The 112,828-nt window shown below is 61.5% G+C and carries 105 protein-coding genes and 2 pseudogenes (2 of these 107 cut by a window edge); 55 read left to right on the top strand and 52 right to left on the bottom strand.

Annotated elements, in window-relative coordinates; genetic code table 11:
• On the top strand, positions 1–518 hold the end of the coding sequence (locus BLV09_RS23210; protein WP_100385826.1) for an IS5 family transposase. 586 nt of this gene lie to the left of the window's left edge; 518 of the gene's 1,104 nt are visible here — the last part of the coding sequence; its start codon lies off the left edge, out of view; it ends in the stop codon at positions 516–518.
• Positions 515–829 carry a hypothetical protein gene (locus BLV09_RS23205; protein WP_100381136.1) on the top strand — a complete coding sequence of 105 codons (315 nt, stop codon included), beginning with the start codon at positions 515–517 and terminating at the stop codon, positions 827–829. Before BLV09_RS23210 ends, BLV09_RS23205 begins: the two co-directional genes overlap by 4 nt.
• A 107-nt stretch (positions 830–936) precedes the next feature.
• On the opposite strand, the gene BLV09_RS23200 is transcribed toward BLV09_RS23205, so the two are convergent.
• From BLV09_RS23200 to BLV09_RS23175, 6 genes and pseudogenes are all read right to left on the bottom strand, one after another.
• Positions 937–2,853 carry a sensor domain-containing diguanylate cyclase gene (locus BLV09_RS23200; protein WP_146689040.1) on the bottom strand — a complete coding sequence of 639 codons (1,917 nt, stop codon included), beginning with the start codon at positions 2,851–2,853 and terminating at the stop codon, positions 937–939.
• 283 nt (positions 2,854–3,136) lie between these two features.
• Entirely contained in the window at positions 3,137–4,687 is a 1,551-nt protein-coding gene (locus BLV09_RS23195; RefSeq protein ID WP_146689039.1) for an AMP-binding protein, read from the bottom strand.
• Between the two features lie 16 nt (positions 4,688–4,703).
• A complete protein-coding gene (locus BLV09_RS23190) occupies positions 4,704–5,858 on the bottom strand; it encodes an iron-containing alcohol dehydrogenase (protein WP_167558858.1) in 1,155 nt (384 codons plus the stop codon).
• Between the two features lie 145 nt (positions 5,859–6,003).
• Positions 6,004–6,823 (bottom strand): annotated as a pseudogene (locus tag BLV09_RS23185) (sugar phosphate isomerase/epimerase family protein); the annotation flags it as partial.
• Between the two features lie 3 nt (positions 6,824–6,826).
• On the bottom strand, positions 6,827–8,164 hold the full coding sequence (locus tag BLV09_RS23180) for an MFS transporter (RefSeq protein ID WP_146689038.1): 1,338 nt from the start codon (positions 8,162–8,164) through the stop codon (positions 6,827–6,829).
• A gap of 86 nt (positions 8,165–8,250) precedes the next feature.
• The gene (locus tag BLV09_RS23175; RefSeq protein WP_146689037.1) at positions 8,251–9,120 is read right to left on the bottom strand and encodes a phytanoyl-CoA dioxygenase family protein; all 870 of its coding nucleotides are present in this window, start codon (positions 9,118–9,120) and stop codon (positions 8,251–8,253) included.
• Between the two features lie 104 nt (positions 9,121–9,224).
• Between BLV09_RS23175 and BLV09_RS23170 the strand changes: the two genes are divergently transcribed.
• Positions 9,225–10,223: a LacI family DNA-binding transcriptional regulator gene (locus BLV09_RS23170; RefSeq protein ID WP_100384624.1), complete on the top strand. Its 999-nt coding sequence runs from the start codon at positions 9,225–9,227 to the stop codon at positions 10,221–10,223.
• 101 nt (positions 10,224–10,324) lie between these two features.
• Here the strand turns inward: BLV09_RS23170 and BLV09_RS23165 are convergent, their stop codons facing one another.
• On the bottom strand, positions 10,325–12,706 hold the full coding sequence (locus BLV09_RS23165) for a TonB-dependent receptor (RefSeq protein WP_197684976.1): 2,382 nt from the start codon (positions 12,704–12,706) through the stop codon (positions 10,325–10,327).
• Positions 12,707–13,400: 694 nt separating this feature from the next.
• Between BLV09_RS23165 and BLV09_RS23160 the strand changes: the two genes are divergently transcribed.
• From BLV09_RS23160 to BLV09_RS23150, 3 genes are all read left to right on the top strand, one after another.
• On the top strand, positions 13,401–14,567 hold the full coding sequence (locus BLV09_RS23160) for an efflux RND transporter periplasmic adaptor subunit (protein ID WP_244549196.1): 1,167 nt from the start codon (positions 13,401–13,403) through the stop codon (positions 14,565–14,567).
• Positions 14,564–17,722, top strand: coding sequence for an efflux RND transporter permease subunit (locus BLV09_RS23155; protein WP_146689035.1), 3,159 nt, complete (start codon positions 14,564–14,566; stop codon positions 17,720–17,722). Before BLV09_RS23160 ends, BLV09_RS23155 begins: the two co-directional genes overlap by 4 nt.
• Before the next feature lie 119 nt (positions 17,723–17,841).
• Entirely contained in the window at positions 17,842–19,035 is a 1,194-nt protein-coding gene (locus BLV09_RS23150; protein ID WP_146689034.1) for an ABC transporter substrate-binding protein, read from the top strand.
• A gap of 72 nt (positions 19,036–19,107) precedes the next feature.
• On the opposite strand, the gene BLV09_RS23145 is transcribed toward BLV09_RS23150, so the two are convergent.
• On the bottom strand, positions 19,108–20,778 hold the full coding sequence (locus tag BLV09_RS23145) for a sulfatase-like hydrolase/transferase (protein ID WP_146689033.1): 1,671 nt from the start codon (positions 20,776–20,778) through the stop codon (positions 19,108–19,110).
• A gap of 9 nt (positions 20,779–20,787) precedes the next feature.
• Between BLV09_RS23145 and BLV09_RS23140 the strand changes: the two genes are divergently transcribed.
• Positions 20,788–20,967, top strand: a complete 180-nt coding sequence (locus BLV09_RS23140; protein ID WP_146689032.1) for a hypothetical protein — start codon at positions 20,788–20,790, stop codon at positions 20,965–20,967.
• 53 nt (positions 20,968–21,020) lie between these two features.
• Here the strand turns inward: BLV09_RS23140 and BLV09_RS23135 are convergent, their stop codons facing one another.
• From BLV09_RS23135 to BLV09_RS23115, 5 genes are all read right to left on the bottom strand, one after another.
• Complete coding sequence (locus BLV09_RS23135) at positions 21,021–21,413, bottom strand: MAPEG family protein (RefSeq protein ID WP_146689031.1); 393 nt, start codon at positions 21,411–21,413, stop codon at positions 21,021–21,023.
• A 33-nt stretch (positions 21,414–21,446) separates the two neighbouring features.
• A complete protein-coding gene (locus BLV09_RS23130; protein WP_146689030.1) occupies positions 21,447–22,535 on the bottom strand; it encodes a lipocalin-like domain-containing protein in 1,089 nt (362 codons plus the stop codon).
• Complete coding sequence (locus tag BLV09_RS23125) at positions 22,525–24,987, bottom strand: ABC transporter permease (RefSeq protein ID WP_146689029.1); 2,463 nt, start codon at positions 24,985–24,987, stop codon at positions 22,525–22,527. The genes BLV09_RS23130 and BLV09_RS23125 overlap by 11 nt, the downstream gene beginning before the upstream one ends.
• A complete protein-coding gene (locus BLV09_RS23120) occupies positions 24,984–25,583 on the bottom strand; it encodes an ABC transporter ATP-binding protein (protein ID WP_244548796.1) in 600 nt (199 codons plus the stop codon). Before BLV09_RS23120 ends, BLV09_RS23125 begins: the two co-directional genes overlap by 4 nt.
• Positions 25,584–25,677: 94 nt before the next feature.
• Positions 25,678–26,451, bottom strand: coding sequence for a class I SAM-dependent methyltransferase (locus BLV09_RS23115; protein ID WP_244548795.1), 774 nt, complete (start codon positions 26,449–26,451; stop codon positions 25,678–25,680).
• A gap of 300 nt (positions 26,452–26,751) precedes the next feature.
• Here BLV09_RS23115 and BLV09_RS23110 point away from each other — a divergent pair, with 300 nt between their 5' ends.
• Positions 26,752–28,029 carry an MFS transporter gene (locus BLV09_RS23110; RefSeq protein WP_146689028.1) on the top strand — a complete coding sequence of 426 codons (1,278 nt, stop codon included), beginning with the start codon at positions 26,752–26,754 and terminating at the stop codon, positions 28,027–28,029.
• 57 nt (positions 28,030–28,086) lie between these two features.
• Here BLV09_RS23110 and BLV09_RS23105 read toward each other — a convergent pair whose 3' ends face one another.
• From BLV09_RS23105 to BLV09_RS37430, 3 genes are all read right to left on the bottom strand, one after another.
• Positions 28,087–29,808: an N-acyl-D-amino-acid deacylase family protein gene (locus BLV09_RS23105; RefSeq protein ID WP_146689027.1), complete on the bottom strand. Its 1,722-nt coding sequence runs from the start codon at positions 29,806–29,808 to the stop codon at positions 28,087–28,089.
• Between the two features lie 77 nt (positions 29,809–29,885).
• A complete protein-coding gene (locus BLV09_RS23100) occupies positions 29,886–31,124 on the bottom strand; it encodes an MFS transporter (protein WP_146689026.1) in 1,239 nt (412 codons plus the stop codon).
• A gap of 226 nt (positions 31,125–31,350) precedes the next feature.
• A complete protein-coding gene (locus BLV09_RS37430) occupies positions 31,351–31,506 on the bottom strand; it encodes a hypothetical protein (protein ID WP_167558857.1) in 156 nt (51 codons plus the stop codon).
• A gap of 165 nt (positions 31,507–31,671) precedes the next feature.
• On the opposite strand from BLV09_RS37430, the gene BLV09_RS23095 reads away from it, so the two are divergent.
• Positions 31,672–31,911 (top strand): hypothetical protein, encoded by a 240-nt coding sequence (locus BLV09_RS23095; RefSeq protein WP_100384612.1) that lies wholly within the window; start codon positions 31,672–31,674, stop codon positions 31,909–31,911.
• A 7-nt stretch (positions 31,912–31,918) separates the two neighbouring features.
• Here BLV09_RS23095 and BLV09_RS23090 read toward each other — a convergent pair whose 3' ends face one another.
• A complete protein-coding gene (locus tag BLV09_RS23090) occupies positions 31,919–32,203 on the bottom strand; it encodes a hypothetical protein (RefSeq protein WP_244548794.1) in 285 nt (94 codons plus the stop codon).
• Positions 32,203–32,430, bottom strand: a complete 228-nt coding sequence (locus BLV09_RS23085; RefSeq protein WP_146689025.1) for a hypothetical protein — start codon at positions 32,428–32,430, stop codon at positions 32,203–32,205. Before BLV09_RS23085 ends, BLV09_RS23090 begins: the two co-directional genes overlap by 1 nt.
• Positions 32,431–32,619: 189 nt before the next feature.
• On the opposite strand from BLV09_RS23085, the gene BLV09_RS23080 reads away from it, so the two are divergent.
• Genes BLV09_RS23080 through BLV09_RS23070 form a run of 3 tightly spaced genes read left to right on the top strand, consistent with a single transcriptional unit; the run spans position 32,620 to position 35,310 of the window.
• On the top strand, positions 32,620–33,663 hold the full coding sequence (locus BLV09_RS23080; protein ID WP_146689024.1) for a FecCD family ABC transporter permease: 1,044 nt from the start codon (positions 32,620–32,622) through the stop codon (positions 33,661–33,663).
• Positions 33,660–34,442, top strand: a complete 783-nt coding sequence (locus tag BLV09_RS23075) for an ABC transporter ATP-binding protein (RefSeq protein WP_146689023.1) — start codon at positions 33,660–33,662, stop codon at positions 34,440–34,442. The genes BLV09_RS23080 and BLV09_RS23075 overlap by 4 nt, the downstream gene beginning before the upstream one ends.
• Before the next feature lie 7 nt (positions 34,443–34,449).
• Positions 34,450–35,310, top strand: coding sequence for an ABC transporter substrate-binding protein (locus BLV09_RS23070; protein WP_433994354.1), 861 nt, complete (start codon positions 34,450–34,452; stop codon positions 35,308–35,310).
• 177 nt (positions 35,311–35,487) lie between these two features.
• On the opposite strand, the gene BLV09_RS23065 is transcribed toward BLV09_RS23070, so the two are convergent.
• From BLV09_RS23065 to soxX, 10 genes are all read right to left on the bottom strand, one after another.
• A complete protein-coding gene (locus BLV09_RS23065) occupies positions 35,488–36,528 on the bottom strand; it encodes an MBL fold metallo-hydrolase (RefSeq protein ID WP_146689022.1) in 1,041 nt (346 codons plus the stop codon).
• A 62-nt stretch (positions 36,529–36,590) separates the two neighbouring features.
• The gene (locus tag BLV09_RS23060; protein ID WP_146689021.1) at positions 36,591–37,091 is read right to left on the bottom strand and encodes a GlcG/HbpS family heme-binding protein; all 501 of its coding nucleotides are present in this window, start codon (positions 37,089–37,091) and stop codon (positions 36,591–36,593) included.
• An 8-nt stretch (positions 37,092–37,099) separates the two neighbouring features.
• Entirely contained in the window at positions 37,100–37,516 is a 417-nt protein-coding gene (locus BLV09_RS23055) for a DsrE family protein (protein ID WP_433994440.1), read from the bottom strand.
• A 53-nt stretch (positions 37,517–37,569) separates the two neighbouring features.
• Positions 37,570–37,998, bottom strand: a complete 429-nt coding sequence (locus BLV09_RS23050) for a hypothetical protein (protein WP_146691256.1) — start codon at positions 37,996–37,998, stop codon at positions 37,570–37,572.
• A gap of 59 nt (positions 37,999–38,057) precedes the next feature.
• Entirely contained in the window at positions 38,058–39,800 is a 1,743-nt protein-coding gene (soxB, locus tag BLV09_RS23045; protein WP_146689019.1) for a thiosulfohydrolase SoxB, read from the bottom strand.
• A gap of 29 nt (positions 39,801–39,829) precedes the next feature.
• Positions 39,830–40,156 (bottom strand): hypothetical protein, encoded by a 327-nt coding sequence (locus tag BLV09_RS23040; protein WP_433994439.1) that lies wholly within the window; start codon positions 40,154–40,156, stop codon positions 39,830–39,832.
• Between the two features lie 2 nt (positions 40,157–40,158).
• A complete protein-coding gene (soxA, locus tag BLV09_RS23035; protein WP_146689018.1) occupies positions 40,159–41,022 on the bottom strand; it encodes a sulfur oxidation c-type cytochrome SoxA in 864 nt (287 codons plus the stop codon).
• 14 nt (positions 41,023–41,036) lie between these two features.
• A complete protein-coding gene (gene soxZ / locus BLV09_RS23030) occupies positions 41,037–41,348 on the bottom strand; it encodes a thiosulfate oxidation carrier complex protein SoxZ (RefSeq protein ID WP_100384604.1) in 312 nt (103 codons plus the stop codon).
• An 84-nt stretch (positions 41,349–41,432) separates the two neighbouring features.
• Positions 41,433–41,927: a thiosulfate oxidation carrier protein SoxY gene (gene soxY / locus BLV09_RS23025; RefSeq protein WP_146689017.1), complete on the bottom strand. Its 495-nt coding sequence runs from the start codon at positions 41,925–41,927 to the stop codon at positions 41,433–41,435.
• Between the two features lie 28 nt (positions 41,928–41,955).
• Positions 41,956–42,297 (bottom strand): sulfur oxidation c-type cytochrome SoxX, encoded by a 342-nt coding sequence (soxX, locus tag BLV09_RS23020; protein WP_146691254.1) that lies wholly within the window; start codon positions 42,295–42,297, stop codon positions 41,956–41,958.
• Between the two features lie 179 nt (positions 42,298–42,476).
• Here soxX and BLV09_RS23015 point away from each other — a divergent pair, with 179 nt between their 5' ends.
• The 4 genes from BLV09_RS23015 to BLV09_RS23000 all read left to right on the top strand — a co-directional run bounded on the left by BLV09_RS23015 (position 42,477) and on the right by BLV09_RS23000 (position 46,448).
• Entirely contained in the window at positions 42,477–43,160 is a 684-nt protein-coding gene (locus BLV09_RS23015) for a DUF938 domain-containing protein (protein ID WP_146689016.1), read from the top strand.
• Between the two features lie 113 nt (positions 43,161–43,273).
• Positions 43,274–44,518: an MFS transporter gene (locus BLV09_RS23010; RefSeq protein ID WP_146689015.1), complete on the top strand. Its 1,245-nt coding sequence runs from the start codon at positions 43,274–43,276 to the stop codon at positions 44,516–44,518.
• A gap of 56 nt (positions 44,519–44,574) precedes the next feature.
• On the top strand, positions 44,575–44,934 hold the full coding sequence (locus tag BLV09_RS23005) for a nuclear transport factor 2 family protein (RefSeq protein ID WP_146689014.1): 360 nt from the start codon (positions 44,575–44,577) through the stop codon (positions 44,932–44,934).
• Positions 44,935–45,158: 224 nt separating this feature from the next.
• The gene (locus BLV09_RS23000) at positions 45,159–46,448 is read left to right on the top strand and encodes an MFS transporter (protein WP_146689013.1); all 1,290 of its coding nucleotides are present in this window, start codon (positions 45,159–45,161) and stop codon (positions 46,446–46,448) included.
• A 58-nt stretch (positions 46,449–46,506) separates the two neighbouring features.
• Here the strand turns inward: BLV09_RS23000 and BLV09_RS22995 are convergent, their stop codons facing one another.
• Positions 46,507–47,004 carry a VOC family protein gene (locus BLV09_RS22995; protein WP_146689012.1) on the bottom strand — a complete coding sequence of 166 codons (498 nt, stop codon included), beginning with the start codon at positions 47,002–47,004 and terminating at the stop codon, positions 46,507–46,509.
• Positions 47,005–47,058: 54 nt separating this feature from the next.
• Complete coding sequence (locus BLV09_RS22990) at positions 47,059–47,604, bottom strand: carboxymuconolactone decarboxylase family protein (protein ID WP_100384598.1); 546 nt, start codon at positions 47,602–47,604, stop codon at positions 47,059–47,061.
• A gap of 262 nt (positions 47,605–47,866) precedes the next feature.
• Between BLV09_RS22990 and BLV09_RS22985 the strand changes: the two genes are divergently transcribed.
• Both BLV09_RS22985 and BLV09_RS22980 read left to right on the top strand, forming a co-directional pair.
• Positions 47,867–49,051, top strand: coding sequence for an acyl-CoA dehydrogenase family protein (locus BLV09_RS22985; protein WP_146689011.1), 1,185 nt, complete (start codon positions 47,867–47,869; stop codon positions 49,049–49,051).
• Positions 49,052–49,209: 158 nt separating this feature from the next.
• The gene (locus tag BLV09_RS22980; RefSeq protein WP_146689010.1) at positions 49,210–50,349 is read left to right on the top strand and encodes an acyl-CoA dehydrogenase family protein; all 1,140 of its coding nucleotides are present in this window, start codon (positions 49,210–49,212) and stop codon (positions 50,347–50,349) included.
• Between the two features lie 126 nt (positions 50,350–50,475).
• On the opposite strand, the gene BLV09_RS22975 is transcribed toward BLV09_RS22980, so the two are convergent.
• From BLV09_RS22975 to BLV09_RS22930, 10 genes are all read right to left on the bottom strand, one after another.
• Entirely contained in the window at positions 50,476–51,513 is a 1,038-nt protein-coding gene (locus tag BLV09_RS22975) for an amino acid ABC transporter substrate-binding protein (protein WP_100384595.1), read from the bottom strand.
• Between the two features lie 59 nt (positions 51,514–51,572).
• Positions 51,573–52,166 carry a L,D-transpeptidase gene (locus BLV09_RS22970; RefSeq protein ID WP_100384594.1) on the bottom strand — a complete coding sequence of 198 codons (594 nt, stop codon included), beginning with the start codon at positions 52,164–52,166 and terminating at the stop codon, positions 51,573–51,575.
• 280 nt (positions 52,167–52,446) lie between these two features.
• Entirely contained in the window at positions 52,447–52,575 is a 129-nt protein-coding gene (locus BLV09_RS22965) for a DUF2474 domain-containing protein (RefSeq protein WP_100384593.1), read from the bottom strand.
• Positions 52,575–53,585: a cytochrome d ubiquinol oxidase subunit II gene (gene cydB / locus BLV09_RS22960; RefSeq protein ID WP_146689009.1), complete on the bottom strand. Its 1,011-nt coding sequence runs from the start codon at positions 53,583–53,585 to the stop codon at positions 52,575–52,577. The genes BLV09_RS22965 and cydB overlap by 1 nt, the downstream gene beginning before the upstream one ends.
• Positions 53,582–54,991 carry a cytochrome ubiquinol oxidase subunit I gene (locus BLV09_RS22955; protein WP_146689008.1) on the bottom strand — a complete coding sequence of 470 codons (1,410 nt, stop codon included), beginning with the start codon at positions 54,989–54,991 and terminating at the stop codon, positions 53,582–53,584. Before BLV09_RS22955 ends, cydB begins: the two co-directional genes overlap by 4 nt.
• 334 nt (positions 54,992–55,325) lie before the next feature.
• Positions 55,326–55,937: a sigma-70 family RNA polymerase sigma factor gene (locus tag BLV09_RS22950; RefSeq protein WP_100387280.1), complete on the bottom strand. Its 612-nt coding sequence runs from the start codon at positions 55,935–55,937 to the stop codon at positions 55,326–55,328.
• A gap of 260 nt (positions 55,938–56,197) precedes the next feature.
• Positions 56,198–56,938, bottom strand: a complete 741-nt coding sequence (locus BLV09_RS22945; RefSeq protein ID WP_146689007.1) for a response regulator — start codon at positions 56,936–56,938, stop codon at positions 56,198–56,200.
• A gap of 1 nt (position 56,939) precedes the next feature.
• Positions 56,940–58,685 carry an ATP-binding response regulator gene (locus tag BLV09_RS22940; RefSeq protein WP_146689006.1) on the bottom strand — a complete coding sequence of 582 codons (1,746 nt, stop codon included), beginning with the start codon at positions 58,683–58,685 and terminating at the stop codon, positions 56,940–56,942.
• Positions 58,655–60,649: an ATP-binding protein gene (locus tag BLV09_RS22935; protein ID WP_146691253.1), complete on the bottom strand. Its 1,995-nt coding sequence runs from the start codon at positions 60,647–60,649 to the stop codon at positions 58,655–58,657. Before BLV09_RS22935 ends, BLV09_RS22940 begins: the two co-directional genes overlap by 31 nt.
• 97 nt (positions 60,650–60,746) lie before the next feature.
• A complete protein-coding gene (locus tag BLV09_RS22930; protein ID WP_146689005.1) occupies positions 60,747–61,742 on the bottom strand; it encodes a TRAP transporter substrate-binding protein in 996 nt (331 codons plus the stop codon).
• A gap of 238 nt (positions 61,743–61,980) precedes the next feature.
• Between BLV09_RS22930 and ugpB the strand changes: the two genes are divergently transcribed.
• From ugpB to BLV09_RS22885, 9 genes are all read left to right on the top strand, one after another.
• Positions 61,981–63,288, top strand: coding sequence for a sn-glycerol-3-phosphate ABC transporter substrate-binding protein UgpB (gene ugpB / locus BLV09_RS22925; RefSeq protein WP_433994438.1), 1,308 nt, complete (start codon positions 61,981–61,983; stop codon positions 63,286–63,288).
• Between the two features lie 252 nt (positions 63,289–63,540).
• On the top strand, positions 63,541–65,160 hold the full coding sequence (locus BLV09_RS22920) for an ABC transporter substrate-binding protein (RefSeq protein ID WP_146689004.1): 1,620 nt from the start codon (positions 63,541–63,543) through the stop codon (positions 65,158–65,160).
• A gap of 201 nt (positions 65,161–65,361) precedes the next feature.
• On the top strand, positions 65,362–66,375 hold the full coding sequence (locus tag BLV09_RS22915; protein WP_100384586.1) for an ABC transporter permease: 1,014 nt from the start codon (positions 65,362–65,364) through the stop codon (positions 66,373–66,375).
• 10 nt (positions 66,376–66,385) lie between these two features.
• Positions 66,386–67,285: an ABC transporter permease gene (locus BLV09_RS22910; protein WP_146689003.1), complete on the top strand. Its 900-nt coding sequence runs from the start codon at positions 66,386–66,388 to the stop codon at positions 67,283–67,285.
• A 10-nt stretch (positions 67,286–67,295) separates the two neighbouring features.
• Entirely contained in the window at positions 67,296–69,068 is a 1,773-nt protein-coding gene (locus tag BLV09_RS22905) for a dipeptide ABC transporter ATP-binding protein (protein ID WP_146689002.1), read from the top strand.
• 20 nt (positions 69,069–69,088) lie between these two features.
• A complete protein-coding gene (locus tag BLV09_RS22900) occupies positions 69,089–69,271 on the top strand; it encodes a DUF4089 domain-containing protein (RefSeq protein ID WP_100384583.1) in 183 nt (60 codons plus the stop codon).
• Positions 69,272–69,284: 13 nt separating this feature from the next.
• Entirely contained in the window at positions 69,285–70,676 is a 1,392-nt protein-coding gene (locus BLV09_RS22895; RefSeq protein ID WP_167559092.1) for an AtzE family amidohydrolase, read from the top strand.
• 1 nt (position 70,677) lies between these two features.
• On the top strand, positions 70,678–71,076 hold the full coding sequence (hpxZ, locus tag BLV09_RS22890) for an oxalurate catabolism protein HpxZ (protein WP_146689001.1): 399 nt from the start codon (positions 70,678–70,680) through the stop codon (positions 71,074–71,076).
• Positions 71,073–71,801, top strand: coding sequence for a GntR family transcriptional regulator (locus tag BLV09_RS22885; protein WP_146689000.1), 729 nt, complete (start codon positions 71,073–71,075; stop codon positions 71,799–71,801). The genes hpxZ and BLV09_RS22885 overlap by 4 nt, the downstream gene beginning before the upstream one ends.
• A 79-nt stretch (positions 71,802–71,880) precedes the next feature.
• Here the strand turns inward: BLV09_RS22885 and atzF are convergent, their stop codons facing one another.
• The 4 genes from atzF to BLV09_RS38645 all read right to left on the bottom strand — a co-directional run bounded on the left by atzF (position 71,881) and on the right by BLV09_RS38645 (position 79,136).
• Complete coding sequence (gene atzF / locus BLV09_RS22880; RefSeq protein ID WP_146688999.1) at positions 71,881–73,677, bottom strand: allophanate hydrolase; 1,797 nt, start codon at positions 73,675–73,677, stop codon at positions 71,881–71,883.
• 54 nt (positions 73,678–73,731) lie between these two features.
• A complete protein-coding gene (locus tag BLV09_RS22875; RefSeq protein ID WP_146688998.1) occupies positions 73,732–75,387 on the bottom strand; it encodes a regulator in 1,656 nt (551 codons plus the stop codon).
• The gene (locus tag BLV09_RS22870) at positions 75,384–76,109 is read right to left on the bottom strand and encodes a cysteine hydrolase family protein (RefSeq protein ID WP_146688997.1); all 726 of its coding nucleotides are present in this window, start codon (positions 76,107–76,109) and stop codon (positions 75,384–75,386) included. The genes BLV09_RS22875 and BLV09_RS22870 overlap by 4 nt, the downstream gene beginning before the upstream one ends.
• Before the next feature lie 228 nt (positions 76,110–76,337).
• Complete coding sequence (locus BLV09_RS38645; RefSeq protein ID WP_433994353.1) at positions 76,338–79,136, bottom strand: DHA2 family efflux MFS transporter permease subunit; 2,799 nt, start codon at positions 79,134–79,136, stop codon at positions 76,338–76,340.
• 181 nt (positions 79,137–79,317) lie between these two features.
• Between BLV09_RS38645 and BLV09_RS22855 the strand changes: the two genes are divergently transcribed.
• The 7 genes from BLV09_RS22855 (at position 79,318) to BLV09_RS22825 (ending at position 85,437) form a co-directional block, all read left to right on the top strand.
• Positions 79,318–79,626, top strand: coding sequence for a hypothetical protein (locus BLV09_RS22855; RefSeq protein WP_167558856.1), 309 nt, complete (start codon positions 79,318–79,320; stop codon positions 79,624–79,626).
• Positions 79,627–79,651: 25 nt separating this feature from the next.
• Complete coding sequence (locus tag BLV09_RS22850) at positions 79,652–80,539, top strand: sigma-70 family RNA polymerase sigma factor (protein WP_146688995.1); 888 nt, start codon at positions 79,652–79,654, stop codon at positions 80,537–80,539.
• A gap of 317 nt (positions 80,540–80,856) precedes the next feature.
• A complete protein-coding gene (locus BLV09_RS22845; protein ID WP_146688994.1) occupies positions 80,857–82,029 on the top strand; it encodes an ABC transporter substrate-binding protein in 1,173 nt (390 codons plus the stop codon).
• A gap of 74 nt (positions 82,030–82,103) precedes the next feature.
• Positions 82,104–83,021 carry a branched-chain amino acid ABC transporter permease gene (locus BLV09_RS22840; protein ID WP_100384572.1) on the top strand — a complete coding sequence of 306 codons (918 nt, stop codon included), beginning with the start codon at positions 82,104–82,106 and terminating at the stop codon, positions 83,019–83,021.
• On the top strand, positions 83,018–83,965 hold the full coding sequence (locus BLV09_RS22835) for a branched-chain amino acid ABC transporter permease (protein WP_146688993.1): 948 nt from the start codon (positions 83,018–83,020) through the stop codon (positions 83,963–83,965). The genes BLV09_RS22840 and BLV09_RS22835 overlap by 4 nt, the downstream gene beginning before the upstream one ends.
• Positions 83,958–84,725 carry an ABC transporter ATP-binding protein gene (locus BLV09_RS22830; protein WP_146688992.1) on the top strand — a complete coding sequence of 256 codons (768 nt, stop codon included), beginning with the start codon at positions 83,958–83,960 and terminating at the stop codon, positions 84,723–84,725. Before BLV09_RS22835 ends, BLV09_RS22830 begins: the two co-directional genes overlap by 8 nt.
• Positions 84,718–85,437, top strand: coding sequence for an ABC transporter ATP-binding protein (locus BLV09_RS22825; RefSeq protein ID WP_146688991.1), 720 nt, complete (start codon positions 84,718–84,720; stop codon positions 85,435–85,437). The genes BLV09_RS22830 and BLV09_RS22825 overlap by 8 nt, the downstream gene beginning before the upstream one ends.
• Positions 85,438–85,571: 134 nt before the next feature.
• Here the strand turns inward: BLV09_RS22825 and BLV09_RS22820 are convergent.
• Positions 85,572–85,775: pseudogene (locus tag BLV09_RS22820) on the bottom strand (glutamine synthetase); the annotation flags it as partial.
• 81 nt (positions 85,776–85,856) lie between these two features.
• Positions 85,857–86,783, bottom strand: coding sequence for a helix-turn-helix transcriptional regulator (locus tag BLV09_RS22815; RefSeq protein WP_283806784.1), 927 nt, complete (start codon positions 86,781–86,783; stop codon positions 85,857–85,859).
• A gap of 134 nt (positions 86,784–86,917) precedes the next feature.
• On the opposite strand from BLV09_RS22815, the gene BLV09_RS22810 reads away from it, so the two are divergent.
• The 5 genes from BLV09_RS22810 to BLV09_RS22790 all read left to right on the top strand — a co-directional run bounded on the left by BLV09_RS22810 (position 86,918) and on the right by BLV09_RS22790 (position 91,505).
• Positions 86,918–88,462 (top strand): benzoate-CoA ligase family protein, encoded by a 1,545-nt coding sequence (locus BLV09_RS22810; protein ID WP_146688989.1) that lies wholly within the window; start codon positions 86,918–86,920, stop codon positions 88,460–88,462.
• A 269-nt stretch (positions 88,463–88,731) separates the two neighbouring features.
• A complete protein-coding gene (locus BLV09_RS22805) occupies positions 88,732–89,541 on the top strand; it encodes an alpha/beta fold hydrolase (RefSeq protein ID WP_146688988.1) in 810 nt (269 codons plus the stop codon).
• A gap of 164 nt (positions 89,542–89,705) precedes the next feature.
• Positions 89,706–90,671: an IS1595 family transposase gene (locus BLV09_RS22800; protein ID WP_146688987.1), complete on the top strand. Its 966-nt coding sequence runs from the start codon at positions 89,706–89,708 to the stop codon at positions 90,669–90,671.
• 229 nt (positions 90,672–90,900) lie between these two features.
• A complete protein-coding gene (locus tag BLV09_RS22795) occupies positions 90,901–91,188 on the top strand; it encodes a type II toxin-antitoxin system RelE/ParE family toxin (protein ID WP_146688986.1) in 288 nt (95 codons plus the stop codon).
• A 14-nt stretch (positions 91,189–91,202) separates the two neighbouring features.
• The gene (locus tag BLV09_RS22790; protein WP_146688985.1) at positions 91,203–91,505 is read left to right on the top strand and encodes a HigA family addiction module antitoxin; all 303 of its coding nucleotides are present in this window, start codon (positions 91,203–91,205) and stop codon (positions 91,503–91,505) included.
• Between the two features lie 29 nt (positions 91,506–91,534).
• Here BLV09_RS22790 and BLV09_RS22785 read toward each other — a convergent pair whose 3' ends face one another.
• The 3 genes from BLV09_RS22785 to BLV09_RS22775 are packed head-to-tail and all read right to left on the bottom strand — an operon-like array spanning position 91,535 to position 92,480.
• A complete protein-coding gene (locus tag BLV09_RS22785) occupies positions 91,535–91,882 on the bottom strand; it encodes a hypothetical protein (protein WP_146688984.1) in 348 nt (115 codons plus the stop codon).
• Between the two features lies 1 nt (position 91,883).
• The gene (locus tag BLV09_RS22780) at positions 91,884–92,249 is read right to left on the bottom strand and encodes a hypothetical protein (protein ID WP_146688983.1); all 366 of its coding nucleotides are present in this window, start codon (positions 92,247–92,249) and stop codon (positions 91,884–91,886) included.
• 39 nt (positions 92,250–92,288) lie between these two features.
• The gene (locus tag BLV09_RS22775) at positions 92,289–92,480 is read right to left on the bottom strand and encodes a hypothetical protein (protein ID WP_146688982.1); all 192 of its coding nucleotides are present in this window, start codon (positions 92,478–92,480) and stop codon (positions 92,289–92,291) included.
• Between the two features lie 49 nt (positions 92,481–92,529).
• Here BLV09_RS22775 and BLV09_RS22770 point away from each other — a divergent pair, with 49 nt between their 5' ends.
• The 3 genes from BLV09_RS22770 (at position 92,530) to boxB (ending at position 96,745) form a co-directional block, all read left to right on the top strand.
• The gene (locus BLV09_RS22770; RefSeq protein WP_146688981.1) at positions 92,530–93,255 is read left to right on the top strand and encodes a hypothetical protein; all 726 of its coding nucleotides are present in this window, start codon (positions 92,530–92,532) and stop codon (positions 93,253–93,255) included.
• Between the two features lie 191 nt (positions 93,256–93,446).
• Positions 93,447–95,135, top strand: coding sequence for a 2,3-epoxybenzoyl-CoA dihydrolase (gene boxC, locus BLV09_RS22765; RefSeq protein ID WP_146688980.1), 1,689 nt, complete (start codon positions 93,447–93,449; stop codon positions 95,133–95,135).
• A gap of 173 nt (positions 95,136–95,308) precedes the next feature.
• A complete protein-coding gene (gene boxB / locus BLV09_RS22760) occupies positions 95,309–96,745 on the top strand; it encodes a benzoyl-CoA 2,3-epoxidase subunit BoxB (protein ID WP_100387276.1) in 1,437 nt (478 codons plus the stop codon).
• A 195-nt stretch (positions 96,746–96,940) separates the two neighbouring features.
• Here boxB and BLV09_RS22755 read toward each other — a convergent pair whose 3' ends face one another.
• A complete protein-coding gene (locus BLV09_RS22755) occupies positions 96,941–97,741 on the bottom strand; it encodes an SDR family oxidoreductase (RefSeq protein WP_146688979.1) in 801 nt (266 codons plus the stop codon).
• Between the two features lie 117 nt (positions 97,742–97,858).
• Positions 97,859–98,917, bottom strand: coding sequence for a polysaccharide deacetylase family protein (locus tag BLV09_RS22750; protein ID WP_146688978.1), 1,059 nt, complete (start codon positions 98,915–98,917; stop codon positions 97,859–97,861).
• 165 nt (positions 98,918–99,082) lie between these two features.
• On the opposite strand from BLV09_RS22750, the gene BLV09_RS22745 reads away from it, so the two are divergent.
• From BLV09_RS22745 to phoB, 10 genes are all read left to right on the top strand, one after another.
• On the top strand, positions 99,083–100,477 hold the full coding sequence (locus tag BLV09_RS22745) for an OmpA family protein (RefSeq protein ID WP_146688977.1): 1,395 nt from the start codon (positions 99,083–99,085) through the stop codon (positions 100,475–100,477).
• Between the two features lie 4 nt (positions 100,478–100,481).
• Positions 100,482–100,778 carry a hypothetical protein gene (locus BLV09_RS22740; protein WP_146688976.1) on the top strand — a complete coding sequence of 99 codons (297 nt, stop codon included), beginning with the start codon at positions 100,482–100,484 and terminating at the stop codon, positions 100,776–100,778.
• Between the two features lie 328 nt (positions 100,779–101,106).
• Positions 101,107–102,162 carry a lysylphosphatidylglycerol synthase domain-containing protein gene (locus BLV09_RS22735; RefSeq protein ID WP_146688975.1) on the top strand — a complete coding sequence of 352 codons (1,056 nt, stop codon included), beginning with the start codon at positions 101,107–101,109 and terminating at the stop codon, positions 102,160–102,162.
• A 31-nt stretch (positions 102,163–102,193) separates the two neighbouring features.
• Complete coding sequence (locus BLV09_RS22730; protein WP_100384559.1) at positions 102,194–103,495, top strand: ATP-binding protein; 1,302 nt, start codon at positions 102,194–102,196, stop codon at positions 103,493–103,495.
• A gap of 140 nt (positions 103,496–103,635) precedes the next feature.
• A complete protein-coding gene (gene pstS, locus BLV09_RS22725; protein ID WP_146688974.1) occupies positions 103,636–104,646 on the top strand; it encodes a phosphate ABC transporter substrate-binding protein PstS in 1,011 nt (336 codons plus the stop codon).
• A 216-nt stretch (positions 104,647–104,862) separates the two neighbouring features.
• Complete coding sequence (gene pstC / locus BLV09_RS22720) at positions 104,863–105,852, top strand: phosphate ABC transporter permease subunit PstC (protein ID WP_167558855.1); 990 nt, start codon at positions 104,863–104,865, stop codon at positions 105,850–105,852.
• A gap of 4 nt (positions 105,853–105,856) precedes the next feature.
• The gene (gene pstA, locus BLV09_RS22715) at positions 105,857–106,702 is read left to right on the top strand and encodes a phosphate ABC transporter permease PstA (RefSeq protein WP_100384556.1); all 846 of its coding nucleotides are present in this window, start codon (positions 105,857–105,859) and stop codon (positions 106,700–106,702) included.
• Complete coding sequence (gene pstB / locus BLV09_RS22710; RefSeq protein WP_100384555.1) at positions 106,699–107,520, top strand: phosphate ABC transporter ATP-binding protein PstB; 822 nt, start codon at positions 106,699–106,701, stop codon at positions 107,518–107,520. Before pstA ends, pstB begins: the two co-directional genes overlap by 4 nt.
• Positions 107,521–107,531: 11 nt before the next feature.
• A complete protein-coding gene (phoU, locus tag BLV09_RS22705) occupies positions 107,532–108,248 on the top strand; it encodes a phosphate signaling complex protein PhoU (protein WP_100384554.1) in 717 nt (238 codons plus the stop codon).
• A gap of 13 nt (positions 108,249–108,261) precedes the next feature.
• Positions 108,262–108,963: a phosphate regulon transcriptional regulator PhoB gene (gene phoB / locus BLV09_RS22700; RefSeq protein WP_100384553.1), complete on the top strand. Its 702-nt coding sequence runs from the start codon at positions 108,262–108,264 to the stop codon at positions 108,961–108,963.
• 176 nt (positions 108,964–109,139) lie between these two features.
• On the opposite strand, the gene BLV09_RS22695 is transcribed toward phoB, so the two are convergent.
• Entirely contained in the window at positions 109,140–109,649 is a 510-nt protein-coding gene (locus BLV09_RS22695; protein WP_146688973.1) for a GcrA family cell cycle regulator, read from the bottom strand.
• Between the two features lie 480 nt (positions 109,650–110,129).
• Here BLV09_RS22695 and BLV09_RS22690 point away from each other — a divergent pair, with 480 nt between their 5' ends.
• The 3 genes from BLV09_RS22690 to BLV09_RS22680 all read left to right on the top strand — a co-directional run.
• Positions 110,130–111,338 (top strand): aspartate aminotransferase family protein, encoded by a 1,209-nt coding sequence (locus BLV09_RS22690; RefSeq protein ID WP_146688972.1) that lies wholly within the window; start codon positions 110,130–110,132, stop codon positions 111,336–111,338.
• Positions 111,338–112,264, top strand: coding sequence for an ornithine carbamoyltransferase (argF, locus tag BLV09_RS22685; protein ID WP_100384552.1), 927 nt, complete (start codon positions 111,338–111,340; stop codon positions 112,262–112,264). The genes BLV09_RS22690 and argF overlap by 1 nt, the downstream gene beginning before the upstream one ends.
• A 211-nt stretch (positions 112,265–112,475) precedes the next feature.
• Positions 112,476–112,828 carry the start of an Hsp33 family molecular chaperone gene (locus BLV09_RS22680; protein WP_100384551.1) on the top strand. Its footprint extends 655 nt past the window's final position, so only the first 353 of its 1,008 coding nucleotides appear in the window; the start codon lies at positions 112,476–112,478; its stop codon lies beyond the right edge, outside the window.

Genomic DNA, 112,828 nt, shown 5'->3' with positions numbered 1-112,828 from the left:
CTGAAGCGCGGCTTTACAAGAAGGGAGACGGCCAGCCGGCCAAGCTGAGCTATATGGGCCATGCGCTGATGGAGAACCGCAATGGTTTAGCGGTTTTGGGTGAAGTGAGCCAAGCGACAGGCACCGCCGAACGGGAGATTGCGCTTGCCATGATCGACAAGCGCGGTGGCGCCAAGCGGATCACGGTGGGGGCGGATAAGGCCTATGACGTCACGCCGTTCGTGCACGACCTGAGATATAGATCGGTTACGCCGCATATCGCGATCGACGGACATCTGAGTAAGACCGGCAAGCGGCGCAAGACGGCGATCGACGCGCGTACCACACGTCACAGCGGCTATGACATCAGCCAGCGTTGCCGCAAACGCATCGAAGAAGTCTTCGGCTGGATCAAGAGTTCCGCTGGTCTGGCCAAGGTCAAGCTACGAGGCCGCGACCGGGTGGATGCCGTCTTCGTCCTGGCGCTTGCGGCCTATAATCTGATCCGGCTGCCCAAGCTTCTGGCGGCACCGGCATGAGCATCCGGGGCAGATGGCGGGTCGTCGAGACACCAGGCTACGACATGGCCGTGGCCGGCGCCTACATCCTGTTCGATGAGGACGGCGGCGAGTTCGCCTTCGATTGCCTCACGGGCTCCATTCATGGACCCTGTGACGGCGATGCCGTCCAGTTCGGCTGGCAGGGAAACGACGAAATGGAGCCTGCCAATGGTGACGGTTGGGCCGAACTGCGGGATGACGGCTCACTCGAAGGTGAAATCTGCCTCCTCAATGGCGACGACATCCCGTTCATCGCACGTCGTTCAAAGACTTCTTCAACGGCCTGCTAGAGCATGATCCGGAAAAGTGGACACCGGTTTTCCGAAAAGATCATGCTCAAACAAAAAGATGAACGACGAGCATGATTCTCAGTTGAATCATGCTTTGGGGTAGCGGCCTACGGCTCCAGCAGGAACTGAAGCGGCACAGACTCGACAAAGCTATGTTTCAGTTCGCTGCTGGCGAAGGTCCGGTTGCGGCCTAGTCGCTTTGCCTCGTACAGCGCGAGATCCGCGTCGCCAACGAGCATCGCTTCGTCGAGGATAGCCTTCGTTTTGGTGGAGACGCCGCCGCTGACCGTCACATATCCGCGGCTCGAGGCGGAGTTGGGAATGCCGAGCGCCCTGATCGTCAGTCTGACTGCCTCCGCGACACGCAGAGCATCTGCTTCGGAAACGTCGGGGAGAACAATGATAAACTCTTCTCCGCCGTACCTTGCCGACATTCCCGATGTATTTGATGTCGCATCCGCGATGACTTTTGCGACTGCTTTTAAGCATTCATCGCCGGCCTGGTGCCCATAGCTATCGTTATAGCCTTTGAAATTGTCGATATCGAACAGCAGCACCGACAGGGTATCCCGCGCTGCATATTCGCGGCGAAGGAATCCGTCGAATGTTCGTCGATTGCAAAGACCGGTCAGTCCGTCGGTGGTGGCAAGCTGGGCAAGACGCGTGTTCAGCGAGGTCAACTCGTCTTCCATCATCTTGCGTTGGGTGACGTCTCTCAGCACACCGACAAACTTCGTTTGCCCGTCCTGCTCCGACGCCAGCTTGAAGTTGATCTCGACCCAGGCCACTGACCGGTCGGCGCGGGCAATTCTGAAAGCAACGGTATTGGTCGAATCCGGGTCACTCGGCCGAGCGGTGGCGGCCAGGACAAGCTCTTTGTCGTCGGGATGAACAAGATCGAAACACGATTTCCCGATCAGGTCACCCCCGCGCAGTCCCAGAACCGGTTCGACGGATGGTGAGACATACAACAGTGTTCCGCGACCATCGAGCAGGATCACGATATCGGCGATGTTGTCCGAAAGCAGCCGGTAGCGCGCTTCGCGCTCGCGGAGCGCGTGCTCCGTCTTCATTCGAAAGCGAAATTGCGACCACAGTAATGCCGCGGAAAGAATGATCAGGCACAGCAGCACGGCTCCGACCAGTGCGTCGGTCCGCAAGGTGGCCCACCAGCTCGCCAGAAGCTCGCTCTCGGAGCGGGCGACGGTCACGACCAGCGGATATTGCGAGGTTTCTTCATAGCCAAAATATTTCACCGTCCCGTCGAACGGCGAGATCGTTTTGTAATATCCTACGGAGCTGAGCTTGATCTGCCTTGCGAACAGATCGCTCTTCGACAGGTCCGCGCCGACATTCGCTGACGGCCAGCGGATCAAGACAATGCCGTCGTTCCGCATCAGGCCGATCGCCCCGCCGACCCCGAGCTGAAACCGGTTGTAAAACGCGTTGAAGTAATCGCTGTCGATCGCCGCCAGCAAAACGCCGCCGAAACTGCCGTCCTCCTTGCTGATCCGCTTGGAGAGCATGATGGTGGAGTGGCCGGTCAGGCGTGATTGGATGGGCGCGCTGATCCTGAGCGCGGCGCCGGGCGTGTCGCGATGGTAGATAAAATAGTCGCGGTCCGAGTTGTTGTAGCGCGGCAGTTCTGAAAGCGACGAATATTGCCACGCACCGTCGACGCTGAGAACGCCGATCTCGCGGATCTGCGGCAGCGCGTTGACGATGTTCGCGAGGAACGGATTCATGCGATCGGGTAACGGAGTCCGGTATTTCAGCAGCTCGACAATGCCGCTCATGCTGATGTCGGCCGCCTGAATCGTATGCGAAGCATGTTCAGCGAGCGAATGAGCAAGGTTCTGCGTCGCCGTCTGGCCGCGTTCAAGCGTGGCGGATTTGGATTCCAGCGCCTTCCAGATGACGACGCCCAGCACGCATGCGCTCATCGCGAGCGCGAAGAGAGTCGCGATCACGGCCGGCGCGATCTGCCGGCTGAGTGTGCTGGTTGCTGAAGCGTGATCCGGCATCTTGCGGGTGCTAAATGAGAAGCAGATGGCCAAATCATAGGCATGACATACTTTACGGGACGATAAGGCTGCATTCCGCCTATGCTTCAATAGCCGCGAATGTAGTTAATGCCGTCTGAGCTAACGTCGGAGTGGCAGGCGCGAGGCCTGCGGTGGCGAGGTCGCAAGTTCCGTCTCAGGCGGATGATCCAGCTTCGCTGAATCAGACTCGTCGCCGCTCTATTTGTTTGCGCATTGCCAAAAGCCGGTTCCACTTTTGGGATCAACTCTCGTGGAGCGACGCTTACACGATGCGCGACGTCTTGTTGCCCCAATAGCGGTCGCGCAACAGCCGCTTGTAAAGCTTGCCGGTTGGGAGCCGTGGCAGTTCCGCCTCGAAGTCGACCGAACGCGGCACTTTCTGACGCGACAGCGCCTGGCTGCAAAACAGAATCAGTTCTTCGGCGAGATCCGGCCCGGGTTCGATTCCCGGCATCGGCTGCACGACCGCTTTGACTTCTTCGCCAAGATCGGTGTTGGGAACGCCGAACACCGCAGCGTCGGCGATCTTGGGATGGGTAATCAGCAAGTTCTCGCATTCCTGCGGATAGATGTTCACGCCTCCCGAGATGATCATGAAGGTCGCGCGGTCGGTCAGATAGAGATAGCCGTCGCCATCGACATAGCCGACGTCGCCAACCGTGCTCATGCTGCCATCGGGTGAGCGGGTTTCGCGGGTCTTGTTCGGATCGTTGAAATATTCGAAAGGTGAGGCGGTCTTGAACCAGACCGTGCCCGGCGTGCCGACGGCACATGGCTGCATGTCCTCGTCGAGAATATGCAGGTTGCCGAACAGCACCTTGCCGACGGTCCCTCGATGCGTCAGCCATTCCTGGCTGTTGCAGGCGGTAAAGCCGAGGCCTTCGGTCGCGCCGTAATATTCATGAATGATCGGGCCCCACCACTCGATCATGTCTTGCTTCACCATCGCCGGGCAGGGCGCGGCGGCATGGATCGCAATCTCGAGCGATGACAGATCGTAACGCGACCGCGCGGTCTCCGGCAGTTTTAGCATACGCGAGAACATCGTCGGCACCAGCTGGCTGTGGGTCACGCTCCATTTCTCGATCAGTTCCAGGTAACGCTCCGGATCGAAGCTCTCCATGACGATGACGGTGCCGCCCATCCGGATCGTGAGATTGACGGCGGCCTGCGGCGCTGAATGATAGAGCGGAGCGGGCGAGAGATAGATCATGCCTTCGCGGTACTGCCAAAGTTTTTGAAGGAAATCGAACAGCGGCATTTGCTGGGTGGGTGGCTGCTTCGGCAGCGGACGCAGAATGCCTTTCGGGCGGCCGGTCGTGCCGGATGAATAAAGCATCGCCGTGCCGATGCATTCGTCGCCGATCGGCGTCACGGGCAGCCCGGCGGTCGCCTGTTGTAACCCGACGATGCGGTCGTTCTCGCCGGGACCGTCGGCAACGATACAGAGTTCGATCCTGGGGCACTGCTTCAGCGCCTCCCGCGCGACGTCGAGTTTGGCGACCGATGTAATGAGGATGCGCGACTCGCTATTGGTGAGAATGTAGGCGAGCTCACCCGGCGTCAGGTAGGAATTCACGCAGGTAAAATATAGTCCGGATCGCTCGCCGGCGCCGCAGGCCTCGAGGTAGCGGCTGTTGTTCTCCATGAAGATGGCGTAGTGGTCGAGCCGCTTCAGCCCATGGCGACGAAACAGATGTGCCAGGCGATTGCTGCGGGCTTCCAGCTCGGCATAGCTCACGCTCTCCCCGGAGTTTGCCATGATGAAGGCGGGTTGAAGGGGGCGGAGATGAGCGTGCCTGCCGGTGTACATCGCGTCTCCAATGTTCCTACGCGGCTAGAAGAAGAATCTCGCGCAATTGCGCCGGACTATCGATCTTGCGCGGATTGCGCTGAATCCAGGGTATGCGCATCGCCTGCTCGGCAATCCGGTCGAAATGCTCGGGGTCGACGCGGACGTCCTGCAGGCTGCGCGGCATGCCGAGGCCGCGGATGAAGCCATCGAGCACATCGGCGGCGTCCTTGCCGGGCTGTCCCATCGCGGCCGCGACGAGCGTCTGGCGTTCGGCATTGGCAGGTTTGTTCCAGCGCATCACCGACGGCAGCATCACGCAGGACGTATAGCCATGCGGCACGTCGAACGCCGCACCAAGCACATAGCCGATGCCGTGGCTCGCTCCCATCGGCACGCCCGCGGATGACGGTCCCATCGAGAGCCAGGTGCCGATCTGGCAATCCAGCCGGGCGTCGAGATCGGCAGCGTCGGCCTTCACGCGCGGCAGTGCCTGCGCCAGCATCGAAAGGCCCTTCAACGCCTGGGCGTCGGCGTAGGGATGCGCCTCGAGCGAGCACAAGCCTTCGACACAATGATCGACGGCGCGGATACCGGTCGAAAGCCACAGCCATTGCGGCGTGTGCACGGTGACGGCGGGATCGAGGATCACAGCGCGCGGTATCGTCAGCTCATGACGCAGCATTTCCTTGACGCGAATGCGCTGATTGGTGACACCGGCCGCCGCGCTGAACTCGCCGCCGGCAATGGTCGTCGGCACGCTGATCTGGCGCACGATCGGCGCCGTCATCGGCGGTGTGATGCCTTTACGCACCCGGATCGCATCGATGCCCTCGACGGTATTGATGTGGTTGGCGAGGCAGATTTGCACCGCCTTGGCGCCGTCGGTGATCGAGCCGCCGCCGACGGTGACGATCAGATCGGCGTTGGCCGCGCGGGCCTGCGCGGCGGCAGCGATGACGGCCTCTCGCGGTGTGTGCGGCGGCATCGAATCGAAGGTCGCCACGCAGCGAGACCCGAGGCTGTTGCGGATTTTCTCGATCTCGTCGGTTTCGCGGTTGAGCGTGCCGCTGACCATGAGAAACGCGCGCTCGGCACGCAGGCGATCCATCTGCTCCACGATCGCCGCCGCAGCCGGCGTGCCGAACACCACCTCGTCCATGGCGCCGAATACAACTCGTCCCTTGCGCACGACGTTGTCCTCCCCGGACATTTTTTACCGCGGTTTGAGATCAGTCTAGCGCAGTACATGCGGAGAGGGGAACTGCATAACGTCCCGATAGGGCCGTCCGTCCGTTCAGCCGTAACCTTGATGGGCCGAGCGCTTCCTCGTCGATGATGCGCTGCCACAGCGCCCGGATCATATCCTTCATGACCAGCGCGTCCTGCCAGCGACAGCTCGGCGCCGTCGGGTCCGGTGATGGCGTAAGGCGGCGGACCAAGTTCGCACAGGAAGGTCAGCACCGCGTCAGGTTTCGCCCGTTTCCGCCAGGAGCGGATGGCGTATTCCCACCAGCCCATGAACAACGCGACCCAGCCCGCGTGCTGCGGAAAGCCGAGCGAAATCTGCACCTGCTCGCGGCTCGCGATCCGTCCATGAATGCCCCAGCTATGATCCAGAATGCGATGGATCATCGCATGGTTCACCTCGTCCACCGGCCAGGCGAACTCGCGGCCCACGAGATAATGCGAAACGTCCGCCGTCAGCCGCAGATCTGGAAAACAATCCAGCAGTTGCAACGTGAAGAACAGGTCGGTGGTCATGCGGTCGCGATGGGTTTCGACGTGCACCGCCACGCCCGCCTGATCGGCCAGCCGCCGCCAGCCGTCGAGCAGCGGAATGCATTGTTCGATCCGATGCGGCCGCACGTTCGGCTGCAGGTTGACGTGATCGTCCCCGAGCCGCGCTACCAGTTCCAGCACCGGTTTGAGATCATCGACATCGGTCGGGTAGCACTGCGCCCACATCATGCCGTGGTCGCGCAGGAAGCAGGTCACTTCCGTTGCGAAAGCAGGGTTGACGAAGCGGACGCCGGCGCCGTCGAAGCCGGCATCGCGGATCATGGCAAGCTGCGTCTGCAGCGGCAATTCCGGCTCATCGGCCAGCCGCCGCTCCATCGCCCAGAGCGACTGCAGGATACGAAGTTGCTGCGCCATGGTTCAGGCTTGCAACGGTATTGCCGCGGGGTGCATGGCGCCGTCGGACGTGTTGTCGACGGTGATGCTCTCTTCATAGGTTTCGGGCCCGGCCCAGATCGCAACCGCGGTCAGTCCGGACAGAACGGCTGCGTAGCACGCAACCGGCCACCAGCTTCCGGACCATGCCACCAGCGCGGCGGCGAGCGCCGGTGCAGGACCGCCGGCCAGCAGCGAACCCAATTCGCGCGCGAAAGCAAAGCCGGCAAAGCGCCGCTGCGGCGGAAACAGCTCGGCAAAATAGGCCGCCTGCGGGCCGAACATGGCCGCCGTCACCACGGCCCGCGCCACCAGGAACGCCAGCGCGATCCAGATCCACTCTTTGGTTTCGATCAGCCAGAAGAACGGGAAGGCGAATGCTATGCCGGCCAGCGCGCCGAATATGTAGACCGGACGCCGGCCGATACGGTCCGACAGCGACGCAAAGCTGACGATGGCGAACAGTTCGACGACGAAGGCCAGCATCAACGCGCTCAGCGCCTGAGATTTCGGTACGCCCAGCGTGGTGATGATGTAGTTGAGGCCAAATACCGGAAACAGATAGCCAAGCCCGTTTTCGGCCAGCCGCGCGCCCAGCACCACCATGAAATTTCGGGGATGCCGGCGCAGCGCTTGCATCGCCGGATTGCGTTCGACCTTGCCGCGCGCCAGCACCGCTTCGGTAAAGACCGGGGTTTCCGCGACCCGCAAGCGCACGAAAATGCCGACCAGAATAAGGGTGAAACTCGCCAGGAACGGCAGCCGCCAGCCCCACGACATCAGTTCGTCATGCGGCAGCGTGGTGACGAGTGCGAAAGCAGCCGCCGCGAGCAGATTGCCGATCGATACGCCGAGCGGCGCAAAACTGCCCCAGAAGCCGCGATGGCGCGCCGGTGCGTTCTCCACCAGATAGATCACCGCGCCGCCATATTCGGCGCCGGCTCCCAACCCCTGGATCACGCGCAGGCCGACCAGCATGACCGGCGCCCAAATACCGACTTGGGCATAGGTCGGCAACAGACCGATCGCCGTGGTGCCGATGCCGATCATCAGCAATGTTGCTACCAGCACTGGTTTTCGTCCGAACCGGTCGCCCATGATGCCGCCCAGCGGCCGCACCACGAAGCCGACGCCGAAGGTCAGGAACGACAGCAGCGTGCCGATTGCCGGATCGCTTTTCGGAAAGAAGAGATCCCCGAACACCAGCGCTGCGGCAGTGCCGTACAGGAAAAAGTCGTACCACTCGAGCGCGGACCCGACACTGGCCGCGAGGATCACGCGCAAGCGCGCACGCATGCTGCTATCGGCTGTCTTCTCCGTCATCGTTTCCCCCGTTTTGCTTTTTTGTCATTTTGTTTTCATCGTTATCTTGATCGTAGACGCCCGCGTATGGCGCGGGCGCGTCGGCATCACGCGGCGCGGGTGAAGTAAGATTTCTTCGACGCGGACTGCGTTTCGTAGATCGACCCCTGTCGCCTGGCGGGGGGCAGCGGAAGGCGCACGGGAACATTGGTCATCCGCGGCTCCACGACCGGATCGCCGGACAGCAGACGGCTGTTGAATTCGTCGAAATCCTTGACGCCCATCAGCGGCCACGCGTCGCTTGCCGCAACTTCGTAGAGCAAGAGGTTGCGCGGACGGTCCGAGGTGTTCAGCGCAGATCCGTGCAGCGCGCGAACATGATGGAACGACATGCTGCCGGCCCGGCCCATGCAAGGCAGCGCGCGATCGATCTCGCTCTTGATGGTATCGGGATCGATCAGACCTGCGAAGCAGCCGTCATCGCCGTGATGGTTCCAGACCTCGCCGGTGTGCGTGCCCGGCGTGACCAGCATCGGTCCGTTGGTGATGTCGCAGTCGTCCAGCAGCACGCCGATCGCGAGCACATCGTCATTGGTGTGCGGATAGAAAGCCCAATCCTGGTGCCACTCGACCGGCGATCCGTAACGCGCCGACTTCATATTGAGCTTGGAGCCGTGCAGCCTCAGGCCCGGGCCGATCAATTTCGTCAAGATGTCGATGATAGCCGGGCTGCGCACGATATCGTTGAAGATGGCATGCACCTTGTGCGGCGCCTTGATCCGGCGGACGCGGGGGCTTTCGGCGGTGTGGCCGGGCTCGAGGTCATAGACATCGGTATGCTCTAGCGTCTTGGCTGATCCCGCGACCAGCTCAGTGATCACGCCGCGCACTTCGGCCAGCGTTTTCTGGTCCAATACTTCGGGCACCACGATCACGCCGTCGCGCCGATAGGTCTCCACATCCTGTTCTGAAATCATCGGTTTCTCCCTAGTAACCGGTATTTGCGCTAATGATAGCGCTGTCATTTGGTTGAAACAAGCCAAATCGTGCATTCCTGACCGGCGCTCGCTAGAGTTCCCGGATGAACGCTGCTGACTCCAATGAACCCCATTCCGCTCCGACGCTGTCTGCCGTGGCCAAACTGGCCGGGGTGTCGGCGATCACCGTCAGCCGCGTGGTGCGCCTGCCCAATCTGGTGGCGCCCGAAACCCGGGCTCGGGTCGAAGCGGCGATGCGGGAATTGGGCTACGTGCCCAATCTGGTCGCCGGCTCGCTGGCGAGCGCCCGCACCAGTTCGGTCGGCGTGCTGGTGCCGACGATCGCGAACTCGATTTTCGCCGATACCGTGCAGGGCCTGTCCGACGAACTGGAGCCGCTCGGCTATGCCGTGATCCTGGCGCAGTCGCGTTACGACGCCGCACGCGAGGATCATATGCTGGCTGCGCTGCTGTCGCGGCGCCCCGAGGCCATCATCATGGTGGGCTCGCCTGCCACCGATGACGGTGCAAGATTACTGCGGCGCGCCGGCATTCCGATCGTCGAGACCTGGGAGTTGCCGACGGATCCGATCGATGCGGTCGCCGGATTTGACAATTACGCCGCCGGTGTCGCAGTGGCGCAGCATCTGTTTGCGCAGGGCCGCCGGCACCTGGCATTCATCGGCGGCGACGACCCCCGGGCGACGCGGCGCTGGCATGGATTCTCGGACACCGCTGTGGCTGCCGGCGCCAAAATGCCGCGCCGGTTGATCCTGGAACGCAATGCCACGGGCAGCACCGTCGCGCTGGCCGAGTTGCCCGGCGTCGATGCGGTGTTTGCCGCCAATGATGCGCATGCCATCGGCTTCATGGCGGGCCTGCGAAAAGCCGGACTGCTACGGATCGGACCGGCTACCGAACAGCCGGTTGCCGTCATCGGCCTCGGTGATCTCGAGATGGGCCGGCTAATCGCGCCGAGCCTCAGCACTATTCGCGTTCATGGCGATGCCATCGGCCGTACCGCGGCAAAGCTGATGCTGACGCGCAGTGGGCCGCGCCACGTCGATCTCGGTTTTGAACTCGTGCTGCGCGACAGCGGCTGAGTTTGCGTTCCTGCTGACTACCCCAGCGTCATGGGCGCGGCCGCAGGTCTTATTGTGCCGAGCCCGCGGCGTACCGATCACGCCGCGGACGAAGCATCCATTCATTCGTGGTAGCGGACGGTGACGAAGGCGCCCAGTCCTTCGCCCACAAATCCGCCGGCGCCGTTCGCGGCAACGAAATAGCGTTCGTTGGTAATGTTTTTCACGTTCAGCGCGACGCCCCAATTGGCATTGTCCCAGCCGATCATCGCGTTGCCGATCACGAAGGCGGGGACGGAGTTGACGTTGGTCGTATCACTATAGGTCTTGTCCCGATAGTTGACGCCGGCGCCTACCTGGAAGCCCGGCACGCCACCAATCGAAAATTTGTAGGTGCTCCAGAGGTTCGCCATATAGGCCGGAACGCCCTGCGGATGATTGCCCACTGTCGTCAGGGCCTGCGGAGCATTGGTCACGACAGCCTCCATCGCGGTCGCATTGGCGAGCAGATGCCACTGCTCGGTGATCGCTGCATCCAGCGACGCCTCGACACCATTGATGAGCTGGCTGTCGAAGGCGACCGATTCCTGGCCGAGGCTGTTGCTGAACAGCGTGGCGACATTATCACGTGAGATGTTAAAGGCCGAAGTGTCCAAAACGACCTTGTCGTGGAACATCGAGAACTTGACGCCGGCCTCATATTGCAGCGCCGACTCCGGCGCGCCGATGCCGTTAAAGGTATTTTCCGAGTTGAAATTTGAAAGGTAGCTCTTCGAGACTCCAACATAGGGCGAGATACCGGGGTAGATCTTGTAGAGCGTGCCGACGTTCCAGCTCACCGGCGAGTCGTTGCGGCTTTCCGGTACGCCAGCGATAAGCGGTACGCCGGTGTTGGTGAAGCGGCCCGGCACGGTGATCAGCGGATCCAGCACCTCGTGATAGAAGTCCTGGCGGAGGCCGACGCGGAGCTTCCATTTGTCGGTCAGGTCCATCTGGTCGGTGGCGTAGAAGCCATAATAATCCGCCACCAGATGATCATTGTCGCAGGAATGTTTGGCGTCGCACTGGAAATTCAGGCTGGCCGGCGACAACTCCGGCGGCGTCGGTGCGAAGATATTGGCGATGTTCGGAAGATCGGCCGTCCTGCGCTGCGTATCCAGAACCTGATGCTGATATTCGAAGCCGGTCAGCAGGGTGTGCTGCACCGAGCCCGTACCAAACTTCCAGACCGGCTCGAACTGATAGTCCAAGCTGCCGTCTGAATCGTCCTGTGAGCGCAATTGCCGGCCAACGAGCGTATCTCCGACGATATGCGTGCCGGTGGAGCTCATGCTGTCGTTGTTACGCATCACGTCGATGTCGCGATGCGTATAGGAGAAGCGGTTATTGATGGTCAGGAAGTCCGTGACGTCCCATTTGTCGGTCAGCGTGGGGCGGATGTAGTCCTGATCGGCGAAAGAAAACGGCGTCGAGTACTTCGCGCTGGTCGAAACACCCGTAATCGGCGAGCCGTTCAGATAGATCAGGCCGTAAGAATCGGGTGTTTGCTCGATATGGCGGGCGTCGAGGGCGAAGGTGAGGGTGTGGTCCTGGACATGCCAAGTGAATTCAGGGCGGACCTCGTAGTCCCTGCTCGCAAGATCGCGAAAACCGTCCGCGCGCGAGAAGGTGGTGTCGATCCGATAGTTCAGGCCGTCGATGGTGGTGGGGCCGGTAACGTAATTGCTGTTGATGACGGTCCCAAACGATCCCGCCTGCAAGCTGCTGCCCCAATGAAACACGGGCGATGGATCGTAGTGGACGATGTTGATGGTGCCGCCGGGGGGTCCGCTGCCGAACAACGCCGAGCCCGGGCCTTCCAGAATTTCGATCCGTCGCACACCGTTCAGCGTATGCGTCAGACCGCCGAGCTGATCGCCGTCAGAAAAGCCGTCGGTATAGACCTGGGCGTTCAGGCCGCGGATCAGGAAGTGATCGAAATAGCCCAGTGAATCCTGGCCGCCGGTATTGATGCCGCTGGCGTTGGTGACGGCGTCGCGCAGCGTCGTGGTGCCTTGCTCGGTGAGAACTTCGCGGGGAATGATCTGCACACTGACGGGCAAATCCTCGAGCTTGGTTCCGGTCTTGCCGAGCGACGGCGCCTGTTGCAGCGGAGGACCGGAATTGTTGTTGTTCGGGCCGTTGCCGGTGTCGACCACAGCCGCCGTTTGCGCCGCCGGCTTGGGCGGCTGGTTCGAGCGCGCGGTCCTTCGTTTTGCCGCGGCTGTTGCGGTCGCGGGCGCCCGCTTCTGGGCGGGGCGATTTTTCGGCGCATCGATCTGCACCGGAGGAAGGCTCGTCGGCCTGTCGGTTGTTTGGGCCTGCACTGATGCAGGCAGGAACGCCACCATCGCGATGCAGAAAAATCCAGCGTGGCAATACGCACGCCCACGCTGATAAATGTCGACGCGATTGTTGACCCTTGTGCCGACCCCTGGCTCTCTAACGAGCTTTTCGATTTTCACGTGACGCCCCACATTAGAATTAGAATAATAGTAATCTGCAGCGACGTTATGTCGCTGTATCCCGTACATACCCAGTGGAGATCGCACTATTCCGACGCAGCAGCGCCGTTGTGCGTTGAATGCTTCTAAAATGGCTGGCCGAGTTGAATTCGGCCGATCAGCGCGATCGCACTCCGTCGCCGCCTGCAAGCGCTGCGGTCGATCTGTCGCGTCACCTTTTTGAGTTCAGACCACATGTTCGCGCAAATTGATTTGCGCGTATCGCGCCAACGTCATCTTGGTCGGATGGCTCCACGACCAGAACATGAGCGCGAATTCCTCCGCACTCATGCGATCTCATTTTGCGAGCGATGGGATTCCGCCGCCGTCGATCATCGGTGCGAAATCATCCGGTCCAAATGTTTGCGAGATCGGAAGCTCTTTGTTCTGCCAGGCCGGCAATCGGCGCCATGAGTCCGGCAGATCTTGATGTCGGATAGATTGATTTGCTCGCCATATTGCAAAAACAGCGTGAAACGCAGCGCTCGCACGCACAAATATTTCGCTTGATCCTGGCCCGTTATTGAACAGACTGGTCGCTGCTCTCATCTTGATCCAGCCGCGACGAGCGGCCGCCTCGATTGATCGCGGCAAAGAGTACAGAGGAGGCGCCATGCTCGCGGCCGTGAAATGGGAGAAGTCAGCTCAAACAATAATCTTTAAGCTCCATTCACGCGGCGGCCTGGTATCGTTGGCTGTTCTCTTGGCCGTCGCCTTGTCCGGCTGCGGTGACAAGCCCGCGCCGCAGGCGGCGGCCGCAGCGCCACCGGTCACCGTCGCGGTGCCTACCAAGCGCACCGTCACGGATTGGGATGAATTCACCGGCCGGTTCGAGGCTGTGGAAGAGGTGCAGGTCCGCGCCCGGGTCGGCGGCTTTGTCACCAATGTCGAGTTCAAGGACGGCGACATGGTTCGTGCCGGCGACCTGCTCTACATCATCGACCCGCGTCCGTTCGAGGCAGTGGCGACCCAGGCAGACGGCCAGCTTGCGGACGCGCGGGCGAAGGCGGAACTCGCCAAGCGCGACCTCGATCGTGGCCTGACCCTGGTCGAGACCAGTGCGGTCTCCGAACAGGTCGTCGACCAGCGCCGGCAAGCCTTGCAGGCGGCGCACGCCGCCGAGACCGTCGCCGAAGGCGCGCTGAAGGCGGCCCAGCTCAACATCGAATTCAGTCATGTGCTGGCCCCGATCAGCGGCAGGGTCAGCCGCCATCTCGTCAGCGTCGGCAATCTGGTGCAAGGCAGCGACAGCGGCTCGACGCTGCTGACCTCGATCGTCTCGCTCGACCCGATCTATGTGTATTTCGACATGGACGAAGCCACCTATGTCAGAAACAACCGGCTTTATTTTGCAGGCAAGCGGCCGAGTTCGCGCGAAACGCCAAACCCCGTTCAGGTGACGCTGGTGGGCGAAACCAAACCGTCGCATGATGGCAAGGTGGATTTCCTCGACAACCGGCTGGATCTCAGCACCGGCACGCTGCGCGGGCGGGCGGTGATCCCGAACAAGGACCTCTCCATTTTGCCCGGGCAGTTCGGCCGGGTGCGGCTGATCGGAAGCTCGCCCTATGAGGCGCTGCTGCTGCCGGATTCCGCTGTTGCGACCGATCAATCGCGCAAGATCGTCTTCGTGGTGAAGGACGACGACACCGTCGAGGCTCGCGCCGTGACGCTCGGTCCGCTCGATGACGGCCTGCGCGTCATTCGCGAAGGCCTGAAGCCGGACGATCGCGTGATCGTCGATGGCATCCAGCGCGCCCGCGTCGGGGCGAAAGTGAGCCCGCACGCCGCCCAGGCCGCTCCTGCCGGCAGCAAGACATGAATCTCGGTCAGCTTTCCATCAACCGGCCGATCCTCGCGATGGTGCTGTCCATCGTGCTGGTGATCGTCGGCGCCATTGCCTACACCACGCTGCCGGTCGCGGAGTATCCGCAGGTGGTTCCTCCGACTGTCGTGGTGACGACGCAATATCCCGGCGCTTCCGCGCAAACCGTTTCCGACACTGTCGCTGCGCCGATCGAGCAGCAGATCAACGGTGTCGAAGACATGCTGTATATGTACAGCCAGGCGACCTCGAACGGTCAGCTTACCATCACCGTCACGTTCAAGCTGGGTACCGATCTCGACAAGGCCCAGGTGCTGGTTCAGAACCGGGTTGCGATCGCGCAGCCTCAGTTGCCGGAGGAGGTCCAGCGCAACGGCGTCGTCACGGAGAAGAACAGTCCTGACATATTGCTGGTCGTGTTCATGCTGTCGCCGGACGACACGTTCGACCAGCTCTACATCAGCAACTACGCGTTGTTGCAGGTCCGCGACCAATTACTGCGGCTGGACGGAATCGGCGACATCCAGATTTTTGGCGCGCGCGATTACTCGATGCGCCTGTGGCTCGATCCGGACCGGATCGCCAACCTGGGTCTGACAGCGGGCGACGTGCTGGCGGCGATCCGTGCCCAGAATCTGCAGATCACCGGTGGCCAATTGGGGGCGCCCCCGATCGTCGACCGGGCGTTCCAGCCGAATCTGACTTTTACGGGGCGGTTGAAAGACCCGCAACAGTTCGAGGACATCGTCATCAAGGCCGGATCTGACGGACGCACGGTGCGGCTGCGTGACGTGGCCCGGATCGAATTGGGCGCGCTGGACTATTCCACCAACAGTTTCCTGCTTCGGAAGTCCGCGGTCGCGCTGCTGGTGACCCAGCGGCCCGGCTCGAATGCGCTGGCCACCGCAAAAAACATTTCCGATACGATGGCGAAGCTCAAGGCCAATTTCCCTCGCGGGCTTGAATATAATATCGGCTACAACCCGACGGAATTCATCGCCCAGTCCATCAGCGAACTGATCAAGACGATCTATGAGGCGATGGTGCTCGTCGTCATCGTCGTGCTGGTGTTCCTGCAGGGGTGGCGACCTGCCATCATCCCGATTGTCGCGATTCCGGTATCGCTGGTCGGCACCTTCGCGGTGATGGCGGCGCTGGGATTTGGAATCAACAACCTGACCTTGTTCGGTCTTGTTCTCGCGGTCGGCATCGTGGTCGACGACGCCATTGTGGTGGTCGAAAACGTCGAGCGGCATCTTCGTGACGGCATGAGCCGGCGTGATGCCGCGCTGAAGACGATGGAGGAAGTCGGCGGCGCGCTGGTCTCGATCGCGCTCGTGCTCTGTGCGGTATTCGTGCCAACCGCGTTTCTCGGCGGCATCTCCGGACAGTTCTTTCAGCAATTCGCCATCACCATCGCGGTCGCAACGGCGATCTCCTGCTTCTGTTCGCTGACGCTTTCTCCCGCATTGGCCTCGCTGATTCTGCAGCCGCATGAAGAAAAGAAGCCGTCGGCAGCCTGGAATTTCATCGGGCGCGGCTGGGAGGGGTTTACCGGCTATTTCAACCGCGGCTTTGATCGGCTGTCGCATGGCTATGCGAGCGTGGCGGGCTTTGTGATCCGGCATTCGGTCGTGATGCTGCTGGTCTATGTGGTGCTGATCGGCAGCGCGGGGTGGTTGATCGTCACCACGCCGCAAGGCTTCATTCCCGCGCAGGATCGGGGCTACGTCATCGTTGCCGTGCAATTACCCGGCGCCGCTTCGCTTACGCGGACCACCGAAGTCGTTCGCAAGATCGAGGAAATCGCACTGGGCACCCCGGGCATCGTGCGCGTGCCGTCGTTCGCCGGTCTGTCCGGCGCCACCCGTACCCAGGCCAGCAATGCTGCGGCGCTGTTTCCAGTGTTCGACGAGCCGGAAGCGCGCGCCAAGAAGGGCCTGACGGCGACCTCGATCACAGCCGAACTGCGAAAACGGCTGGCCAGCCTGGAGGACGCGTTCATCATCGTCATTCCGCCGCCCTCGGTCCCCGGGATCGGCACCGGCGGCGGCTTTACGATGCGCATTGAGGATCGCCAGGGCCGCGGCAGCGAGCTGCTGGCGCAGGTGACCGACGATCTGGTGGCGGCAGCGCGCAAGGCGCCGGGGCTGACTGCGGTGTTTTCTCCCTACGCGGCGAACACGCCGCAGGTGTTCGTCGACATCGACCGCATCAAGGCGCAAAAGCTCGGTGTTCCCATCCAGAACGTCACGGACGCGATCGAGACTTATTTCGGCTCGGCCTATGTCAACGACTTCAATATTCTCGGCCGCACCTATCACGTCACCGCGCAGGCGGATCTGCCGTTCCGCAAGGAAACTGCCGATCTCGCGCGCCTGCGCACCCGCAACGCCGCGGGCGACATGGTGCTGCTCGGCAGCGTCGTGAATTTCAGCGATATCGCAGGACCGGATCGCGTCGCCCGTTACAACCTCTACACGTCATCAGAACTTCAGGGCGACACGCTGCCGGGAACGAGCTCAACAACCGCGATCAACACGATGAAGCAGTTGGCGGAAGAGACGCTGCCCAGCGGTTTCTCCTATGAGTGGACCGACCTGTCCTATCAGCAGGTCACGGGGGCAAACGCGGGTCTCTATGTATTTCCGATCTGCGTGCTGTTCGTGTTCCTGGTGCTGGCGGCGCAATATGGCAGCTGGAGCCTGCCGTTTGCCGTCATCCTGATCGTGCCGATGTGCCTGCTCGCAGCCACCATCGGGGTGCGGATCATGGGGCAGGACGTCAACATCCTCACCCAGATCGGGTTCGTGGTTCTCGTAGGGCTGGCGGCGAAGAACGCGATCCTGATCGTCGAGTTCGCCCGCGACATCGAGGCCGAAGGCCGGGAACGTCTGGAAGCCGTCATCGAAGCCTGCCGGCTGCGGCTGCGGCCGATCCTGATGACGTCGTTTGCGTTCATCCTCGGCGTGCTGCCGCTGGTGATTTCTTCCGGCTCGGGGTCTGAAATGCGGCAGGCGGTCGGTGTCGCCGTGTTTTTCGGCATGCTCGGGGTGACGCTGTTCGGGCTGATCTTCACGCCGATCTTCTACATGGTGGTCCGCGGCCTGGCCGATCCACGGCCACGCCGTGAAAAGCCGACTGCAGTCTGATATCGTAGGGGCGGCAGCAAGGCTCTCGACGCCTTGATGCGATCTGCTTGTCGGAAATAGGTGGGTGGCTGCAGGGTTATAAGAATCATGCGGGCAACAGAAGCGCTGTGGAGACAGGGATGAAATCGATAGTGTGGGCGGCTGCCGCCATGGGTGGCCTTTTGATCGCCGCGCCGGCTTCGGCGCAGGGCGTCAAGATCGGCATTCTGAACGATCAATCGGGGGTCTACGCAGACTACGGCGGCAAATATTCCGTCGAGGCCGCTCGGATGGCGATCGAGGATTTCGGCGGCAGCGTGCTCGGCCAGAAGATCGAAATGGTCACGGCCGACCACCAGAACAAGCCGGACCTCGCCGCCAGCATCGCGCGGCGCTGGTATGATGTCGAAGGCGTCGACATGATCACAGAGCTGACGACGTCGTCGGTGGCGCTGGCGGTCCAGGATCTTTCGAGGGAGAAAAAGAAGATCGACATCGTGGTGGGCGCCGCGACCTCGCGGATCACCGGCGACGCTTGCACGCCGTACGGCTTCCACTGGGCTTTCGATACGCACGCGCTCGCGGTCGGCACTGGCGGTGCGCTGGTCAAGGCCGGCGGCGATAGCTGGTTTTTCCTGACTGCCGATTATGCTTTCGGTTATTCGCTTGAAAAGGACACCAGCGATATCGTCCAGGCCAATGGCGGCAAGGTGCTCGGCTCGGTCCGCATTCCCCTGAACTCTTCGGACTTCTCCTCGTTTCTGCTGCAGGCGCAAAGCTCGAAAGCCAAGATCGTTGGTCTTGCCAATGCCGGGTTAGATACGACGAACTCGATCAAGCAGGCGGCGGAATTCGGCATCGTCAATGGTGGCCAGAAGCTTGCCGGCCTCTTGATGACCCTGTCGGAAGTGCATGGTCTCGGATTGCAGGCGGCGCAGGGCCTCGTGCTGACGGAAGGTTTTTATTGGGATCGCGATGACAGATCGCGCGCCTTTGGCGAACGCTTCATGCAGCGTACCGGCCGGATGCCGAGCATGATCCATGCCGGCACCTATTCGGCGACGCTGCAATATCTCAAGGCGGTAAAGGCCGCAGGCACCAAGGACTCCGATGCGGTGGTCAAGAAACTGAAGGAGTTGCCGGTCGACGACGCCTTTGCCCAAGGCGGCAAGGTTCTCGAAAACGGCCGCATGGTGCATGACCTCTATCTGTTCGAGGTCAAGAAGCCGTCGGAATCGAGGAAGCCGTGGGACTATTACAAGCAGCTCGCCGTCGTGCCGGGCGACCAGGCGTTCCCTTCCGCCAAGAACAGCGGCTGCCCACTGACGAAGTGACCGCAAGCTACCCTGTCCCGGGCGCAACGTGTCGCACCGGCTGGCATTGCCGGCCGTAACGTCCGTGCGTGTTTAATATTGATACCGCACGGCTGGCGCCACATCGATCACGCCTCGTTCGACGAGCGTGCGGTGGAAGCGGCGCTTTCGTTCCGACGAGGACGCGAAGTAGGATTCACCACACTGCTCGAGAAGGGTCGCGCGCGTGGCAAAAATCTCGTCGAGCGGCAAACCTGCCCGCTGCAAAGCGACGGTCCCAAGAAAGGCAACATCAAGATCCCTGCCTCGTCCGGAAGCAAGCCGGCCTAAGTCGAAATTCAAGGTTTCGATGGCATAGAAGGTGCGGAACTGGCGCTTGGCATCTGCCGGCAGCTTGAGTTTTGCCTCGATCCGCCGCGTCATCACGGGTTGATGATCTCCGTAGTGGACGATCAGCGCTGGACGTTTGGGAAAACGGGTTGAGAGTTCGGACTTGAGTCTTTTCCAGGTCTCGGCAGTTTCCACAAGGCGCGCGTAATACTCCGCATAATAGGGATCGGGAAGGCTTGTGGCGGCAAAGGCCCGCTCGCGCTCGAAGCATCCGGATGCGGCCAGCTTTCGGTTGTGCGGGCCATGATTGAAGTTGGTCAGCGCATATAGAAACCGGGGTGTTGCGTCCTCCGCGATCCCTTTTGCATGGGCGTCGATTGCGGCATCCAGAAACAAGGCGTCGGAATTGGTCGTTTCAAATCGAGCGATGTCGAACGGCAACGGAAAATCATCGGTAAAAATACGTTCGCTGATACCGATCGAACGGTAAAACTCATCATAGTTGAGAAAGTTGCGGCGGCAGCTGGATGCGAGCGTCGTCTTGTATCCAAGCGCCGTCAGCGAATGGGGAAGGCTGTTATGGAATCGGCCGGCACCTCGCTTAAACAGGAAATAGGCATTTGACCCGAAGCTCGCGCTGGAAAGGCCGGTCAGCAGGCTGAATTCGGATTGCCATGATCCGCCGCCAAAAATATCGACGTTAAGGCTTCCATAGAGCGCGTGTTTCGGAGACAGAAACGCCTCGACAACCGGCTCAACCGGAAGCCCGTACACGCGCGGGTCGAAGATCGATTCATGCTGGATGACGATAATGTCGGGATAATCGAAGCTGCGTGCCGGAATGGCCGCTATCAGCGGCAGCGGGTCGCTGGCGATATCGCTCAGCGCCAGGCCGCCGAACTGCCGCCAGGAGAGCGGATCGAGAAGGGAGGCCATGAAGCTTGAAAAGAAGCATCGCCGCTGCGCCGCGATCTGCTGGAACGTAATGGCTCCGCCGCTTGCCCGGTATGCGGCGATCAGACTGGCAAGGGTAATGCCGAAAAAGATAATTTGAAGTTCTTGGGAAACCGGCGGCCCCGGCAGGTAGAGAGCTGCAACGGCGGCAACAATGAGTGCGAGGCTTCCAGCGACAACAGTGAATACCGCAAGCGGATACTGTACGAAAAAGAACGGGACTGTTCCCGCAAACGCCAGCGGCAGATCCGCGACGATCAGCTTCCGCCCGCTATGTTTGTACTTGACGCTTGATGCTCCGAAAATTGCCAATGCCAGAATCGACGACAATAAAATAGCTCGTTCGAAATCGCCGAGCACGAACAGCAATAACGCAGCACTGAAGCACAGCGCGGCAATGGCCAGTGCAAGGTGCTCAACGCTGCGCTCTGCGATCCAAATGATGCCGATCGCTGCCGCAAGTATCGGGATCAATGTCATATCGATAAGATGGCTGACGATGCATTGAAACTCAACAGCCGCTATACCGTCAAAGCAGGTAAAGACAGCGGGCGGTTAATTGTCCGGATCACAATCAGCCGCAGCTATAACGCCAATACCGCCCTTTTTGGGGACGGTTCGGGCCTGACGCGATGTCGGCCTTGGGTCAACGATGGCGCCCAAAGCTGACTTCGATCAGGCTTTGTTCATGAGTCCGTATCCATGAGGATCCGTGCCAGTCTTCACGCGTGTACAAGCCGCCAGATGATGGCGCCGAGCGAACCCAGCCAGAGGACGATGCAGGCGAGTGCCTGAATGGCAAAGCCCGGCCCGCGTTTTTCGACCGCTCGCATATAGCCGACCATGTAGAGAATGCGGCCCACGATCCAGACCAGGCCAAGCGCTGCGGCGCTGGCATCGCCGATATAGATCGCAAACAGCCAGAGCGACGGCAGAAAGATCGGCATCCATTCCAGCGTGTTCATCTGCACGCGAAACACCCGCTCGAAGTCCGGATGGCCGGATATCGCCGGCAATTTGACGCCGTAGGCCATGCGCGCTCGCGACACCTGAATGCTGGTGAAGAGGTAGAGCAGGATCGACAGGCAGGTGACGAGTGCGGTGAAATCATACATCGCGAAATTTCCCTTGAAGTGATAGCGAGTCTCTCAATAGCCGGTCATCTCGAGATATCCTACGCCGCTGTGGCTGCCGGTGAAGCTGATCGGTCCTTCCCAATAGGGAAAACTCGTTCCCATCCAGCTTCGGGCATTCAGGGCGATGGTCTCGATCGCAAAGCCACGCGCGGCGATCTCGATGCGCCATGCCGTCGGCAGCTTTCGAGCCCCGATCTCCGTCAAGGCCATTGGCGTCATCCTGATTTCTGCGGGGGGAACTGGCTCTGATCCTCCGTCAGATCTAATCCAGTTACCGGAAGCGTAGTCGTTGCCGTCGGTCTGACGCAGCCGAAACAACATCAATTTCTCGCCTGAAGCGAGATGCAACGAGAGCCAGTCCCAGCCGGTCTGATCTGCCGCGAGCGGCTGGCTGCTCCATTCCCGATCCATCCACGCCTGTCCGGTGACCTCGGCCGGCTTGTCGTCAATGGTAATGTGGCCTGTTACCTTGAAAAACGGCTGGCTGAAATAATAGGATGCCTGTCCGCGTTCCGACTTCCTGCTGTAGCCGGCCTCTCCCTGAAGAGCCAGCGGATGATCCGCGTCGAGCCGCAGCGCGTAACTGAAGTCCGCGCCAGACGCGCTTAGTTCAAGCGGGGCGATGGTCATGTCGTTCATGGCGTCGAGCCCGCGCATCTCCCAGGAATCGATCCAGGCTTGAAACGGCTTTGCCTCCACGCCGGCCTGACCCACGCCGCCGCGCGCAAATGTTTCGCTGAACCTGTGAAGATCCGCCCGCGTCACGGCGGCATGGCCCATCCAGATCTGCTGATTGGCCCATTCCTGTTGTTGCGGGCCAGGTCTTGATGCCTCCCGAAACAAGGTCCATTGCGCGCCATAGGCTGCGCCAGTTGAATCCGTGAGGTTGGCGGTGACGTACCACCACTCGATCCGGTAATCCGGGTGCGGGCCAAGATCAGCAGGGAAGGAAAACGCCTTGCCGGGAACGACGGTCGCGAATCCATCCGCCTGCTTGCCAAGCCCAGCAAAGCCTTGCGCGCGTGCGAAGCTCGAGCCGAGCCCGAGAACGACGGCGCCGCCTGCGAAGGCGCGGCGGGATATCTTGAGCCTATCGCTCATCAGCGAAAATCTTGACGAGGGTAGCCGGCTGCATGCGCGCCAGCTTGAGCGCCGGAAGCAGCGCGGCGAACAGCGAGGCCAGCATGGCTACGCCGACCAACTCGATTAGTTGCAGTGGGAAAACATGAAACGGCAACCGCCAGCCGAATGCCTTCACATTCACCACCGCGATCAGGCACCACGCGACCAGCAGACCGAGCGGCAGCGCCAGCAGGGTCGTGATCAGCGCAACGGACATGGTTTTCAGGAGTTCAATTGACGCAAGCTGCCGCCGCGTGATTCCAATCGCCCATAATGGCGCGAGTTGAGGCAGACGGGAATTGCCCAGGGTCAACAGGCTGGTCAGCAATGCGACGCCCGCGACACCGAGCGTGAACGCGTTCAGCGCGGCGGTCACGGCAAAGGTCCGGTTGAAGATTCGTGTCGAGTCGGCTTTCAGCGTGGCCTGATCGATGAGGTTGCGGCCGTCGAGGCCGAACTTGTCCTGCAAGGCTGACATCAGTGCCGGAATCTCGGTCCGCGCGACGCGCAAGCCCAGCCGCGTTAGCGGAATGTCGGGGAAGCGCCGCGTCAGCGCCGCGAAATTGACGGCAATCTGTCCTTTGGGATTGCCGTAATCGGCATAGATGCCGACCACTTCAAGCGTCCAGTTTCCGCCTGATGTGGGCACGTCGATGTGATCGCCGATCGTGAGGTTCAGACGCCGGGCCAATTGCTCGCTGACAAAGCCGGCATCACCGGGACGAAGGCGAACCCAGGCGCTGTTAGCAGCCTGGAGCAGCGGCCAGTGATCCCGATAGGTGGCATGATCGGAAAGACCCAGGATTTCAACCGGTGCGCCCGCGATCTGTGCATCGGCGCGGCCGCCCGGCAGGATCGCCTGCACCTCGGGACGCTGGCTCAACCATGCCCTGATCTCGGCGGCCTGCGTATTGTCTGACGCGTTGATGTAGACGTCCGCTGCCAGCCTGCCATCGAGCCAGGTGACAAAAGTACGGCTAAAAGTTTCCACCATGGTGCCGACGCCGACATTGACGGCGAGCGCGAGCAACAGCGCCATCAGCGCCAGCGACAATCCCGAAAGCTGCTGGCGGCTATCGGCCCACCACCAGACCGCGAGCGCTCGACGAGCATGGCGCTGGCCCAGCGATAGCACCAGTTCCAGCAACGCCGGCAGGAGCAGCGCCGCGCCGAGCAGCAACGCCGCCAGCACGGCAAATCCTGACAGCAGTGAGTCGCCGAACCACAGCAAGCAGCCGGCGGCGACCAGCACGATGACGGCAACCCCGCTTTGGAGAATCAACCATCGGTGCTGTTGCTGTTGCCAGGCCTGAGGTTGCGCAGTAGCCAGCACGGGCATACGAATCGCTTTCGTCAAGCTCGCAGTTGCGGCCGCCAATGCGCCGATGACGCTGATCGCGAGGCCGGCGAACCACCACTGCGGCTTCAACGTCAACTGTCCCGGAATCTCCGCGCCGTAGAGACCGCGCAGGCTGGCCGCCACATCGGGCAGCAGCAAGGCCGCGATCAAATAACCGCAGACCAATCCTGCGATGCCTGCGACCAGCGCCAGCGTGACCAGTTCGAGCAGCAGCGCTGAATTCAGCATGCGGGCGGACACGCCGCAGGCGCGCAACGTTCGCAGCATCGGCAGGCGCTGCTCGAACGCAAGTCCGATCGCCGAATTAACGATGAACAGCCCCACAAAAAACGACAGCAGGCCGAACGCTGTCAGGTTGAGGTGAAAGCTGTCGGTGAGGCGTTCGAGATCGCTTTCCGCGTCTGCGGCGACCAGGCGGAGCTTGTCGCCGGCGATGGTCGCCAGCGGCGCTCGTGGTCCCCTGGCTTTACCGACCAACAGGCGGGAAATCCGGTCCGGCATATTCAGAAGCTGTTGCGCCATGCCGATATCGACCACCAATACGCCAGGCGCCAGCAGCGGCTGTGCATGCAGCGGCGACAGCGATGCACCGCTGCTCGCCAGCGGCGCGGCGCCTTCGGCCAGGCCGAGTTCGGAAAGCATTTCGGGCGCGACCAACGTCTCACCGGGTGGCGTGATGAAGGCTTGCAGATCCGCTCTTCCGATCGCCGGCGCGTTGCCGACTTCAGCGGGCAGTGTAACCGGTTCTATGCCCAACAGCCGGAACGACCGCCCGCCGATCTGAAGACGACCTTCGAGTACGGGCGAGACCGGCCAGCCGGCACGGCGCAGGTCAACAAAGAGTTGCTGCGGGAAGGCCGTGCCGTCTTTACCGATCAGCATCGGGGTTCTCACGCCGCCGAAAGCCGCCGCGGCGCGATCGTAGCTGCTGCGCGCCTGCTGGTTCAGCGCCTGCACGCCGCTCCACAAGGCGGTCGCGGAAATCAGTCCGATCAGCAAGGTCGCAAGCTGCATCGGATGCCGCCGCCAATGGCTGAGCAGGACTGCGAGAATCCAGACGATGCCGCTCATGCGATCAGCCCGGCGCTGAGGTTGATCCGCCGGTCGAGCGTCGCGGCAAGGCGCACGCTGTGCGTCACCATCAACAGGCCGCAGCCGGTTCGTGCGACAAGATCGCGCGTGAGCGCGAGAACCTGGTCTGCGGTTGCCTCATCGAGATTGCCGGTGGGTTCGTCGGCGAGCAGCAGCAGCGGCTTCACCGCCAGCGCGCGACCGATGGCGACCCGCTGCTGCTGGCCGCCGGACAATTGTTCGGGATAGCGCTTCAGCAAATTGCCGAGGCCCAGGCGCTCCACCAGTTCGTCATGCCAGGCCGCATCGTGACGGCCGGCGATGCGGGTCTGGAAGGCGAGATTATCTTCCACATTGAGGCTCGGGATCAGATTGAATTGCTGAAACACCAGACCCAGCCGATCCCGCCGCAACGCTGCCCGGCCGGCGTCGGTCAGATCGCCGACCGAAATGTCCGCCAGCCGAACTTCGCCGCCATCGGCGCGATCGAGTCCCGCGATCAGATGCAACAGCGTGCTTTTGCCGCTGCCGGACTCGCCGGTGAGCGCGACGCGCTCGCCCGCCGCGATCTCCAGATTCACGCCTCGGAGCACCATGACTTGCTCTCCCGCAGAGCGATAGGTCTTGGTCAGATTCCGGACGCTCAGCACGATGTGGTCGCAGCTTTCCATGTAGAGCGCGGGCGAGGCCTCATGACGGCTTTTGATACTTCAGCACGAACTCGTCGGTAGGGACCTGCGGATGGAATACCGGCGCGTCCCGCGGATCTTCGGGATGGCGCAGAAAATCAGCCTCGGTCACCAGTTTGAAGCCGGCCGCCTCGATCTCCTGGCGCAGCGTGCTTTCCTCGATGCGATGAAGCGTCTTGCCAACGGTCGCGCTGTCGCCTGATTTGGCGGAGTGGTCGGCGATCACAAGGAAGCCGCCGGGCTTCAGCGCCGCGAACATCTTGCGGTTCATCTCGGCACGATCGACCGGCATGTAGGTCATATCGTGATAGGCAAAGAAGAACGTAATCAGGTCGAGGCCGCCGACATCTGGCGGAATCGGGTCATCGTAATTCCTGACGACATGCACGACGTTTTTCATTGCCGGCTTTTGCGCCCGAGTGTCGAATTTGTCCTTCACGGACCGCTCGACGACAGCGGCGGAATCCTGCGCATACACTGTGCCGGATGGCGCGACCGCGCGGGCCAGCAGCTCGGTGCTGTAGCCACCGCTGGCTTCCATATCCAGCACCTTCATTCCGGGTTTGGCGCCGGTGAAGGCAAGCATCTTGGCGGGCTGGCGGCGCTGATCGGTTTGCCGATCGGCGTCGCTTCGATCCGGCGAGGCGACAATGGCTTCGTAGTCCGGAGTCTTGGCGTCCTGCGCGGTCGCGGGCCCCATGCCCCATGCGCAGAACATCGAGAGAATGGCAAACACGCCGGCGGCCGGCGCACGGCGATAAATAGATATGGTCATATCCAAAAATCCTTCTGATCTCCGCTCAACATACCAAGACCATAGGGGGATATCACGGTCTCAATCGTGACAGCGACGCGATCGTGATCCAGCAATATTTTCGAGCGTCCTCGGAGCCAGCAGGAGTCTGGTTGCAACGCAACGTCAAGCCGGATGTCGGAGGACAAGCGCACCCGGGCGGCGGCCGATCGGCGATCCGACCAAAATGTCGGGTTGCAATGCCGGCGGGGCCGTGGATAGCATTGGACCAAGCCAGCCAACAAGGCTACCAGACACGCGATAAGCAGGGGGAGAGTAAACATGACCGCGCAGCCGACGCCCAAGGGCGCCTGGAAAATCACCTTTCTCCTGTTTCTGTTCATGCTGGTGAATTTCGCGGACAAGATCGTGGTCGGCCTCGCCGGCGTGCCGATCATGACCGAGCTGAAGCTCGAGCCTGAACAGTTCGGCTTGCTCGGCTCCTCGTTCTTCTTCCTGTTTTCGATCTCGGCCATTGTCGTCGGTTTCATCGTCAACCGCGTCGCGACGCGCTGGGTACTTTTGGCGTTGGCGCTGGTATGGGCGCTGGCGCAGTTTCCGATGGTGGGCACCATCGGGTTCACCACGCTGCTGATCTGCCGCGTCATCCTCGGCGCCGGCGAGGGGCCGGCGTTTTCGGTGGCGGTGCATGCGATCTACAAATGGTTTCCCGATGAGAAACGCACCCTTCCTACCGCGATCCTGTCGCAGGGATCGGCGTTCGGTGTGGTGCTTGCGGTACCGGCACTGAACTGGGTGATCGTCAACCACAGCTGGCACTATGCGTTTGGCGCGCTCGGCGTCGTCGGCCTGATGTGGGCCGCGGCGTGGCTGATCATGGGCAAGGAAGGTCCGCTGGTGCAAACCGTGGCGATGGCCGCGGCCGAACCCCGCATTCCGTATTTCCAGCTTTTGACGTCGCGAACCTTTGTCGGTTGCTGCATTGCAACGTTCGGGGCCTATTGGGCGCTTTCACTCGGTCTCACATGGTTCACGTCCTTCATCGTGAAGGGTCTCGGCTTCTCGCAGCAGGACGCCGGGTGGATTTCGATCCTGCCCTGGCTCTTCGGCGCTATGATCGTGATCCTCACCGGCTGGATCTCGCAGGTGCTGATGTCGCGTGGTGTCAGCACCCGCGGCGCACGCGGTGTGCTTGGCTCGGTCCCCCTGATCGTCGGTGGATTGATCCTCGCAATTTTCCCGCATGTCGAGGTCGGCGGATTGATGATTGCGCTTCTCGTCGTCGGCTCCGGGCTTAGCGGATCGATCTATGTGGTCTGTCCGCCGATGATCGGGGAGTTCACGCCGGTGTCGCAGCGCGGCGCCATGATCGCAATCTACGGCGCGATCTACACGCTTGCTGGAATTGTGGCGCCATTGGTGATGGGCAACGTGATCCAGCGCACGACGGGTCAGATTGACGGCTACATGATCGGATACACCATCAACGCCGTTGTTCTGGTGGTGTCTGGATTGCTCGGCCTATTGTTGCTCTGGCCCAACACCGAACGCGCGCGCCTGACCGGTCAAGGGGAGACAGCGCAGCCGAAATTTGCGTGAGGCGAGCAGCGGCCGTCTCCCGGCGTTCGCCGGGACGGCGCCGAGCGTGTCGGGAGCCTAATGCAGCTTGCCCTGTGCGCCGCGCACCAGTCGTCCCGGCCGGTTGCCCGTGGCCGTCCCGTCGCGCTGCGTCACCATGCCTGAGACGATCGTCGCGTCATAGCCGTCGACCTGTTGCAGCAGACGGCGGCCGCCGACCGGAAGGTCATAGTGCACCTTGGGCGGATGCAGATGAAGCCTGCCATAGTCGATGACGTTGATGTCGGCCTTGTAGCCGGGCGCGATGACGCCGCGATCGTACAGTCCGACTGACAGCGCCGTCTTGCGCGATTGCGCCGCCGCGACGAATGGGATCGACAGCTTTTCGCCGCGCGTGCGGTCTCTCGTCCAGTGCGTCAGCAAATAGGTCGGGAAACTCGCATCGCAGATAATGCCGCAATGCGCACCGCCGTCGCTCAAACCCGGCACCGAGCAGGGATCGCGCAGCATCTCGCGTGTCGCATCGAGATTGCCGTCGGCGTAATTGAGGAACGGCACATACAGCATGCCGCGGCCCTCATTCGTCAGCATCGCATCGTAGGCCAGCTCTTCCGGCTTGCGTCCCTGCCGGCGCGCTTGCGCACCCAGGGTGTTTTCCGGCGGCTGTTCATAGTCGGGCGGATCGCCGAGCAGGTACATCTTGTCGTAGTTCGGCCGGAAGAACAGCGGATCGTCGGTCGAGGTGGCGGTCTCGCTCAGGATCGCCGCGCGCACCTCCGGCTGGTGCAGCCGCGCCAGCCGCTCGGCCAGCGGCAGCGTGGCGATTGCCTTGTAGCTCGGATGAGTCTGGAACGGATTGCGCGACAATTCGAGGCCAAGCAGCAGCCCTACCGGGCGCGCGGCGATCTGCGCCGTGATCGACAGGCCGCGGGTGGACGCTTCATTGATGCTGGCGAGCGTCTGGCGCCAGCGCTCCGGCGCCTTGTCGTTCTGCGTGATGGAGAATGAGATCGGGCATTTGGTGTTTTCCGCCACCCGCAACATCATCGGCAGGTCTTCGTGGATGGTGGAGAGATCGAGCACGAATTGCAGCACGCTGCGGCCGACACCGTGCATCGCGCCGGCGATGGCGGTCAGCTCATCCTCGCCCGCTTTCAATGTCGGCGTGAAGTCGCCGGTCGAGGTGCGGTGGTTGAGGGTACGCGAGGTCGAAAATCCCAGCGCCCCGGCGCGCACGGCGTCGCCGGCAAGCGCAGCCATCGCCTTGTTATCCTCGATCGTCGATGGATCGCGGCGTGCGCCGCGTTCACCCATTACATAGACGCGAAGCGCAGCATGCGGCAGTTGCGCGCCGACATCGATGTCGAAATGGCGCTTCGAGAGCCACTCCATGTAGTCCGGGAAGCTTTCCCAGGACCAGGGAATTCCGGCGCTCAACACCGGCTCCGGAATATCCTCGACGCCTTCCATCAACTGGATCAGGCGTTGGTGATCGGCCGGCTTGCAGGGTGCGAAGCCGACCCCGCAATTGCCCATGATCGCGGTGGTGACGCCATTCTGCGACGAGGGCGTAATGTCCTGGCTCCAGGTGACCTGGCCGTCATAGTGGGTGTGAACGTCGACAAAACCCGGCGTGACCAACTTGCCCTTGGCGTCGATCTCTTCTTTGCCTTTGCCCAGGATCTTGCCGACCTCGGTGATGCGGCCATCTGATATTGCGATATCAGCTTCGAAAAGGTCGCCGCCTTGCCCGTCAGCGATATTGCCGCCACGGATCACGAGGTCCGGAGTGCTCGTCATGGTGTTTCATCCCGAGTTGAATTTTGTTGCCGCATCATGGGTCGCTCCCCGATGCTGTCAACCGCCTCGGGTGGGGTTCAGGAATGCGCCAGCTTTGCGTCAGCCGCAGCAAGATTGCTTTGCGGCTGGCGGTCGGTGATGAGCCCGAGCAGGACCGTCAGCACAATGAAGATCACGGAAGCACCGAACACCCAGTGGGGCTGATTCCGGTCCATGATCCAGCCGAACAGCAGCGGGCTGATGATGCCGCCGACATTGAAACCGGTGGACACGATACCGAAGGCCCGGCCGGCCGCGCCGGGAGGCGCGGCGTTGCGGACCAGCATATCGCGCGACGGCGCGATCACGCCACTCAGGAATCCGGCCAGCGTCATGGCTGTCATCAACAGCACGGGCGGCAACGCGATCACGGCGATGACAAACACGATAGCCGCGTTGACCGCAAAACATGCGGCAGCGACCTGTCCGTGGCGCTGGGTGCGGTCAGCGAGGACGCCGCCCGCCAGCACGCCGATCGCGCTAGAGCCGAGAAACGCCGTCAGTGCGATATTGGCGGTCGAGAACGATACGCCATAACCGCTCATCAGCGCGACGACGCCGAAATTGTTAATTCCGGCGCTGGACAGGCTGAGCAGCAAGAAAAAGATCGTCAGCATGGTCAGTGCGGGCGTGATGATGCTTTGCCGTGAAGTCCCTGCGCTTTTGGCGCCGCGGTCCGCGGCGCTCGCATCGGGAACGCCGACGATGACCAGCAACAGCGCCACAATCGGACCCACGGCGCCGGTCACGATCAGGGTGCCATGGCCTCCGATCGTGGCCGCCAGCGCCGCCACTGTGGCAGGCGCGACCGCGCCGCCAAGGAAGCCGGCAAAGGTATGGATCGAAAACGCGCGGCCCATCCGCGTTTCATCCATGTGGGCCGAAAGGATCGCATAATCGGCCGGATGATAGACGCTGTTGGCGAGCCCCAGCAGCACGGCGCTGGCGATCAGCCAGGAATAGCTCAGATGCAGGCCGAGCATGATCAGCGCGAAGCCGCCGACGATAAGGCCCATCAGCAGAATTTTCCGGGCGCCGATATGATCGGCCAGGTAACCGATCGGCGCCTGGGTCAGTCCGGAGACCACGGCAAAGATGGTGAGCGCAAAGCCAAGGTCGATGTATCCGACGCCGAGCTTTTCCTTCAGAAAAGGAAACAGCATCGGCAGCACGAACATGTGGAAATGGCTGACCCAATGGGCCGTCGAAATCGCCGCAAGCGTGCGCAGCGCGCTATCCGCTTTTGTTTGTTGCGGTGCGGTCAGAACGTCGGCCATCGCTGAATCATACCTCAATTGAATAATCGCCCGGCAAGGCGGGGCAAAACTATCGTTTGGACCGGTTATTTGTCCATGAATGCCGGTGCATGGCAGCCCCAGCGCACCGCGCCGGAACGGGGATGCCCGGCCGAATTCGCTGGATAAAGGCAACTAGATGCGGGGGACAATGTCTGACGTGGCCGCAGCAGCTTGATCGAGAGGGAAGATTTCCCTGACAGAGGGGTTATAACGGCTCATCATCGTTGCCGTTGCGATCGCGCTTCGGCGTGGCGAAGTCGCCATCTTCGAAATCGTCGTCCTCGATCGGTCTGGGAGGGGGCTTTTTTGGTTTGTCGTCGCCCTTCTTGGGAGGCTCACTCTTTTGGCCTGGTGCGCCCATGATGTCCTCTTGTCGGGATAGATCGAGGTCTGGCCCAGAGATCCGGTCATCAGCACACTGACCTCAATCTGACCGCCTTTGACGGGCATAATAGCCGGTGTTGGATGATCTTTCCCGCCTTTTTTCCAATGTCCTGTTAAAGGGAGGCGCAACAAGGAGACAAGCATGAAGAAACCGAAGATTGAAACAGACGAGCAGCCGCGCAAGATCATTCGCGCCGACAAGGCGCCGACCGATGGCTACTCGCTGGTGGTGGATGGTCACTTCAAGTCACACCACGACTCGCTCGAGGCCGCCGAAGCCGCGGGCACGGCTTTGAAGAATCAGTTTCAGATGCTTCAAGTGCAGATCTACGACGCCGCGACCAAAACGCGCTCGACGATTGAATTGCCCGCGCCGGTATAGTGCCGGCCTAGATCCGCCGCCCGCCGCTTTGCTGGCCGGCGAGCCAATCCGACAATGCCGGAGCCTTTTCTCCTGACGTCTTCGTTTTGGCGCGCGTCTTTTTGGGCGTCGCGGCTGAAGGTGCAGGCGCTGCGGCCTCGCGGGCGAGCCGCAATGCTTTCAGCTTCGCCATGTTATCGAGGACGGCTTTCGCTTCAGCCTCACGATCGGTCTTGCCGCTCCGGGCATCTTGGGCGGCCTTGGTGACTTTGTTGACCCGCGCCTCAGCGCGGTCCCGTTCTTCTTTCGTCATCAGGATGATTTCTTTTTCTTTGGTTTGGCCTTGGGTTCCGCCGGCTTGTCGCGGTCGGCGGCTTCCTTCGCCAATCGCATCGCGCGCAGGTCTGCCGTCCGCTTTCGAATTGCGATATCTGCCGCCGCGATATCCGCCATCGCCTTGATACCTTCGACATTCTGGGCGAGCTTGCGGTTCAGCCGGATCTCTTTCATCTCGGCAGCAGTTTTCGGTTGGTCGTCCATGGGAAAGCCTAACATTCGCGGGTGTGCATCATCTGGCGGTGGCCGGTAGACCAGGACTGTACCACGCATCGCATGGAAGAGGGCAGTTTTTGGCCGTATCGTTCGGAAAAGACTGCTTTTCTGGTCAAATCAGCAAACGTGCTAAACAGCCTGCATCGGGTGGCCGGCGCTGCCGGTTGAGGACAATTGATGAGTGTTCAGAACGTCCTGGTGACGGCTGATATCGCCCTGCGCCGGCGCACCAGCGTGATGGTGGCCCTTTCTGTCCTGGTGGTGCTACTGGTGCTGATCTCGCTCGGGATCGGATCGGTGCGGCTGTCGCCGTTTGCCGTGATCGATGCATTGTTCGGCGGCGGCAGCGATGTGCAGCAGGTGATCGTGCGCGAGATCCGTCTGCCCCGAACGATCCTGGGATTTGCGATCGGCGCCATGCTCGGGATGTCCGGCGCCGCCCTGCAAGGGTTGCTGCGCAATCCGCTGGCGTCGCCGTCGCTGTTTGGTGCGCCGCAATCGGCGGCGTTTGGCGCGGTCGTGATCATCGCGTTCGGATTTGCCGACGTGCGCTCCTATGCGTTGCCGGTCGCGGCGATCATCACCGCCTTCGCTTCGGTGTTCGTGCTGCTCGCGATCGCAGGCCGCAATGCCGGATTGCTGATCCTCATTCTGGCGGGGCTTGCAATATCGAGCCTCGCGGGTGCGGCGACCGCGCTGGTGATGAACCTGTCCAGCAATCCGTTCGTCGTGCTGGAAATTGCGTTCTGGCTGCTTGGCTCGCTGGAGGATCGCAGTTTTCGTCACGTCATGATGGCGCTGCCGTTCATCGTCGCGGGCGCGGTCATCCTGTGGAGCCAGCGCAACGCGTTTCGCGCGCTGAGCCTCGGTGAGGAGACGGCGCAAAGCCTCGGCGTCGATGTCGGCCGGCTGCGGCTCGGCGTGATCCTTGGCACCGCGCTCGGCGTCGGCGGCGCGGTCGCCGTGTCGGGCACGATCGGCTTCATCGGTCTGGTGGCGCCGCATCTGATGCGGCCGCTGATCGGTCACGATCCGGCGCGCCTGCTGGTCCCGAGTGCACTCACAGGCGCTGCACTGCTGCTGGCGGCCGATATCGCCGTGCGCCTCATTCCATCGACCAGCGATATCAAGGTTGGCGTGCTGACCTCGATCATCGGCGTGCCGTTCTTCCTCTATCTGATCATGCGCGAACGTCGCGCGCTCGCGGGAGGCGTTGCATGACTGACGACGCCTTCCTCACCGCGCAGGGCGTGAGCGTCAGCTTGGCCGGCCGCACGGTGCTGAGCAATATCTCGCTTTCGTTGTCGTCGGGGCATCTGGTCGCGTTGGTAGGGCCGAACGGCGCCGGCAAGACCACGCTGTTGCGGGCGCTGGCGGGACTGCTGCCTTCTAGCGGCGCCATCCGTGTCGGCAGCGACGCTCTGTCATCGCTTTCCCTACGGGATCGTGCAAAGCGTTTCGCTTATTTGCCGCAGGGCCATATCGTGCACTGGCCGCTGCCGGCCCGCGATATCGTGGCGCTTGGCCGCTATCCGCATGGCGCGACCGACCCGGCGCGATTGACGCCTGCGGATGCCGAGGCGGTGCTGCGCGCGATGCAGGCGGCGGACGTCGTCGAATTCAGCGCGCGCCGCGTCACCGAATTGTCCGGTGGCGAGCGCAGCCGTGTGGCGCTGGCCCGGGTATTCGCCGTGGAAGCGCCGGTGATCCTGGCGGACGAGCCGACGGCTTCGCTCGATCCGCGCCACCAGATCGACGTCATGAAAGGCCTGCGCACCGCTGCCGACAAGGGCACGTTGGTGATCGTGGTCACACATGATCTCGGGCTTGCCGCGCGATTTGCCGATACCGTGGTGGTGCTGTCGCAAGGCCGGCTGGTCGCGCAAGGCGTTCCCACCGAGGCCTTGTCTGAATCGGTCATGGCGGATGTATTCGGGATCAGCGCCTATCGCGCGGAGTATCAGCGCGAGGCCGTAATCGTGCCCTGGGCGGAAATCTGACAAGGCCATGAACAGCCGCACTGGATTGCTGCCCCGAATGATGGCCTTTGCGGTTTTGGCGATATCCGTCGGACTGCGGTTGACGCCTGCGCTCGCTGCTGAACTGCCGAGGATCGCGTCGATGAATGTCTGCACCGATCAGCTTCTGTTGACGCTGGCCGATCCCGGACAAATCCTCGGTCTCAGCCGGTTTTCGCGCGACCCGTGGCAATCCTGGGCGGCCAGCGATGCGCGCCGATACCGAATCTTGTCGGGCGGCGCCGAAGATATCCTGGTGCTGAAACCTGACGTCGTGGTCGCGAGCCTGTTCGACAAACGATCGACGCGTGAATTCCTGAAGGAGAAGGGTTTTCACCTGGTCGAGTTCGGCGTGCCGCGCTCGCTCGACGAGGTCAAGGACCAGATTCGTCGGATGGGCGCCGTCGTTGGGCATCCCGATCGCGCCACGGCAGAAATCGCCCGGCTCGACGACGCGATCACGCGGGCACGCCAGGCCGCGACCGGCAAGCATTATTCCGTGCTGCCGCTGTCGCGCCGCGGCTGGGTATCCGGCAGCGACAGCCTGGTCAGTTCACTGCTGAGCGAGGCCGGACTGTTCAACGCCGCCGGCGATCTCGGCGTCACATCGGGCGGATACGCTTCGCTTGAGGCGATCGTGAGCGCGAGGCCCGATTTCATTGTGGTGTCGGAGGCCGGCGATCATGCAGAGGACGAAGGCAGTGCGTTTCTGCTGCATCCCGCGCTGGAGCGTTTTTATCCGCCGAGCAAGCGCATCGTCATTCCGGAACAGCTGACGGTTTGCGGCGGCGTGATGCTGGCGGACGCGCTCGACGTGTTGGTGAAGGAGCTGAAGCGGGTCAGCCGGTAAACGTTGTTAGAAGCTGCGGAGCGCGCCGCGAATGCGATTTCACCTCTCCCGGCGGGAGAGGTCGCGCCGAAGGCGCGGGTGAGGGGTTGGGGTCTATCGAGAGAGCGTAACCCCGCCCCTCTCCCCATGGGAGAAGGAGCACACTTCCGTCGCGGACGGGCGCCTTACGACTGCATCTTACCCCGTCAGCACCGGGCCGCCGGCTTTCTTCCAGGCGTCGATGCCGCCGGCGATGTGCACGGCGTTGGTGAGGCCCGCATCCTTGGCAGCGGCGACGGCCATCGCCGAGCGCTCGCCGAAGGCGCAGAAAAACACGATGCGGCGGCCAGTCGCCGCCGCGACTTCGCGCAGCATGCCGCCCGGCCGCAGGCTTTCATCGATACTGGGGTAGGGGGCGTGAAGCGCGCCTGACAGCGTGCCGTGCCTGGCGCGTTCGCCGCTCTCGCGAAGATCGACCAGCAGCACCTCGGGCCGGCCGAGGCTCTCGATGGCTTGGTGGGCGCTAAGTGCGAGGCCTTGTTTGGCGAGTTCTTCCTGGTGGAGCCCGACATGCATATTGGCCGGCACCACCACATCCATCAATTTCGGATTGGGCAAATTGAGATTACCCATCAGCTCGACATATTCGTCGATCGAGCGCACCTGCAGCCGCGGATTGTAGCGCTTCTCCTCGCCGATAGTGGACACCGTATCGCCCTTATAATCATGGGCGGGAAACACCATGGTCTCCTCAGGCAGCTTCAACAGCCGGTTGAAGATCGAATCATATTGCGCTCGCGCGCTGCCGTTCTGGAAATCGGTGCGGCCGGTGCCGCGGATCAGCAGCGTGTCGCCGGTGAAGACGCGATCGCCCATCAGATAGCTGTAGGAATCGTCGGTATGACCCGGCGTGTACATCACATCGAGACAAAGTCCCTCGATTGTCACCTTGTCGCCGTCGGAGACCCGCATCGAAACCACGTCGGCCTTGCTCTGCTCGCCCATGATGGTGATGCAATGGGTGCGGTCGCGCAGCTCACCGAGCCCGGTGACATGGTCGGCGTGCAGATGGGTGTCGACGGCCTTGACCAGTTTCAGATCGAGTTCGCGCAGCAATTGGCAGTAGCGATCGGCCTTTTCCAGCACGGGGTCGAGGATCAGCGCCTCGCCGCCGGCACGGCTGGCCAGCAGATAGCTGTAAGTTCCTGAAACGCTGTCGAATAGCTGACGAAAGATCATGGTGGGTTTCTGCCGTTTTGCAGCCCCATCATAGCGGATTTTATTTCCGTTGCCCCTGTTTTTTAGAAATCTATTCTGTCCCTGATGGCATCCAGCCCTGCTTTGGCGCAGACCTCGTCCTTGTCGCCGCCGGGCGCACCGGACACGCCGATGCCGCCGAGCAGGGTGCCGCCGGCTTCGATCACGAGCCCGCCCGCCAGCATGGCGACATGGGGCAACAGCGCCAAACCGGAAGCCATTTGACCTGACCGGATCGATTTCTCGAGGTCGCTGGTGGCGGCGCGGAAACTCAGGGCGGTGTAGGCCTTGCTGGTCGCGGTCTCGGCGGCGGGCAGGCCGGCATAGCGGTCTCGCAACATCACCTGCGGCTGGCCGAAACGGTCGACCACTGCGACCGCGACCTGAAAACCGTTGTCGCGGCATTGTTTGAGCGCGGCCTGCGCCGCCTCAAGCGCGACTTCCGGCGACAGCGACTTGTAAGTGACGACCGCATCGTTATCAGCCATGGCAGCGGACGAGCCCAGCGCCAGCAGCGCGGCGGCAATGATGGCCGGGTATCGCATCGCCCTCGTCACGGTCGTACGTAACTCCAGCCCTGCTCCTGCAACTCCATCAGGTGAACCACGCCTGAGGGGACGATGGTAGCGTCCGGCACGAGAGCAATCGCGTGGTGTTCCGCCTTCTCCATGCCCTGCTTGGTATTGTTGCAGGCGGAAAACTGGATCTTGCCGGGAAACACCATGTCCTTGAGGCGTTTCACGCGATCCTGCACCGGGGAAGTGTCGGCCCGCAGCATATGCAGGCCCGGACCATAGGCGACGATATCGATGTCCACCTCTTCGTTCTTGTTGCGATAATATTCGATCACGTTGCTGGCATTGTTCAGCACGAGGTTCATGACCTGCGGATCGTTCTGATCGACCTGAATGGCAATGTGATGTGGTTTGCTGTCGGCCGCGGAACTGGTGGAGATGAACGCCATCGACATCAGGGCAACGATCGCTAGACGATGAAAAACGCCGTGCATTGAGAGAACACTCCTTAAGGCCGAACCAACGTATATCCGTTTTCGGTCAGCGACAGAATCTGCCCGACGCCGACCTGAACCGGCGTCGCGGCGGGAATATATTGCGGCCGTTTGCCGGTATCGCGTTCGATCGTATCGACGGTGTTGAGGCAGACGTCGAAACGCACGCCTTGCGCGACCAGGCTTTCGATCAGCTTGCGGTTGGGATTGTCGGGGAACAGCAACTCGATGCCCGGACCGAACGCGACCACCTCGATGGCGACCTTGTCGGGATCGTAGAGCTTGAGCAAATTGTAGGCGACGCTGATCACGAGGCCTTGCTTCTTGGGATCATTGTCCGAGAGCTGCAACACGATGCGGTGCTCGGCGAACGGTTTGTCCGGCAACGGTGCCGGCTCGGCTCGGGCCAGCGACGAGACCGTGATCAGCACGATCGCCGCCATCGCGACATTGCCGAGCGCGCGTCCAACAAATCGTCGATATCCCCGCAAATATCTCATGACTATCCCGCAATGCCCGGGTTGTCCTCAACGCCTTTCAGCGTGACGCCGGTGCCGCGCTGGTCTCTGGTTTTTCCCGAGCGCAGATATTTGGCGAAGACGTCCCACACCGGCATGCCCTTTTGCTCATTGACGGATGCCCATCCCGCCACCTTGTAGCTCCTGCCAGCCTCGATGGCGCGGCCGCTGTCGAGCCTGAGATCGGAAATCCGGTGGCCCACCGCTTCAGCGGGCGAACAAGTATAGGCCATGCCGCCGACGCGCACCATGTCGCCGCCCTGCTGGTAATAGGGATCGGCATTGAAGAGATTGTCGCAGACGTCCTCGAGGATGTTCTTGAGCTGGCTGCCGGTCATGCTCTGGACGTAGGTTTCGGGATAGGTGATCGCGGTCTCGGATAGCACATCGTCCATGGTCACGGGCTGGCCTTGCAGCACGCTGGTGCCCCAGCGGAAACCTGGCGAGAGAGCGATCTCGGCGTCAAGCTCGCCGCGCAGGGCGTCGCAGATCAGTTGATCCATCGTGCCGTTGAAATTGCCGCGGCGATAGAGCAGGCGATCCGCCGTCGCAACCTTCTCGGCGTACCCTGCCGCATAGGGCTCGCGCATCTTATCGATCAGCGTCTGCATCGCCGGATCCGGCTTGAGCAACTCCGAGAATACCGGAAGCAGCCGGTAGCGCACATCGGCGACTCGCCCCTTTGCCAGTTCAAGGTCGAGTACGCCGAGGAATTTTCCGTTCGAGCCGGCGTTGGTGACCAGCGTGACGCCGCCGGCATTCTTGATCGCGATCGGTTGCGGGACGGCGTCATGGGTATGGCCGCCGAGAATGATGTCGATGCCAGTGACGCGGCTGGCAAGCTTGAGGTCGACATCCATGCCGTTGTGCGACAGCAGCACCACGGCATCGGCCTTGTCATTGTTGCGCAGTGTGTCGACAAGTTTCTGCAATTCGTCGTCGCGAACACCGAAGGTCCAGTCCGGCGTAAACCGCTTTGGATGGGCGATCGGCACATAGGGGAAGGCTTGCCCGATCACGGCGACACGATGGCCGCCGATCTCCTTGATGATGGCCGGCTTGAACACGCGTCCCGACGCGGCATCGAAGGCCTTGGCATCGTTGAAGGCGGCCTCCTCGGTGAGGAACACGTTCTGCGCCAGGAATTCGCCCTTGAACCGCTCCAGGTTCTTGCGCAGCGCGGCCTCGCCGTAGGTAAATTCCCAGTGGCCGGTCATCGCCTCGATGCCGAGCAGGTTCGCGGCTTCGACCATGTCGGCGCCCTGCATGGCATTGGCCTGTCCCGTGCCCTGCCACAAATCGCCGCCATCGAGCAGCAGGGCGCGTCCGGACCCGACATCGCTGCGCAAACGATCGATCAGCGTCTTCAGATGCGCAAAGCCGCCGAGCCTGCCGAACCGCGCGGCGGATTTTTCGAAATCGAGAAAGGTGAAGGCATAGGCGTCGGCGCTGTCGGCACTGATACCAAATCGATTGAGAAAGGCACGGCCCACCAGATGCGGCGGGTTGCCCTGCATCGCGCCGATCCCGAGATTGACGCTTGGTTCGCGAAAATAGACCGGCTGCAGCTGCGCATGGGTGTCGGTCATGTGCAGGATGCGCGCATTACCGAAACGTTCGATGTCGTAGATGCTTGGGGTGTCGGCGCTGCGCGCGAGATTCGGTAGTCCGCCCGATAGCGCCGCGGCGCCCGAAAATTTAAGAAAATCCCGGCGGCGGATGGTCATGCGATGTCTCCGCACCTCCCGAAATCGGCTCAGTGGATTTCGAGCGCCTTCCAGGCGTCCTTTTCGCTGGTCGCCTGGAAAATCGACGCTTTGGCCAGCGCTTCGGCTTCTTTCGCCGACACGACGGCCTGATCGAAGTCGCCGCTGGCGGCGGCTTTTTTCGCGGCATCCAGGGACGCTTGAGTCGTGGTCCACTGGTCGCGCAGAACGCCAGCCTCCTTGTTGGCGGTTTCGGCCGCGGCATAGGCGGCCTTGAAATCAGCTTCTGATGCGGCAGCCATGACGGATGTCGCGCCGGCGATCAGCAGCACTGTCGCCAGCGAAAGCGCCGATATCGGCATCTTGTTCCCGAACATGCTCATGGCCGCGCTCCCGGACCGGAAATCGGCAGACCGTTGCTCACATAGGACAGGTAATATTCGAGATCGCGATATTCATCCGACTGCGGTTCGAGTGGGACGCCGCGGGTCTGGATGTTGCAGGTGACGAAGCGCCGGCTGATCGTGCCCATGCCGCCCCATTCGGAGCGGTAGATCGGCATGGCATTGAGAATCCCGAGCGCGGGCGCGAGGATTTCGGCGCGGATCCGCTCGCCTGGATTCTGCACATGGCAGCTCGCGCAGGAGAAGTTGAGCTGGCCCCGCCTTGTATAGAAATAGCGCTTGCCGTCTTCGAACGCCTCAAGGGCGCGGGGGTCGCTGGGAATCTTGATATCAAACGGTTTGCCGCGCGAGGTGTATGCCATGTAGGCGGTGAGCGAGGCCATTTCGTCCTTCACGTAGGAGAACGGCGCCTCTCCATTGGCCTCGCGGCAACGGTTCAACGCCAGTTCAAGCGTGACGACCTTGCCTTCCTTCTCGTCGAAGTACGGGTAGTTCTGGCGGACGCCGATGCCGCCGTTCGGAAAGCAGTCCGCATAGCTTTTGCCGTTCTTGAACGGCTTGGCGAACATCTCTTTGCCGGCATCGAGGGAGAAATCGTAAGGCGGGAATTCCTCTTTCTCCTCCCACTGCCGGTGCATGTCCTCGTTCAGCGAATAGGGACCGTTGACGAAATCTTCCAGCTTCAGTTTGGGAAATTTGTCGGTGAAGTATTTCTGGAACGCTTTGGCGTCGGCGGCCGGATCGATGGTATCGGCGGCAATCGCGGGCGGTCCGGCAAACGCCAATATCGCCAGCGCAAAAGCGGCTGAAGCAAGCTGGATCGCAGATCGCACGTTCATCTTTTGCTCACGCGTTATTGAATCTTCGCCGTGGTCGTATCGGACGCGCCCTTGTTGTCGACCCAGCTGATCTTCAGGTCGTCGCCCTTGTTGCCGCCCTTGAAGCTGAACTTGACGTAAGGATCCTTGGAAACCGCGGTTCCCCAGTCTGCGACGAACACGCTTTTGCCGTTACATTCGAACGTCAGTTGCTGGATGAAGTGCGCTGGAATGATCTCGCCCTTGGCGTCCTTGACGAAGCCGGAATCCATCGGGTGCTGGATCAGCGCCTGGACTTCGGTGGTGTCGCCGCTTGAGGTGGCGCGCACGCGAATGGTCGATGCCATCAGATACTCCTTAACCTATCATTTAGCGCATGATCTTAACGGAAAACCGGCTTCCACTTTTCCGGCTCATGCGCGCTAACCGGTTCAGCCGCCGCAGCCGCCGACGGTGACTTTGACTTCCTTGGTGGCGCTGTAGAGCTTGCCACCGGCTTCCACGATCGCGGTCACGTTGCTGGTCTTCGCCATTTTGAGGCGGTTGGCCACGCTCGGCATCGTGCCCGGCGGAATATTGTAGGAGGCTGCCAGCGCGTTCGGATTGTCGGCAACCAGAAACGAGATCGAGGTCACGCCATCCAGAGTCGTCGTGACCGAAATCGGAACCACGGCGCCGTTCTCGGCGATTTCGGGCGCGTCGAGCTTGACCTTGTCCGACGGCTCGGCGGTCTTGCCGTATAGCGCCTTGATGGCGTCGGCTTCGCTCTTCTGCTTGAACGCGTCCTCCGGCCACTTGTCGTTGGCCGCAGCGTGCGCCGGCATCAGGCCGAACGGAAGGTTGCCAAGGCCGATCAGCGCGACCGTTGCAGTGCCTTTCAGGATCAGCCGCCGCGTAGCGGAGAATCCATTGTCAGTCGAGGTCATCGAAAGTCTCTCCCAGGCGCATTCGCCATCACAATGTCTGCAGGAAATCCACGATCGCGTTGATCTCCTGTTCGGTCAAAATCCGGTTCCGTCCGAACGGGGGCATCACGGTCAAGGGATTGCGTTTGGTTTCGTCGTTGAGGATCGCAACGAGGTCCTTGCGATCAGGGTATTTGTTTTTGAGGTTGACCAGTCCCGGTCCGATGCTGCCGGGAAGGTCGCCGCCCTTGATCACGTGGCAGGTCAGGCAATTGCCTTTGCCGCGATCAAACGCCAGTTTTTGGCCCTCGGCGGCGGCGGATTGGGCGTTGGCGGGTCCTGCGGACACGGCGGCGCCGATCACCAAAGCCAACGCCAGCGCCGGAACCAGGGCGGGTTTCGTCGGAGAAATCTCGATCAAAGGCGTTTCCCGCAGGTTTATGCCGGTTATCTCATCGGATTATAGGTCGTCAAAAGCAGAAACACCATCGGCTGGCAATCCAGACAATGGGATCGCAGAGATAAGGTAAAAAAGGTAACTTCGGCCGCCAAATATCCGGGAGCATCGCTATGGCTGAGTTTGTCGTGGAATTCGGCAAGGACGGCCGCCCAGTCGAGCCCGACGGACGTCTCGACGCCGCCGCGTTTCATCGCAACCACCAGCCAATCTGGGAGGTGTTGCGGCGATTCCTGGCTGGGAAATCCGGCGAGGTGGTGGAGGCCGGCAGCGGCACCGGTCAGCATGTGGTCCATTTCGCCGGCCATACTCCCGATATCATTTGGTGGCCAAGCGATCTTAACGAACAGCATCTCAAGAGCATCAATGCCTGGCGGGCACATTCAGCGCTATCGAACATTCGCCCGCCATTGCGGATCGACTTGTCGGATCCCGCGTGGTGTCCCGAGATACACGACGGCTCAGGCCCCGGCAAACTGCTGGCGGTGTTTTGCGCCAATGTGATTCACATCGCGCCGTGGCGCGTGGCCGAAGGTTTGTTTGAAGGGGCCGGGCGCTATCTCGGCGCCAACGGGCGGCTGTTTCTCTACGGGCCGTTCAAGCGCAACGGCAAACATGTTTCCGTCAGCAATGCCGTGTTCGACAGCAGTCTTCGCGACAAGAATCCCGAATGGGGCGTGCGCGATATCGCTGATCTCGAAAAGCTGGCAGCAAATGCCGGTCTGGCGCTGATCGAGACGGTCGAGATGCCCGCCAATAATATGATTTTGGTGTTCGGGCCGGCGAAATCAGCCTGACCGGTGATGCATAGCGCACGCCCGCTCGCGCCGGTTGATCGCGCCGCCGCACCTCTTCATAGTGCCGGGAATCAATGGAGAGGCGCCTTCGGCGCGCGCGGGTGGAAATACCGATGATCGACACGACAGTGGCTGAGGAGATTGCCGGTGACGCGCGCGCAAAGGCCAATGTGGTCCGCCTCGCCGCCGCGCAGGCGCTGACCGGCGCGAACTCGGCAGTCATCTTCGCCACCGGTTCGATCGTCGGCGCGATGCTCGCGCCCGATATCTCGCTCGCGACGGTGCCGCTCTCGATGTATGTGGTCGGCCTTGCTGCGGGAACGCTGCCGACCGGTGCGATCTCGCGTGCCTACGGTCGCCGCGTGGCCTTCATCATCGGCACCGGATGTGGCGTGCTGACCGGCCTGCTTGGCGCGTTTGCCATCCTGCACGGTTCGTTCCCGCTGTTTTGCTGCGCGACGTTCCTCGGCGGATTGTATGGCGCGGTGTCGCAGTCCTATCGTTTTGCCGCTGCCGATGGCGCGAGCGCGGAATACCGGCCGAAGGCGGTGTCGTGGGTAATGGCCGGCGGCGTGTTCGCCGGCGTGCTTGGTCCACAGCTCGTGCAGTGGACGATGGATATCTGGCCGCCTTATTTGTTTGCCTTCAGCTTCGTGGTGCAGGCGATCGTCGCATTGGTGGCGATGGCGGTGCTTTCGGGCATCGATGCGCCGAAACCGGCCCTCTCGGATCTCCACGGTGGCCGTCCGCTGTTCGAGATCGTGCGACAGCCGCGCTTCATCGCAGCCGCGCTGTGCGGTGTGATCGCCTATCCCATGATGAATCTGGTGATGACGTCGGCGCCGCTGGCGATGAAAATGTGCGGTCTCTCCGTCAGCGATTCCAATTTCGGCATCCAGTGGCACATCGTTGCGATGTATGGGCCGAGCTTTTTCACCGGTTCGCTGATCGCGCGTTTCGGGGCGCGGCGGATCGTTGCCACCGGCCTGTTGCTGGAGGCGGTGGCCGCGACGATCGGATTGTCGGGCATTACGGCGATGCACTTCTGGGCCACATTGATCGTGCTCGGTGTTGGCTGGAATTTCGGCTTCGTCGGGGCCTCCGCCTTGGTGCTGGAGACGCATCGGCCGCAGGAGCGTAACAAGGTGCAGGCCTTCAACGATTTTCTGGTGTTCGGGATGATGGCGGTGGGATCGTTCTCCTCCGGCCAGTTGCTGGCGAATTACGGCTGGTCCGCGGTCAATATGGTAGTCTACCCGCCGGTGCTGGTGGGACTTGCGGTCCTGATGCTTGCCTCGTTCGCCCGGCGTCGGGCGAGGCTGCAGACGGTGGACCAAATTCCCGACCCGAGTATCTGACTGCACAATTAGCGCAAAATAATTAGCGCAAGTCGCCTGAGACGTTGGGAGGTTTCATGCCGTCGCGAGCCCGTCTCGATGAATTTATTGCCGTCGTTGAGTCCGGCGACCACGCCGGCGCCATCGAGCGCTATTACACCGAGGATGCGAGCATGCAGGAGAATGCCGCGCCACCGCGCGTCGGCCGCGATGGGCTGGTCGCCCGCGAACGCGGCGTTCTCGAACGCATGTCGCATGTCTACTCCAAGGCGGTGTCATCGGTGCTCGAGGGCGATCAGGTTGCCATTCACTGGATTTTCGAGCTGACGGACAAGTCCGGCAAGGTGCGCCGGGTCGACGAGGTCGCGCTGCAGGAGTGGCGCGGCGACAGGATTTTTCGCGAGCGGTTCTTTTACGATCCGACAGAAGCAAAATAATACTTCGGCAGGGATCGAAGCATCGCACTTTGCAATCTGTTAGATGTTCGTCGTGCCCGGCCTAAAGTGCGAAGCGCGTCTTCACGCTGGATGTGCCGAGTACTTACGTCTTTTCTTGCCGCCGGACGTTGGATGTCAAAAGTATGGTACGGCGTGACGCTACAGATGAGCTCACGCAGTCTGCGGAAAGCCGATTGACGGCATAAAAGGCAGGAAACAACAAGTTGGACGCATCCAGCCACATCGCCATCGAAGAAACCTCCGCCCGCTACGACGGCTGGCGGATCGTCGCGGTATGCTTTCTGGTGGCAACTTTCGGCTGGGGCCTCGGCTTTTACGGCCAAAGCGTCTATGTCGCCGAGTTGCATCGCCTGCACGGCTGGCCGGCCTCGCTGATCTCCAGCGCAACAACCTTCTTCTATCTTTTCGGCGCCTTGCTGGTCGCCTTTATCAGCGAAGCGATCCGCAGCTTCGGTCCGCGCAATTGCCTGCTTGCGGGCATACTTTTTTTGGCTGCGGCGGCGGTCCTGATCGGTCAGGTTGTCGAGCCGTGGCAGCTTTACGCGGCCAATGCCGTGCTTGCCGTTGGCTGGGCCGGTACCAGCCTCGGCGTGATCACCAACACGCTCGGCCTCTGGTTCGACAAAAAGCGCGGCATGGCGATCAGCCTTGCGCTGAACGGCGCGAGCTTCGGCGGCGTTGCCGGCGTGCCGCTGCTGGTCGCGGCGATCGGAGCGTTCGGGTTTTCCGGCGCCTTGATGTCGGTTGCGGCGGTGATGCTGGTGCTGATGGTCCCGATCATCCTGATCTTCGTCGGGCAGCCGCCAGGCCGCGGCCGCATGGCGTCGACGTCGGTCGCATCGAACGCACCGTCAGCTACCCAGACACGCGCGCAGGCGCTGCGTGACGTCGCCTTCCTGACGGTATCGATTGCGTTCGCACTGGTGCTGTTCGCGCAGGTTGGATTCATCGTCCATCTGATCGCGTTCCTTGATCCCGTGGTCGGCCGCGAGCGGGCGGCGCTGGCGGTCGCGCTGTTGACAGCTATGGCAGTCGTCGGGCGGGTGCTGTTCTCCACCGTGATCGACCGGCTCAACCAGCGGCTGGCGTCGGCGATCTCGTTTGCAAGCCAGGCCGTGGCGCTCGCGATCATCATCAATTCGCGCAACGAAATTGTGCTGATCGCAGCCTGCGCACTGTTCGGATTCTCGGTTGGAAACCTGATCACGCTGCCGTCACTGATCGTGCAACGCGAGTTCGATCCGCGTTCGTTCGGCGTGCTGGTCAGCCTGATCACGGCGATCAATCAGGTCACTTACGCATTCGGCCCCGGCGTGGTCGGCCTGTTGCGCGATGTGTCAGGAAGCTACGCTTTGCCGTTTTACGGCTGCATCGGGCTGGAGCTGACCGCGGCAACGCTGATCATGATCCGTGGACGATCTCGTCGCGGGGGGCCAACGGGTCCCGCCTTCGGCGAGCCCGATGACAAACTCCGCGACGACGCAATCCAGTGACGATCTTCTCCCGGCCCTGGATTGCTTCGCTGGCGCTCGCAATGACCGTGAGTGGGGTCTACGCTTGCCGCTGCCGCAGCAGATCGTCGAGATCAAGCCGTTGCGTGAACATCGCAAGTGATCCGTCCGGCGTGCGCGGCCATTGCTCTTTGGGACGATCCCAATAGAGTTCGACGCCGTTCTCGTCAGGATCGCGTAAATAGAGCGCTTCGCTGACGCCGTGGTCGCTGGCGCCGTCGAGCTGAATTCCCGCGCTGATGACACGATGCAACGCGTCCGCCAGCGCAGGGCGGGTCGGATAGAGGATCGCGGTGTGAAACAGTCCTGTCGTTCCCGGCGGCGGCGGATGGCCGCCTTTGCTTTCCCAGGTGTTCAATCCGATATGGTGATGATAGCCGCCGGCCGAGATGAACGCCGCGCCGGAGCTCATGCGCTGCATCAACTCAAATCCGAGTACGCCGCAATAAAATCCGAGCGCGCGATCGAGATCGGCGACCTTGAGATGGACATGCCCGATGCGCGTTCCCGCAATGATGGGCGTTGGGTTGTCGGGCATGTTCTCTCCATTTGGCGTGAATGGTTCCACTGCGATCTATGCAGCGGATATTGATCACGCAAGCTCGGACACCTGGCCGTCGGGCAATCCGAACTCAAATGTATTCAGCGTCATCGAGACCATTGTGTAATAGCCGCACAGCCCGATGATTTCGACGACCCCGCGTTCGCCGACAATCTTCACGGCCTCGTCGTACAACGACTTCGAAACACCGTGGCCCTCATGCAGCGATTTGGCGACATCGTAGACGATCTTCGCCGTCGGGTCGTCAAATTGCGGTGTGCGGCGGTCGCGGATATCGTCGATGATCTTTGGATCGAGGCCGCCTTTCAGCGCCAGCCGCTTGTGGGCGAACCATTCGTAATGCGAAGTCCAGTGCCGCGCAGTGACCAGGATAGCGATTTCGGAAATCTTCGCCGGAAACACCGTGTCGAAGCGCAGGAAGCCGCCCAAACGGGTGGCGTGCCGGGCCATTTCCGGGCTGTTGAGCCAGGCCATCATCGGTGGGGGCGGGGCGCCACGCTTGCCGGCGATCGATTCATCGTAAGTTTGTTTCTGGTCTTCGCTCATTTCGCCAGGCGAAAGCAACTTCAGGCGCATGTCTGTTTCCTCTTGTTTTTCAACGGCTGAGGCCTAAGCGAATATACCCGATTGACGCGCATGACCACATCGGAGCCGGCATGGGCGGATGCCCGGCGATATTGAATTCTGCGGCGCGACGGCTAAGGTCGATCCAACACCACCCTCAAGTCTATCCAGCCTCGCTGGATCAGACTTGTCGCTTTATCATTTTGTTTGGGCATGATCTTCTCCGAAAACCTGTTTCCACTTTTCGGGATCTGCCCTGGATGGAAACGCCACAATGTCCGATCTCGATCAATTCCGTCGTGAAACCCGCGCCTGGCTGGAGGCCAATTGTCCGCCGGAGATGCGGCGTCCGATGACGTCGGACGAAGACACGTTCTGGGGCGGCCGCAACACCAAGTTTTCCTCCGAGCCGCAGCGCGTCTGGTTCGAGCGAATGCGCGACAAGGGCTGGACGGTGCCGCACTGGCCCAGGGAATATGGTGGCGGCGGTCTCGATGGCGAAGAGGCCAAGATCGTGCGCCAGGAAATGGCGGCACTCGGCGTGCGGCAGCCGCTGACCTCGTTCGGCATTTCCATGCTCGGGCCGGCGCTTCTGAAATATGGCACCGAGGCGCAAAAGAAAGAGCATCTGCCGAAGATCACGGCCGGCCTGATCCGGTGGTGCCAGGGCTATTCCGAGCCGAATGCCGGATCGGACCTCGCCTCGCTGCAGACCCGCGCCGAGAGTGACGGCGATGACTTCATCATCAATGGCCAGAAGATCTGGACGTCGTATGCGAATTTTGCGGACTGGATCTTCTGTCTGGTGCGCACCGATGCCACGGCCAAGAAGCATGACGGCATCAGTTTTATCTTGTTCGATATGGCTTCGAAGGGCGTCTCGACCAGGCCGATCCTGCTGATCTCGGGACGCTCGCCGTTCTGCGAAACGTTCTTTGATAATGTGCGCGTGCCCAAATCCCACGTGGTCGGCACGGTCAATCGCGGCTGGGATGTCGCCAAATATCTGCTGCAGCACGAGCGCGCGATGATCTCGGGCATGGGCGAGCGCGGTGTCGGCCGGCCGCTCGGGCAGGTCGCGGCCGACTCGGTCGGGACCGACGAGCAGGGCCGGCTGGAAGATCCGATGCTGCGCGGACAGATTGCGACCTTCGAGATCGATGAGGCGGCGCTGGCCGCGGCCGCCGAACGTGCGGTGGATCTGGCGAAAGCGGGGCAATCGCATCCGGCGTTCTCCTCGGCGATGAAATATTACGGCACTGAGCTCAACAAGCGCCGCTACGAGATCCTGATGTCGGCAGGCGGCGTCGATGCGCTGGAATGGGAAAGCGAACGCTCGAAAGGCGGCGCGCGACCGCGCGCCTGGCTGCGCACCAAGGCCAATTCGATCGAAGGCGGCACCTCCGAGGTGATGCTCGGTATCGTGGCGAAACGGATTCTCGATCTGCCGGGAGCTTAGTTCCTGACCTCTCCCTGAAAGGGAGAGGTCGATTTGCCCCTGGGCAAATCGGGTGAGGGTCCGCTTTGTGACTTGACCCCCACCCCAGCCCTCCCCCTTTCAGGGGGGGGTACAGTTCTAGAATTGGAAAATTGTCCTCTTAATCTCCGGAAGCTCTCATGGCCCTCGTCCTCACCGAAGAACAATCGCTGCTGCGCGACAGCGCGCGCGGCCTCATCAGCGACAAGGCGCCGGTGTCGCATCTGCGGCAGCTTCGCGACAGCAAGGACGCGACAGGTTTCTCCCGCGACCTGTGGCGGGCGTTCACCGAGATGGGATTTTCCGGATTGTTGGTGCCGGAGGATTTTGGCGGCAGCGGGCTTGGCTGCGTCGAAGCGGGCATCGTGATGGAGGAGATCGGCCGCACGCTGATGCCGTCGCCGTTTCTTTCGACCTCCGTGCTGGCTGCCTCAGCCCTGTCGCGCGGCGGCAGCGCTGCGCAAAAATCCGAATACCTGCCGAAGATATCGGGTGGCTCGCTGCTGGCCGCGTTCGCCGTCGACGAAGGCGCCAAACATCGTCCGCTGCAAACGAAAATGCAGGCAGTACGCGCCGGCAACGGTTTTAAGCTTCAGGGCGACAAGGCCTTTGTGGTCGACGGCCACGCCGCCGATCTCCTGATCGTGGCGGCCCGCACCGGAGGCAGCGCGGGCGAGCGCGACGGGCTGACGCTGTTTCTCGTTGATCCCAAGGCAAAAGGCCTCGCGATCGAGCACACTACGATGGTCGATTCGCACAATGCGGCGCGGATCAAATTCGACGAAGTCGAGGTCAATGCCGACAACGTTCTCGGCGAAGTCGATCAGGGCGCAGCACTACTCGAAGGCGTGCTCAATATCGGCCGCGGCGCGGTAGCCTCGGAAATGGTGGGCTTGAGCGAAGAAGTCTTTGGCCGCACGGTTGGCTATCTCAAGGAGCGCAAGCAGTTCGGCAGACTGATCGGCGAATTCCAGGCGCTGCAGCATCGCGCCGCCCAGCTTTATATCGAGATCGAGATCACGCGCGCAGCGGTGTTGAAGGCGTTGCAGACGCTCGATGGAAATTTCGAGAACGCGGCTGCCGCGGTCGCTGTCGCCAAGGCGCGCGCGGGCTCAACCGCGACGCTTGCGGTTCAGGAAGGCGTGCAGATGCACGGCGGCATGGGCATGACCGACCAGTTCGACATCGGCTTCTTCATGAAGCGCGCGCGGGTCTGCCAGGAGTTGTTTGGCGACGCCAATTTCCACGCCGACCAATTGGCGCGGATGAAGAGTTATTAATTATCACCGTCATGGCCGGGCTTGTCCCGGCCATCCACGTCTTGATGTCGCCCGCGTCACCAAAGACGTGGATGCCCGGCACAAGGCCGGGCATGACGAAGGTAAACGCAGCAAAAATCGGTAACTCTATCTTATCGGCGGCGCGTACTGGATGCCGCCGGCGCTCCAGAGCTGGTTGAGCCCGCGGGGAATGTGGAGCTTCGATCCGCTGCCGACATTGCGCTCATAGACCTCGCCGTAATTGCCGACATGCCGGATGATGCGGGCGGCCCAATCCTTGGTCAGCCCGAGATCTTCGCCATAGGTTCCTTCGGTCCCGACTAGCCGCATCACGTCCGGCTTCTTCGACTTCAGCGCCTCGTCGATATTCTTGGAGGTAATGCCGAGCTCCTCGGCGTTGATCATGGCGTAGAGCGTCCATTTCACGATCAACATCCAGTCGTCATCGCGCTCGCGGACGACAGGCGCCAGCGGCTCCTTTGAAATGATATCCGGCAGGATGACGTGATCGTCCGGTTTCGAAAGGTTGAGCCGCAGCGCGTAGAGCTGGGAGGCGTCGGCAGTAAACGTATCGCACTTGCCGGTGTCATAGGCCTTGACGACCTCGTCCAGCTTGCCGAACTTCATTTCCTCATATTTCATGTTGTTGGCGCGGAAATAATCGGCCAGGTTCAACTTCGTCGTCGTGTTGTCCTGGACGCACACCTTGCTGCCGTCCAGCGCCAGCGCCGAGTCGATATTGCGCGACCGCGGCACCATAAAACCTTCGCCGTCATAATAGGCCACGGCCGGGAAATAGAGATCGTAAGAGGTCTCTCGCGACATGCTCCAGGTCGAGTTGCGGGAGAGGATATCGACTTTGCGGTTCTGCAATTCCTTGAAACGTTCGTTGGCGTCGAGCGGAACGAATTTCGCCTTGGTCGGATCGTCGAAGATGGCGGAGGCGACCGCGCGGCAGAAATCGACATCGAAGCCGGTCCAGTTACCCTTGTCGTCAGGGACGGAGAAGCCGGGCAGGCCGGTATTGACGCCGCACAGCACCTCGCCCCGCCGGATCGTCCGCTTCAGCGTGCGCGTGTCATATCGTTCGTAAGTAACGAAGGCAGCCGCGATCGCGAATGCGATTGCGAGCCCGATCAGGAGGCCGCCGCGAAATGTCCGCATGATTTATCTCTCGTCAATGAATAGGGAAAAAAGGATCGGTTGAGAAAGCGGCGGCGCGGCTATAGCTCCGGCTTCTGCCGCACGATCACCTTGGTGCCGACCGGGACACGGTCATACAGATCGGCCACGTCGGCGTTCACCAGCCGGAAGCAGCCGGACGAAATCGCGGTGCCGATGGTATCCGGCTGGTTGGTGCCGTGGATGCGATAGACGGTCGCGCCGAGATACATCGCGCGGGCGCCGAGCGGGTTACCGGGTCCGCCCGCCATGAAACGCGGCAAATAAGGCTGGCGCGCGATCATCTCGGGTGGCGGCGTCCAGTCCGGCCATTCCGCCTTGCGCGTGATGCTCAGAAGTCCCTGCCACTGAAAGCCATCGCGGCCGACGCCGATGCCGTAGCGCAGCGCACGGCCACCGGGCTGGATCAAATAGAGATGCCGTTCCGCGGTCGAGATGATGATGGTGCCGGGCGCCTCGGTGGTGCGGTAGGAGACCATCTGCTTGCGATATTCCGGATCCAATTGCACGGAATCATCGGGCACGAGTCCCGGCTGGTCACCGGGATCCGGTTGCTGCGCAAAGCTCTGCGAGACTGAGAGAGTCAGGCCGGCTGCGGCGATCACTATCCAGATCAGGTGCCGTAACTTGGTCATGCAAAACTCTCCAATTGGCGCAGTTATTCTGCTCGCCGCCTCAACTATAGCGTTTTCAAGCGAAGTGGTACCGTTCGCGGGAAGAAAACGCGTTACAAAAGACCAGAGTCCGGTTCTGATTTCATCAGAACCGGACAGGCTCCGGGCCATCAAATCTCACCGATAGCGCGATGGCAAGCAGGTCCCGCGGGCTGGATGATGCGGCGCGGAAAAGCCTTGGATTTTCTGAAGCCTTGGGTTTTCCTAAAATCGCGATCGTCAGGAAAGTGTCTCAAAAGCCTCACTTCGGCGCCAGCCAAAGCCTCAAGCCGTAGGACACGAGCGCCACCGTGCCGACACCGCCGAGCCAAAGCGCGGCGAACCACACCAGGCGTTGCGTCAATGGTCGCGCTTCGTGCAGCCGGCGCATCAATGATAACCGCTCCCGGCCCTCACCTTGCCGCGGAACACCCAATAGGCCCATCCGGTGTAGCTCAGGATCAGCGGCACCAGAATGGCAACGCCGACCAGCATGAAGATCTGGCTGTTCTCGGGGGAGGCCGCCTGCCAGATGGTGATGCTCTGCGGCACGATATAGGGCCACATGCTGATGCCGAGACCGGCATAAGACAGCGCGAACAGCGCCAGCGATAGAAAGAACGGCCGGTAGTCCTGCTTGTCGGCGAGGCTGCGCAACAGCAGAACCGCAACGGCGGCCACAGCGACCGGCACCGGCGCGGTCAGGATCACGTTCGGCCAGGTGAACCAGCGCTGCGCGTACTGAACGTGAAGGAACGGCGTGGCGATGCTGACGACACCGATCGCGCCCAACATCGCGAACAGCATCACCCAGCTCAGGCGATAGGCTTTGTCGCGAAGCTCACCTTCCGTCTTCATGATCAGCCACGTCGCGCCAAGCAACGCGTAGCCGATGGCTACTGCGAGCCCGGTCAAAATGCTGAACGGCGTCAGCCAGTCCCACCAGCCGCCGGCATAATGCCGTCCCTCGACATGCACGCCCTGCAGCATCGCGCCGAGTGCAATTCCCTGCGCCAGCGCCGCCAGCAGCGACCCGCCGGTAAACGCGATATCCCAGAGATTTCGCTTGCGCAGCGTGCGCCCGCGAAACTCAAAGGCAACGCCGCGAAATATCAGTCCGATCAGCATCGCGATCACCGGTGTGTATAGCGCCGGCATCAGCACCGCATACGCCAGCGGAAAGGCCGCCATCAGGCCGCCGCCACCAAGCACCAGCCAGGTTTCGTTGCCGTCCCACACCGGCGCGACGCTGTTCATGATGACGTCGCGATCGGCTTTCGCGGGAAACAGCGGAAACAATATACCGAGACCAAGGTCGAATCCGTCCATCACGATATAAACAAAGACCGCGAACGCGATAATGAATGCCCAGATGGTTGCGATGTCGATGGAGGCCATCATGAGGCCGATCCTTCGGCTGCGACCCCGACCGCGGGCGTGATGCCGGCGGCGCGGGTCGGGATATCGCGAGGCGGCCCTTCTTCGCCGTGATGCGGCGGGATAGCCATCAGACGGAACAGGTAGGTCAGGCCTGCCGCATACACGATGAAATAGACGATGACGAACGCCAGTAGTGACGAACCGACCGCCGGTGCAGCCAGCGGTGACACGGACTCAGTCGTCCGCAACAAACCAAAGACCGTGAACGGTTGTCTGCCGGTTTCGGTGGTGACCCAGCCCGCGATCACCGCAATGAAACCCGCCGGACCCATCGCCATCGCGAAGATGTGCAATAAACGGGATTGGTACAGCGTGCCGCGCCAACGCATCCACAGGCTGAGCAGGCCGAGACACAGCATCAGCATCCCCATTCCGACCATGATCCGGAAGGACCAGAAGGTGATCGGTACCGGCGGCCAATTTTCACGGGGCACCGTGTCGAGACCGGCGAGCGGCGCATCGAGTGAATGCTTCAGAACAAGCGAGGATAGTTTGGGAATCTCGATCGCATATTTGACCTTGCCCGCGGCTTGGTCGGGCAGGCCGAACAAAACCAGCGGCGCACCGTCCGGGTGACTCTGGTAATGGCCTTCCATCGCCATCACCTTGGCGGGCTGGTGCTCCAGGGTGTTGAGGCCGTGCTGATCGCCGGCGAGAATCTGGATCGGCGCGACCAAGGTCGCCATCCACATCGCCATCGAGAACATCACCCGCGGACCGGCGAGATGCTGGTCGCGCAACAGATGAAACGCGCCGACGGCACCCACCACCAGCGCTGTGGTGAGATAGGCCGCCAGCACCATATGCACGAGACGGTAGGGAAACGACGGATTGAAGATGACCTTGAGCCAGTCGGCGGCGACGAACTGCCCGTCGGCATTGATGGCGTAGCCGGCCGGCGTCTGCATCCAGGAATTGGCGGAAAGGATCCAGAATGCCGAAATCAGCGTGCCGGTGGCGACCATCAGGGTTGCGAAGAAGTGCAGTTTGTGGCCGACGCGTTCGAGTCCGAACAGCATCACTCCGAGAAAGCCCGATTCGAGGAAGAACGCGGTAAGCACTTCATAGGCCATCAGCGGGCCGACCACGGGGCCGGCCTTGTCTGAAAATGCCGACCAGTTGGTGCCGAACTGGTACGACATCACGAGGCCCGAGACCACGCCCATGCCGAACCCGATCGCAAAGATCTTTAGCCAGTAATTGAACAGGTTGATGAAGACTTCGCGCCCGGTCCAGAGCCAGAGCGCTTCAAGCACCGCGAGATAGCTTGCAAGCCCGATCGAGAAGGCGGGAAACACGATGTGAAACGACATCGTGAACGCGAACTGCGCCCGGGCCAACACCACGGCATCCCAGCCCTCGAACATCACTGCCATCCGTCGTCGTTATGCAAGCGGGGTTTATCACGCTCGGCGCCGCGATGGAATGCAAGCGCAGTCGGCTCGGAACAAATGCGGCCGAAGAATACAAACGAACGGGAAGCTACTCCCAGATATGAAGCGACCCGGAGGGGAGGCATCCCGTCCGGGTCGTTGGAGGCTTGGGAGGTTGAAGACGATGACAGCGGGGTCGTGGGCCCGTTGTCGAAGGAGGAGGCCGTCGTGAGACCTCCGAAGAATTCAGGGTTTGTGTAGCAGAGGTATTTTTCCCGGTGATGTCGCGAATTGTTTCAATTGTTTCGTTCCGCCAATGTGATTGATGTCACGCAGCAAGGCTGTCGACACCGGCGCCCTTGAGCAACTCGGCGAGCTGCTTGCGGGCATAGAACATCCGGGTCTTGACCGTGCTCTGCGGGATTCCGATGATTTCGCCGGCCTCTTCGACGGATTTCTCGTGGTAATAAACCAGGTTGATGATCTCGCGGTGGGCCGGCGACAGCTTGGCAACGCAGGCGCGCAGGATGGCGCTGGTGTCGTTGCGGTCCAATGAGGCTTCGGGCGTATCGGCCTGATCGGCGATTTCGAGCACATCTTCCTGATCGATGTCCTCGTGCCGGCGCTGGCGCAACGCGGTCAGCGCCTTGAAACGGGCAATCGACAACAGCCAGGTGGAAACCTGGGAACGGCCCTCGAACTGGCGCGCCGTGCGCCACACGTCGAGGAAGACCTGGCTGACAAGATCTTCCGCCATGGTGGTATCGCGCACGATCCGCAGGATGAAGCGATAGACCCGCACATTGTGCCGGCAGTACAGGATATGCATCGCTGGACGGCCGCCGGTGGCAATACTTTCGAGCAGCATCTCATCGGAGGTTGCCTGGGCGGCAATGATGCCCTGGCGGGCTGCGGCGTTGATGGCAATGACGTTCGGCATGACACGCTCCCAGTATTCGCCGCTTGGCGGCGCCTCGTTGGGAAAATTGATAGTCAGCCAACGTTTCGGGATGTCTGCGCCAAAACCGGAAAATGGTTTCGTGGGCAGGAGAATTGTTTCGTCGCGGCCGCAGCGACGAAACAATTCGACCGGAAATGTCAGTGATTTCAATGTCGGCAGGGCTGAAAGGGGCGCTGCCGCCAGCTGGAACGATTCTTAGCCCCGAGCGTCGACGTGTTTCGGCTCAGATCGGACAACGATCACGCCTTGTCCCCGACGGGGGAAAACAGATACCCGCCGCCCCGAATGGTACGGATTACGGCGGGTTTGGTCGGGTCTGGTTCGATTTTGCGGCGGATTCGCATGATCCGCAGGTCGACGGCGCGATCAAAGGCCTCGCTGTCGCGGGCATTGGCTAATTCCAGCAGGCGCTCGCGCGACAGCACCCGTTTTGGATTGGCGGCGAAAACCTTCAGCAGGCCAAATTCGGAAGCGGTCAGCGGATGCTCATTGCCTTCGTCGTCGCGCAGCGCCTGCGCCTCGAGATCCAGCCATTTCGTGCCAAATCGAACCAGCTGGTCTTTGGCGGCTTTCGCACCGGCGGTTTCCGCCGCCGCGGCGACTTTGGCTGGTGAACTCCGCCGCAACACCGAACGGATGCGCGCCATCAATTCGCGCAATTCGCAGGGCTTTGCGATGTAATCGTCGGCGCCGAGCTCCAGCCCGACCACGCGATCGATCGGACTTGCGGTCGCCGTCAGCATGATGACGGGGACATTGGTGCGGCTTTTCAGGTCGCGGATGATGGAAAGCCCGTCTTCCTCCGGCATGTTCAGATCGAGCACCACGAGATCGGGCACGTTGGTTTCGATCGCGGTGCGCAGGGTCTTGCCGCCGTCGCACAATGTCACGGCAAATCCGTGCATCTTGAGGTAATCGCCGACCATCTCGCGGGCCGGCGCCTCGTCGTCGACAATGATGATGTGCTGGTTTTGGCTCATGTCATGACATCTCGGTCGCGGGCAGCATGACGGTGAAGATCGATCCCTGTCCGGGGCCCGCGCTCTCCGCGTTCACCTGGCCGCCATGCATGTCGATAATGCGCTTGACGATCGAAAGCCCGAGCCCGGTCGAGCTTTCACCCGCCGTGGGTTTTGCCGACAGCCGCTGGAAGCGGCCGAACAAACGTCCGAGATCCTCGGGGGACAGGCCCGCACCTTCGTCGGCGATGCGGATGATGGTGTTGTTCTGCTCGTGGCTCACCTGTACGGTGATTTTGCCGCCGATCGGGCTATACTTGATGGCGTTGCTGAAGAGATTGTCGATCGCCTCCCGCATCCGGTCGGCATCGCACATGGTGACGAAATTCGGCGGCGCGGACACCGCGATGGTCTGCTGCTTGTTGGTGGCCGAAGGCTGATTGGCTTCGGCGACTTCGCCGACCAGGGCTGCGATATCGACCGGCTCGCGGCGTATCGTGATGTCGAAGGCGTCGGCCATCGCATCCGAGATCAGATGATCGACCATCGAGGTCAGGCGCTTGGTGGCGTCGCGGATGTGTTCGACCTGCGCGGTGACGCTTTCCTTGGAAGAGCTGGCGCTGATCAGCTCGGTCAGCATCTCGGTGCGGCCGAGGATCACCCCGAGCGGATTCTTCAGATCGTGGGCAACGGTGCCGAGAATTTCATTCTTGAAGCCGTTGGCGCGCTGCAGCCGCAACCACTGTGCCGATAGCCTGCGATTGGCCTGCATCAGCGCGCGGGTGCGCTGGGCAACGCGGTCCTCGAGCTGCGTGTTGGCTTCGTGGAGCTGCTGATACAGAATGACGTTGTCGAAGGCGATCGAAAGCCGGCTGCCGAAAATTTCGACCAGCGACCGGTCGGTTTCGGACAATGGGCGTTCGGCCTGCAGCAGCACGACCACCTCACGCCCGCTGCCGGTACGAACGTAAAGAACGGAGCGGTGGTCGGCGAATTCATGCTTGCGCCGCCTGAAGGCGGCTTCCACCATCGAGCGCAAATCAGGGTCGAGCGATTGGGACCCGGCGGTGCCGATAAAGCGGCTATAGCAGCCCGAACCGGCCAGCACGGAAAAATCCTCGCTGATCATGCCATTGTCGCGCAGCACCAGAATGCCCGCGCAATCGACATTCAACAGCGAGGCGATTTGCGTCAGCACGCCTTCGGCGAGCCGCTGCATCGATTTGAAGTCATACAGGGTCGAGGCGGCGTCGATAATGATTTCCAGCCCACGCCGGGTCTGCACCATGCGTTCGAGCTGCTGGTAACTGCGCAGTGCCGCGGTCAGCGAGGTGAACAGCTTGTCCGCCGTCAGCTCGGTCTTCGCCTTGTAATCGTTGATGTCGTACTGAACGATCACGCGGCGCTCGGGCGCCTGCCCGGGCTGTCCGGTGCGCAGGATGATGCGAACGGTTTCGTTCTTGATGTCGTTGCGGATGTACTCGACAAGGTCGAGACCGGCCGCATCGGTTTCCATGATGACGTCGAGCAGCACAGCCGCGATATCGGGATGCTCGCGCATCAAGGTGCGGCCTTCGGCCGCGGAATAGGCTGACAGGATTTCCACCGTCTGCCCGTTCAGGCTGTAGTCGCTCAGCGCAAACCGCGTGCCTTCATGCACGGCCTGATCGTCGTCGATGACCGCGACCTTCCATTTTCGGGCGGTCGAGACCTCCGGAACGGCTCCGGAGTCGTCGATCAAATGGAGGACATCGTCCTGTTCGGCCATTGAGAAATTCCGTCGCTTTCTGTGTCTGCGGGTGCCGGGCCGTCTTTGGCGGTCTTCGGCATGATAATGCGAAAGGTAGTGCCTTGTCCCAGCCTTGAATCCAGCACCATACGGCCACCGAGCCGCTGGGTAACCAGAGTATAAACAATGTGAAGGCCCAGCCCGGTGCCGCCTTCGTTGCGGCGGGTGGTAAAGAACGGGTCGAACGCCTGTCGCTGCACGTCCGGGGTCATCCCGGCCCCATTATCGGCAAAAATGATCTCGACGTCGTCAAAGCCCCGGGGTTTGGCTGAGATCGAGATCGTCCCGGAGCGCCCGTCGGCAAAGGCGTGGTTGGCGGCGTTAAGGACGAGGTTGGTCAGGATCTGACCGTACGATCCAGGGTAGCCGTCGATCACAAGGCCTTCCGGGATGTCGATTGACAGCTCGATCGCCGCCTTCTTCAAAACCGGCCGCAGGCTCGCGATGATCTGGTCGGTCGCCTCGCTCAGGGCGAATTTTCGGCGCTCCGCATGCGAACGATCCACCGCGACCTGCTTGAACGAATGGATCAATTCGCCGGCGCGGCTGAGATTGGCGACCAGCTGTTCGGCGGCGTCGCGCGAGCTGCGGACGAATTCGTCAAGTTGCGATCGGCGCAACGGCGTGTCGGACTTCAGCTCGGCTTCGAACATCTCGGTGCGGTGGGCGAGACTCGAGGCCACCGTCAGGCTGATGCCGATCGGATTGTTGACCTCGTGAGCGACGCCTGCGACCAGGCCGCCGAGTGCGGCCAGGCGTTCGGCGTCGATCAGGTTTCGCTGCGCGGTATTCAACTCAAGCAGCGCGCTCTCGGCTTTCTCCTTTGAGGCGCGCAACTCGTTTTCCGCCTCGCGCTTGGCGATGGCGTTTTTGCGAAATACCTCGACGGAGCGAGCCATCGCGCCGATTTCGTCCTTGGCGGCTGTTCCCTGCACCTGCCGGTCGTAGTCGCCCGATGTGATGGCCTGCATCGCCGACATGATCTGATACAGCGGCAGCCGGATGCTCAGTCCGATGATCACGCCCGCACTGAGGATGATGCCGAGAAAAATCACGGCGATCGACAGCACCCTGCGGGAGATATCGGCCAGCGTTCGATCGAAGGTCGCCTGCGCCTTCTGTTCGCGCTGGCGCATCTTGACCGAGAGCCCGTCGATGGCGTCGATGGTCTCGGCCTGGCTGGCATCGATACTGTTGCGCAATAGTTCGGTTCGGCTCGAAAGCTCCTCCGACAATTTCGCAAGACCTTCCCGCAACGCCGCTGTCCGCCCACTTAATCGCTGCAGCGCCATGCGCTGCAGGTCGTTGTCGGCAAGGTCCGACATGACCGGGATCGTCTTCTCGATCGTCTCGGTATTGCGGCGGGCTTCTTCGGCTGATGTCGTCGCCAGCGACAGATAATAGGAATTGGCGGCGACCAGCATGGCCGTAAAGGCCTCGCGGGATTTTCCAAGCGACGGCCAGATCAACGCGTCGCGATGCCCGGTTGCACCCTCGATGATCGAGTAAAGCCCGGCCATGTCCTTGGCCGGGGTCAGCACCTGGTCCTCATATGTTTTGGTGATCTTCGCCTGGACGGCGCGCAATTCGCCGAAGCCGTTGAGAAAACGCTCGGTGGCGTGCTCAAGCTCCTCGACCGATCCGGAGAGCATCGGATCGGTCGATGCGCGCGTCGTCAGCGTGCCAAGGATGGCCTCGCGCAACAGCAATATTTCCGCGAAGAATTCCGGGCTCGGCTGGTTGATGTAGCGGTGAATCAGATTCTGCAGGCGACTGGTCTCGCTTTCCAGCACCGCCAGGATCTTGTCGGATTCCCGCACCTGCCGGACATCGTCCCAGGCCGAACCGAGCACCTGCACGCCATTCCATATCATGGCGGCGAGTACGAGGACGACGGCTGAGTTCAGTGCGGCAATCGACAGGATGCGCCAGCGTATCGGTATAGCGCGGACGAGGCCGACGACGCGCGAACGGATCCGCGCGAGGCGGCTCGCCGGTCGTTCCGCAGCTTCGTCCTGCTTGGCCGTTTCCAAGATCAACTCACTCCACTTTGCGGATTCGTTCGATCAATTCCGCCACCGCAGGGTCGCGCATCGCTTTTGCGTAAATTCCCGCCATGGCGGCCTCGAAAGGCTTGCGGTTGAAATCCGTCGTGATCGTTACGCCGGCGGCCTCTGCCTCCTGACGCGACTCTGCCTCGAGATCCTTCCACTTCTCGCGCATGAAGTGACTGGATTGGATCGCGGCGTCGCGAAATATCTTCTGGTCGTCGGCCGAAAGGCTTTCCCAGGCCTTGAGCGACATCACCAGCACTTCCGGGCTCACGGTATGCTCGGTGAGGGTGTAATAGCCTGCATATTTGTAATGGCCGGTGGTGACGAAGGAAGGCCAGTTGTTCTCAGCGCCGTCGACCAGCTTGGTGGCGAGCGCGGTGGGGACTTGCCCATAGGGCAGCTTGATCGGCTCGGCGCCGAGTGCCTTGATCATGTCGGACATCAGCTCAGACTGTTGCACGCGAATCCGCAAGCCTTTCATATCGGCGATGGAGCGGATCGGCCTGACGCTGTCGTAGATCGATCTCGCTCCGGAATCATAAAACGCCAGCCCCACAAATCCGTAGGGCTCGAAGCTGTTAAGGATTTCGTTGCCGATCGGCCCGTCCAGCACCTTCTGCAAATGCTCGACGGAGCGAAACAGAAACGGCATCGCCAGCACATTCATCGCCGGCACGAAGTTGCCGATCGGGGCCACGTTGGTACGATCGAGGTCGATCGCGCCGGCGCGGGTCTGCTCGATGGTCTCCGTTTCCTCGCCGAGCTGCCGCGAATGAAAGACGCGGATGTGATGGCGGCCGCCGGTTCGCTCAGCGATCAGGCGCCCCATGTATTCAAGCGCCTGTACGGTCGGGTAATCTTCGCTCTGGGTATCTGCGGCGCGAAATTCCCGCGCGACCGTGCCCGCCGAAACCGCTGCCAAAAACAGCGCGGCGACGATTGTCATAGTCCGCGAAGAGCTGGCGCGGTTGTACACAGGCAACTTTAACCCCTTAGGATAGTGTCGTCGGATCGGGAAAAAGGTTCAAGCCGATATAGCGGAAGGCTGCGAGAAATGGTCGCCCCGGCGGCTTCGCCGGATACCGGATATCTGCCATTGTGCGCTGCGGCCGGCCTTTCGCGAATTGAAACCGCCGGGGTGAGGCTTTAATGAGGGCGCGTTGTTCAAAATTTCTATTTCGAAATTGGTTTGCGAGATTGGTTTGATTGTGAAATCGGTTTTGAGATTTTTGCAGCTTGTGGCTGCGCTGGCAGCGGTCGCTTTCGCATCTCCGGCTTGGGCGCTCACCGACATCGTGTGGTGGCACGCCATGTCGGGCGAGCTCGGGCGGCAATTGGACAGGCTGGCGGCGGACTTCAACGCCTCGCAGTCCGAATACCGGATCGTGCCGAGCTACAAGGGCAACTATACCGAAACCGTAACGGCGGCGATCTTTGCCTTTCGGTCACATGGCCAGCCCGCCATCGTCCAGGTCAACGAAATCGCCACCGCGACCATGATGGCAGCAAGGGGTGCGATCTATCCCGTCTTCGAGTTGATGCGGGACGAAAAGGAGGCATTTTCGCCGGACGACTATCTTCCTGCCGTCACCGGCTATTACGCCGATGCCGCCGGCAACATGCTGTCGTTTCCATTCAATAGCTCGACGCCGATCCTGTATTACAACAAGAATCTGTTCCGTAGCGCGGGCCTCGACCCCGATATCGCGCCGAAGACCTGGGCCGACGTCGGCACCGCGGCCAAGCGGCTGCGCGCGGCGGGCGCCGTTTGCGGGTTCACCACCTCCTGGCCGTCCTGGATCAATGTCGAGAATTTTTCCGCGTACCACAATCTGCCGATTTCAACCGAGGCCAATGGTTTCGGCGGTCTCGATGCGGTGCTGAACTTCAACAATCCTGTCATGGTGCGCCACATTGCGCAGCTCGCGCAATGGCAGGCCGACAAGGTGTTCGACTATAGCGGCCGCGCCACCACGGCGGAGCCGCGCTTTCAAAATGGCGAATGCGCCATCTTCATCGGCTCGTCGGGGACGCGTGCCGATATCAAGGCCAATTCGAAATTCGAGGTGGGCTACGGCATGCTGCCGTACTGGCCCGATGTCGCCGGCGCGCCGCAGAACAGCATCGTCGGCGGCGCGACGTTGTGGGTGTTGCGAGGCCGGCCGCCGGCTGAATACAGAGGCGTTGCCAAGTTCTTCGCGTTCCTGTCCAAGCCCGAGGTTCAGACCGCCTGGCATCAGAACACGGGCTATCTGCCGGTGACGCGAGCGGCCTTCGATTTGAGCCGCGCGCAAGGTTTTTATGATCGCAATCCTGGTGCTGCGATCTCGATCGAACAGATCACGCTGAAACCGCCGACCGAGAACTCGAGAGGGGTTCGGCTCGGATCGTTCGTTCTGATCCGCGACGTGATCGACGACGAGCTGGAGCAGGCCTTCAGCGGCAAAAAATCCGCGCAGGCCGCGTTGGATTCGGCGGTCGAGCGCGGCAACAAGCTGTTGCGCCAGTTCGAGCGGGCGAATCCGTAGAGCTTTTGTCTAAGTCATCCGGTTGGACGAAACCGCCTAAGAATGCGGCGCCTAGAATTATTGCTTACGATGTGAGCAAAGATGCCTCTTTGTATGCAATGAAATTCGTGTCTGTGAGACTGCGCCTAACGAGCGAAATCGGGAGTCTCAAGTAAATCATAAGCTTAAGCTCACATTAGGCTTCCATTAAGGTTTGGCACAAACCTTGCGATATCAGCTCCAAAGCCAACCTTCCGGCGTTTGGAGCATCACATGAAGCGTCGCGATTTTCTGAAATCCGTCACGGGAGTTGCCGCCGGCGCGATGGTCCCTGCGCCCGCGATTTGGTCCGCGGCCAAAGCCGACGCCCGTTCGGAAACGCTATTGATCGTCTCCGAAGGCGGTCCGAACAATCTCGACATCCATGGTGTCGGCACCAATGTGCCCGGCTACGAAGTGTCCTGGAATTGCTACGACCGCCTGATCAGTCACGAGATGAAAAGCGGTCCCGGCGGCGTGCCGTATTACGACCGCGACAAGTTCAAGCCCGAACTCGCCGAGGACATGAATGTCGGCGACATGTCGGTGACCTTCAAATTGAAGAAGAACGCGAAGTTTCACGACGGTGCGCCAGTGACGGCGAAAGACGTGAAATGGTCGCTCGATCGCGCTGTCAGCGTCGGCGGCTTCCCGACCTTCCAGATGAGCGCGGGCTCGCTGACCAAGCCGGAGCAGTTCGTCGTCGTCGATGACAACACGGTACGGGTGGATTTCGCCAAGAAAGACCGCCTGACGATTCCCGATCTCGCTGTTATCGTGCCCTGCGTCGTCAATTCCGAACTGGTGAAGAAGAACGCTTCCGAGAAGGACCCTTGGGGCCTCGAATACACCAAGCAGCAAACCGCGGGCTCCGGCGCCTACAAGGTGACGAAGTGGACCGCCGGCACCGAAGTGATCATGGAGCGCAACGACGAGTGGGTCGGAGGCCCCATGCCGAAGGTCAAGCGCGTGATCTGGCGCATGGTGCCGCAGGCCGGCAATCGCCGCGCATTGCTGGAGCGCGGTGATGCCGACATTTCCTATGAATTGCCGAACAAGGATTTTCAGGAGCTGAAGGCCGCCGGCAAGCTCAACATCGTGTCGCTGCCGTTCTCAAACGGGATCCAGTATATCGGCATGAACGTGACCAAGCCGCCGTTCGATAATCTGAAGGTGCGCCAGGCGGTCGCTTACGCCATCCCCTATCAGAAGATCATGGACGTGGTGTTGTACGGATTGGCCAATCCGATGTTCGGCGCGCCGGCCGACCGGGCGACCGATGTGTCGTGGCCGCAACCCACCAAATATTCAACCGACATCGACAAGGCCAAGGCGCTGATGGCGGAGGCCGGCTATCCCAATGGCTTTGAGACCACGCTTTCGTTCGACCTGAATTTTGCGGGGATCAACGAACCGCTTTGCGTGCTTACGCAGGAAAGCCTGGCCCAGATCGGCATCAAGACCACGATCAACAAGGTGCCTGGCGCCAATTGGCGTACCGAACTGAACAAGAAGGAAATGCCGCTCTACACCAACGTGTTCTCGGGCTGGCTCGATTACCCCGAATACTTCTTCTACTGGTGCTATCACGGCAACAATTCCGTCTTCAACACGATGAGCTACAAGTCGCCGGAGATGGACAGGTTGATCGACGGCGCGCGCAACGCTGCCGCGACCGGGGATACCGCGACCTACGACAGCGACGTGAAAGGGTTCGTCGATCTCGCCTTCAGCGATATCCCGCGTGTTCCGCTGTACCAGCCCTTCGTCAACGTCGCGATGCAGAAGAACATCTCCGGCTATCAGTACTGGTTCCATCGCCGTCTCGATTACCGCGCGCTGGTAAAGGCGTGAGGGCGTGATGAGCGCTCGCGACAAATCATCTTGTGTTGCTGATTTTTCCTTTGGAGGAGAAAGCCTCGCTCTCTCATTCCCTCCGCCCTTGCGGGGTCCGAGGCGAGCGAAGCTCCCTCTCGAGGGCAGGGAGGGGGGTAGCCGCGAGTTTGATGGTTGTGACTTAGCGCCACTCCGGCCGCACACCGCGAGCATGCCTTCATGCTGACCCTGATCGGCAAGCGGTTGTTGTTTGCGGTCCCGAGCTTGATCGGGGTCGTGATCGTCACCTTCCTGCTGACGCGTGCGCTACCGGGCGATCCCGCGGCGTATTTTGCCGGACCCGCCGCGACCAAGGAGGCGGTCGAGCAGATCCGGAAAAAGCTCGGCTTCGACAAGCCGCTGATCGAGCAATTCTTCCGTTACACCAACGATCTCGCCCACGGCGATTTCGGCACATCACTTACGACAGGCCAGCCGGTCGCGACCGAAATCCGCAATCGCCTGCCGGCTTCGGCCGAACTGACGCTGCTCGGGCTGTTGGTTTCGATTGTGATTGCGCTGCCGCTTGGCGTGCTCGCGGCCACGCGTCCGGGCTCGTGGATCGACCACATCTGTCGCGTGACCACCACCGCCGGGGTCTCGCTGCCGGTGTTCTTCACCGGGTTGGTGCTGGTCTATATCTTCTACTTCCGGCTCGGCTGGGCGCCCGCGCCTCTCGGCCGTCTCGATGTATTCTACAGCGCTCCGCCGACGGTCACCGGCTTCTATCTGATCGACACTTTGATTGCGCGTGATTTCGAGGCGTTCCGTTCTGCGCTCAGCCAGTTGATCCTGCCGACGCTGACGCTGGCGATCTTCTCGCTGGCGCCGATCGCGCGAATGACGCGCGCCTCGATGCTGTCGGTGTTGGCATCGGATTTCGTCCGCACCGCCCGCGCCAGCGGCCTTTCGCCGGGCACGGTGATCGTCACCTATGCGTTTCGCAACGCGATGCTGCCGGTCATCACCACGCTCAGCATGGTGTTCTCGTTTCTGCTGGGCGCCAACGTGCTGGTCGAGAAGGTGTTCGCCTGGCCGGGCATCGGCTCCTATGCGGTGGAGGCGCTGATCGCATCGGACTTTGCCCCGGTGCAGGGCTTCGTGCTGACCATGGCGGTCATGTATGTGCTGCTCAATCTGATGATCGACATTCTCTATGGCGTGATCGACCCACGGGTCAGGCTGGAAGGGTGAGGTTCGAAACATGAGCACCGTAGCGCCCACCGTCGAACCTGTCACGCCCGCACGCACCTCGGGCTTTGCCGCGATCTTCGAGCACACGCGCTATGTGCTCGGCGAGAACCGCGTCACCGCGTTCGCCTTTGGTCTACTGGTCGTCATCATTTTCGCGGCGCTGTTCGGTCCCTACATCGTGCCCTATGACCCCTTGGCCTCCGACACCGCGATGGCGTTGAAGCCGCCGTCGGCGGCGCACTGGTTCGGCACCGATCAATTGGGGCGCGATATTTTCAGCCGTGTTGTCGTCGCAACGCGACTGGACACCTTCATTGCGGTCGCTTCCGTCGCGCTGGTGTTTCTGATGGGCGGTCTTGCCGGGATCGCCGCAGGCTATTTCGGTGGCTGGACCGATCGCATCGTCGGGCGCATCGCCGACACGATCATGGCGTTTCCGCTGTTTGTGCTGGCGATGGGCATCGTCGCCGCGCTCGGCAACACCGTGCAGAACATCGTCATTGCGACCGCGATCGTGAACTTCCCGCTCTATGCGCGCGTCGCGCGTGCCGAGGCCAATGTGCGGCGCGAGGCCGGCTTCGTGCAGGCCGCGAGATTGTCCGGTAATTCCGAGTTTCGGATTCTGCTGGTGCATATCCTGCCCAACATCATGCCGATCATGATCGTGCAGATGTCGCTGACCATGGGTTACGCGATCCTCAACGCCGCCGGGCTGTCGTTCATCGGCCTCGGGGTGCGGCCGCCGACCGCCGAATGGGGCATCATGGTTGCGGATGGCGCCGGCTTCATGGTCTCGGGCGAGTGGTGGATCGCGCTGTTTCCCGGTCTTGCGCTGATGGTCGCGGTGTTCTGCTTCAACCTGCTCGGCGACGGTCTGCGTGACATCGTCGATCCGCAGCGCCGAACGTGAGGGAGAAACGATGACCGCGCAGCCACTGCTCGACGTCAATGATCTCACGGTGGAATTCGCCACACGGCGCGGCATCGTCAAGGCGGTGCAGCACGTCGACATATCGGTCGCCAAAGGCGAGACGCTCGGCATCGTCGGCGAATCCGGCTCCGGTAAATCCGTCACGTCCTACGCGGTAATGCGGATTCTCGATCGCGCCGGCAAGATCGCCGAGGGCTCCGTGGTGTTCTCGGGCATCGACGTGAAAAACGCGAGCGAGAACCAGATGCGCGACCTGCGCGGCCGCGAAATCTCGATGATCTTCCAGAATCCGCGTGCGGCGCTCAATCCGATTCGTAAAGTGGGCGACCAGATCGAGGATGTGCTGCGCCAGCATGTGCAGACGGCCGCGATCGATCGCGGCGAGAAGGCGATCGAGGCGCTGGAGCAGGTCAAGATCGCGCGTCCTCGTGAGCGCTACCACGCCTATCCCTTTGAGCTGTCGGGCGGCATGTGCCAGCGCGTGGTCATTGCGTTGGCGCTGGCGTGCAATCCGCAGCTTCTGATCGCGGACGAGCCGACCACCGGTCTCGACGTCACCACGCAAAAGGCGGTCATGGACCTGATCGTCGAGCTGACCAAGCGGCGCGGCATGTCGACGATCCTGATCACCCATGATCTCGGGCTGGCGGCTGCCTATTGCGACCGCGTGGTGGTGATGGAAAAGGGCCGCGTCGTCGAAACCGCGAAGTCCGCGGATATCTTCGCCAGTCCGCAGCATGCCTACACCAAGAAACTGATGCGCGCGACGCCACGGCTTGGGGTTTCCTTGCGTGATCTGCTGCCGGAGGAGGGCGAACCGACCTCAGTGGCGACGCCTGGAACTGTCCCTCACCCCGACCCTCTCCCCGCAAGCGGAGCGAGGGAGCCGCGGTCCGGGCGCGACGGTTCCACGAAGACTGATGCAAAACCGCTCCTTCTCATCGAAAAGCTCGTCAAGGAATACCCGCGCCAGGGCGCCACGGCGACGCTGACAAAACTGTTTTCCAAAAAGCCGCCGGTCGAGCTCGAGCAATTTCGCGCGGTCGATGGCATCAGCTTTACGGTCGGGCACGGCGAGAGCGTCGGCCTGGTCGGCGAATCCGGCTGCGGCAAATCCACGACCTCGATGATGGTGATGCGGCTGTTGGACCAGACCTCGGGCCGCATCATGTTCGACGGCGACGAGATCGGCGGCATCCTGCCGAAGGCGTTCGCGCGCCTGCCGCTGCGCAAAAGCATCCAGATGGTGTTTCAGGATCCGACCGATAGCCTCAATCCGCGCTTTTCAGCCGCGCGCGCGATTGTCGATCCGATTATGCAACTTGGCGACATCAGGGGGCGCGAGGCGCTGCGCGCCCGCTGCGAGGAATTGGCAGGGCTCGTCGGCCTGCCGGTCAATCTGCTTGATCGGTTCCCGCATCAACTGTCAGGCGGTCAGAAGGCCCGCGTCGGCATTGCCCGCGCGATCGCACTGCATCCGAAGCTGGTTATTCTCGACGAGCCGACTGCGGCGCTCGACGTCTCGGTGCAGGCGGTGGTTCTGAATCTGCTGCAGGACCTCAAGCAGTCGATGGGCATGAGCTATTTGTTTGTGTCGCACGATCTGAACGTGGTGCGTTTGCTGTGCGACCGTGTCATCGTGATGCGGACCGGACGAATCGTCGAGGAGGGGCCGTCCGAGCGGGTCCTGGGTGATCCGCAGGATGCCTATACGAGAGAACTGCTGACGGCGATTCCGCATCCGCCGCTGCCGGCCCACTGAATGTATCGAATGGAAGTGTAATGGCTGCTGATCCGCTTGATGATTATATCGATGCCGTCGCGAAGGCGCTGGCGCTGCCGGTCGAAGAAGCCTGGCGGCCGGCGGTGCGGGCGAATCTTGAGGTATCACTGAGGCTGGCGCGGCTTGTGGATGAGTTTGCCTTGCCTGACGACATTGAGCCGGCCAGTGTCTTCACAGCCTGATATCGCCATGGACATGAACTCCGACGGGCTGTCGGCTTCGGACATCGCGCAAGCCGTCGCGAGCCGGAAGTTGTCGGCGCTCAGCGTGACTGAGGCGGCGCTGGCGCGGATCGCGAAGCACGATCCCGTGCTGAATTCATTCACGGACGTCACTGCGGATCGCGCGCGCGCGAAGGCGCAGGCGGTCGATGCCGCCATCGCATCCGGGCAGAAGGCCGGTCCGCTGGCTGGCGTGCCATTTGCGGTGAAGAATTTATTCGACGTGCAGGGTCTCGCGACCCGCGCCGGATCGAAGATCAACCGCGATCTGCCGCTGTCGGCGCGCGATGCGACGCTGATCGAACGGCTGGAAGCGGCCGGTGCGGTGCTGGTCGGCGCACTCAACATGGGTGAATACGCCTACGACTTCACCGGCGAGAATCTGCATGACGGACCATCGCGCAATCCGCATGATGCGACGCGGATGACCGGGGGCTCGTCGGGAGGATCCGGCGGCGCGGTCGGCGGCGCGCTGGTCCCGCTGGCGTTGGGTTCCGACACCAATGGCTCGATCCGGGTGCCGGCGTCATTTTGCGGCATCTTCGGACTGAAGCCGACCTATGGCCGGTTGTCGCGGGCGAGATCGTTTCCGTTCGTCGCGAGCTTCGACCACCTCGGTCCCTTCGCACGCAATGTCGCAGATCTGGCACTCGCCTACGACGCCATGCAGGGCCCTGATGCTGATGATGCGGCGTGCACGACGCGTCCCACCGAGCCGGTCGTGCCGCTGTTGGCGCAGGATATCGGCGGCTTGCGCGTCGCCATCGCCGGCGGATATTTTCAGAGGAACGTTTTTCCTGAAGCCGTAGAGGCTGTCGCGCGGGTCGCGAAGGCGCTTGGCGCGACGCGCACCATAGAGATCCCCGAAGCAGCTCGCGCCCGCGCCGCAGCCTATGTCATCTCCACCACCGAAGGTGCTTCACTGCATCTGGATCGCTTGCGGCAACGGCCCAACGATTTCGATCCGGCGGTGCGCGACCGGCTGCTGGCTGGTGCAATGATCCCGGCGCCATTGGTCGACCGCGCGCAGAAATTCCGCCGCTGGTATCGCACGCAAGTGCTGGAGCTGTTCAAATCGGTCGATGTCATCCTGGCGCCGGCAACGCCTTGCGTCGCGCCAAAACTCGGACAAGCCACGTTCGTGCTTGATGGGGTCGAATTGCCGGTACGCGCCAATATCGGCATCCACACCCAGCCGATTTCCTTCATCGGCCTGCCGGTGGTCGCGGTACCCGTTCCGCTCGAGCCGATGCCGATCGGCGTTCAGATCATCGCTGCACCGTGGCGCGAGGATATCGCGCTGCGTGTGGCGTATGCGCTGGAGCGCATGGGCACCGTGTCGGCGCCACAGCCAAGAGGCCTATGAGATGGATATCGATCTGCCTGATGTACTTGCCGAGGTAGCCGCGCAATTCGCGCGGTACGAAAAGGCGCTGGTTTCAAACGACGTCGCCGTGCTCGATGAATTATTCCGCGACGATTCCCGCACGCTGCGCTACGGCATCGGTGAAAACCTGTACGGCCATAGCGAGATCATGGCCTTCCGCGCCGCGCGCTCGCCGGTCGGGCTGATGCGCCGGACCGCAAAGACGCTCATCACGACCTATGGCCGCGACAGCGCCGTGGCGTCCACGCTGTTTTATCGGGAGTCGTCACCCGGCAAGGTCGGACGTCAGATGCAGACCTGGGTGCGATTTGCGGAAGGGTGGAGGATCGTCGCCGCCCATGTCAGCGTTATCGATGAACCGCCGGGTCAAACGACATGAGCCTTGACGATCTCCCCATCAGCTCCCGCCAACAGCCCGCCGAGGCGTTCGTCCGGCGCGTCGACCGCGCGACACCCAATCCCTACAAGGTCACGCGCGCCGAGGAACTGCGCCTGCAACTGGCGGATGAAATCGTGCGCGGCGCGTTGCCGCCCGGCGCGGCCCTTGACGAGACCGACATCGCGCGACGCTTCAAGGTGTCACGCACACCGGTCCGCGAGGCGCTGCGCCAGCTTGCCGCCAGCGGCCTGGTCGATGCGAGGGCGCATCGCGGCGCGGTGGTGGCGCGGCCCTCGGTCGAACGGCTGACGGGGATGTTCGAGGCGATGGCGGAGCTGGAGGCGCTGTGCGCGGGCCTTGCCGCGGAACGAATGCTGCCGGCCGAGCGTCATGCGCTGGAGGCGGTGCATGAGGAGTTGCGGATGCTGAGCCATGCCGGCAATCCCGAGCGGTTTCACGAAGTCAACGAGCGCTTTCACAATGCGATCTATGCCGGTTCGCAGAACGGCTACATCGCCGAGATCACGCTGGCGACCCGGGTCCGGGTGCAACCGTTCCGGCGCGCGCAATTCCGCAATCTCGGGCGGTTGGCGAAATCGCATGCCGAGCACGACCGCGTCGTGGTGGCGATCATGCGCGGCGACCGCGTTGGTGCTGCGAATGCGATGCGCGCGCATATCGAGCTGGTGCGCGGCGAGTACGAGATCTACGCGGTGTCGGTTTAGCTGGGCCACGTCATTCCGGGCTCACTCGTTTCACTCGCGCCCCGGAATGACGAAAGATATTCAGCCTACTTCATTTCACTCATAGTGCCGCCGCCTCCGCCATGAACGCGCGCCAGCCGCCGAACGAAGAGATATCGCGCGCGCCATCGATATCGGCTGGTTCGACAATAAAGCCCTTCAAGCCACGGCCATCGGCAAGACGTACCGTGCCGATCGAGAGCGGCGGCGGGATTGCGGCGACGAATTTTCCGAACGCCGCCGCGGGCAATGCCCACACTTCCAGTTCGATCGATGCTCCGGTTCCTGCTTCCACGCGCAGCATGCCTGGCTTTGGCGGCGTCGTGTCGAGCGCATAGAGCCTGTAGTCCGGAGCGGTCCTGGCCGATTCCAGTAATCGTCCGCCGAACTCCCTCAGCTCGCCGTTGAGCGCCATGCCCGACAGATGCGCGCCGACGACCGCGATGGCGATTTCGTCGCCGTTCGGGTTCGCCGACAATGCAGCAAGCGGCGGCTGCGGCAGGGCTTTGCTACCCAGCGGCAGCCTAGTATCGGCATGGAACACGCGGCCGATGCTTGCAAGCTGCGCGTCCTGCCCGCCGGGCGCCAGAAGGGTAATGCCGAACGGGATATCGTCCGGCCGCATCGCGGCCGGCAAGGCAAGGCCGCAGAGGTCGAGCAGATTGACGAAATTGGTGTAGGTGCCGAGCCGGCTGTTGAGTTCGATCGGATTGGCCAGCACCTGCGCGGTGCTGTAGGCGGTCGGCGCGGTCGGCAGCACCAGCGCGTCGAGATTTGCGAAAGTGTGCTCGCTGAGCTTGCGCAAGGCCTGCAATCGATACAGCGCGGCAAAAGTGTCGGCCGCGGTCAGCCGCGCGCCGGGCAGCGTGATCTCGCGTGTCACCGGGTGGATCGCCTCCGGCGACGACGCCAGCAGATCGCGGATCACCAGATAGCGCTCCGCGATCCACGGTCCTTCATACAGCAGCCGTGCCGTCTCATAACACGGCTCGAGATCGAATTCGACCAGCGTGGCGCCAAGCGAAGCCCAGCGCTTCAGCGCCTCGCCGTAGGCTTGTTCCGAAGCCTTGTCGCCGAAGAAGATCAATTGTCCGCTGCGCGGCACGCCAAGCCTGAGGTTGGCGGGAAACGCCGTCGTCTGCGCCAGCGGTCGGCCGCGCGAATAGGGATCGGCGTCGTCGGGGCCTGCCATCGCGGCGAGCGCCGTCATCGCGTCGTCCGTGGTCAGCGAAAAAATCGACACGCAGTCTAACGTCCGGCACGCCGGTACCACGCCTGAGGTGGAAATCAATCCGAGGCTTGGCTTCAGCCCGATGATGTTGTTGAGCATGGCGGGCACGCGACCGGAGCCCGCGGTGTCGGTGCCCAGGGCCAGCGGCACCAGTCCGGCGGAAACAGCCACGGCCGAACCCGAACTCGATCCGCCCGGAATCAAATCGCCGCGCATCGGGTTCTTGGGAATGCCATAGGGCGAGCGCACACCGACGAGACCGGTGGCGAACTGATCGAGATTGGTCTTGCCGATGATGATCGCGCCGGCCGCGCGCAGCCGCGCCACCGACGTTGCATCGCGTGAAGGCGAGTAGGCGAAGGCCGGGCAGGCGGCGGTGGTCGGCAATCCCGCGACGTCGATATTGTCCTTTACCGCAACGGGAACGCCGTACAGCGGAAGCCGCGCGGGGTCTTTTGAGCTGAGTGTTGCCGCCTCCGCCAGCGCGTCCTTTTCGTCGCGCAGGCTGATAAAGACCGCCGGATCGTTGTAATCGCGGATGCGCTGATAACAACGCGCTATGGTCGGCGCGGGCATCATCGTGCCGGCCCGATGGGCGGCGACAATTGCAGCAACGGTCTCGGTCACGAGGCCGCCCTGAACCGGATCGGGCGCGGCTGTGTTTCGTCGGGTATTCGCAGATTATTCGGCAGGGGCTGCAAGAGGCATCTCCGGATGCGAAAGGGTGTCGGTACTGGTGCCGAACTTCTCCACCGCGAGAAATCCGGCGGCGATCACAGCATAGGCCAGCGCCACACCGGGCGTCACGCCCAATCCGCCGCCGATACCAACCGCCTCGCCATGCATGAAGCCGAAATAGGTCAGCACCGCGCCGGCAAACGCAAACGCTGAAGCCTTGGCGAATTCACGCTCGATGACGAAGACGCCGATCGCACCCAACACCAGGCCGGCCAGGATCGAGCCGCCGCCCAGCACTTCCAGTCCGTGGTACAGCACGCCCTGTTGCGGAAGCGAGGCCAGTGCGGCCGATTTGACCGCGGCGATCTTGTCCGGGGCCATGGCGCCGACTTTCTCGGCTGCATCAAGCGTCGACCCCAGCGTGGTGTCGATCTGCAGCTTCGCCCAGGCGGCGAGATGCGGCGTCAAGGCCAGCACGATGGCGGGGGCGTGCTTGATCGGCGTGGTCTGGAACGCCTGCGCACCGATCAGCATGCCGATATAGAGCAGGATCGGCGAGATCGCGACCACCGGCACCAGCGCCAGCAACACCGAGATGATGCCGAACCACGCCAGCACCACGACCATGATGCCGGTCGCGGCCGAATAGCCGATCCGTCCGCCCATCGCTTTCCAGCCGGGATGACCGATATAAACCGCGTTGATGAAGGGATTGCCCATCAGGCAACCGATCAGGCTGACGACGCCGTCGGCGGTCAGCACGCGCGTGGTCGGGTATTCGTCGCCGGCGGCCTCGGCGCTCTCGACGTTATCCATCGCCTCGACCAGATCGTAGATGCCGAACGGGATCGCGGTGACCAGAATGACGCCGAGGAATTCGAAGCCCGAGAAGACCTGACCTATGGCAGGCAGCGGCACGGAAAAGCCGAAGCTCGCGAACGCATCGCCCACGCCCTTGATGCTCAATCCTCCGAGACCGAGATCGAACAGGTTCGAGCCCCAGGCGATCAGCATGCCGGCGGCGATCGCGACGAGGCCCGCGGGGATTCCTTTCGGATATTTCACGCCGCCGAACCAGTTGATCAGGATGATGGCAAAACAGACCAGGCCGATCTGCGGCGTCATATACATCTCGAGCGCCGGACGCATCGAAATGAACGTCACGGAGACGCCGGCCAGCGTGCCGAGCAGCGCAGCGCGCGGCGTGATCTTGCGAATGTACGGCGCGATGAAGCCGCCGATCATGAGAATAAAACTCTGGAAGAACACCCAGACGAGGCCGGCGGACCAGCCCTTCATGGGATCGCCGGTCTTGAGCGTGACCGGGAGCATGATCACGAAGGTGACGATGAACATATGCGGTACGCTGACGCCGGAAGGCAGCGCGCAGACATCGGTGCGGCCGGTCTTTTGCGCCAGCCGATAGGCTAGGAACGCGTAATAGAACGTGGACAGGCACATCATCAGGCCGAGCGCGGGCAGGATGCGGCCGAACACCAGGGAGTCGGGCATCTTCAGCACGAAGCGCAACAACCCGGTCAACACCAGCATGTTGACCAGGATGTTGGTGCCGAAACCGAAAAAAGCGTTCCAGTCGCCAGGCGTCCATAACACCGGCTTGAAACCAGGCTTTACGGCAGTCCCTGTGGTCGTGCTCATCGCGATGCCCCTGCTGCTGATGTTGTTGGGATCTCCGGTGAAATTGCCTCGATGACCGTGGCCGAGTCGGAGACCCAGCCGAAGATGCCGCCCTGGGCCTTGATCATCTTCAGGCCCATCTCGTGAAACTCGGGAAAATAGGACGCGCAGCAATCGGCCAGCACCACGCAGCGGTAGCCGCGGTCGTTGGCTTCGCGCACGGTGGTATTGACGCAGACTTCGGTGGTGACGCCGCAGACCAGCAGATTTTCGATGCCGTATTTCTGCAGGAGATTGCCAAGTTCGGTCGCGTAGAACGCGCCCTTGCCGGGCTTGTCGATCACGATCTCGCTGTCGAGCGGATAAAGTGCCGGGATGATGTCGTGGCCGGCTTCGCCGCGGATCAGGATCCGCCCCATCGGGCCGGGATCGCCGATGCGCAGGCTCGGCGCGCCACGCGCAACCTTTGCCGGTGGTGCATCGGACAGATCAGGCAAATGCCCTTCGCGGGTGTGCACCACGAGCATTCCAGTCGCACGCGCTGCATCCAGTACCGCCGCGATCGGCTTCACCGCGCGGGCGAGTTGCGAGACATCGTTGCCGAGCGTCTCGCCGAAGCCGCCGGGCTCCATGAAGTCGCGCTGCATGTCGATGATGACAAGCGCGGTCGCCCTCCAGTTCAATTCGATCGGACCGGGCTCCGCGGCGAGCAGGCTTGTGTTGGCTTGACTGAGGCTCGCCATGACTGACTGCACGCTCCGAGCGGTGGTTCACCTCATCGAAGCAAGCAGTGTGCCATTGTGTACATAGGTGCCATCAGCCCGAGCCCTGAAAATCAGGTCTCGTTTTCAATGGCTTGAGTGAGCCTCACGGCAACGATTGCAACCTGGGGTTCATGCTCGGGCAACCAGGTTGCTTATTTTATAAGCAACAGCAATCGATCGGATGGCATCGGCTGAACGCTGCAATTCTCAGCGCACCACTTTGCTGCTGCCTTGGGTGATCAGGCGCGCGGCGCGCTGATCGCGTGCGTGGATCCAGAGCCAGCTGATCGCCACGCTCAAGCGGTTGCGCAGGCCGATCAAAAAATAGATGTGCGCGATGCCCCATATCCACCATGCGAGGGTGCCACGCAGCTTGAAGCGTCCGAAATCGATGACGCCCTGCCGCTTGCCGATCTGCGCAAGGCTGCCGGCATGCTTGTAGCGGAACGGTGCCGAAGTCTGGCCGTTCAGCCGCGCTTTTATTACTTGCGCGACATAGCGTCCTTGTTGTTTGGCCGCCGGTGCAATGCCCGGGACCGGATTGCCATCAGGGCCTGCGATCGCAACGGTATCGCCGACGGCGAAGATATCGGGGTGGCCTAGCACCGTGAGATCAGGCTGCACTTGCAGGCGGCCGGCGCGATCGGCCGGCGCGCCCAGCCATTCGGCCGCGGGCGAGGCGCGCACGCCGGCCGCCCAGATGATGGTTTTGGCGTCCAGCCTGTTGCCGCCATAGACAACGCCTTCAGCCGAGCATTCGGTGACGGCCTGTCCCAGCATCACTTCGACTCCGATTTTTTCCAGCGCGCGCTGCGCATAGGCCGACAGATCATCGGCAAAGCCGGCGAGCACGCGAGGCCCGGCCTCGATCAGCACCACGCGCGTCTTGTGGGTGTCGATGTTACGGAAGTCGGGCGGCAGCGTATCCTGCGCCAGCTCGGCGATGGTGCCGGCGAGCTCGACGCCGGTCGGGCCCGCGCCGATGATGACGAATGTCAGCAGTGCCGCGCGGCGCTGCGGATCGGTCTCGCGTTCGGCCCGCTCGAATGCGACCAGAATGCGCCGCCGCAGCGTGGTCGCGTCTTCAAGTGTTTTCAGGCCGGGTGCGAACGGCTCCCACTCGTCATGGCCGAAATAGGCGTGTCGCGCGCCGGTGGCGAGAATGAGCGTATCGTACGGCAACGCGTCGCCATCATCGAGCAGCACGCGCTTGGCCACAGGGTCCACGCCGGTCACGGTGGCGTACAAGGTCGTCACGTCAGGGCGATCGCGCAGCAGATAGCGGATCGGCCAGGCGATCTCCGACGTCGCCAGCGACGCGGTCGCGACCTGATACAACAGCGGTTGAAACAGATGATGGTTGCGCCGGTCGATCAGCGTGATGCTGACCGGCGCGCCGGCGAGGCCGAACGTCGCTTCCAGTCCGCCGAAGCCGGCGCCGACGATTACCACACGATGGAGCTTCGACGTCGTCGTCATGGCCTGCGACTCCGGTTCGGATGTCTCCGTCCATTCGATTATGTATCCATTCGCGCGCTCGATCCAAGAGCAGTTTGCCATTCGATCGATAGCGAAAGCCCATCGCGAGCGTATTTGACGTCGGGCATTCAGCGGCTTTGACGCAACAGCGACGCGATGCCGCGCCGGCAGCCATAGACCGGCGACGGCTCCCAACAACGAAAGCGCGGACGCGGCCCTCATCGCGGCGGCAAAGCCGGTGCTGAAGGTCGCGGCCGAATGCGTGGCCCCGCTGGCGGAGAAGACGGTGACGAGCAACGCGATGCCGAACATGCCGCCGAGAAAACGTCCCATGTTGAGGACGCCGGAGGCCTTGCCCATCTCGGTCACCGTGACCGAACTCAGAATCGCATTCTGGGCTGCCGGCATCGCCATCGACACGCCGACGCCGGCCAGAACCAGCGGCGCTACCAGCGCCGCATAGGCCACGTCGGGCGCCGCGATCATCGCGATCCAGCCAAGTCCGATCGCCTGCATCAACAATCCGATCACGACCAGCGGCCGTTCACCGAATTTGTTGACGACGGCGCCCGCGACCGGCGCGGTGACGAACAGCGTCGCGGTCCATGGCAGCAACCGAAGTCCGGCGCCCAGCGGCGCGAAGCCCAGCGCGGCTTGCAGGAATTGCGGCAGCAGGAACAGCACGCCATACATCGCGGCATAAAACAAAAGGCTCGCGGCAACGCCGGCGGAAAATGCCCGCGACCGGAATAGCCGCATCGGCACCATCGGCGCGCGCGCCCGCAACTCCCAAACCACAAACGCCACCGAAAACAACGATCCCGCAACAAGCGCGCCGATGACTTCGGCGCTGGTCCATCCGGCAACGTGGCCGCGCAGCAGGACCCATACCAGCGCGAGCGCGGCAATCGCGACAATCCCAAGCCCCGGGAGGTCCAGGCCGGACGCCGGGCCATAACTTTCGCGAAGACGCGTCAGCACCAGCGCGATGGCGATCAGGCCGATCGGAAGATTGATCCAGAAGATCCATCGCCATCCCAGGCTCTCGGTGATGAAGCCCCCGATCGCGGGGCCGACAATGAGGGCAAATCCGGTCACACCACTGAAGATGCCGAGTGCCCGTGCGCGCTCCTCCTTGGCAAAGGCCGCGCTCAGGATCGCCATCGCCAGCGGCATCACCAGGGCGGCGCCGGCGCCTTGCGCGGATCGTGCCGCGATCAGCCATCCCACGCTGCCGGATAGCGCGCAGGCCACTGACGCCAACACGAACATGGCGATGCCGGCAGCAAACATCCTGCGGCGGCCGAAACGGTCACCCAGCGCGGCGCCCGTCAGCAGCAACACCGCGAAACTCAGATTATAGGCGTTGACCGCCCATTGCAGCGTCTCGACCGACGCGCTGAAATCCAGGCGAATGGTGGCAAAGGCCGTCGTCATCACCAGCGCGTCCAGCGCCATCATGAAAGAGGCCAATGCGGTGACGCCGAGCGCCCAGTTCTTCTCGCCTCTCACGCAAGATTCCTGCATCGCCATTCTCCGCTGTACCTGGCGCGCGCGGTGTGCGGCGCTTCACGGATAAGACGAACCGGAAACCGCGCAGGATGCGGTCCAAAATATTTTCTTTGCGGCCGAATCCTTTCGCCGGCGCCGAACGTCACTGGCGCAGGACGCGATGATTTCGCACCCCGGAACCGTAATGGAGGGAATGATGAAACGGACCCTGATCAGGTATAGAACAAGCGCTGATATGGCCGACAAGAACGCCGAACTGATCGCCAACGTGTTTGCGGAATTGAAGGCCGCGAAGCCGGAAGGCATGCGTTATCTTTCACTGCGGCTCGACGACGACACCTTCATCCATTTCGTCGAAACCGCAGCCGATGATGGCAGCAGCGCGTTGCCGAAGCTCGCCGCCTTTCAGGCGTTCCAGAGCGGCATCCGTGAACGATGTGCCGAGCCGCCGCTGGTTCGCGGTGCTACCATCGTCGGCAATTACCGGATGCTCGGCGAACCCTGAGCGGGCTTTAGTCAACGGAGGCGGAATGAAATCGCTCCCCGAGGGGCCGGCCATCGCCAACATCGACAGCCTGCTGATTGCGATGCGGCCGAAACTGCATCGCTATTGCGCGCGCATGGTCGGCTCGGTGATCGACGGCGAGGACGTATTGCAGGATGCGCTGATCAAGGCGGTGGAATCGCTTCCGTCCGCCGGCCTGATCGGCAATCCCGAGGGCTGGCTGTTCAAGATCGCGCACAACACCGCACTCGATTTCCTGCGCCGGCGAAACCGGCAGGAGGCGCTGCGCTCGGGCGAGGAGGTGGAGATGATTGCCGACCGGTTCGACGCCGTTGCCAGCCGCCAGATCGCCAATGCCAGCCTGCGTACCTTTATGCGCCTGCCGGTTGCCCAGCGCGCCAGCGTGATCCTGATGGATGTGCTCGGCTGTTCGCTCAGCGAAGTCTGCGACGTCATGGATTTCAGCCTTCCGGCGGTGAAGGCGGCGCTGCATCGTGGACGAACGCAGTTGCGCGAACTGGCCGGGGAACCCGACGACGCGCCGCATCCGACATTATCCGAAGCCGATCGTGAACGTCTTTCCGCCTATGTCGCCCATTTCAACGCGCGGGATTTCGACGCGATCCGCGCCATGATCGCGGACGACGTGCGGCTCGATCTTGTCAACAAGACCCGGATGAGCGGCAAGGCCGAGGTCTCCCGTTATTTCGGCAATTATTCGAAAGTTTCGGATTGGTATCTGGTCGCCGGTTTGGTGGAAGGCCATCCAGCCATTCTGGTGTTCGATCCCAACGAGCCCGGCTCGGCACCAAAATATTTCATGCTGCTGAACTGGTCGGCCGACAAGGTCGCGACCATCCGGGATTTTCGCCACGCGCCCTACATCATCGAGAGCGCCGAATATCGCATCTGAACGGTGTTGAAAGCCGTCGGGCCTGATCATTGGCTGACCGCCCGGCTGCGACAATCCTGATCCGCCAACCAGAACTATAATTCTTGCCATTCGCGCCTGCCGCGAACTATGGTGCATGGCTGTTTGGGGGGATGAGCCGAAGGTTCTAAGGGCAGGCCGTGTTTCACGCTTGCCGCCAGCGCCGGATTTCGCGCACAAAATGCGTCATCCATAAAAAGACAGCTCGAACACGGGCGCGGTAAGCTCTTCAAACGGGGCAGGAAACCGGACAAGTCGTTTGGCCGGCGGGACAGGTAAACAGTGAGGAGGGAGCGACGATGAAAACGGGTTTCTGGCTGGCGGGCGCGACGGTTTTGGCGCTAGCGAATCCAGCCCAGGCGGCTGATACCATCAAGATCGGGTTTGTTTCGACCTTCAGCGGCCCGACCGCCGTGATCGGCAACGACATGCGCAACGCGTTCGAGCTCGCGCTCGATCATCTCGGCCGCAAGATGGACGGCAAGCCGGTCGAGGTGATCTACGAAGACGATCAGCAGAAGCCTGATGTCGGCAAGCAGAAGACCGAGAAACTGGTGCAGTCCGACAAGGTGGATTTCATCGCCGGTTACATCTGGTCGAACGTGCTGTTGGCTTCGCTGAAGACCGCAGTGGATTCGCAGACCTTCCTGATCAGCGCCAATGCCGGACCTTCGCAGCTCGCGGGCGAGCTGTGCTCGCCTTACGTGTTTTCGACCTCCTGGCAAAACGACCAGACGCCGGCGGCGATGGGCCTTTACATGAACCAGAAGGGCGTGAAGTCGGTATACCTGATCGGCCCCAACTATGCCGCCGGCAAGGACATGCTGGCCGGCGTGAAAAGCACATTCAAGGGCCAGGTGCTGGGCGAGGAGTACACGGTGTGGCCGAGCCAGCTCGATTTCTCGGCGGAGCTTTCCAAGGCGCGCGCGTCGAACGCGGAGTCGATCTTCGTGTTCTATCCCGGCGCCGCCGGCGTGCAGTTCCTCAATCAATATGCGCAGGCCGGCATCAAGCAGCAGATCCCGCTCTACACCGCCTTTACCGTCGACGAATTGTCGCTGCCGTTGCAGAAGGACAATGCGATCGGCGTTCCCGGCGCGCAGGAATGGGTCAACGATTTGCCGAATGACGAGAACAAGCGCTTCGTCGCCGACTACCGCAAGAAATATCCGGGCCTGCGTCCGACCTATTATGGCGCGCAAGCCTATGACGCGGCGCAGTTGATCAACAGCGCCGTGGTCGCGGTGAAAGGCGACATGACCAAGAAGGACGCGATGAAGGCGGAGATGGAGAAGGCCGACTTCAGGTCGCTGCGCGGTCCGTTCGAATATGGCAACAACCACATCCCGATCCAGAATTTCTATCTGCAGGATGTGGTGAAGGATGCCGACGGCCAGCTTTCGCTCAAGACGGTTGCCACCATCGTCAAGGATGACCAGGATCGCTTCCACGACAAATGCACCATGAAGTGATCCGCGAAGTAGTTTCACACGGCGGCGGCGCGTTCGCGCTGCCGCTGTTTTGTTTCAGCTTGATGTAAGTTTCCATGCTGCTTGTCGTCGAACAACTCCTCAACGGATTGCAGTTCGGGCTGCTGCTGTTTTTGCTGGCGGCGGGATTGACGCTGGTCTTCGGCATCATGGACCTCGTCAATCTGGCGCACGGCTCGCTCTATATGATGGGCGCCTATTTCGCCGCGACTTTCGTGGCATGGACCGGGAGCTACCTCGCCGGCGTCGTGCTGGCGCTTGGCGCGACGCTGTTGCTCGGCATCGCCCTCGAATTCGTCGCGCTGCGGCACCTCTATGGCCGCGACCATCTCGATCACGTACTGGCAACGTTCGGGCTCATCCTGTTTTTCAACGACGCCGTGCGGCTGATCTGGGGCCCGGCAGGTCTCGCGCTGCCGCTGCCCGTCTGGTTGACGGTGCCGGTCCAGATCATCCCGGGCGTGTTTTATCCCGCCTACCGGCTCGCGATCATCATTGTAGCGCTTGCGGTTGCGCTGATGCTGTATCTGGTGGTGATGCGAACCCGGATCGGCATGCTGATCCGCGCCGGCGCATCGAACCGGGAAATGATCGGGGCGCTCGGCATCAACATCAAGCTGCTTTACACCCTGGTATTCGGGCTGGGTGCTGCGCTCGCCGGTCTCGCCGGGCTTATGCAGGCGCCGATTTTGACGGTCCAGATCGGCATGGGCGAGAACATCCTGATCCTTGCCTTCGTCATCATCGTCATCGGCGGCATCGGCTCGATCAGGGGCGCGTTCCTGGCCGCGATCTTTGTCGGCATGATTGACACGCTCGGCCGCGCCTTCCTGCCCGATCTGTTGCGGAAAGTGCTGAGTTCGGCCGCCGCTTCGACCGCAGCGCCCGCACTGTCCTCGATGCTGATCTATCTCCTGATGGCGATCGTGCTGGTGGTTCGTCCGGAGGGGCTGTTTCCGGCCAGCAAGCGATGACCGCTTCGTTCAGCGCTCGTAGCGTGGTGGTGGCGCTGGTCGCTGCCGGCCTGCTGTTGCTACCGCTCTATTCGCAAGTCAGCGGAAATGTATTCGCGCTCACGCTGTTCACCCGCATCGTCATTTTCGCGCTGGCCGCCGTCAGCCTCAACCTCATCATGGGTTATGGCGGGATGATGAGTTTCGGTCATGCGGCCTATCTCGGCATCGGCGGCTATGCGGTCGGCATTCTCGCTTTTGAGGGCATCGGCTCCGGTTTCATCCAGTGGCCGGTGGCGCTCGCGGCCTCGGCGCTGTTTGCGCTGGTGATCGGCGCGCTCAGCCTGCGCACCCGCGGGGTCTATTTCATCATGATCACGCTGGCGTTCGCGCAGATGGCCTATTACGTCGCGTCGGGATTGGCGCGCTATGGCGGCGACGACGGTCTCACCATCTACAAGCGCAGCGACTTTGCCGGTTTGATCAACCTGTCGAACCGGGTGCAGTTTTATTATCTCTGCCTTGGCTGTTTGTTCGGTGGAATTTACCTGGTCTGGCGCATCGTCAATTCGCGGTTCGGCATGGTGGTGCAGGGCCTGCGCTCCAACGAAGCGCGGATGCAGGCGATCGGATTTCCCGCGACGCGGTACCGGCTGGTTTGCTTTGTCATCGCAGGCACGATGTGCGGCCTCGCCGGCGCGCTGCTTGCAACCAACACCGACTTTGTCAGCCCGGCGGTCATGTACTGGACCCGTTCCGGCGATCTCATGGTCATGGTGATCCTCGGCGGCATGGGTTCGCTGTTCGGCCCGGTGATCGGCGCGATCGTGTATCTGCTGCTGGAAGAGTTCCTGTCGCAACTGACAGAATACTGGGCGCTGATCATGGGCCCGCTGTTGCTGTTGATCGTGCTGTTTGGACGTGGCGGCATCATGGGAATGCTCGGGAGGCAAAGCCGTGGCTGAGCCCTTACTCTGCGTTGCAAATCTGGTCCGCCGCTTTGGCGGCGTGGTCGCGACCGATAACCTCTCGCTTGAGGTTGCGAGGGGCGAATTGCATGCGATCATCGGCCCAAACGGCGCCGGCAAGACCACGCTGATCAGCCAGCTCACCGGTCAGCTGCTGCCCAATTCAGGCAGCATTACCTTCGGCGGCCGCGACATCACCCGCCTGCCGGCCTACCGGCGCAGCGCACTCGGGCTGGCGCGCTCATTCCAGATCACCTCGCTACTTCCTGACTTCACTGCGGCGGACAATGTCGCGCTGGCGGCGCAGGCCCATGACGGCCATTCCTTCTATTTCTGGGGCAATGCCCGCAAGGAAAAGCATCTGCGCGAAACAGCGCGCGCGGCGCTGGCCAGAGTCGGGCTCGAACACCGTGCCGATACCGTGGTGTCGAAACTCAGCCACGGCGAGCAGCGCGAACTGGAACTGGCAGTCGCGCTCGCAACCAAACCGCAATTGCTGCTGCTCGATGAGCCGATGGCCGGACTGGGTGTCTCGGAATCCGCGCGCATGGTGGAATTGCTCAAAGCGCTGCGGCGTGAGGTCACCATCGTCCTCGTCGAGCACGACATGGACGCGGTGTTTGCGCTCGCCGACCGCATCACCGTTCTCGTCTATGGCCGCGTCATTGCCTCCGACGTGCCGGACGCGATCCGTGTCAATGACGAGGTGAAGCGCGCCTATCTCGGCGAACAGCATGCGGTGACCCGCCATGGCTGACGCGGTGCCGCTCCTCGAGATTGAGAATATCGAGACCTGCTATGGTCTGAGCCAGGTGCTGTTCGGGATGTCGCTGTCGATCAAGACCGGCGAGATGGTGGCGCTGATGGGCCGCAACGGCATGGGGAAGACCACGACGATCCGGTCGATCATGGGGCTGACGCCAGCGCGCGCGGGCACGATCCGTTTTGCGGGGCAGGACGTTCGCATGCTTCCTTCGTTTCGGATCGCGCAACTCGGCATCGGTCTTGTGCCGGAAGGACGCCAGATATTCCCCAACCTGACGGTGCGCGAGAATCTGGTCGCGGCATCCGGCAATCGCCTCGGCAGCACCGATCCCTGGACCATCGAAAAAATCCACGCACTGTTTCCGCGGCTCGCCGAGCGCGGCGCCAACATGGGCGGCACGCTGTCGGGTGGCGAGCAGCAGATGCTGGCGATCGGCCGCGCGCTGATGACCAATCCGCTTTTGTTAATCCTGGACGAAGCCACCGAAGGCCTGGCGCCGTTGATCCGCGACGAAATCTGGAACTGCCTGTCGATGCTCAAAGCGCGCGGGCAATCGGTGCTGGTGATCGACAAGAACGTCGGCAACCTCACCCGCATCGCCGACCGGCATTACATCATCGAGCGCGGGCGCGCGGTGTGGGGCGGTACGTCGCAGGAACTGATCGCGGAACCGGATCTGCAGCATCGGTATCTGGGGATTTGAGCGGGTAATTTTCTCGTCATTCCGGGGCATGCGGAGCGCGAACCCGGAATCTGGCGCCGCAAACAGTGGTCCTACAATCTCTGGATTCCGGATCCAGCGCTTCGCGCTGGTCCGGAATGACGGGGAGTGGAATCTCAAAACATCTCGAAATATTCGCGATGTTCCCAGTCGGACACCTCGGCCTGGAAGCGGTCGATCTCCGCGTTCTTGATGTGAACGTAATAATCGACAAACCCCGCGCCCAGCGCGTCGCGGAAAAACGGATCGTCGTTGAGCGCGAACACCGCCTCTCGCAGGCTCTTTGGCAGTAACGCTGCCTTGGTCTCGTAAGGCGTGTCTTGGCGCGCTGAATGTCGTTGGAATAAAATTACTAGGCTGGCCACTTGAGGCAAGCCGATTCCTTGGGCGTGGTAAGCGCCTCAAGACGCCGCGCTGCGGATCCCAAATGCGGGCGCATCGTTGTGCAATACCGGCGCGACCGCATCGATCAAGCGCGCGGCCGCATCATTGACGGTGAGGCCCGCGGTATCGACCACGGCCGAGGCCCGCGCATAGAGCGGTTCGCGGCTCACGAGAATGTTGCGTAATTCTGCCATCGCCGAGCGGTCATCCGCCATCGGACGCAGATCGCCCTGACGGCGTACCCGCGCCATGTGTTCTTCCGGCTCGGCCTTCAGCCAGATGGTGTAGAACGACGACAGGATGAGGTCGAAGGTCAGGGGCTCGGAGACGATGCCGCCGCCGGTCGCCAGCACCATCAACTCCCGCCGCGCCAGCAATTGACTAAGCGCTGCCTGCTCCATCCGCCTGAAACCTTCCTGGCCGTAGAGCGCGATGATCTCGGCAACGGATAATCCGTTCTGCTGCTCGATCTCCTTGTTCAGTTCGACGAAATTCCAGCCGATTTTTTTTGCCAGCATTTTGCCAAGCGTGGATTTGCCGGCGCCGCGCAACCCGATCAAGGCGATGCCGGCGAACGATACTTGCCGTTGCGCCGACGCGCCGCCACCTGCAAGCACATCCTTGGCCTGCGCGATCTGGCTCGGCGTCGCCTTGCGCAGGAGGTCGCGGAGCACGGGCCAGTCCGGCGACGGTTCGGATGCGGGAATGAGATCTTCCAGATGCGCGCCCATGGCATTCGACACCCGGCGCAACAGCACGATCGAGACGTTGCCCTTGCCGCTTTCGAGCTGCGCGATATAGCGCTCGGAAATGCCGGAGACTTTTGCCAGCACCTTGCGCGACATGCCGCGAAGCGCACGCATGGTACGGACGCGCTGGCCGAGTTGCTGGAGAAAGCCGGTTTCGGGATCGAGATTTTCGGTCATATCCGCCCGTGACTGCACGTTCCCGGAAACATAATGCCGATGAGGATTGACAGCAAGCGCAGCTGGTGGCTTTCTATGAATTATAATTCTTAAAGTTGGGGAGAAGGCGTCGTGACACGCTTTGTCATAGGCTCGGGCTTCAGAGGCGCGGCATGAATGGCACGTCCGGTTCCTACAATGCCGTGACCTGGCTGCTCGACCGCAATGTCGACGAGGGCCGCGGTGGCAAGCTCGCCTTCACCGACACCGTGTCTGAACTGAGCTATGGCGATCTGCAGAAGCAGAGCCGTCGCGCCGCCAACATGCTGCGCCGCCTCGGCGTCCGTCGCGAAGAGCGGGTGGCGATGATCATGCTGGATACGATCGATTTCCCGATCGTGTTTCTCGGCGCCATCCGGGCCGGCGTGGTTCCGGTGCCGCTCAACACGCTGCTGACCTCGGATCAATATGCCTATGTGCTGGCGGATTGCCGCGCGCGGGTGCTGTTCATTTCCGAAGCGCTGTTGCCGGTCGTCAAGGACATGGTCGGCCGGATGCCGGACCTCGAGCACGTCATCGTTGCCGGCCAAAACGCGCACGGCCACAAGAAGCTTTCCGAGGAGATCGGGCGCGAGAACGACTCGTTTGCGACCGTGGCGACCCACGCCGACGAGCCGGCGTTCTGGCTCTATTCCTCGGGCTCGACCGGAATGCCCAAGGGCGTGCGGCATCTGCATTCCAGCCTCGCGGCGACGGCAGACACCTATGCCAAACAGGTGCTCGGCATTCGCGAGGATGATGTCGGGCTGTCGGCGGCGAAGCTGTTTTTTGCCTATGGCCTCGGCAATGCGCTGACATTCCCGATGTCGGTCGGCGCCACCACGGTTCTCAATTCCGAGCGTCCGACGCCGGCTGTGATGTTCGCGCTAATGAACAAATATCATCCCAGCATCTTCTTCGGCGTGCCGACCTTGTTCGCCGCGATGCTCAACGACGAGACGTTGAAGAGCGCGCGCGGCGGCAACCGCCTGCGCATCTGCACCTCCGCCGGCGAGGCGCTACCAGAATCGGTCGGCAATAGCTGGAAGTCGCGCTTTGGCGTCGATATTCTCGATGGCGTCGGCTCGACCGAGCTTCTGCATATTTTCCTCTCCAACGCGCCGGGCGATATCAAATACGGCTGTTCCGGCCGTCCGGTGCCCGGCTACAAGGTACGGCTGGTTAACGAAGCCGGCGTTGACGTGCCCGATGGCGAGGTCGGCGAACTCCTGGTCGATGCGCCCTCGGCCGGCGAAGGCTACTGGAATCAGCGCAGCAAGAGCCGCAGGACATTCGAGGGTCACTGGACCCGCACCGGCGACAAATACATTCGTGACACCGACGGGCGTTATACGTTCTGCGGCCGCAGCGACGACATGTTCAAGGTATCGGGAATCTGGGTGTCGCCGTTCGAAGTCGAGAGCGCGCTGATCACGCATCCTGCGGTGCTGGAGGCTGCCGTCGTGCCCGAGGCCGACCCCGAAGGATTGCTGAAGCCGAAGGCGTTCGTGGTGCTGCGCGCGGGCAGCAACATCGACGGTCTGCATGAGGCGCTGAAGGAGCACGTCAAGCAGAAGATCGGTCCCTGGAAATACCCGCGCTGGATTGACGTCGTCGACAGCCTGCCCAAAACCGCAACCGGAAAAATCCAGCGGTTCAAGTTGCGGGATGGCCAGTGATGTCCGTCATTCCGAGGCGCGCGAGAGTGTGAGCCCCCGAATGTCGAGTGGCGAATGATGATGTACTTGTCGATTGAAGCCCAAAGTGTTGCCGCACAGTGCGCTCTGCTCTCTCCCCCCTTGCGGGGGAGAGGTGGAGAGGGGGGTATCACGAGCTCCAGCGTTTGCGGCTTACCCCCCTCCCTAACCCTCCCCCGCAAGGGGGGAGGGAAGGATCGAGCAAGGGGGGAGAGAGCGCGGCGCGTTGTGTTGCGATGGGAGCGGTTACAATGACCGTCCTCTCACCCACTGGCTTCTTCTCGATCGGCGCGTCCGATCTTGAATACCGCATGATCGGGCCTCAGCCGGATGAAGCGCCGACCATTGTGATGCTGCATGAAGGCCTCGGATCGGCCGCGCTGTGGGGCGATTTTCCGGACAAGCTTCAGGAGGCCACTGGCGCGGGCGTCCTCGTCTATTCGCGCGCGGGCTACGGCGCCTCCACGCCTGTAAGATTGCCGCGTCCGCTTGATTACATGCACATTGAAGCGCTGGAGGTCTTGCCCAAGCTGCTCGACCAGATCGGCCTTCGCCGCGGAATGCTGCTTGGGCATTCCGACGGCGCTTCGATCGCGGCGATCTATGCCGGCGGTCATCAGGACCATCGCATGCAGGGGGTTGCAATGATCGCCCCGCATTTTGTCACGGAGGAGATCGGATTGGCGTCGATTGCCGAGACCCGAAAAGCCTATGAGACCAACGGCCTCAGGGCGAAGCTTGCGCGCTGGCATGGCGACGTCGACAACACGTTTTATGGCTGGAGCGACGCCTGGCTCGATCCGGAGTTCCGCAACTGGGATATCTCGGAATATCTCGCCTATATCCGCGTGCCGGTTGCGATCGTGCAGGGCTCCGGCGATCAGTACGGCACGATGCGCCAGATCGAGATCGCCCAGCAGGAATGCTATTGCCCGGTTGACGTGACGATGATCACGGGCGCGGGACACTCTCCGTATCGTGAAGCGCCGGGTGCGACGCTCGCGGCGATTTCGGAATTCGCGAATGCGGCTTTGTGCAGCGAAGGTTCACGCGTGGCCTAGGCAGACGGTGCGCCGCCGCTTAGCCGGCTATTTCCCGCGTCATGAGGTCAGATTTCGTCAGGGAAATGCCGAACGCGGAGCCGGCGCGCATGAAACAAAATGCACATTATAACCTTGACAAAGCAGACGACCATGGGTAGATTGCTGACATTGGAGCAACCCAGATGGCCGATCTTCTCAAAAACCCTATATTCCTCGATGAAACCAAGGCCCGCGACTGGCTAGAAGCCCGTGTTTGGGCAAATGGCCGGGTTTGCCCGCATTGCGGCAATGCCGATCAGGACAAGATCACCAAGCTTGAGGGCAAGGCTCACCGTCCGGGCGTCTACCAGTGCAACGAACCGGCCTGCCGTGAGCAGTTCACCGTGACCGTTGGCACCGTATTCGAGCGCTCCAAAATCCCTCTGACCAAGTGGCTTGCCGCCCTGTTCCTGATGACCGCCTCCAAGAAGGGAATTAGCGCCCATCAGGTCCATCGTATGCTGGGCATCAGCTACAAATCGACGTGGTTTCTAATGCACCGCCTGCGTGAGGCCATGCGCGTTGGCGGCCTAGTCCCGCCGATGGGCGAGGATGGCGGCGCGGTTGAGGTTGACGAAACCTACATTGGCCGCTTGCAAGGCGTTAAAAAGAAGCGAGCTGGCGCGGGCCATAAAAACACGGTCCTTTCGTTGCTTGATCGTGAGACCGGACAGGTCCGCAGCTTCCATGTTGCGACCGCAACCGTGGACGATGTAGCGCCGATCGTTCGCGCCAACGTTTCCAAAGAAGCCCACCTCATGAGCGACCAAGCGAAGATTTATAAGAAGCTTGGCGCTGAGTTTTCGCGCCACGATACAGTCAACCATCAAGAGGATGAATACGCGCGCCGTGAAGGCGAAACGCTCATCACAACCAACACGATTGAAAGCTACTTCTCAGTGTTCAAGCGCGGCATGCGCGGTACCTACCAGCATTGCGCCGAAAAGCATTTGCATCGTTATCTGGCGGAATTTGACTTCCGCCATAACAACCGCATTGCCCTTGGCGTGGACGATACCGATCGCGCCAACCAGCTTGCAAAAGGCATCGTTGGCAAGAGGCTGACCTATCGACGGCCTAACCGCAAAGACGTTCAAGCTGAAGGCTAAGCGCTTTTTGCGCTGGAAGGCCAATCAACCGAAACCAAAGCCTTGATTCGTCAAATACTGGCGGGCACGCTAGGTTGCGTGATATAGATCTCGCAACTTCAAAAAGTCCCCAAGTCCAATTCTCCAAAATTACACACCTTAACAAATAGTTAGCTAACCTTGGTATCAGTTTATGATACGTTCTTCTTGCGGAACGTATCACTTGATGATACGTTGTAGGACACTGGCGATGCCAATCAAGAGCTTTGCGAATGACCTCACCAAGGCAATCTTTGATGGAGAATGCCCGAAGGGGTTTCCAGCTCAGTTGCAAAGCGTCACCAGACGTAAGCTAAGAATGATCGATGCGGCTCATGAACTAAAGGACCTGAAGGCCCCACCAAACAACAAACTTCACCCACTTGAGGATGATCGAGAAGGTCAACATGCCATTTGGGTCAATGACCAATATCGTATCTGCTTTAGATGGGACGACGGCGACGCGCACGAAGTAGAGTTCACCGATTACCATAAGTAAAATAGGAGTTAGAGATGGCCAAGTTAGCACCCCTTCATCCCGGCGAAGTTCTTCGCGAGGAATTCATGGTGCCTATGGGCCTCACAGCATATGCCCTCGCAGAACGTTGCCACATTCCTCGCACACGTATCGAGCGGATCGCGAGCGAGCAGACTAGCATTTCTGCCGATACGGCACTCCGTCTCGCCAAGGCGCTTGGCACCACTCCTGAGTTTTGGCTCAATCTTCAGGCTCGATATGCCGTGGAAGTGACAAAGCCCAAGATCAAGCGCGATCTAGAAACAATCGAAATGGCATCGGCCGCCAAGGCCGCTTAGGTTGTCCTTTTGACGGACAACTAAGCTCTCTAGGGCTTTGGCTCGAAAAGTGATGCGAAAGACGGCGACGGAGGACTGATGACTTTCAACGCTCCGTCGCGACGCTGAGTAATCCAGTCGTCAACCCATTTTGGGGCCCAACCGGAATAGGAGTTTGGGTCAAAATTTACGATCAACTCGCTATCTTTTTGCGAAAGCTTCCCAGCAAGGGCTGCATAAATCTGCGACGGGGTACTTTCAGACCAAATGAGCCAGTTGTGCCCCCCAAACCGCAACCAGTCCCCCAACACTCCCAAGGTTGCGTCAATCTCGCTGACCTTAGCTTCTGTCGGGAGAATGTCCCACCGGATCATTACTGCATAAAAACTTTTAGCCATCTCAAGACTCGCCCCCAATGACTTGCTGGGTTGCGTTCGGGAGCGCGGGCTGACCCTTGGCGGCCATTTCTATCTGCCGCCATTTTACTAATTCGGCCCCCTCCAAAAGGGCCATATCCGGATGTTTGTTGGCGAACCAAAGCACGCCGGCGAAATAGCCAAAAAACAATACCACAATGAAACAAGCGACTGCGAGTAGGTAGCCAGAATCTCTCAGTGAATAGGCGACAACTAATAGGGCCAGCAGGGCTACACCCGCTACGTAACTCGATTTTCCCACAACACCCTGTGCAAGTCGGACCCCATCCAGCGAGGATTCGCTGACGCCAACCGCCTCCAATATTTGTTTGACACTGGTCCCCACCATTTAACGATCATATCGCTGAAATTGTCTAGCGATAGGAGTTCAACCCGCTTTATTGGTTGTTTTGCGAGACTTCTTCACCGCTTTCTTCACTTTCGGATTGGCCTTTAGAGACTTCTCTTTCGCCACCCGATGCTGCGGGGGAGCTTTCGCTACTACACCAGCGGCGCGCTCAAAGCGCTCCCATGCGTCGGGGTGCAGTTCAATCTCTTTCACCGGGTCGGTCTTCGGCATGGCTATGTATATCAACCCTGCATTTCGCAGACACCAAGCAGAGGGGGCCTTGATCGGCCACATCCTGGCGTCCTTCGGAGAGATTGAAGTTACCGCCTGCTACAATACAGCAATCGCCCACAAACTCATAAACCACGTTCTGGCGATGCTTTATGGGCTGAGAGCGACATCGCCACGAATCGAAGCCGCCTTGCGGTTAATGGTGCCAGCGGCGGAAGTTCTGGGCCTGCAAGAAGAGCAGAAGATTGTCACACCGATGATTTGGCACTGCGTTTCCATACGCAACCAATATGCCCATTGCAATTGGGGCGATGAAGCCGAACCCGATAGCGGCGTGTATTTTGCTGACCTGCAAAACTCAGCGAAAAACACGAACTTTTCTCACGACTGGAAACACGTTGATATCGAGCTACTTCAAAAGCAGCTTGATTACTTCAATGCCACAATGGAGATGCTTAACTTCATCAACGGCGAAATCAATCGGCAGGCAGGACGAGTATCCGAGAACCCCTTTCCAAGGCCTCCAATACCGACGCAACCGCCTTTGCATAATCCTCCACTCGAACATGTGCCCCAGTGGATAGACGAAACAGAGAAAGCCCTTCATGTAGCAAAGGCTCAGGCAGCTCTAGGCGGACCCCCGACACCCACACCGTCACAGTTGGAACTTGACCGGGCGAGGGCTGCAAAAAAGGAAGCGCGCCGTCTCCACGCGGAGCGGAGCGCAAAAGGAAGTTCTTCCCCGGAGGGGAATCAGCCGACAGGTGAACAGTAATATCGGGCGCGCCAACCCCCGCAGGCAAATCAGCTTGTTCGGGAGTGGCATCCGTATGCGGCATTGCATCTTGCTTTGTCAAGGTTATAATGTGCAACAAAATGCATATTTTGGCGTTTCTGGCTGGACGGGCGCAAAAACATGCATTATTGTGCATATCAAGATCAATCGTCATAGCTCAAGGGTGGCCCATGGCCGGTGAAGATCGCGTCCTCGCGGGCAGCGCGAAATACATCGATTTCCAGACCGATCCGTCGCGCTACCGGCACTGGAAGCTCGATGTCGCGGGCGATGTCGCGACGCTGACCATGGATGTCGACGAGAATGGCGGCCTGTTCGAAGGCTATCAGCTCAAGCTGAATTCCTACGATCTCGGTGTCGATATCGAGCTGGCCGACGTGGTGCAGCGGCTGCGCTTCGAGCATCCCGGCGTGAAGGTGGTGGTGGTGCGTTCAGCCAAGAACCGCGTGTTCTGCGCCGGCGCCAATATCCGGATGCTGGCGGGCGCGACCCACGCCCACAAAGTGAACTTCTGCAAATTCACCAACGAGACCCGCAACGGTCTCGAAGACTCCAGCGAAAATTCCGGACAGCGCTTTATTACCGTGATCAATGGCACTGCGGCCGGCGGTGGCTACGAGCTGGCGCTGGCGACCGATCATATCATTCTCGCCGACGACGGCGCTGCGGCCGTCGCGTTGCCGGAAGTGCCGTTGCTGGCGGTGCTGCCGGGCACCGGCGGACTGACGCGCGTGGTCGACAAGCGCAAGGTGCGCCGCGACCACGCCGATTATTTCTGTACCATCGAGGAAGGCATCAAGGGCAAGCGCGCGGTGCAATGGCGGCTGGTCGACGAGATCGTGCCCAACAGCAAGCTCGAAGCCAGAGTTGCCGAGCGCGCCAGGGAATTCGCCGCCGCCTCCACGCGCGCCGGCAACGGCAAAGGCATCGCGCTGACGCCACTATCCCGCAGCATCGACGACAACAGTATTCGCTACGGCCATGTCAGTGTTGATATCGCGCGAGCCGAGCGCATCGCGACCATCTCGATCAAGGCGCCGGACGTGGCGCCGCCTGCCGATATCGACGGCATGATTGCGCAAGGCGCGTCGTTCTGGCCGCTCCAGGTCGCGCGCGAGCTGGATGATGCGATCCTGCATCTGCGCATCAATGAACTTGAGACCGCGATGCTGCTGTTCAAGTCGCACGGCGACCGCGCCAATGTCGTTGCCTGCGACGCATTTCTCGAGGCCAACAAAGCGCATTGGCTGGTCAACGAAATCAGGCAGTACTGGAAGCGCGTGCTGAAGCGCATCGACGTCACCTCGCGCACGCTGGTGACGCTGGTCGAGCCGGGCTCGTGCTTTGTCGGCACGCTGGCCGAACTCGTGTTCGCCGCCGACCGTTCCTACATGCTGATTGGCCAGAAGCAGGGCGACAATCGCGCGCCGCCGACGATCGAATTGACCGCAATGAATTTCGGGCCCTATCCGATGAGCCACGGCCTGACCCGGCTGCAATCGCGTTTCCAGGCCGACCCGTCCGATCTGGATCGCGCACAACAGAAAATCGGCGAAGCGATCGATGCGGAGGCGGCCGAAGAACTCGGCCTCGTGACCTTTGCGCTCGACGACATCGATTGGGATGACGAGGTCAGGGTATTCCTCGAGGAGCGCACCAGCTTTTCGCCTGACGGCCTCACCGGCATGGAAGCGAATCTGCGCTTCGTCGGACCCGAAACCATGGAATCGAAAATCTTCTCGCGCCTGACGGCGTGGCAGAACTGGATCTTCCAGCGCCCCAATGCGGTCGGCGAAGACGGCGCGCTGCGGCGCTACGGCACCGGACAGAAGGCGCAGTTCGATATGACGAGAGTGTGAGAAGAATACCGCCGTCATCCTGAGGTGCGAGCGCAAGCGAGCCTCGAAGGATGGCTGCGGAGGCGGAGCGGCATCCTTCGAGGCTCGCGCGAGATGCGCTCCCACCTCAGGATGACGATTAAGCAAGTTGCGATGCGCGCCATAACAAGCCCAAGGAGCACGCCATGAACATCATGAACGTCGATTACTCGACCAAGATTCCGAACAACGTGAATCTCAGCGAAGATCGGCAGGTGCTCAAAGCGCTGGAGGGCTGGCACCCCGGTTACATCGACTGGTGGAACGACATGGGGCCGGATGGCTTCCAGCAATCGCTGGTCTATCTGCGCACCGCCTATTCGGTCGATCCGCGCGGCTGGGCCAAGTTCGATTACGTGAAGATGCCGGATTATCGCTGGGGCATCCTGCTCGCGCCACAGGAAGAGAACCGCGTCATCCCGTTCGGCGAAAACCACGGCAAGCCGGTTTGGCAGGAAGTGCCGGGCGAGCATCGCGCCACGCTGCGCCGCCTGATCGTGATCCAGGGTGATACCGAGCCTGCATCCGTCGAACAGCAGCGCCATCTCGGCAAGACCGCGCCTTCGCTCTACGACCTGCGCAATCTGTTCCAGGTCAATGTCGAGGAAGGCCGCCATCTCTGGGCGATGGTTTATCTGCTGCAGAAATATTTCGGCCGTGACGGCCGCGAGGAAGCCGACGAGTTGTTGCGTCGCCGGTCGGGCGATGCGGATAGCCCACGCATGCTCGGCGCCTTCAATGAAGCGACGCCGGACTGGCTGTCGTTCTTCATGTTCACCTATTTTACCGACCGCGACGGCAAGATGCAGCTGCACTCGCTGGCGCAGTCCGGCTTCGATCCGCTGTCGCGCACCTGCCGCTTCATGCTGACCGAAGAGGCGCATCACATGTTCGTCGGCGAAACCGGCATCAGCCGTGTCGTGCAGCGGACCTGCGAGGCGATGAAAGACGCCGGGATCAGCGACCCGACCGACGTCGCCAAGGTACGCGCACTAGGTGTGATCGACCTTCCGACCATCCAGAAGAAGCTCAATCTGCATTACTCGTTGTCGCTGGACCTGTTTGGCTCCGAAGTCTCGACCAATGCAGCGAACGCCTTCAATGCCGGCATCAAGGGCCGCTATCGCGAAACCCAGATCGAGGATGATCATCGCTTGCAGAACAGCACCTATCCGGTGCTGAAGCTGATCGACGGCGAGATCAAGCGTGTCGACGAGCCGGCGCTCACCGCGCTCAACATGCGGCTGCGCGACGACTACACGCAGGATTGCGTCAAGGGCATGTTGCGCTGGAACAAGATCATCTCGCTCGCTGGTTACGACGTGAAGCTGACATTGCCCAACGTCGCCTTCCATCGTCAGATCGGCGAATTCAGGGATGTCCATGCCACGCCGGACGGCGTGCTGATCGATGATGCGACCTGGAACAGGCGCAAGAGCGAATGGCTGCCGTCGGCCGAAGATGGCGATTTCATCGCTTCGCTGATGACGCCAGTGACCGCGATCGGCGAATTCGCCTCATGGATCTCGCCGCCCAAAGTCGGGATCGACAACAAGCCCGGTGATTTCGAGTACGTGAAGATCGAGACGTGATCTTGTTCAGCTCTCCCCGTTTGCGGGGAGGGGGCGCCGCGCTCACGCGCGGCGGGTGAGGGGGTAAAGGTATCACGGCGATTGCATCGGCCGAGAGATGCCCCTCACTCCAACGCTCTAAGAGCGAGCTAGCTTGTCTCGACCCCGCAAGAGCGGGGCGAGGGGCACCGTCGATCGCGGCGGCTGTCCCTGACCTTATCCGGCGATCTCCAGTCCGGCATTGGCGTAGACGATGCCGCCATCGACCGCGATGGTGGTACCGACCACGTAATCGCCGGCGCGCGAGGCGAGATAGATCGCGGCACCCGCCATATCCTCATCGGTGCCGATGCGTCCCGCTGGCACCCGCGTCGCCACTTCGTCGGCGTTGTCACGCGCGGCCTTGTTCATGTCGGATTTGAACGGTCCCGGCGCGATCGCCGATACCACGATGTGGTCGGGAATCAGTTTCACCGCCATTCGGCGGGTCAGGTGGATCAGTCCCGATTTGCTCGCGGCGTAAGAATAGGTCTCCAACGGATTGACGAAGATGCCGTCGATCGAGGCGATGTTGATGACCTTGGCGGGCTTCTCGGCGGTGGCGGCCGCGCGCAAAGGCGCTGCCAGTGCCTTGGTCAGGAAGAACGGCGTCTTGACGTTGAGGTTCATCACCTTGTCCCAGCCGCTTTCCGGAAATTCGTCGAAATCGGCGCCCCACGCCGCACCGGCATTGTTCACGAGAATGTCGAGCTTCGGTTCGCGCTTCTTGATTTCCGCTGCCAGCATGTCGATGCCGGCCATGGTGGAGATATCGATCGGCAGCGCGATACACTCGCCGCCATACTCGGCCGTGAGCTCTTTGGCAGTGGCTTCGCACGGTCCGGCCTTGCGCGCCGTGATATAGACCTTCGCCGCGCCTTGGCTGAGGAAGCCGGCTGCGATCATCTTGCCGATGCCGCGCGATCCGCCGGTCACCAATGCGACGCGGCCCTTTAGCGAAAACAGATCCTTGAACATGTTGCCCTCCAGTTGATTTTATCGGCGGTTTTGGGCGCGGGAGGGACATGAGTCAAGGAAGGGACTTTTCCCCTCTCCCACAAGGGGAGAAGGGAAGAGAAGAAGCGTCGAACGCAACTACGCTGCGTCGACGCGCCGGAAGCCGTTCCACATCGCGGTGGCGGCGCCGGAGGTCAGCACCGGCAAAATGCGGGCGTCCTGATAATTGCCGTTGAGCGAAACCCGCGGCAGCGCCGTCATGTGTTCGGCGTTCTCGGGGAAGATCATGCCGGGGCGCGTCGTCACCGCGGTCTTGAAGCCGGCGGCGCGCGCCATCGCGAATTCGCGGGGGCCGGCCGCGATCTTGTCGCCATAGGGATAAGCGAGATGGAGAACGGGGCGCTGCACCGCGCCTTCGATCCGTTCGCGGCTCACGGTCATCTCGTGGCTGGCATGGTCGGCGGTCTGCCGGGCGAGATTGCAATGGGTGATCGAGTGAGCGCCGATGGCGATCAGCGGATCGTTGGCGAACGGTTTCAACTCGTCCCAGGACATGCAGAGATCGCGACAGATCGCGGCTTGATCGACGCCGTGACGGGCGCACAGCGCGCTGACCTCACGCTCGATGTCGAGCTCGCCGGGTAGCCCGCGCAGCCAGTCGTGCAACCGGTCGAACGCGATCTGCTTGGCGGCCGGCGTCTCCGTGTCGAACCGCACGGCAGCGCCGCCGATCTCGACCTCGAGCATTGACGCTTTCGCGATCACCATCTCCAGCGCGATCCACCACAGCCGGCCGGTGCCTTCGGCGAAATCGCTGGCGACATAGACGGTGAAGGGTGCGGCGAATTCACGCAGCACCGGCAACGCGAAGTCCCGGTTGTCGCGATAGCCATCGTCCAGCGTGAAGCAGGCGAATCGTCGCGAAAAGCTGCGTTCGATCAGCCGCCGGTGAACCTCATCCATCGTGACGATGTCGATGCCTTGCGCGCGGAGGTGCGACAGCATGGCGCGCAGGAATTTTGGCGTGATCTCAAGATGCCGGTTCGGCTGGAACTCGGCGTCGCCGGGTGGCCGCACATGGTGCAGCATGAAAATGGCGCCGACACCCGCGAAGATCGGCCGCAGCACATAATGGGCACCGCTGAAGTAAAGCGCTTCCAGTCCGGCGCGAATGACGCTCTTGCGAAGCTGCTTCATCAGGAGTGATTGGCCTTGGGATGCGAGTGCGAAAACTAGCGGGAGAGCGCTGAAGAAACGGTTAGCCGGACCGCCATGCATTGATCCTACCATTCCCTGTTATTTCCAGTTTGACAGCCTCGCAAGGGTTTGTTTTCTCTCCGTTCCGAGAGCGCAGGACATCGAATGCACGGACTTTTCAGGTGGAGCAGCAAATGGTGGCCGGGTGTGATTCCTTTGGCCATCCTTTGGGCGATCGCGGCCTGGTCGAGTACGGCGCCACTTGAAGCGGATTTGGCCGCGCAAAGCACCGCTGCACTGAAGGATACGGTGCTGGACAAGCGGCAAATCGAGGTCGACGGCCGCGATGTCACGTTTGCGGCGGATGCATTCTCGGAAGAGGGCCGTCGCGGCGCTGTGGCTGCGGTGGAGGCTGTGCCAGGCGTACGGCTGGTTAACGACGAAACGCGCCTCGTTCCTGAAGCCAAGCCCTTCGTCTGGTCGGCTGAGCGCGATGTGGTCAGGGTTACGCTGGGTGGAAGTGCACCCTTGCCGGCCACAAAGACCAAATTGCTCGATATGGCCCGCGCTGCTCTTGGTGGCGTCGAGGTTGTCGATCAGATGAACCTGTCGCGGGGCGCCCCGCCGCATTTCGACGGCGCGGCAGCGTTGCTGATCGATCAGATCGGAAAACTGAAAGACGGCAAGGTCACCATTTCAGATACCCAGATCAGCCTTTCCGGCATGGCTCGCGACCTCGGCGGCCGCGAAGCGATCGCCGCGGGACTGAAAAACCTTCCCGAGGGTTTTTCCGTCGCGGCGAACGAGATCAAGGCGCCGCCCTACATCTTTCAGGCTTACAAGGACCCCGTCGCCGTCACGCTGACGCTGACCGGCTATGTGCCTGGTAACACCGTCCATGCGGCGCTGGTTGCGGCGGCGTCGCGGAAGTTCTTCAGCGAGAAGGTCGTCGACAATCTCAAGGCCAGCATCGGCGCGCCCAGCGGATTTTCAGCCGCGGTGGCGCCGGCGCTGGGCGCGCTGTCGCGATTATCGACCGGCACGCTGGTGGTGTCGGACCGCGAAGTGAAGCTCTCGGGCGACGCATTCTACGATGCGGCCGCGGTTCAGATCCGTGCCGGGCTCGGCAAGGATTTTCCGCAAGGCTGGCAGTACAAGGCCGATATTTCCGTCAAGCCGGCGGCGGCGCCGGTGGATGCCACCGTGTGCCAGCAGCTGTTTTCGGATTTGCTTGGCAAAGGAAAAATTGGTTTCGAATCGGGCCGAGCCATCATCGATCCGGATTCCGCGGGGCTGCTTGACCGCTTGATCGAAACTGCGTTGCGCTGCCCGAACGCCAGCATCGAGATCGCAGGACACACCGACACCGACGGCGACGATGCTTTCAACCAGGCGCTATCCGAGAAGCGCGCGCAGGCGGTTGCGGACTATCTGATCAAAGCAGGGTTGCCCGCTGACCGCTTTACGGCGACAGGCTATGGCAGTACGCAGCCGATCGCCTCGAATGATACCGACGAAGGCAAGGCGCAGAACCGCCGCATCGAGTTCGTGGTGAGGTGAGGCCATGGCATATCTGGCGATGTTTCACTGGGGCTGGTTGCTGGGCTCGCTGTTGCTGGGCTTTGTGGTCGGCTGGATTGCCGTGGTCCACCGCGGTCAGGGCGTATCGAAGGTGACGTCGCGCTGGCTCGCCGCCCTGGTGGCGGTGCTTGTCGTCGCCGCGCTCTCGCGCGTGGTTCCGGGCCGCCCGGGCTATTGGCTCGACCTCGGCCTCATCATGTTCGCGTTGTATCTGGCTGGTTGTGCGGTCGGGTCGTGGTTGCGCGACTGGGTGCTGTCGCGCCATACGGCGGCCGCTTGAGTTCGGCCGGCCCCGTCGGCGAAACGCCGGAACGGCGGTTTTTTAGACGATGTCCGTCAAACCAGGCCTGTTAGGGGAAAAATCTGTGCATCTCGCAGGCGCGGCATGGCAGCGCCTTTTACGGGGGCGGGGAGAATGCAGCAAAACTGTGCATCCTGTGTCACTAATTCCAGCCTAATATATTGAAGGATCGCGTTTTATTCACCCCAAGCGAATTCCACTCCGGCTCAAAACGCGCTACGACATCGGGCCGGGGGGCAAGCGCGGCGTCGGCAGCGGAAAAAATTCGCCCGGCGGCCACGACGCAGGATCGCAATTCGAGGTCTAGATGCTGGAAGCAATACGCAGGGCGATGTCGTTTCTGCGCCAGAAGCAAATCCTGCATAAATTGGGTGTTGCGGTCAGCATCACCGTTATCGGGATTGCATGCTACGTACTTTACCACATGCTGCGGGGCATGGACGTCGAAGAGGTCGTCGAGGCGATCAAGGAGACGGAACCCCGCTCGATCTTCCTGGCCAGCTTGTTCGTGGCCGCGGGCTATTTCACGCTGACCTTCTATGACCTGTTTGCGGTTCGCGCGATCGGCCGCGCCGATATCCCTTACCGCGTCAATGCGCTCGCCGCCTTCACCAGCTATTCGATCGGGCACAATGTCGGCGCCAGTGTCTTTACCGGTGGCGCGGTGCGCTACCGCATCTATTCCGGCTGGGGATTGAACGCGATCGACGTCGCCAAGATCTGTTTTCTGGCCGGCCTGACCTTCTGGCTGGGTAATGCTGCGGTGTTGGGGCTCGGTATCGCCTATCATCCGGAGGCCGCGTCGGCGATCGATCAATTGCCGCCCTGGCTCAATCGGCTGGCCGCGTTCGCCATTATCCTGGGCCTGCTGGCGTATGTGGCCTGGGTTTCAATGCGGCCGAGGACGGTCGGACGCGGGCCCTGGTCGGTGATACTGCCGGGCGGGTCGCTGACGCTGCTGCAGATCGTGATCGGAATTGTCGATCTCGGCTTTTGTGCGCTGGCGATGTATGTGCTGGTTCCCGACGAACCCAATTTGGGTTTCGTCGTCGTCGCGGTCATTTTCGTCTCGGCGACGCTGCTGGGCTTTGCCAGTCATTCTCCCGGCGGGCTCGGCGTGTTCGACGCCGCGATGCTGGTCGGCCTGTGGCAGATGGACCGCGAAGACCTGCTGGCAGGGATGCTGCTGTTCCGCCTGCTCTATTATATTGCGCCATTTATCATATCTGTAATCTTGCTGACGTTTCGGGAAGTTATCCTGGGGGCGCGAAATAAGCGCCTGCGCCAGGTGACGCGAGGGCTTGAGGTCGAACCGCGCCGCGAAGCCGCTTACGTGCGGGAGCGCAGGGACACGAACGCCTGAAGATGCGCACCCGAACGGGAGAGCCGGCTCGATGGCCCTAGAAGCTCCGACATCTTCCTCTTTCTATTCTCCGTGGCCTGACCGGCTGCGGCACGCTGCCATTATCCTGCTCACCGCGGCTCTCGCCTTGGCCGTGCTGGTTGCACTCGGCGAACTGTCGCCGGTTCGCGCCACCGCGGTTTTTGCCTGCATCGCCGCGGCAGCCCTGGTGCCGTGGCGATTGCACAACGCGGCGACGTCGCGTGAAGATGTGCGCGGGGTCAATCCGGTCGAAACCGCGGCTGTCAGCGCCGTCGTTGCCGGCATGCCCGATCCCGCAGTGCTGCTGGACCGTGCCGGCCGCGTCATCCACCTCAACGCGGCGGCGGCGCAGCTTGCGCCGGCGTTGCGCAAGAACGAACTCGCCCAGTTCGCCTTGCGATCACCTGAAATCATCACTGCATTGCGCGAAGCCATCGCCACGTCCGAGACCCGGCGCGCGACCTATCTCGATCATGTGCCGGTCGATCGCTGGATGGAGTTGATCGTCACGCCGGTGCCAGTGCCCACCCTGTTCGGCGGCACCGACAAATGCATGCTGATGACGTTCCACGACCAGACGCCGCTGCGCCGGGTCGAGGAAATGCGCGCCGACTTCGTGGCCAATGCCAGTCATGAGCTGCGCACGCCGCTGGCTGCGCTGTCGGGCTTCATCGATACCCTTCAGGGGCCGGCCAAGGACGACGCCAAGGCACGCGAGCGCTTTCTCGGCATCATGCACACGCAGGCCACGCGCATGGCGCGGCTGATCGACGACCTGCTGTCGCTGTCGCGGGTCGAGCTTTCGGCCCATGTTCGCCCCGACACGCTGGTGGATATCGTTCCGATCATCCGGCAGGTCGCCGATGGGCTGGAGCCGCTGGCGCGGGAGCGCCAGGTCGCGATCGACATCGATTTGCCGGAGACGCCGGTGGCAATCGCGGGCGACCGCGAGGAGCTGCTGCGGCTGTTTGAAAACCTGATCGAGAACGCGCTGAAATACGGCGCGTCCGGCGGCAAGGTCATTGTATCGCTGACGTCAGCGATATCGGGTGAGGGCGTGCCCGAAGTCCGCGTCATGGTGCGCGATTTCGGTCCCGGCATCGCGCCGGAACATCTGCCGCGGCTGACCGAACGGTTCTACCGGGTGGATGTCGGCGACAGCCGCGCGCAGGGTGGAACCGGGCTCGGATTATCGCTTGTGAAACATATTGTTAACCGGCACCGCGGCCGGCTTTTGATCGAAAGCGTGCTGAAAAACGGCGCTACTTTCACCGCCTGTTTTCCCCAGGCGAAGCCCCCTTCTGGGGTCTAAAACCAAGCAATTTCAATTGCTTGCCTGTGTCATCCACCTGTCATCAAACCTTCGTAAAAGCGGCATTGACCGCTCCTAAACGAGCGGCGTGAGCGCGATCGGGCGCGTCCGGCGCTTCGCTCACCAGATGGAGACCAGCAATGAAATTCCTGAAAGCTATCGTCGCTGCCGGCTTGGTTGCCGCATCGACGTCGGCATTCGCCGCTGACATCACCGGTGCCGGCTCGACCTTTATCTTCCCGGTCCTGTCGAAATGGGCGGATGCCTATAAGAAGGACGCCGGCAGCAGCGTGAACTACCAGTCGATCGGGTCCGGCGCCGGCATCAAGCAGATCCAGGCCAAGACCGTGACGTTCGGAGCGACCGATGCGCCGCTGAAGGCCGATCAGCTCGAGAAGGATGGCTTCGCGCAGTGGCCGATGATCATGGGCGCGATCGTCCCGGTGGTGAACATCGACGGCGTGAAGGCTGGCGACATGGTGCTGGATGGCGATACCCTCGGCAAGATCTACCTCGGCACGATCACCAAATGGGATGACGCCGCGATCAAGAAGCTCAATCCGAAGCTCACTCTGCCGTCGGCCGCGATCGCCGTCGTTCACCGCGCGGACGGTTCGGGTACGACCTTCAACTTCACCGACTATCTCTCCAAGGTTAACGCGGATTGGAAGTCGAAGGTGGGTTCAGGCACCGCGGTCGAGTGGCCGGTTGGCGTTGGCGCCAAGGGCAATGAGGGCGTTTCCGGCAATATCGGTCAGACCAAGAATGCGATCGGTTACGTCGAATACGCCTACGCCAAGCAGAACAAGCTGACCTACACCGGGTTGGTCAACAAGGCCGGCAAGACCGTGCAGCCGACCACCGAAGCCTTCCAGGCGGCGGCTTCCAATGCCGATTGGGCAAATGCTCCCGGCTATTACCTGATCCTGACCGACCAGCCCGGCGACAAGTCGTGGCCGATCGTGGCCTCGACGTTCATCCTGATGCACAAGGATGCGACCGACAAGGCGGCCTCGCAGGAAGCGATCAAGTTCTTCAAGTTCGCTTTCGCCAAGGGCGACAAGATGGCTGAGGAGCTCGACTACATCCCGATGCCGGAATCGGTGGTCAAGCTGATCGAAAAGACCTGGTCGGCTGAAATCAAGAGCTGACGCAAAGAGCTGAGGTCGGGTTTCGTGCCAACAGAGAACGCGCTCTCTACCCAATCCGGGTTATCCCGGGTTGGGCTTCTCGGATCATCAAGGTCGGATTTGTCGGGCATCTTATCGGCCTGATTGAAGTTTGAACGCGCTAGATCCGGCTCAAGACTGAAGCGCCGGATTTCCAGGTAGTTTGGTTATGCAGTATAGGGGATTGGCGTGGCAGACATGGCCGTTCAGAGCGATGTAATGGAAGCCGCCGGACCTTACGATCGTGCCAAGGCGCTGAACGCCTTCAAACTCGGCGACGTTACTTTTTACTGGATCACCCGTATCTGTGCGATTTCGGTGCTGCTTATTCTCGGCGGCATCATTCTTTCGCTGATCGTGGGCGCCTGGCCCGCGATGAGGGAGTACGGCTTCGCGTTCCTGTGGACGCAGCGCTGGGCGCCATCGGCGGATCCGCCGGTGCTGGGTGCCCTCGGTCCGATCTACGGCACGCTGGTGACGTCCTTCATCGCGATGCTGATCGCCATTCCGGTCGGGCTTGGCATCGCCATCTTCCTGACCGAGCTCTGCCCGCAATGGCTGCGCCGCCCGATCGGAATAGCGATCGAGCTGCTCGCGGGCATTCCTTCGATTATCTACGGCATGTGGGGGTTCTTCGTCCTCGGCCCGTTCCTGGCCTACACGTTTCAACCCTTCATGATCGGGTTGTTTGACGGCATTCCGGTGCTCGGCTCGATCTTCGGTGGTCCACCCTCCTATCTCAGCCTGTTCAATGCGGCGCTGATCCTCGCCATCATGGTGCTGCCGTTCATCACCGCAATCTCGGTCGACGTGTTCAAGACGGTGCCGCCGGTGTTGAAGGAAGCAGCCTACGGCGTCGGCTGCACCACATGGGAAGTGGTCCGCAATGTGGTCATTCCCTATACCCGCGTCGGCGTCATCGGCGGCATCATGCTGGCGCTCGGCCGTGCGCTCGGCGAAACCATGGCGGTCACTTTCATCATCGGCAATTCATTCCGCATCTCGTCCTCGATCTTCGGGCCGGGCACGACGATTTCGGCGGCGATCGCCAGCGAGTTTGCCGAAAGCGACGGCTTGCATCAATCGGCGCTCATTTTGCTCGGCCTGTTGCTGTTCGTGCTGACGTTCTTCGTGCTGGCCGCGGCGCGGCTGATGTTGTTGCGGCTGGAAAAGAAGGCGGGGAATTGAACTCATGAACCCGATTTACGCATCACGCCGTCGCAAGGACATCATCATCCGCGGGCTCTGCGTCGGAGCCGCCTTGTTCGGCGTGACTTGGCTTGCGCTGATTCTGATCACCCTGTTTTACAACGGAGTTGCGGGCTTAAGTCTCCAGCTTTTTACGGAGAATACGCCCCCGCCGGGTTCGACCGAAGGCGGCTTGCTGAACGCGATCATCGGTTCGGTCATCATGACCGTGATCGGCGTCGGCATTGGCGCGCCGCTTGGCCTGTTCGCTGGCACCTATCTCGCCGAATACGGCAAGCATGATCACCTGACCTCGGTGATCCGCTTCATCAACGACATTCTCCTCAGCGCACCCTCCATCATCATTGGCCTGTTCATCTATGGCGCCGTCGTGGTGCCGATGGGCGGGTTCTCGGCCCTGGCCGGTGCACTGGCGCTGGCCGTGATCGTCATCCCTGTCGTGCTCCGCACCACCGAAGATATGCTGCTGTTGGTGCCCAACCCGTTGCGCGAGGCGGCATCGGCGCTGGGGCTGCCGCGTTCGCTCGTTATCAAGCGGATCGCTTACCGGGCTGCACGCTCCGGCCTGATCACAGGCGTCCTGCTCGCAACCGCGCGTGTTGCCGGCGAGACCGCGCCGCTATTGTTCACCGCGCTGAGCAACCAGTTCTTCAGCCTCGATCTGACCAAGACGATGGCCAACCTGCCGGTGACCATCAACAACTTCGTGCAAAGCCCCTACGCTTATTGGAAGGAACTCGCCTGGAGCGGGGCCTTGCTTATTACTCTAACCGTACTCGCGTTGAATATTGGCGCGCGTTATCTTGGCGCCGAGAGGGCTGCAAAATGAACGAAGTCTCTGTATCCGTGGGTAGTTCGAGCGGACCCGTTCCTGCGGCGCCGTTGCCGGATGCCCCGGCCAAAGTCAGCGTGCGCAACCTGAACTTCTATTACGGCGAGCATCATGCGCTGAAGAACATCAATCTGACGCTCGGCACCAATCGCGTCACCGCTTTTATCGGTCCGTCCGGTTGCGGCAAATCGACATTGCTGCGGATTTTCAACCGGATGTACGATCTCTATCCGGGGCAGCGCGCCGTCGGCCAGTTGATGCTCGACCAGACCAACATTCTCGATCCCAAGCTCGATCTCAATCTGCTACGCGCGCGCGTCGGCATGGTATTTCAAAAGCCGACGCCGTTTCCGATGACGATCTATGAAAACATCGCCTTCGGTATCCGTCTTTATGAGAAGATTTCCAAATCCGAAATGGACGACCGCGTGGAGAAGGCGTTGCGCGGCGGCGCGCTCTGGAACGAGGTCAAGGACAAGCTGAACGCCTCTGGTCTCAGCCTGTCCGGCGGCCAGCAGCAGCGGCTCTGCATCGCCCGTACCGTCGCGGTGCGGCCCGAAGTGATCCTGTTCGACGAGCCATGTTCGGCGCTCGATCCGATTTCGACCGCCAAGGTCGAGGAGTTGATTCAGGAACTGGCCGAGCACTATACGATCGCCATCGTGACCCATAACATGCAGCAGGCCGCCCGCGTCTCGGACAAGACCGCCTTCATGTATCTCGGCGAGCTGATCGAGTTCGACGACACCAACAAGATTTTCACCTCGCCGAGCGATCGACGCACCCAGGATTACATCACCGGCCGGTTCGGCTGAGGAGATAGAACATGGCTTCTGAGCACACCGCCAAGGCGTTCGACAGCGATCTTCAGGAACTAACCAGGCTGGTCGCCGAGATGGGTGGCCTTGCCGAGCGCATGATTACCGAATCCGTCGATGCGCTGATCCGTCGTGACGTCGCGCTGGGCAAGCATGTCGTGGTTTCGGATATTGAGATCGATAATCTGCAGCGCACGATCGAGGAACGCGCGGTTCTGACCATTGCGCGGCGTCAGCCGATGGCGGTGGATCTGCGCGAGATCGTCGGCGCCATGCGGGTCGCGACCGATCTCGAGCGGATCGGCGATCTTGCCAAGAACATGGGCAAGCGGGTCGCGGCGCTGGAGAGCGATTTTCAGCCGCTGAAGCTGATCCGCGGCCTCGAGCATATGACCGACCTGGTGCAGTCGCAGGTTAAATCCGTGCTCGATGCCTATGCGGCGCACGATTTGCCGGCGGCGATGACGGTGTGGAAGGGCGACGAGGAAGTCGACGCGATCTGCACGTCGCTGTTCCGCGAACTCCTGACCTATATGATGGAAGATCCGCGCAACATCAGCTTCTGTATCCATCTGATGTTCTGCGCCAAGAACATCGAGCGGATCGGCGACCATGCCACCAATATTGCGGAAACCGTGTTCTACATGATCGAAGGTCAGCAGATACTCGACAAGCGCCCGAAGGGCGACATGACGACGTTTGCCACAACCGTACCCGGAAACTGAGGGAAGGCTGCATATGAGCGCGCGCATTCTGGTGGTTGAAGACGAAGAAGCGCTTACCACGCTGCTGCGCTACAACCTGGACGCCGAAGGCTATGACGTTGAAACGGTCGGGCGCGGCGATGACGCCGACACACGGCTGAAGGAACGTGTTCCGGATCTGATCGTGCTCGACTGGATGCTGCCGGGGTTGTCCGGGATCGAGCTGTGCCGAAGGTTGCGGGCGCGGCCTGAGACCAGGCAGCTTCCGATCATCATGCTGACCGCGCGCGGCGAAGAAAGCGAGCGGGTCAGGGGGCTTGCGACCGGTGCCGACGATTACATCGTCAAGCCGTTCTCGGTGCCGGAATTGCTGGCGCGGGTAAAGGGTCTTTTGCGCCGCGCCAGTCCCGAACGCCTCGCCACCGTACTCACCTATGGCGATATCGAGCTCGATCGCGAGAAGCGCCGCGTCGCGCGTTCGGGGCGTCCGATCGATCTCGGTCCGACCGAGTACCGGCTATTGGAATTTTTCCTCGAGCATCCGGGACGGGTGTTCAGCCGCGAGCAATTGCTCGACAGCGTATGGGGCCGCGATATCTATATCGATGAGCGTACGGTGGATGTGCACATCGGACGGCTGCGCAAGCTGCTCAATCCGGGCCGTGAACAGGATCCTATTCGCACCGTGCGTGGTGCCGGCTACGCGCTCGACGACCGCTTTGCGAAGGTCGAGTAACGAGCCGCATTAAATAGCTCTCGTCCCGGCCATCGCCAGGACTCATAACCCCTGATGTAAAATTTTAATGAGCCGAAGTGGCCAGCTTGCATAACCACGAACGCCGGTGGTTATAGGTCCCGGCATTTTGCCGGGACGGCAACAAATCTTCGCAGATAAATCGTCGTAAGTCGATCTTACCGCGCCGGCTTCGACGGCTGCCGGCGGCGGTCGCCGGCGGGCTGATAGGCCACCCGCGAGTGATGCGCGCAATAGGGCAGGCCGGACAGCGCCTTGCCGCCGCAAAAGAAAAACTCCGGACTGGAAGGGTCGCCGACAGGCCAATGGCAGGTGGCCTCGTTGAGCTCCAGCAGCGACAGGCGCTGGCTCATCGGCACCACGTTGTCATAGGCGATCGGATCCGGCTCCATCTCGACTTCGAAGGCATGGGCCAGTGCAGTGTTGCCGCGTGAGACCGGCCGCGAAACCCGCATCATGTGCTGGGCCGGCCGCGCCTTGCGCTGGCGTGGCGCTGCCGAAGAGGGGCTCTTGGCGCGGCCGGAAAGGCCAAGCCGATGCACCTTACCGATCACGGCGTTTCGCGTCACATTTCCGAGTTCCGCCGCGATCTGGCTGGCCGAAAGTCCGGCCTCCCAGAGCTTCTTGAGTTGCTCGACGCGATCGTCCGACCAGGTCAATACCGTCATCGCATTCATCCCTTCGCGTCGCACCGGCCATTACCTGGGACGGCGCTGCGATCTAAATCTCTAAAAATCCCTGCGGTCAGAATCCCTTAGCCCTCGCCGGGCGCAGAAAGCGCGCCCGAACGTGTACGCCGAACACATAGGACTTAGAGGATCAGATCCGCCGCACGAGATGTCGTACCCGACAGCCCAGACGCTACAATATGGCGTGACTCGGGCGCAAGAGTCCGCGTCTGTGCGTCCACATGTTCCGTGATTTAATCATTGCAATTCGATTTTTCCACCGCACCGGGATCTTACGGAGATTCGGAATCTTGACAGTGGCAGTTTGGACGCCCTGTGGCCGGTTGACACTTATCGCCGTGCGCATAGAATGCCCGCCACGTGCCGCCCCTAAAAGGCGGCACGTTTTGTTTTCCGGCCTATTGTTGCTGCATCGCGCAATTCGCGCATTGCAGTCGGCTCTAACTTTCAGTGATCGCCATGACCAAGAGCGCCACGTCGCATTTGCTTCCCGTATTTGCCAGAGTCGATCTCGGTTTTGAGCGCGGCGAAGGCGCATGGCTGATCGCAACCAACGGTGAGCGCTATCTCGATTTCACCTCCGGCGTTGCGGTAAACGCACTCGGCCACGCGCATCCGTATCTGGTCGCAGCCCTGCAGGAACAGGCCACCAAGCTGTGGCACATGTCCAATTTGTTCAAGAGCCCGGATGGCGAACGGCTCGCCGCAAGACTGTGCGAACAAAGCTTTGCCGACTTCGTGTTCTTCGCCAACTCCGGCGCCGAGGCGATGGAATGCGCGATCAAGATCACGCGCAGATATCACGCCGCCAAAGGTCGCCCCGAACGCTATCGCATCATCACGTTCGAAGGCGCGTTTCACGGCAGAACGCTGGGGACGCTGGCGGCGACCGGCTCACCGAAATATCTCGAAGGTTTTGGGCCGCCGCTGGATGGCTTCGACCAGGTCGCGCTTGGCGATCTTGACGCCGTCAAGAAAGCGATCGGTCCGCAGACCGCGGGCATCCTGATCGAGGCGCTGCAAGGCGAAGGCGGCGTGCGTGCCGCACCGCATGCATTCTTCAAGGCGTTGCGCCAGCTCTGCGACGACAACGGCCTGCTGTTGATCTTCGACGAAGTGCAGACCGGTATGGGCCGCACCGGCGAGCTGTTCGCCTATAAACGCCTCGGCGTTACGCCCGATGTGATGCCGCTGGCGAAAGCGCTTGGCGGCGGCTTTCCAATCGGGGCTTGTCTCGCGACGGCGGAAGCTGCATCCGGCATGACGCCGGGTTCGCACGGTTCGACGTTCGGCGGCAATCCGCTTGCCGTCGCCGCCGCGAACGCGGTGCTCGACGTCATGCTCAAGCCTGGCTTTTTCGAGCACGCGCAGAAGATGTCGCTGCTGCTCAAACAGAAACTGGCTTCAGTGGTCGATCGTTATCCCAAGGTGCTCACGGAGGTGCGCGGCGAGGGATTGCTGATCGGTCTGAAGGCCGTGGTGCCGTCGGGTGATCTCGTCAACGCGTTGCGCGATCAGAAACTGCTCACGGTCGGCGCCGGTGATAATGTGGTGCGCTTCCTGCCGCCGTTGATCGTGACCGAAGCGGAGATCGAGGAGGCCGTGCAGCGGCTCGATCGCGCCTGCGCCGCACTTTCCGGCAATCAGTTGAAACAGGCGGCGGGATAATGAGCAAAGCTCTGCGTCATTTTCTCGATCTGAACGAGCTTCCGACCAAAGAACTGCGCAACATGCTCGCGGCAAGCGTCGCCATGAAGGCGAAGCTGAAGGCACATGACAAGCCCGCCAAGCCGCTCGAAGGCAAGACGCTCGCCATGATCTTCGAGAAGCCCTCGACCCGCACCCGGGTGTCGTTCGATGTCGGCATGCGCCAACTCGGCGGTGAGGCGATCATGCTGACCGGCGCAGAAATGCAGCTTGGCCGCGGCGAAACCATCGCTGACACGGCGCGGGTGCTGTCGCGTTACGTCGATGCGATCATGATCCGCATTCTCAGCCACGACGCGCTGCTGGAGCTCGCCGCGCACGCCACCGTGCCTGTCATCAACGGGCTGACACGGCGCTCGCACCCCTGCCAGGTGATGGCGGATCTGATGACATTCGAAGAGCATCGTGGCCCGATCGAGGGGCGCACCATCGCGTGGAGCGGTGACGATAACAACGTGCTGGCGTCATGGGCGCATGCGGCAGAGCGGTTCAAATTCACGCTCAACATTGCGACCCCGCCGCAACTCGCACCGAACAAGGCGATGAAGGACTGGATCAAGGCAACCCACGCGCCGGTCGTGCTCGGCAATGATCCGGAACAAGCCGTGCGTGACGCCGATTGCGTGGTGACCGACACCTGGGTCTCGATGGGCGACAAGGACGGCGAGCACCGCCACAATCTGCTGCGGCCGTATCAGGTCAACGCCCAGCTGATGTCGCTGGCGAAGCCCGACGCGTTGTTCATGCATTGCCTGCCCGCCCATCGCGGCGAAGAAGTCACCGACGAGGTGATCGATGGTCCGCAATCGGTCGTGTTCGATGAGGCGGAAAATCGCCTGCATGCCCAAAAGGGCATTCTGGCATGGTGCTTCGACGCGGTGGCGTGAGGCAGCGTTTGGATTGAGCACGATGACGGCGTTGTCCCGGCGAATACCGGGATCATGCCGCGAGGTCTCTCGTTTCTGCGTCGTGGTGGATATCTTCCGCAGCACATGACGCCGGGAGCATACCTCCCCGCGTTCGCGGGCACGATTCGTGGAATATTTCGCCGTTTTTCGACCCTTTCGTTCTGCGCCCGCCGACCCCAGATAAAGCGCCATGACCTCACAATCCCCCGACATCAAAATCTCCGTTGAAACTGAAACCCCGATCCGTGCGCCGTCGGCGGTGCCGGTCGACGACGCGGTGCTGCCCTTCGAGGTTAGTGCGCTCGATCTGCGCGGCCGCCTGACCCGTCTCGGCCCCGCGCTCGACGAGATCCTCACCAAGCACGATTATCCGCCACCGGTCGGCAAATTGCTCGGCGAGGCGATCGTGCTGACGACGCTGCTCGGCTCGGCACTAAAATTCGACGGCCGCTTCATCCTGCAAACCCAGACCGATGGTCCGGTGTCGTTTTTGATCGTCGACTTCCAGGCGCCGGACCGCTTGCGCGCCTATGCGCGTTACGA

This window comes from Bradyrhizobium canariense, from assembly GCF_900105125.1.
GTDB classification, from domain to species: domain Bacteria; phylum Pseudomonadota; class Alphaproteobacteria; order Rhizobiales; family Xanthobacteraceae; genus Bradyrhizobium; species Bradyrhizobium canariense_A.
This window is presented reverse-complemented; position numbering and strand designations above follow the sequence as displayed.

What these genes read in the sequence shown, in the direction of transcription:
- BLV09_RS23205 (WP_100381136.1), top strand. Translation starts at nt 515, where the DNA reads ATGAGCATCCGGGGCAGATGGCGGGTCGTCGAGACACCAGGCTACGAC.
- BLV09_RS23200 (WP_146689040.1), bottom strand. Translation starts at nt 2,853, where the DNA reads ATGCCGGATCACGCTTCAGCAACCAGCACACTCAGCCGGCAGATCGCG.
- BLV09_RS23195 (WP_146689039.1), bottom strand. Translation starts at nt 4,687, where the DNA reads ATGTACACCGGCAGGCACGCTCATCTCCGCCCCCTTCAACCCGCCTTC.
- BLV09_RS23180 (WP_146689038.1), bottom strand. Translation starts at nt 8,164, where the DNA reads ATGACGGAGAAGACAGCCGATAGCAGCATGCGTGCGCGCTTGCGCGTG.
- BLV09_RS23175 (WP_146689037.1), bottom strand. Translation starts at nt 9,120, where the DNA reads ATGATTTCAGAACAGGATGTGGAGACCTATCGGCGCGACGGCGTGATC.
- BLV09_RS23170 (WP_100384624.1), top strand. Translation starts at nt 9,225, where the DNA reads ATGAACGCTGCTGACTCCAATGAACCCCATTCCGCTCCGACGCTGTCT.
- BLV09_RS23155 (WP_146689035.1), top strand. Translation starts at nt 14,564, where the DNA reads ATGAATCTCGGTCAGCTTTCCATCAACCGGCCGATCCTCGCGATGGTG.
- BLV09_RS23150 (WP_146689034.1), top strand. Translation starts at nt 17,842, where the DNA reads ATGAAATCGATAGTGTGGGCGGCTGCCGCCATGGGTGGCCTTTTGATC.
- BLV09_RS23145 (WP_146689033.1), bottom strand. Translation starts at nt 20,778, where the DNA reads ATGACATTGATCCCGATACTTGCGGCAGCGATCGGCATCATTTGGATC.
- BLV09_RS23140 (WP_146689032.1), top strand. Translation starts at nt 20,788, where the DNA reads ATGGCTGACGATGCATTGAAACTCAACAGCCGCTATACCGTCAAAGCA.
- BLV09_RS23135 (WP_146689031.1), bottom strand. Translation starts at nt 21,413, where the DNA reads ATGTATGATTTCACCGCACTCGTCACCTGCCTGTCGATCCTGCTCTAC.
- BLV09_RS23130 (WP_146689030.1), bottom strand. Translation starts at nt 22,535, where the DNA reads ATGAGCGATAGGCTCAAGATATCCCGCCGCGCCTTCGCAGGCGGCGCC.
- BLV09_RS23125 (WP_146689029.1), bottom strand. Translation starts at nt 24,987, where the DNA reads ATGAGCGGCATCGTCTGGATTCTCGCAGTCCTGCTCAGCCATTGGCGG.
- BLV09_RS23120 (WP_244548796.1), bottom strand. Translation starts at nt 25,583, where the DNA reads ATGGTGCTCCGAGGCGTGAATCTGGAGATCGCGGCGGGCGAGCGCGTC.
- BLV09_RS23115 (WP_244548795.1), bottom strand. Translation starts at nt 26,451, where the DNA reads ATGACCATATCTATTTATCGCCGTGCGCCGGCCGCCGGCGTGTTTGCC.
- BLV09_RS23110 (WP_146689028.1), top strand. Translation starts at nt 26,752, where the DNA reads ATGACCGCGCAGCCGACGCCCAAGGGCGCCTGGAAAATCACCTTTCTC.
- BLV09_RS23105 (WP_146689027.1), bottom strand. Translation starts at nt 29,808, where the DNA reads ATGACGAGCACTCCGGACCTCGTGATCCGTGGCGGCAATATCGCTGAC.
- BLV09_RS23100 (WP_146689026.1), bottom strand. Translation starts at nt 31,124, where the DNA reads ATGGCCGACGTTCTGACCGCACCGCAACAAACAAAAGCGGATAGCGCG.
- BLV09_RS37430 (WP_167558857.1), bottom strand. Translation starts at nt 31,506, where the DNA reads ATGGGCGCACCAGGCCAAAAGAGTGAGCCTCCCAAGAAGGGCGACGAC.
- BLV09_RS23095 (WP_100384612.1), top strand. Translation starts at nt 31,672, where the DNA reads ATGAAGAAACCGAAGATTGAAACAGACGAGCAGCCGCGCAAGATCATT.
- BLV09_RS23090 (WP_244548794.1), bottom strand. Translation starts at nt 32,203, where the DNA reads ATGACGAAAGAAGAACGGGACCGCGCTGAGGCGCGGGTCAACAAAGTC.
- BLV09_RS23085 (WP_146689025.1), bottom strand. Translation starts at nt 32,430, where the DNA reads ATGGACGACCAACCGAAAACTGCTGCCGAGATGAAAGAGATCCGGCTG.
- BLV09_RS23080 (WP_146689024.1), top strand. Translation starts at nt 32,620, where the DNA reads ATGAGTGTTCAGAACGTCCTGGTGACGGCTGATATCGCCCTGCGCCGG.
- BLV09_RS23075 (WP_146689023.1), top strand. Translation starts at nt 33,660, where the DNA reads ATGACTGACGACGCCTTCCTCACCGCGCAGGGCGTGAGCGTCAGCTTG.
- BLV09_RS23070 (WP_433994354.1), top strand. Translation starts at nt 34,450, where the DNA reads ATGAACAGCCGCACTGGATTGCTGCCCCGAATGATGGCCTTTGCGGTT.
- BLV09_RS23065 (WP_146689022.1), bottom strand. Translation starts at nt 36,528, where the DNA reads ATGATCTTTCGTCAGCTATTCGACAGCGTTTCAGGAACTTACAGCTAT.
- BLV09_RS23060 (WP_146689021.1), bottom strand. Translation starts at nt 37,091, where the DNA reads ATGCGATACCCGGCCATCATTGCCGCCGCGCTGCTGGCGCTGGGCTCG.
- BLV09_RS23055 (WP_433994440.1), bottom strand. Translation starts at nt 37,516, where the DNA reads ATGTCGATGGCGTTCATCTCCACCAGTTCCGCGGCCGACAGCAAACCA.
- BLV09_RS23050 (WP_146691256.1), bottom strand. Translation starts at nt 37,998, where the DNA reads ATGGCGGCGATCGTGCTGATCACGGTCTCGTCGCTGGCCCGAGCCGAG.
- soxB (WP_146689019.1), bottom strand. Translation starts at nt 39,800, where the DNA reads ATGACCATCCGCCGCCGGGATTTTCTTAAATTTTCGGGCGCCGCGGCG.
- BLV09_RS23040 (WP_433994439.1), bottom strand. Translation starts at nt 40,156, where the DNA reads ATGTTCGGGAACAAGATGCCGATATCGGCGCTTTCGCTGGCGACAGTG.
- soxA (WP_146689018.1), bottom strand. Translation starts at nt 41,022, where the DNA reads ATGAACGTGCGATCTGCGATCCAGCTTGCTTCAGCCGCTTTTGCGCTG.
- soxZ (WP_100384604.1), bottom strand. Translation starts at nt 41,348, where the DNA reads ATGGCATCGACCATTCGCGTGCGCGCCACCTCAAGCGGCGACACCACC.
- soxY (WP_146689017.1), bottom strand. Translation starts at nt 41,927, where the DNA reads ATGACCTCGACTGACAATGGATTCTCCGCTACGCGGCGGCTGATCCTG.
- BLV09_RS23015 (WP_146689016.1), top strand. Translation starts at nt 42,477, where the DNA reads ATGGCTGAGTTTGTCGTGGAATTCGGCAAGGACGGCCGCCCAGTCGAG.
- BLV09_RS23010 (WP_146689015.1), top strand. Translation starts at nt 43,274, where the DNA reads ATGATCGACACGACAGTGGCTGAGGAGATTGCCGGTGACGCGCGCGCA.
- BLV09_RS23005 (WP_146689014.1), top strand. Translation starts at nt 44,575, where the DNA reads ATGCCGTCGCGAGCCCGTCTCGATGAATTTATTGCCGTCGTTGAGTCC.
- BLV09_RS22995 (WP_146689012.1), bottom strand. Translation starts at nt 47,004, where the DNA reads ATGCCCGACAACCCAACGCCCATCATTGCGGGAACGCGCATCGGGCAT.
- BLV09_RS22990 (WP_100384598.1), bottom strand. Translation starts at nt 47,604, where the DNA reads ATGCGCCTGAAGTTGCTTTCGCCTGGCGAAATGAGCGAAGACCAGAAA.
- BLV09_RS22985 (WP_146689011.1), top strand. Translation starts at nt 47,867, where the DNA reads ATGTCCGATCTCGATCAATTCCGTCGTGAAACCCGCGCCTGGCTGGAG.
- BLV09_RS22980 (WP_146689010.1), top strand. Translation starts at nt 49,210, where the DNA reads ATGGCCCTCGTCCTCACCGAAGAACAATCGCTGCTGCGCGACAGCGCG.
- BLV09_RS22975 (WP_100384595.1), bottom strand. Translation starts at nt 51,513, where the DNA reads ATGCGGACATTTCGCGGCGGCCTCCTGATCGGGCTCGCAATCGCATTC.
- BLV09_RS22970 (WP_100384594.1), bottom strand. Translation starts at nt 52,166, where the DNA reads ATGACCAAGTTACGGCACCTGATCTGGATAGTGATCGCCGCAGCCGGC.
- BLV09_RS22965 (WP_100384593.1), bottom strand. Translation starts at nt 52,575, where the DNA reads ATGCGCCGGCTGCACGAAGCGCGACCATTGACGCAACGCCTGGTGTGG.
- cydB (WP_146689009.1), bottom strand. Translation starts at nt 53,585, where the DNA reads ATGATGGCCTCCATCGACATCGCAACCATCTGGGCATTCATTATCGCG.
- BLV09_RS22955 (WP_146689008.1), bottom strand. Translation starts at nt 54,991, where the DNA reads ATGTTCGAGGGCTGGGATGCCGTGGTGTTGGCCCGGGCGCAGTTCGCG.
- BLV09_RS22950 (WP_100387280.1), bottom strand. Translation starts at nt 55,937, where the DNA reads ATGCCGAACGTCATTGCCATCAACGCCGCAGCCCGCCAGGGCATCATT.
- BLV09_RS22945 (WP_146689007.1), bottom strand. Translation starts at nt 56,938, where the DNA reads ATGAGCCAAAACCAGCACATCATCATTGTCGACGACGAGGCGCCGGCC.
- BLV09_RS22940 (WP_146689006.1), bottom strand. Translation starts at nt 58,685, where the DNA reads ATGGCCGAACAGGACGATGTCCTCCATTTGATCGACGACTCCGGAGCC.
- BLV09_RS22920 (WP_146689004.1), top strand. Translation starts at nt 63,541, where the DNA reads ATGAAGCGTCGCGATTTTCTGAAATCCGTCACGGGAGTTGCCGCCGGC.
- BLV09_RS22915 (WP_100384586.1), top strand. Translation starts at nt 65,362, where the DNA reads ATGCTGACCCTGATCGGCAAGCGGTTGTTGTTTGCGGTCCCGAGCTTG.
- BLV09_RS22910 (WP_146689003.1), top strand. Translation starts at nt 66,386, where the DNA reads ATGAGCACCGTAGCGCCCACCGTCGAACCTGTCACGCCCGCACGCACC.
- BLV09_RS22905 (WP_146689002.1), top strand. Translation starts at nt 67,296, where the DNA reads ATGACCGCGCAGCCACTGCTCGACGTCAATGATCTCACGGTGGAATTC.
- BLV09_RS22900 (WP_100384583.1), top strand. Translation starts at nt 69,089, where the DNA reads ATGGCTGCTGATCCGCTTGATGATTATATCGATGCCGTCGCGAAGGCG.
- BLV09_RS22895 (WP_167559092.1), top strand. Translation starts at nt 69,285, where the DNA reads ATGAACTCCGACGGGCTGTCGGCTTCGGACATCGCGCAAGCCGTCGCG.
- hpxZ (WP_146689001.1), top strand. Translation starts at nt 70,678, where the DNA reads ATGGATATCGATCTGCCTGATGTACTTGCCGAGGTAGCCGCGCAATTC.
- BLV09_RS22885 (WP_146689000.1), top strand. Translation starts at nt 71,073, where the DNA reads ATGAGCCTTGACGATCTCCCCATCAGCTCCCGCCAACAGCCCGCCGAG.
- BLV09_RS22875 (WP_146688998.1), bottom strand. Translation starts at nt 75,387, where the DNA reads ATGAGCACGACCACAGGGACTGCCGTAAAGCCTGGTTTCAAGCCGGTG.
- BLV09_RS22870 (WP_146688997.1), bottom strand. Translation starts at nt 76,109, where the DNA reads ATGGCGAGCCTCAGTCAAGCCAACACAAGCCTGCTCGCCGCGGAGCCC.
- BLV09_RS38645 (WP_433994353.1), bottom strand. Translation starts at nt 79,136, where the DNA reads ATGCAGGAATCTTGCGTGAGAGGCGAGAAGAACTGGGCGCTCGGCGTC.
- BLV09_RS22855 (WP_167558856.1), top strand. Translation starts at nt 79,318, where the DNA reads ATGAAACGGACCCTGATCAGGTATAGAACAAGCGCTGATATGGCCGAC.
- BLV09_RS22850 (WP_146688995.1), top strand. Translation starts at nt 79,652, where the DNA reads ATGAAATCGCTCCCCGAGGGGCCGGCCATCGCCAACATCGACAGCCTG.
- BLV09_RS22845 (WP_146688994.1), top strand. Translation starts at nt 80,857, where the DNA reads ATGAAAACGGGTTTCTGGCTGGCGGGCGCGACGGTTTTGGCGCTAGCG.
- BLV09_RS22840 (WP_100384572.1), top strand. Translation starts at nt 82,104, where the DNA reads ATGCTGCTTGTCGTCGAACAACTCCTCAACGGATTGCAGTTCGGGCTG.
- BLV09_RS22835 (WP_146688993.1), top strand. Translation starts at nt 83,018, where the DNA reads ATGACCGCTTCGTTCAGCGCTCGTAGCGTGGTGGTGGCGCTGGTCGCT.
- BLV09_RS22825 (WP_146688991.1), top strand. Translation starts at nt 84,718, where the DNA reads ATGGCTGACGCGGTGCCGCTCCTCGAGATTGAGAATATCGAGACCTGC.
- BLV09_RS22810 (WP_146688989.1), top strand. Translation starts at nt 86,918, where the DNA reads ATGAATGGCACGTCCGGTTCCTACAATGCCGTGACCTGGCTGCTCGAC.
- BLV09_RS22805 (WP_146688988.1), top strand. Translation starts at nt 88,732, where the DNA reads ATGACCGTCCTCTCACCCACTGGCTTCTTCTCGATCGGCGCGTCCGAT.
- BLV09_RS22800 (WP_146688987.1), top strand. Translation starts at nt 89,706, where the DNA reads ATGGCCGATCTTCTCAAAAACCCTATATTCCTCGATGAAACCAAGGCC.
- BLV09_RS22795 (WP_146688986.1), top strand. Translation starts at nt 90,901, where the DNA reads ATGCCAATCAAGAGCTTTGCGAATGACCTCACCAAGGCAATCTTTGAT.
- BLV09_RS22790 (WP_146688985.1), top strand. Translation starts at nt 91,203, where the DNA reads ATGGCCAAGTTAGCACCCCTTCATCCCGGCGAAGTTCTTCGCGAGGAA.
- BLV09_RS22785 (WP_146688984.1), bottom strand. Translation starts at nt 91,882, where the DNA reads ATGGCTAAAAGTTTTTATGCAGTAATGATCCGGTGGGACATTCTCCCG.
- BLV09_RS22780 (WP_146688983.1), bottom strand. Translation starts at nt 92,249, where the DNA reads ATGGTGGGGACCAGTGTCAAACAAATATTGGAGGCGGTTGGCGTCAGC.
- BLV09_RS22775 (WP_146688982.1), bottom strand. Translation starts at nt 92,480, where the DNA reads ATGCCGAAGACCGACCCGGTGAAAGAGATTGAACTGCACCCCGACGCA.
- boxC (WP_146688980.1), top strand. Translation starts at nt 93,447, where the DNA reads ATGGCCGGTGAAGATCGCGTCCTCGCGGGCAGCGCGAAATACATCGAT.
- boxB (WP_100387276.1), top strand. Translation starts at nt 95,309, where the DNA reads ATGAACGTCGATTACTCGACCAAGATTCCGAACAACGTGAATCTCAGC.
- BLV09_RS22755 (WP_146688979.1), bottom strand. Translation starts at nt 97,741, where the DNA reads ATGTTCAAGGATCTGTTTTCGCTAAAGGGCCGCGTCGCATTGGTGACC.
- BLV09_RS22750 (WP_146688978.1), bottom strand. Translation starts at nt 98,917, where the DNA reads ATGAAGCAGCTTCGCAAGAGCGTCATTCGCGCCGGACTGGAAGCGCTT.
- BLV09_RS22745 (WP_146688977.1), top strand. Translation starts at nt 99,083, where the DNA reads ATGCACGGACTTTTCAGGTGGAGCAGCAAATGGTGGCCGGGTGTGATT.
- BLV09_RS22740 (WP_146688976.1), top strand. Translation starts at nt 100,482, where the DNA reads ATGGCATATCTGGCGATGTTTCACTGGGGCTGGTTGCTGGGCTCGCTG.
- BLV09_RS22735 (WP_146688975.1), top strand. Translation starts at nt 101,107, where the DNA reads ATGCTGGAAGCAATACGCAGGGCGATGTCGTTTCTGCGCCAGAAGCAA.
- BLV09_RS22730 (WP_100384559.1), top strand. Translation starts at nt 102,194, where the DNA reads ATGGCCCTAGAAGCTCCGACATCTTCCTCTTTCTATTCTCCGTGGCCT.
- pstS (WP_146688974.1), top strand. Translation starts at nt 103,636, where the DNA reads ATGAAATTCCTGAAAGCTATCGTCGCTGCCGGCTTGGTTGCCGCATCG.
- pstC (WP_167558855.1), top strand. Translation starts at nt 104,863, where the DNA reads ATGGCCGTTCAGAGCGATGTAATGGAAGCCGCCGGACCTTACGATCGT.
- pstA (WP_100384556.1), top strand. Translation starts at nt 105,857, where the DNA reads ATGAACCCGATTTACGCATCACGCCGTCGCAAGGACATCATCATCCGC.
- pstB (WP_100384555.1), top strand. Translation starts at nt 106,699, where the DNA reads ATGAACGAAGTCTCTGTATCCGTGGGTAGTTCGAGCGGACCCGTTCCT.
- phoU (WP_100384554.1), top strand. Translation starts at nt 107,532, where the DNA reads ATGGCTTCTGAGCACACCGCCAAGGCGTTCGACAGCGATCTTCAGGAA.
- phoB (WP_100384553.1), top strand. Translation starts at nt 108,262, where the DNA reads ATGAGCGCGCGCATTCTGGTGGTTGAAGACGAAGAAGCGCTTACCACG.
- BLV09_RS22695 (WP_146688973.1), bottom strand. Translation starts at nt 109,649, where the DNA reads ATGACGGTATTGACCTGGTCGGACGATCGCGTCGAGCAACTCAAGAAG.
- BLV09_RS22690 (WP_146688972.1), top strand. Translation starts at nt 110,130, where the DNA reads ATGACCAAGAGCGCCACGTCGCATTTGCTTCCCGTATTTGCCAGAGTC.
- argF (WP_100384552.1), top strand. Translation starts at nt 111,338, where the DNA reads ATGAGCAAAGCTCTGCGTCATTTTCTCGATCTGAACGAGCTTCCGACC.